This window comes from Pediococcus pentosaceus ATCC 25745 (assembly GCF_000014505.1).
Lineage (GTDB): Bacteria > Bacillota > Bacilli > Lactobacillales > Lactobacillaceae > Pediococcus > Pediococcus pentosaceus.
On record NC_008525.1, the window covers coordinates 1,614,801 to 1,730,143 of the forward strand.

Consider the following 115,343-nt stretch of genomic DNA (forward strand, 5'->3'; position numbering starts at 1 on the left):
CACGATATTCAATCCCATCAAACATACCACCCAAGACACGAGCTGTATCTTTAACTGATTCTTTGTAGCCAATGTGTGAGCCTGAAGGACCAAGATAAGTTACGTGAGCACCTTCATCTTTAGCACCAACTTCAAAAGCACAACGTGTTCGAGTTGAATCTTTTTCAAAAATCAAAGCGATATTCTTGCCAGCCAAGCGATTACCTTCATAGCCAGCATATTTAGCTTTCTTTAAATCCTCAGCTAAATTAAGCATGTATTCCATTTCACGAGTACTAAAATCTGATAAGGTTAAAAAACTGCGGTTACGTAAGTTAAATGACATTTTAACGTCCTCCTCTATATTTGATTACGTGTTTAATTCTAGCAAGCGCTTTCACAAAGCTTCAGTGATCAATTGATTTTCTTAAAAATTAATATTATTTTTATTTAAAACGTTTTCATAAATGAATATTTTTTGAATAAAATCACTTATTTTTTGAATAAATATTTTATATAACAAAAAAATTGTCATTTTTTTCATTTTTATATCTTATTATTGTATAATTCATAAAGTATCATATAACTTCAAAAAACTTCAAAAGGAGATCCGACTATGAACTTTTATTTACTATCAGACGATGAATCAAGTGTTTCCATCGTTCAAAATATTATTGAATCGGATTTTAGTAACTCACTGGTTGGAGTTAATTTCGATGTTGATAGTGCCTATGACGATTTATTACAACTAAGAGTCGACGTAATGATCATCAATTGCTTAGAAATTTTTCCAGAAGGGCTAAATTTGATCAAACGTCTCGCTCAAGTCCACATCAAACCTCACTTTATTGTGGTGGGACCTCATAATGAGGCCTATAAAGACGAAGCTTATCGTGTAGGAATTGACGCTTATTTAGATTATCCTTTTAATCATCTGGAGTTTAAAAATATTACGAAGCTAGTGGGTTCTTACTGCCAAGTAGTTGATAAAATGGCTGAAATTAACAAATTAACGTCTGGAATTGCCACACCATTTAATCGACCACAATCTAAGCATCGTCTTCGAACCGATCGAATCCATTCAATCCTCCGCTTTTTAGGGATTGCTTCTGAAAACGGTTGTGATGATATCTTACGGATTGCTAAAGTTATGGTCGATCAAAATATTCCTTTCTCAAAGATTGATTTTCAAGAAAGTCTTTCTTTAAATGAACATGAGAAAAAAAGTGCCTTTCAAAGAATTCGGCGTGCCTTACGTGTTGGTATTTGCAATTTAGCCGGTATGTGTATTGAATATCCCGAAAATGAAGTTCTGCTAGAATATGCCAACAGTTTATTTGATTTCCAGAACGTTTATAATGAAATGCAAAGAATTCGAGAAGTCGGAGCCCAACGCGGTCAAATCTCGATTCAGCATTTCTTCGATGGATTATTACAAGAGAGTTATCGCGAAGACACATAGTAAAAATATGACCCTAAAATAAAATTTATTCCCAATACTAGTTAAAAATTTCTTCAGTCCATAAAAAAAGAACCCAACTAAATTAAATATAGTTAAGTTCTTCAAATAGTTTAAAAGATCAATTTTATTAAATAAAAAACATGGTACAAGTAGGATAAATTACAAGTATCATGCCTAAATTGAATGTACAAAACTAGATGCTCCCCATTTTAACTCGGGGAGTTTTTTTATGACTTTAATTCCAATGTCTTAGTTTAAATATTATAAAATTCGCTTTAATTCTTCGACTTCTTCACCAAATATTTTAAATGCTTGATCAAGATAGTCACGTTTAGTTACATCTACCCCAGCCTGTTTAACTATTTCGACTGGATAATTGCTTGCTCCAGCTGATAAGAATTTCTTATAGTTTTCCAATGCACCAGGTTTACCAGAAATAATATCATCGGCTAAAGCGGTTGCGATGGCTTTAGATGTAGCGTATTGGTAAACATAATAATCGTAATAGAAATGAGGAATTTGCGCCCAAGTATCGTCTTTCCAAGGTAAATCTGTTACAGCATCTCCATTATATTCTTTAAACAATCCGTTAAATTTATCAGCCATCAAATCGGGGGTAAGGGTCGTTCCTTTGGCATCTTCTGTATAAATAAAATGCTCAAATTCCGCAAAAAGAGTTTGACGATAAACCGTGCCAATAAAGTTGTCCACATCTTGTGTTAAAATAAATGCTTTAATTTGAGGATCATCAGCATATTTTTCTAACATATAATGGTTTAATAAGCTTTCGTTTAAAGTTGAAGCAATTTCAGCAATAAAGATTGGATATTGTGAATACCAGAAAGGTTGGGCCTTATCCGTGTAAACACTCTGAAGTGCGTGGCCCGATTCATGGGCTAACGTTGAAGTACTATCATAAATATCATTCCAATTTAGTAAGATATATGGATGCACTCCATAAACGTCGTCCTCATAGCCCCCACTACGTTTCCCTTTATTTTCAGCTGCATCAATCCAACGTTGTTCAAATTCCTCTTGCAAATAATTTTGATAATCTTTGCCTAACGGAGCCAAGGCTGCCATCGTAACCTTTTTGCCTTCTTCAAATGCCAAACTTAACTTAGCATCTGCAACCAAAGGAACATGTCGATCAAATTGATACATATGATCTAATCCTAAGTATGCTTTTCGGAAAGCATAATAATCATGCATCAAATCCAGATGTTCATGTGTCGTATTAATCAACGTATCGTAAACGGCTTCTGGAATTTTTTGATCAGCCAAATTCATCTGACGTGCACTATCAAAATGCCTAATTGTGGCTAAAATATTTTGGGCATGAACGTGGCTTTTAAGGGTAGCACCAAAGGTATTCCGCATTGAACGGTACGCCTTAGCAACTTGTTTACTAGCACGCATTCGCATGTCCTGATCTGCTGAAGTAGCAAATTCGCTGGCTGTAGCATTAGTTAATTGAACTTCTTCGCCATTTTCATCTTTAATCATTCCAAAATCTAAATCAGCGTCATCTAATTTCGAAGAAATGTCTGAAGCATCATCAATCGCCGGTTGAAGTTGAGCCAACAATTTTTCTTCAGCAGGAGTAAGGGTATGGGCAGCTTGCTCTTGAATTCGACGTAAATTAAATTCATATCGTTTTAATTCTGGCTTATCATCTAAAAATTGATCTAATTGCGCTGCTGATAGTTGCGTTATTTTAGGATCATAAAATGATACGGCTGCTTCCCACTTATTAACAATTAATAATGCTTGATTCATCAAATCGTTCCCATGTGGGTCAGCAGTATCGCCATCATTAACCCGAGCCGCATATCCATAAACTTTCATAAGGAGTTCTTCACTCTCATAAAGTAATTCAGTTAATGTTAATAACTGTGTAGCACTCTCGGTCATATGTTTAGAATTGGCCTGAATTTCAACAATTTGTTTTTCAACTTGTTGAATGGCCTTTTTAAAATCTGCTTCAGTTGTAAAAATATCGGTGACGTTCCAAGTTAACGCTTCCGGAACCTCTGCCCGTGTTAGTTGTTTTTTTGCCATGTAAAATCCTCCTAATACTATTGCCTTTTATTTTACAACTTCCGAAACTATACACAACTTAAGGCACTTAATTAACTGATAAGGGGCGTGCATTGTGTTGAACTAGGATTTGATTAATCTTAGTAATATTGAAGCCCTCTAACGTCGCTAAATTTTGAGTCGTCGGATCTGATTTTAAAAGTTCTCCTAATGTGACTGATAAATTGTGCGGATGATAAGTCAACACGGCCGCTAAACATGTTGATAACATCCGGTCGTCTCCTCTTTTAATTTCCCAGTTATTTGCGATTTCATCTGTTAATTTAGGTACTAATTCTTCCAGATTCATTGATGGGTAAAACCAAAAGTTTAAAGCTCGATCTCTTAGATACTCATCAATTTCCCATTCGTCACTCTCCCGTGCTTCAAATGTATCATCGATTCCTCGAGCTATAATTTCAGCTAATTGATACTTACCCGCTGGTATTTTATCCATTCCAATTAAATTTGTTGCAGCTTTTTTTAGTTCATTTAAATTGCTATTAGTTTTAATCATGATTGTACCCCCTCCATTATTAGATTGCTTACGCTTTCATTGTATAACATTTTCAAGGAATAACTATCTTAATATGAAACTTTCCAAACTATATCAAACAAAAAACTGTAGCCGAGCTTGATCGCCCCGCTACAGTTTTTTATCATCTACCGTGTTTCTTTTTTCATCACATGTCCTACGATGAAAGTAATTCCATAAGATATGAATAAAATTACAGCGACAATCATATATGGAATGTGAGTATTGTAATCCATCAACATTCCGGCAATAATTGGTCCGATGACGTTCCCCACACTAGTTAAAGACATGTTTAATCCATTAATTAAGCCTTGATTGTCTTTACCTTCCTTAGTTAATAAGGTGGTGATGGCCGGACGTAAAACATCGAAGGCAGAGAAAACTACTAATGTAGCAATGATTACTTCAATTTGAGTATGAGCTTGGGTAATCCAAAAAACAAAAATTGCTCCAATTAAGAAGCATGCCCCAATCAGTCTCACTTCACCCATTTTCCGCACCAAGAAATCAAAGATAAACACTTGCAAAATCAACGAGAAAATCCCATTAAAAGTCAATACTAGTGCAATCGTTCCTAAACTAAAATTGAAGACTTGGTTAACGTAGATGCTATAAATACTTTCGAATCCCTGTAACCCAAAGGCTGCTACAAAAATCATCGTAAATAGAATTACTAGTGGCGCCGTCATGACACTTTTCAAAGCATTCGGCTTAGTAAACTTGGTCATTTCCGTTTCTTCTATTTTCACTTCAGTCTTCGGCATTACCAAATACGTAAATAATGTTGAAACCAGCCCTAAGGCTGCAGCCGCCCAAAACGGCACTTTATAATGGATATTTGCTAATACACCACCGAGCCCTGGTCCTAAAATTAGTCCCCCACTAAATGCGGCTGAAATCCAACCAATTACCTTAGCCCTTTGCGCCGTAGTGGTAACATCAGATGCTAAAGCCATCGACGTTGGAATAAACAAAGCGGCTGAAATGCCACCAACAACTCTGGATACGTTAAATAGTAATAACGAATTTGATAAAGCAAAGATTACTTCCGAAACGGCGTAGAAAAATAATCCCGCTACAATCAGTGGCTTACGTCCAATTTTATCTGAAACTCGTCCAACTAATGGAGAAGCGATAAATTGCGAGAAAGCAAACAATGCCGTCATAATTCCCATTTGAGTAGTAGTATAACCGTAATGATTCTTAATAAATGGTGTGACGGGTATGACTAGACCAATCCCCAAACAAATTAAGAAGTTTCCAGCAATTAAGATATATAATGTCTTTCTGTTTTTTTCACTCATTGTAATTCATCTCCTTCGTTATCTGATACATTCTTTCATGATAACACTCAATGAATAAAAAAGCTCAAGCTCATTACCTATATCTTACGGAGACCATAATTACCAGTCCAAATTCACCTTGGTAATTTCACCGTTATTAAAAGCTTTAACTTGTCCATCATCCAACTTTACGACGATATTTCCATACTCGTTAATATCCGTTGCAATCCCCTTTACTTGTTTCGTTCCGACTTGTAAGGTAACTGGCTTACCAATTACGATTGACATTCTTCGATACTCGGACAAAAAGCTGCCATCTAAATAATTTTGCCAATTATCTACAATCGTATTAATTAATTGGGCGGCGATTAAATTACGATCAATGTTCGGTTCATTTTTAGCAACAATGGCTCCCGCTTTTTGTTGTAATTCTTCTGGAAATTCAGGCGTGGTTAAGTTAATTCCCACCCCGATTACAAACGCTTGCGTAGAAGCAGATTCTACTTCGGTAATTGCCTCAGTAATAATTCCTGCCACCTTTCGTCGATTCATTAAAATGTCGTTAACCCATTTCAATTTAAATTCACGTTCAGGGAAGAAATCTTTAAATGTTTGTGCAATCACATAGGCAACCCCAGTAGTTATTAAGCCCACCTGGTTAATTTCAAAAGTGGGCTTAGGGATAACTATGCTAAAGTAAAGTCCTTGTTCTTTGGGTGAGTAAAAACTACGTCCTCTTCGTCCGTATCCTTGCGTTTGCTGCTCGCTAATCACAGCAAATGCCTTTTCGACTTGGTGAGTAGCGAGATAGTTTTTAGCATACATTTGAGTTGAATCGACTTGCTCTTCAACAGCAACATGATCAACACTTTTATTTTTATAAAAATTAATGACTACTTCATCCAACTTAGAGCTACTTTCATATTTGTAACCTAGATTTTTCTGACTTTGGATTTGGTGACCGCGTTTCTTTAATAGGTTAATATTTTTCCAAATCGTTTCGCGGGTAACGCCTAGACTATCTGCTATTTCATTTCCAGATACCCAACGATCTCGATCTTTCAATAATTCTAATAAAACTTTTTGGCTTGTTTTATTCCCCATCTTATAACCACCCTTAATCTATTTAACTAGTTTAAGTGTACTATCTTCTCCAATCGATTGGCTATGATAATTACTAAAATAGCTTTGATTGTATCACCTGAGATAAATAATAAAGTAGAAAACATGGCCGTTGAAAGTGGCATGGGTGCTTGAATCGCTAACCAGAACGCACCAAATACATCAATAAAAACTGCTCCTCCAAGCCAAACAGAAAGTAAACTAAGTATTAATTGATTCTTAATTTTGCCTTTCAAAACATTCTTGATTAAATTAATTACTAGTGGCGCAAACAACCAAGCCACTAAATAGCCCCCGGTAGCTCCTAAAAATACTACGGCACCACCTAAACCACCGGAAAGGATTGGCAATCCCAAACTTACTAATAATAAAAATATTCCTACTGATAACGTTCCATATCTAGTACCTAGCATGTCACCAGCCATCATTACTCCCATATTTTGTAAGACAATGGGAACTGGAATTAACAAGAGCGGAATTCTAGGCATCAGCCCCATCACAATCGTTAAAGCTGTTATCATTGCTGCTAAAGTCATCATTTTTACTGCACTTTGGTTGCTTCTCTCCATTTTTAAAACCTACCTTCTTTAATTTTGAAACAAATTCATTATATATAATAGTAACCTATTTTTATAAAATAAGGTTACTATTACAGATTTTTTAATCGATTAATTTCAAAATTTTTAGGTCTAAACCGTGTTGGAGATTACTTTTTACTCATAATTTTGGTGTAAGCTATTCCTTTCTTCATTCTTTGACAAAAGCTTTTCAATTGTCACTTCTAAAATTAATGATCTATCCGTTGTACAAAAAAACCGAATTAAAGCAGCATTCAAACTACTCTAATTCGGTTTCGGTTTTTAATTTATTAAATTACATTTCGTTCAAAAGGTTGGTCACTGATACCGTCATCCAAAATCTTTTTCGCCCATTCTTTAGCTGAAAATAGTGAATGATCACGGTAATTACCACAACTGTAGATGTCCGTACCTGGTACATCTTCCCACTTAGTAACATTTGCGATTTCTTCTAGTGCACCCTTCAATGCTTTAGCAACTTCTGTGGTTGTAGGTTCTCCCCAAGCAATCAAATGGAAACCTGTTCGACATCCGAATGGAGAACAGTCGATAATTCCATCCATTCGATCTCGCAATAATCCAGCTAGCAAATGTTCAATCGTATGTAGTCCTGCAGTGGGAATCGCATTTTCGTTTGGTTGAACTAAACGTAAATCGAAATTAGAAATCTTATCGCCCTTATTTCCCGTTTCAACTGTAATTAAACGTACGTACGGAGCCTTTACCTTTGTGTGATCCAATTCAAAGCTTTCTACTTTTGCCATAAAAACATCCCCCTATTCATCGGTATCTATGTCCTATTTTAGACCAACTCGATCCTGATATAAATTAAAAAATTCATTTAAAAATCGTCCTGACTAATGTTATGCATCAAATGATAACTAACCATCATTTTTTGCAAAGGACGGAGATTAACAACGGGGAGGTAACTAGGCATTCTAACCCGATTAAATTCACGTCCAGTTACATCTTGATAGATAGAATATAATAACAAAATACATACAAAAATTAGCGGAAATCCTGCAACCGTACAGATTGCTTGAACGACCTCAAATCCACCTACTATAACAATTCCTAACGAGAAAATAATAAACACGATGACCCAAGCCATTCGATTCCATCGGCTAGGTTGGCGACCATGCGACAAGTCTAGACTGGTGAATGATGAAACAATAAATGCAGAAGAAGAAATCGTCGTTGCTAAGAAGATAAAACATGAAACACAGAAAAGAATTAGCATCAATTTATTCATCGGCAAAGTTGTAATCAATGCTGCTTGAACTGCTGCTTGTCCTTGTGTATTCAAAATGTGCACGATGTTTAAAGTACCTGATTGTTGAAGCCATAGAGCATAGCCCCCTAAAACTGCATAAAATGAAATACAGCCACCGACTCCATAAGTCATCATCCCTAAAACAACTTGGCGAATCGTCTTACCATGCGAGATCCGGGCAATAAATAACCCCATTACCGGCATGTAGGCTAACCACCAACCCCAATAAAACAGGGTTTGATGTTGAGCAAAACCATTGGTGCCAGCATTAGCTTTATTAAAGGAAAGCGCAGTAAAATGTTGCGCCATTAATTTCAAGGTTTGACCTTCTGAGCCCACTAAAAATTTAGTTGGACCAGCTACTAAAACAATTGCTAAGAAAATAATTGCCAAATAAATGTGCCATGCTGATAGTTTTTTAATTCCCTTATTTAAACCTGCATACACGGTTAACGTAAATAAAATCAATAAAATAAAGAATAAAAATAGTTTTAAATAAATCGTATCTTTAATACCTACGATAATACTTAAAACACGTGCAATCACGGGAATTTCCATTCCAATCGAAGAACCAATTCCGCCCATGATCCCAAAAACGACTAAGAAATCAATTAGTTGACGTAAAACTTTTTTGTATAATTGATCGCCCTTCAAGAGGGGAATTACAGTACTTAATCGCATTACTGGAATTTTTTTTACATACATTGTATAAGCAATAGCAATGGTGGCAGTTGCAAACATCATCCATGCCATCGGCCCCCAATTAAACTCGCCCACTACGTTAGCATAGGCAAACGCTTGGGTCGATAATGGCTTCGCGCCAAATGCCGGGTGCTGAAGGTATTGCAATGGATCAGTTGCACTTAACATCAAAATACTTGCATCAATTGCAGTTGCAAAAACCATGCTTCCCCATTGAAAACCACTATAGTCTTTAGCTGGATCAGCCTTTCCGAATCTGATTTTACCGTATTTACTAAAAATCAAAACGATAAAAAACATGAAATTGATGACATAAATTGAGATATACAACCACTCATATTTGCTTGTAACGAATGACAACAACGCGTTCATTAATTGCTGAACGGCTGGGCCGCCTGTGATGAGGATGATTGATACAACCCCAAATAACACCATTGTTGGTAAAAAGACAGCTCGATCGACATTCTTACTGTGTAAGATAAAAAATTCCTCCCATATTTTCAAAAAATTGGTACAAAAAAAGCAACACCATTGGCGTATTAAGTTCACACCTGCATAGCGTTGCTCGATCGGATTGCTCCGAAATTCGTCATACCTGTTACTTTCATGTTACTACTATTAATTTAAATATCAAATTAGGCTAGATTTGTTTGATTACTCTGGCAGGATTTCCCGCAATTACCACATTGTCCCCAAAACTCTTTGTTGCCACTGATCCAGCACCCACGACGACGTTATTGCCCAAAGTTACCCCAGGTAAAACGGTCACTCGTCCTCCAAACCAACAGCTATTACCAATTGTAATTGGAGCACCTAATTCTACATCAGCATTTCTCTTAACGGGATCAAGTGGATGAATAGGAGTATACAGCCCCACGTTAGGACCAAAATAACAGTGTTCACCAATCGTAATTGGACACGTATCAAGGAAAGTCATATCGTAGTTGCCATAAAAATGATTACCAATGTGAATATTCCATCCATAATCAAATTTGAATTCACTCTCGACAAAGAAATCGTCACCTACATCACCTAGTAGTTTTTTAAAGCCACCATTACGTTTCTCATTGTCTGTTTCGTTGTTAATCACTTGTAATTGTTGACGGATGAACTTTCGACGACCAATTAATTCAGCATCAAACTGCTGGTAAGGTTCTCCAGCAGTCATTTTTTCTCGTTCAGTTCTTGTCATATTTACGCGCTTCCTTCTTTAAATTAGCCCTTCTTGTTGCAACCCTGCCTGCGCTACCAAGTTAATAAAATTAAATGGTCGATCGTAGTATGGTTGGAATAACATATCCACAAATGCTAAATCTTTCAGCGTATTTTGATTCTGAATTGCTAAAGACATTGTATTAGCCAATTGAGAAACATTATGTTCACTAAAGAATTGGGCCCCCAGAACTTTTAAACTGTCCTGTTCATAAACAATTATACTGTTTATTTTTTCCGTTGTCGGCATAAATTCTGGACGATAATTGTCCTCATAGCTGATATATTTGACCTTTAAACCAGCATCTAAAGCTCGTTGATAGGTTAAACCGGTAGTAGCTAATGTATAACCAAACAATTGTAAGCCTGATGTTCCTTGCGAACCTATTTCAGGCCAACGATTACCGAAAATATTAATACCAACTAATTTACCTTGGCGAATTGCATTCGTCGCCAATGGGATATAGCTATCTGTATCCGTCGGATTGTAATGTACAGTACGAGCATCTCCTGCCGCGTAAATATCCGGATCAGAAGTTTGTCCATATTCGTTAGTTAAAATTGCACCATTACGACTCATTTTAACCTGCCCCTCTAACAAATTAGTTACCGGGATGAAGCCTTTTGAAACAATCGCTACGTCAACTTCTTCATTTTGATCATGAATGGTAGTAACCAGTAAGGAGTCCTTTTGATCCGTGAATGATGCGACTTTACTATTAAGTTTAACTTTGACCCCGTGATCTTCCAGGATTTCAACTAACATTTTGCTCAGCTGTACATCCACGTAATTATTTAAAATCACATCATGACTATGGTATAAGGTTACTTGACAACCTAAATCAGACAAGCTTTCTGCTAACTCTGCGTTAACATATCCTCCACCAATTAATGCAACTCGCTGGTGGGGTTTTAAAACTTGGTGTAAAGTCTGCGCTTGTTCATAGTTTTTACATAGCATTACTCGTTTATGATTAATGCCTTTAATTGGAGGTAAGGTCACTGCTGAACCCGTGCACATCACTAATTTATCGTAATGTTCACGACGAATACTATAGTCTTCCATGTTTTGTACCAAAATCTCTTTTTGATTTCGGTCAATTTTTAGAACATCATGTCGCAGGTTCACCCGAATTTTTTCTGAACGGAGATCCTCTGCATCATCATACATCATGTCTTCTAGCCGTTTTACGCGTCCATTCAGATACAATGCGATTCCACATGATAAGAAAGAGATATTATTATTACGTTCATAAATATCTACCTCCGTATCCGGATTTTGTCGTAAGATTTCTCTCACTGCTGCTGTACCAGCATGGGTACACCCGATGATTGCTACTTTCATTTTGCCTCCTACTTGTTTTATACTGGACTTACTTGTTAAGAATTTTTTACACGATTCCAGATGCTTTATATTTTAATTTTAGACTGGATTAAGACTTTGTAAATGCTTTAATAAGGAAAATTAGCAAACTAACCACGCCAAATTTCAAGGAGTTTACTTAATGCTTAGATTTTTTATCCAACCGCAGTTAAATACGATTGTTGATTCAGTAATTGGTTACGAGATGCTGATCAAAGAATACCGCGATGGGACCTGGCGAATGCCTGCTTCTTTTTCAGCAATTCCAGCCCATGATATGGCAGAATTACTGATTGCAACTGCTAAAGAATTATCTCTTAAAGTTGGTTCAGTTTCATTTAATGTTGATCGTAACCAAATTCTTGATGATCAACTAATTCACGCTTTAATTGCCGCCCAGACAGTTTTACGTCCAGTTAAATTAATTATCGAATTAATTGAAAATGATGTTAAACCCTCGGTGTCTGATGAGCAATTAATTGAAGTTGTTACGCAATTGAATGACTTTGGAATCCAATTTTGTCTCGATGACGTTGGTAGCGGAATTAATACATGGCCTGCAGTTAAGCCTCTACTACCATACACTCGTGAACTTAAATACGCTCTCCAAAATTATAAAGAGCATTTGAACGAATCTGCCGCTGAAAATCACGTTACCTTTTGGCAAAACCTAGCAACTAAACATCAAATGCGTTTCATTTTGGAAGGTATCGAAGATGATAATGATGATGCTTGGGCCGATTCTATGAATATCGATTTACGCCAAGGATACTACTATGGCCGCCCTACACTAATGAAAATACATCCCGATGATCCCGATTAACTTATGTAAAGAAAAACCGCGTTGCGAGACACAATCGTAACACGGTTTTTTATTTAGTTTCTATTCGATTTCAATTCCGGAAGTCTTTTCACCACTGGCCTTAGGTAAGGTAATTGATAAAACTCCATTATCAACTTTAGCCTTAATATCTTCAGCCTTAACTCTTGGTAATTCGTAACTTCTCCGCATGATACCATAGCTTCGTTCGGTCATCGTAACATTATGCTTTTCATCTTCATGATCAGCAAAACTATCTTTCTTCACTTCCACATTTAGTACGCCATCTTGATAATCCAATTTAATATCTTTTTTATCAATTCCTGGCACATCGATTTTAACTTTGTAATCAGTATCTGATTCACTCACGTCGGTCTTCAATGTTTTTGAGGTTCCATCCCAGCCGTTGTTGAAAAATCCGCGCGATAAACGGTCAAAAAATGGATCCCACATATCATTCCTACGATTCATCATTTCATTAGCCATAAAAACAAAACCCCTTTCTAAATGATTGGTGAAGTTCTTCGCTTCATCCTTACACCTATAATGTTAGTCACATTATAGTATTATGTCAATTACTTTACTCAAGAAAATGTTTTCAATAAAAAAAGACTTACCCAAGAACAAGATATTGTCCATTGCATAAGTCTTTATCTATAATTGTAGATTTAGTTTTCAGTATTGATTCTTTCTGGGAACCAAATCTTAATTTCTTTTTCAGCGCTTTCTACACTATCTGAACTATGAACTACATTCTTAATAGGACCAGGTCCCCAAGCTCTGGCAAAGTCACCGCGAATCGTTCCGGCCATTGCTTCACTCGGATTAGTTGGACCAGCCATTTTACGGAAGGTGTCGATAATTTCATTACCTTCAGCAATAATGGCCACAATTGGACCACTTGTCATAAATTTTTCAATGTCGGCGTAATATGGTTTATCTACTAATTGTGAGTAATGTTGACGTAACTGTTCTTCCGTTGCGTTTACCATCTTTAAGGCTTTGATTTCATAACGACGATTTTCAATTCGTGAAATCACATGACCGATATGTCCACATTGAACTCCGTCTGGTTTAACTAAAATTAGTGATTTTTCTGTACTCATTGGCAAATCCCCCATTGGTTTTATATGCCAATTATATACTAGAGAACGCCTAGTTTACACGTAATATGGAATGTAAGCCTTTTACTAAAAAAATTTTTACTTAATCTTTAACGCCAACGCGTTCAATGCCACAATAACGGTTGAAAGTGACATTAACACCGCTCCAACTGCCGGACTAAGGACGAATCCAATCGGAGCCAAAATTCCAGCTGCTAGTGGAATTGCAAATAAGTTATATCCAGCTCCCCACCAGAGGTTTTGAACCATTTTAGCATTGGTTGCTTGAGCTAATTTCAAGAAGTTCAAGATATCACTTGGATCACTGTGCACAAGGACTACATCAGCGGAATCAATTGCAACGTCCGTTCCGGCTCCAATGGCAATTCCAATGTTTGCTTTAGCAAGGCTAGGCGCATCGTTGATGCCGTCTCCTACCATAATTACTTTTCCTTGTTCTTGATATTTTTCAAGTGCCTTTAGTTTGTCTTCTGGTAATAATTCTCCATGCCATTCATCAATTTGAAGGCTTGCCGCAATTTTTTGCGCTGTTTGTTGGTTATCTCCCGTCAACATTACCGGAATATAACCCAATTGCTTTAGTTCTTTAATAAAGGAAACTGCATTTTCCTTTATTTGGTCACCTTCAGCTAATCCACCTAAAACTTGATTTTCTCTTACTAGGAATGAAACTGAATTACCAGCTGTGCTCCATTTCTCAAAATCATTTGTATCAAACTTAATCTCTTTTTGTTTCAAATAAGAGGCGTTCACAATCTGATACTTCTGACCTTCGATTGTACCTGTTAAACCAATCCCTTTTTGGGCTGAAACATCATGAGCTGTTTTAATTGTTTGCTTCAGCTTTTTAGCTGCTGCTTTAATACCAGTTGCTAAAGGATGATCGGAATGGTCTTCTAAGCTAGCCATCAGTGCTAGAATATCATCTTGGTTTAAATCGTCAGCATAACTCTTAACTGCGTTAACCGTGAATTTCCCTTCTGTTAATGTACCAGTTTTATCCATTAGGACGTATTTAACTTTTTTAGCTTCTTCAATCGATTGACGGTTACGAACTAGTAAACCATTGGTGGCCGCAATACTGGTACTTCGTGCAACTACTAATGGAATTGCTAGACCTAAAGCATGCGGACAAGCAATAATAAAGACCGTCACCATTCGTTCAAATGCCACATCCAAGCCTTGTGGTAACCAAGCCACAAACGCAATCACACCAACAATTAGAGCCGCATAGAATAACCATGAAGCTACTTTATCAGCCAAACTTTCAGCTTTGGATTTAGATTTTTGAGCGTCACTAACTAACTTCATTACTTGTGATAGATAGCCACTTTCGCCAGTTCCAGTAACCTTAACTTCGATAACTCCGTCTCCGTTAACTGCTCCACCAATTACTTGACTACCTTCTTTTTTATCGATTAAACGTGCTTCACCAGTTACTAAAGATTCATTTACTTTAGTTGAACCTGAAACTACGTCACCATCAGTTGGAATTTGTTCTCCTGCAAGTACGCGGACCGTTTGGCCAACTTCAACATCGCTCAAATCCATATCCATGACATGATCTCCATGCAAAACATGCGCTTGACTAGGTAAAAGTGCGACCATTTTTTCAACTGCAGAGCCTGCCGCCATCACTGAATTCATTTCTACCCAGTGCCCTAGAAGCATAATTACAATTAGTGTTGCAAGTTCCCAAAAGAAGTCCATTACATGACCGCTAGGATTAATCCATTGATTCATTATAAATGCATAAAGCGAATAGCCGTATGCTACGGTAATTCCCATCGCAATTAAAGTCATCATTGCGGGTGCTTTTGATTTTAACTCACTGACTGCCCCAGCCAAAAAAGGCTTACCCCCATAGAAGAATAAGAAGGTTGCTAAGATTAAGACAATATAATCAGAACCGGTAAAACTAATCGGCAATTTCAAGTCACCAATTCTAAAATCCATTCCCATAAATGGCGATAATAATAGAATTGGAATAGTAGCAATTAAGCTTACCCAAAATAATTGTTTTAGATTCCCCATGTGCATCATATGTCCATCGCCCATGTCATGCATATCGTGCATGTCATGTTGATGTCCACTCATCTCATGATGCATCTGGGAATGATCCATTTTTGAATGGTCCATGTGCTCTTCATTCATTTGCTTATGATTCATGTTACATATCCTCCATCTTACAATCCATATCACAGTTTTCTGGCAAACAATTACAGCTCACCTTATCCGGTGCTGTTTGTGCCTTTTCCTCCAACTTACCAATTAACATTTGAATGTCACTTTTAGATAATTCAATTTGATCAATCAAATTAGCTAAAGTAGTCCCTACCTTATGTTGGCAAAGATGGACAAAAAGGGATTTAGAAGCATTATCCATTGCAACTTGTTCTTCAATCATGGGCTGATAAATAAATTCTCGTCCATTTTTACTGGTTCTTAAAGCCCCTTTTTTTACTAATCGCCCTAAATAAGTTTTAGTGGTGGAAGCTTTCCATCCCAACTTCTCTTCCAAAATTTCGATAATTTGATGACTCGTAGCCTTTTGGAGCGTCCATATTACTCGCATTGTTTCCCATTCTGATTGACTAATTTCAATTTCATCACTGGTATTCAAACTATACCCTCCAATCTGTTTACAAATGTAATCTTTAAATATAGACTACATTTGTAAACTTAAAAAGTCAAGAAAAAAGACCTCGATTTCCATCGGGTCTTAATTAATTAAGATGAAGTTTTAATTTTATTCTAGATTAGTTCTTGAGCGTTGAATGATAATAATAGCTATGATAACTAATACTGCACCGATTAATTCTACGACGTTAAAAGGATGGCCTAGGAATAGTAAACTCAACACAAAAGTCACGACCGGCTGGACAGCATCCAAAATACTTACAACGGCAGATGGAGCAAATTTCAAACTGTGTAATAAAGCCCAGAAAGGTAAAATAGTTCCCACTAGAATTACCGTTGCCATTGAAAGCATTAACTGTGGTGTCAGAGCTGGTGTATCTACCCAAACTGGTTGATGAATATTAAATAATATACTACCGATAATTAGTGCCCATCCTAAAACAATCATTGGAGGATGGTTTTTAGTTACTGGTTTAGGAAGTACAACATAAAATGCAGCTGTAATTCCTGAAAGAATTCCCCAAATCAATGCTTTATTAGAAATAGCTAGTTCATGGATGTTTCCATGTGTTATTGCCAAGAAAACACCTGCCATTGCGATTACGAAAGCAATCACATCGCTTCGCATCGGGCGAACACGCTGAAATACTAAGCTCCCCAAAACAATAAATAAGGGGCTTAAATACTGAAGAATGGTTGATGCTGACGCATTACCTTCTTGAACACTAATATAGAAAGTTAATAAATTAGCCATTAAACCAAAAATAGCATACGCTAACAACCATAAAACGGTTTTAACTGATTTAAAAACATCAAAAATTTGCATCCGATACTTAATAAAACTGATAACAATTAATACTAAACCAGCACCTAATGTTCTAGCAGATAAAAACCAGGAAGCTGGAATACTCTCTCCTTGAGAAATAACTTCCAATACCGTTCCAGAAATTCCCCACATACAAGACGCTAAAAGGGCCCAAAAAATTCCTTTACCAATATGCTTGTTCAAAACTTCTTTTTCCATCAAAAACCTCACATACATTTTTCTAATATATTTAAGTATACCTAAAAAGTTATAGGCTATAAAGTATATTCGTGTCACATTTCCTAACACCGTGTATTTTTTTGCTAATATAAAAAAACAGGAGTAATCTCCTGCTTTTATTACATTTTGATAATTATTCAGTTGTTCCCTTAATAATTTCAAGGATTGAGTTAATGTGTTCTAGAGTTTTAACAAAGTCGTCTTTTCCGAATTTGCTAGCAACCACATCAAGCATTTCTCTAAAAATACGGTCATTTTCCTCATATAAATCGATTCCTTTTTGAGTTAATTTGAGGTATTTTTTTCGACGATCTTGTTTATCATTATTTTGTTCGACTAGGCCAAGGTCCAATAAAGTTCCAATTTTTCTTGAAATGGCACTCTTGGTAACCTCTTGCGCATCAGCGATTGAGCTCAATGTAATTGCTTCACCATCAGCTTGCTTAATAAAATGCATAATCATGAACATATCGAAAGATACTTGTGGATCTGACATTTTACTTTCTAAAAGCGTACCGATTAGTTTTATACTTTTGTTATACGTTTGAGCAATAAACGTAATATCAGCTTGTTTCATTTTCTTCCTCCCGATTCTAGCTTTCCCAGCCGTTTACATAGTTAAATATTAACAGACTCACAGAACTTGTCAACGCAAATATTAATTATTGATGACATATCGTGTTCTTTTGTTCACTTACTTTTAATGAATGACCCTTTAAAACGAGTAATTGTTCTACTAATACTTATTTTAAAACAATTGTGAAGGTAATATCAAATTCATATTAAAACGTTTTAACCCTTCATACTAAGAAACTATGATACTTTACCCATATCATAGCTTCTGATAATCCTAATATAATTTACTTACTTGTTCTTGGATAGCATCATGATTTAAAAACTCATCATAAGTTGTTTCAGCACGATCAACCGAACCTTTATCAGAAACTTCGATAATATGATCCGCAATTGTTTGAATAAACTCATGATCATGCGAGGTCATGATAATAGAACTCTTGTAACTAGTCAATCCCTCATTTAATGCGGTAATTGATTCCAAATCTAAATGATTGGTAGGGTCATCTAGGATTAAAACATTAGCCTTGCTCAACATTGTTTTTGAAATCATGCAGCGGACTTTTTCTCCACCAGAGAGTTTAGTAACATTTTTTAGTACATCTTCCCCTGAGAAAAGCATCTTACCTAGAAAACCGCGGAGAAAAGTATTATCACTTTCTTCTTTAGGTGCATATTGGCGTAGCCATTCCAAAATATCAAAACGATCGTCTTCAAAATAACTGTTAATATCACGCGGAATATAACTACGTTCAGTAGTTTGTCCCCAAGTTACTGAACCGCTATCTGGTTCCATTTCTCCAGCTAGAATCTGCATCAAGACTGTTGTAGCTAAGTCATTTTGACTCAAAATTGCTGCCTTCTCACCAGGGCGAACGGTGAAAGTAATATTATCTAGAATTTTCACACCATCAATTGACTTGCTAACCTTGTCCACCCGAACAAGATCATTACCTAATTCGCGGGCTGGTTCAAAACGAATAAAAGGATATTTACGTGAAGAAGGTTTGATATCGTCTAAAGTAATCTTATCTAATTGCTTCTTACGGGAAGTGGCTTGTTTAGATTTTGAAGCATTAGCACTAAAACGAGCAACGAATTCTTGTAATTCTTTGATTTGTTCTTCTTTTTTAGCATTAGCATTTTCACGAAGACGTTTGGCTAAAGCACTAGATTCCATCCAGAAATCATAGTTACCAACGAAAAGTTCAATCTTACCAAAGTCGACATCACACATCATCGTACAAACCGAGTTTAAGAAGTGACGGTCATGGGATACAACGATTACGGTATTTGGAAAGTCAGCTAAGAAATCTTCTAACCAACTAATTGATTTTGGATCAAGTCCGTTAGTAGGTTCATCTAAAATCAAAATGTCTGGTTTCCCAAACAAAGCTTGTCCCAAAAGCACTTTAATTCGTTGACCTTCGGTTAATTCGCTCATCTTACTGTCATGCAGACTTTCGTCAATGCCTAGCTGTTGAAGTAATTGTGATGCTTCTGCTTCAGCATTCCAACCATCCATTTCAGCAAATTCAGCCTCTAAGTTAGCAGCTTTCATCCCATCTTCTTCAGTAAAATCCGCTTTAGCATATAAAGCATCCTTAGCTTGCATTACTTCGTATAACTTTTTATAACCTTGAATTACAGTATTCATTACGGTAAATTCTTCAAAAGCATAATGGTCCTGATTTAAACTCGACATCCGTTCATTAGGCGAAATACTAACGTTACCAGAAGTTGGTTGAAGTTTACCTTCTAATATTTTTAAAAATGTTGATTTACCAGCACCATTAGCTCCAATAATTCCGTAACAGTTGCCGGGAGTGAATTTTAAATTAACATCGCTATACAATTTACGGTCAGAGAATTGCATGCTCATATCATTTACAGTTATCATTTAGTTCCTCCATTTTGTAGACAAAAGAAAAAGAGGCAAAACAATGTCTTGTCCCAATTTCTACCAGTCTGTTTAATTTAACATACCTACTATCCTTGAACAACCTTATTGTTTAGGATATTTAATTAAAATGGCTTTTATATTTTATTAACACACAATTTTTTAGTCCCTCTGCATTAAAGACAAAGGGCTCACTTTAACCATTTGTATGTCACCCATTAGCCATAAAAACTTCTATTTTTTAGCTCTATTCTGCTGACAAAGCTTCGACTGGGTCCAATTTTGAGGCCTTACGGGATGGCGTAAAGGCCGCCAATAGACTAATAATGATACTAATCGCTATTCCAAAAATCAGATAACCTGGTGCGATTCCAATAATCGCAAAGTCGATATGCTTCATAGAAATTACGTTAGCTCCCCATTGAGCTAGCAATGCAAAAGCTGAACCTAAAATACTTGAGAAAAGCCCCAAGAAGAATGCTTCTGAAACAAAGAGGTTACGTATATCCTTTCGACGCGCACCAATCGCCCGAAGAATCCCAATTTCTTTAGTTCGTTCAGAAACGCTGATATAAAGTACCACAATAATCATAATTGCTGATACCAATAGCGAGATTCCCGCAATTCCAGCTAACACATAGAAGGCTAACATGATGTAAGTATTCAATGAATCCAGAATTGCGCCTACCCCAGTAATTGTGTATTGGGGGCGTTCTTTACCCTTAACATCATGCTTGTAGTTCTTAATTTTATTTTGAACGCTCTTAACATTCTGAGTGTTATTGACGTTGACTGTAAAGAAGTTGGGCTGGTAATCCAAGTTCTTATCTTTAAACATTTCTTTCAACGTATTATAGTCAATCGCACTCGTTCCCGAGGTAATTACCCCTGAAACTGTAACTTCTTTTTGGAGTTGAACCGGTTGTTTTTTACTATCCACGGTCGTTACGAAAACTGTAATTTTCTTACCCACAACGTTTTTATACTTTTTATCAAATTTTTTAGCTGTAGCTTTATCTAACAGGATTTCTCCATTACCAGGCTTGCTACCATATTTGATATCACCTTCACGTTCGGTCTTATTCCATGTCTGTAAAACTTGCAAACTAATTGATTTTTTACCAGCAACCGTCTTTGCAGATTGAACATAGTAGCCGCGTTCCACTGATTTAACATTCTTTATCTTATTCATTCGTTGGTAATCTGTGTTTGATAGATCTGCGGTTTCACCGTTTTCCATTTGTTCTTGGGTTACATTTTTAGCAACTTGAACAGCCGTTGGATTGATTTGTGATGAAATTTGGTCATTCATATAACCCGTAACTCCATTTCCCAAACCTAACATTAAAATAACCGAGAAAATCCCAATGGATGCCCCAAAAATGATTAACAGGTTTCGTTTGAAATTGTAGCTCATATGTTTCAAAGCCATTCGTAACGAAGCCCGGAACGTCAAATGTTTAGGGACCAACGTTTTTTCAGCGTCAGGGACTGGATAAGCCGCCCTTAAATCAGCCTCACCATGAATCACTCCGTCATCCAAATGGACCACTCGTGTACCAAAATCGGCTACTTCTTGCGAATGCGTTACAGCAATAACTAGTTTTCCATCTTTAGCAATAGATTCCAAAATTTCCAAGACTTCTTTAGTATTTTGACTATCTAAAGCTCCCGTAGGTTCATCAGCAATGATTACATCAGGGTCTCCAGCTAAGGCTCGCGCAATTGCCACCCGTTGTTTTTGGCCACCCGAGAGTTGATTAGGATGCTTTCGCATATGTTCTTTCAAGCCTACTCGTTCTAGTAATGCTTTAGCCCGTTCTACTCGTTTAGCATGAGAAAGTTTCGTCATTTCCAGAGAAACCATTACATTATCCAAAATGTTCAGATGACTAATCAAATTAAAACTTTGGAAGATGAATCCGATATTTTCTCTTCGATAAGCATCTAACACCTTAGGTTTAGCCGAGCGTAATGATTGTCCATTATAGACAATATCACCTTCGTACTGGTGATCTAATCCACCAATGATATTCATCAGGGTTGATTTACCACCACCGGATTCACCTAAAATTGAAACGAACTCGCCTCGATCAAATTGCAGATTGATTCCTTTTAATACTTTAAATTCTTGGTTACCTAGAAAATAGGATTTATGAACATCCCGAACCTCTAATAAACTCATACTTTCCTCCTATATGGTCCTTCAGTGATTATTTGGAGTGAACTTGTTGGAAATGTGTTGGGTAGAAATATTTCTCTACTTCCGTCACAATCAAAACAATGATTCCGGCTATCACTGGAATTAACCATTGTGCCCATCCCATGGAAGCAGTGCTAAAGATTGACTGCATGAATGGGACGTATGTTAAAGCAAATTGTAACACCAATAATACCGCAATTATCCAAAAAGCGTGTAAGTTTCTCAAAATATCTTTGGAGAACGCTGGCTTAGGAGTCCGTAGATTAAATAGATAGAAAATCTTACCAAATACAATGGTATTAACCGTCACCGTACTTGCCACTACTTCACTAACTCCATGGTCAATTAACCAATCGTAACCAAAAATTCCTAATCCGGCGATTAAGATGGAAACATAAACAATTTGAATTACATCGGCTCGATTTAAGAAGGATCTGCCCGCTGGACGTGGATTTCTATCCATAATGCCCTCTTCAGCAGGCTCGAATAGAAATGCAAATTGGATTGTAATGGCGGATACCATATTAATCCACAATAATTGGGTTGGGACTAATGGTAGATCTTGTTGCGCTAGGATAGAAAGTAGAACAATCAACCCTTCTGCAAAACTGGTCGGTAACAAGAAACGAATCGTCTTTTTAATATTATCGTATACTCGACGACCTTCTTTGATTGCCTTAGTTAAGGTTGCAAAGTTATCATCCGTTAGCACCATGTCAGCCGATTCTTTGGCAACGTCTGTCCCCTTCGTTCCCATTGCTATCCCAATGTCAGCTCGTTTTAAAGCTGGAGCGTCATTTACACCATCCCCGGTCATCGCCGTCACTAAATTATTAGCTTGGTAAGCTTTTACGATTCGTAACTTATCATTAGGGGTGGTTCTCGCAAAGACGTTGTAGTCTTGAATGATATTTTTTAACTGTTCATCATCCATCTCGTTGATTTCAGCACCAGTAATTGCAGCAATCTGGTCATCCAAGCTCAGTTTTTCAGCAATTGCGGAGGCCGTCTCAGGATGATCACCAGTAATCATTTTTACCTTAACTCCCGCCTTTTGCATCTCATGTAACGCTACAATCGTTTCTTCACGTGGCGGATCAATCAATCCCGCAATCCCTAAGAACTGCATTCCACTCTGTAAATCTTCATGTACAATCGTTTCTTTATTATCTTCAACTTCCTTATAGGCTACCGCAACTACTCGGTGCCCCTTTTGAGCTACTTCAGAAACTTTGTTGTACCAATATTGTTCATCAAAGGTAGCATCATCGATTGCAGCCATTCTAAAAATCTTATCTGGCGAACCTTTTACTAAAATTCTTCGGTGCCCTTCAGGACTCTGACTTAGTTCAGCAATGTAACGGTAATCAGAGTCAAATGGAATTTTATCGATTTCTTCCCATTGCGGTACCTGCTGATGAAACGCTTTGTTAGCTAGGGTTAGGAATGCACCATCAGTTGGTTCCCCGTTAATTACCCAGGTACCATTTTCCTTAGACAAGATCGTGTCGTTAGCTTCATGCCCAGCAATAATTAGCTTCCGTAAATCTTCATGCTGATGGACATCAATAACTTGGTTATTAAACCGAATTTCACCATGTGGTTGATAACCGGTACCCGTAATTTCATAGGTTCCTTGCTTAGTAATGATTTCTTCAATCGTCATTTCGTTCTTAGTAAGCGTTCCGGTTTTATCAGTAGCGATAACATTAACCGCTCCTAAGGTTTCCACAGATGGAAGAGACTTCATGATGGCATTTTGTTTTGTCATCTTCCCTACTCCCATCGCTAAAACAACCGATGTACTAGCCGGAAGTCCTTCCGGTAAAGAACCGACAATCATGGTAATTAAGGCGATTACTAAAACCGGTAACGAATAAATTTTAGTAACAAACCCGTAAATACCGACTAAGATCGCTACTACGATAATCGCGTACGAAATATACTTACCTAGTCCATTAATCTCACGCATTAGTGGAGTAGTTTTAGAGCCAACCTCTTCCACACTCGAACTAATCTGTCCTAATTCGGTATCGGTTGCGGTCGCTACTACGATACCCAATCCACTACCATTGGTCACGGCCGTTGACGTAAATGCCATATTAGTCTGATCACCTAGGGTCGTTTTTTCTGGCAATTTGTCTGTATTCTTTAAAACTGAGTCAGCTTCTCCAGTTAAAATTGATTCCTGAATTTTTAAATTATCAGCGTCGATAATTCGCAAATCAGCGGGAACATTGTCGCCGGCTTCTAGGAAAACAACATCTCCAACCACTAAATTTTCAGCAGGAATGTCTGTTCTGTGTCCATCCCGAATAACAGTCGCTTCAATTTGAAGCATCTGTTTAATTTTGTCAATTGCACTTGAGGCTTTTACCTCTTGGAAATACCCAATTAGGGCATTAATAATTACCACCATTCCAATAACAATCGAATCTGAATATTCTTTCAAAACAAAGGTAGCAACCGCAGCTAAAATCAAAATATAGATAATACTATTATTAAATTGCTTTAGAAACCGGATTAAATTACTTTGCTTTTTCTCGATCAACGCGTTGGGCCCGTACTTTTTAAGTCGTTCCCCTGCTTCTTTTTCGGTTAAACCGAGTTCAGAATTAGTCCCCAAATCTTGGGCAACCTTTTCAAACTCAATATTATAAAAATTATCATTGCGCGACTGCGCTCCATAGTCATCGGATGTGGATTTTACTTTCATCGATATTCTCCTTTTAAAATAAATTTTTGGGTTAACTAAATCATATCTAAAATGAATAATACGCGTCAACTAACTTATCTTTTTAATAAGAAATAAGTCTTAAAAAGAACCATTTAATACTTTGCAGTGGCTTGCTGCAAAATTTATTTTTCAAAAAAAGCCATGACTTTCAGGCCATGACTTTCAATTTTAGTTTTAAATTGTGCGTTTTCTCATTTTTTTCTCTAATGCCCCTAGGACTAGATCTGAGATAATCGCCATCAACGCGGTTGGTAATGCCCCGGCTAGGATAATTGCTCCACCATTTGTGGCATTAGTTCCACGAATAATGATATCTCCTAAACCTCCAGCTCCAACGAACGTTCCGATTGCGGTAATTCCAATTGCCAAGACAAGTGCATTTCGAATTCCGGCCAGAATCACCGATAGCGATAGTGGCAGTTCAATCATCCAAAGCACTTGAACCTTGGTCATTCCCATTCCTTTACCAGCATCTAAGTATGCTTCGTTTACGTTCAACATTCCGGTATAAGTATTCTTAATAATGGGCAATAATGCGTATAAGAATACCGTTACAATTACAGTTGTAACTCCTAAACCAAGACCCAACATTAAAATCGAGAGCATTGCTAAAGATGGGATGGTTTGAATAACATTAGCCAGACCAACAATCCAGCCACTCAATTTACGATGTTTAGAAATAAGAATTCCAATTGGGATTCCTACGATCGCAGCTAAAATCACCCCATAAATTGAAATTAAAAAGTGACGGCTAAATTCGGAAAGAACGTACATGCCATTATGAGAGAAGTAATAGGCTAATTGTTGCCAAATATTCATACTTTGCATTAGTTATTCCCTCCTTCAAAATAGTGGTTCTTTTCTAAAAATTCTTTAGCAACCACTGATGGTTCCTTCAAATTATTATCAACTTGATAGTTTAATTCTTGCATGGTCTGCAATGAAATTTTTCCATCTAATTTATGAAGAACCCGCTTCAATTCCGGATATTTCTTCAATGATTTATTATTCACAACCACACTTGCATTGTATGGTGGGAAGTAATTTTTATCATCTTTCAACAATTTTAAATTGTAGCTACGGATTCTTCCGTCTGTTGAGTAACCCAAAACCGTATCCATTTTATGACTAGCAAGAGCATTATAAACTAACCCAATTTGCATGGGATAAATATTACCAAAGCTATAACCGTAACGTTTTTTAAAATCTGCGTATCCATCACCCTTACGACTTAGCCAAGTTTGGTCAATTCCGACTTTCATATCTGACGAAATTTTCTTAAGATCACTAACATTTTCTAGATGATGTTTTTTGGCATAATCTTGCGTCACCATAAATTGGAAAGTATCCGCAAATCCGTAGGTTGGGAAATAGGTCATATCATAGCGCCGATTAAATTCTTTTTTAACATAGGCATTCACTTGTTCTGGAGTGCGCCCTTGGGGTCCATTCAAAATAGTCTGGTAATCCGTTCCACTAAAACGAACAGCCGTTAGGTCAGCTTCCCCACGTTTTTGAGCTTGAAAACTAACCGTTCCCGACCCCAAGTTATTGATAATCTCTGCATTCAAGTTAGTATCATGTTCAATCAATTGTTGAATAACTGAAGACATTACCTGTTGTTCAGTAGTATTTTGGGCAGCAATTTTAACTGTATTTCCAGTCGTACCACCAAGTCCTGGCCAGCCACAACCGGAAAGAACTACAGCTAATGCGCCCAACGGCAAAATTAATTTAAGAAATCTTTTTAACATTTAGCCCACCTCCCGTGTTCGAGGGGTTAATTTGTCTTCCAATTTTCCAAGTAATAAATCGGCGACTAAAGCTAAAATAATCACAGGGATTGATCCCGCTAAGATTAAATCCGGACGATATAGATTTAAACCGTTGAAAATCAAATCACCCAAACCGCCAGCACCGATATAAGATGCCAAAGCAGTCCATGCGATTACATAAGTAGCTGATAAACGAATTCCAGACATAATTACTGGTAATGCTAGTTGCAATTCAACTTTCCACAATCGTTGAAAACTATTCATTCCCATCCCTTTAGCAGCATCCACTAACGCTGGATCTACACTATCTAATCCCAGATACGTGTTTCTTAAAATAGGAAGTAATGAGTAGATAAATAACGCCACGATGGCTGGAGTTGACCCAATTCCAAAAATCGGAATCATCATTGCAAGCAAGGCCAGCGCAGGAATAGTTTGCATCACACTGGCTAAACCAATAACAAAACCAGAGATTTTAGGTGCCCGAATTAAAAGCATTCCCAAAGGTACTGCCACAATTATTCCCAGTGCTAAAGCAAAAGCTGAAATATAAATATGTTGTCCCGTTTTACTTAAGATGTCGCCTCCATATTGATTCAGGAAGTTGATCATTATTGATCACCATCTTTCTCTTTTTGCTCCTCCGATTTTGAACTAGCATCGGTACTGCTATCTGTAGTGATTCCATCATCTGTAAATAAAGCATCATAAACAATATCAACCAAGGTTGCTCGGGTAACAATTCCAACTAGTTTACGATCATTATCAACCACTGGAACGTTACGAAGTCCCCGTTTCAAAATTCGGTCAACCGTATCACGAATAATTGAATTTTCATTTACATAGAAAACATTTGGATCCATAATTTCGCCTACAGTTTTACCAGAATGGTAATACTCATTAATCTTTTCAATGCTTACAACTCCCTTAAGATGTTGTTCTGCATCGGTTACTAATAAAGTATCAACCCGTCGACTGTGCATAATATCAAGGGCTCGAACTACAGGTTGGTCAATCGCAATTGAAACTGGCTTATTAGCCACTTGCCCAACGGTCGTAATACTTGGTTTAGCTTGAATCAACCGATCTTGTCCAATCAAATTAGCCACGAAATCATTTGCTGGTTTTCGTAAAATATTTTCTGGTGTATCAACTTGAACCTGCTTACCACCAGTCATAACCACTATTCGACTTGATAAACGTAGTGCTTCGTCCATATCATGCGTTACGAAAATAAATGTCTTGCCTAGACGTTCTTGAAGATCTTTCACTAAGTCTTGTAAATCTTCACGGGTGATAGGATCAAGCGCACCAAAAGGCTCATCCATCAAAATGATATCCTGGTCAGCTGCTAGTGCACGAACAACCCCGATTCGTTGTTGTTGTCCACCAGAAAGCTGGGAAGGATAGCGATCTAAGAAGTCCTCTGGTAAATCAACCAATTTAATCATTTCTTTAGCGCGTTCGTTACGCTTTTCTTCAGACCATTTTAATAGTTTAGGTACTAATGTTATGTTTTCACGAATTGTCATATGAGGCATTAACCCAATATTCTGAATTACGTAACCAATCTTTCGCCGAAGCTTAACTGGGTCCATTTTGGCAATATCTTGCCCATTAATCTTAATGGTTCCAGAGCTCTGCTTAAGCATCCGATTGATCATTCGCATCGTGGTTGTTTTACCAGAACCGGACGTACCAATAAAACAGATGAACTCTCCCTTTTCTACATCCAGATTAAAGTCGTCAACGACCACTTTATTTCCAGGATAAACTTTCGAAAGATGGCTCATTTCAAGTAACATTTGTATTTAAACATCTCCTTATTAAATCTTGCAATCCTCTTTAAAGTGTTTAAAGAATTACAAGTTGTTGACCGCAACTATAACATACCTAGAAAAAAAATGCACAAAATCAAGCTTTTATCCTTGACATTGTAACCGACTTCTTTCCTATTATTAAAGCTTATTAAACTTGTGAAAACCAATAGATGTTGTAAGATAGTAGTATAAATTAAAAGGAGCTGATTAAATGGCAAAATATGATACATTACTTCCACGTTTTCTTAAATATGTAAAGGTAAACACTCGTTCAAATCCAAATTCTGAAACAGTTCCAACAGATCCAAAAGAAGTTGAATTTTTAAAAACTTTAGCTAAAGAATTAGAAGAAGTTGGCGTTGTTGATATTCACACACAAGAATCTGGTTACGTCGTTGGTACACTTCCTGCCAATGATGGTGGTAACACACCAGTTATTGGTTACATTTCTCACGTTGATACAGCTGACTTTAATGCTGAAAATATCCAACCACAAGTTCACGAAAATTATGATGGTAAATCTGACATTGACCTTAGTGGTGATGGCGAATGGGTACTTAGTCCTACTGTTTTCCCAAGCTTAAACAAATATGAAGGTCATGATTTAGTGACAACTAACGGACTCACTCTACTAGGGGCCGATGATAAGTCTGGGGTGGCCGACATTATGACTATGTTGGACTACTACAAGGCTCATCCTGAAGTAAAACATGGTGAAATCCGGATTGGTTTTGCTCCTGATGAAGAAACTGGTACTGGGGCCGACCATTTTGATGCAAAAGATTTTAATACTAAATATGCTTATACAGTAGATGGTGGTCCACTTGGCGAACTTGAATATGAAACATTCAATGCTGCTCAAGCTACAATTGAAATTCAAGGTAACGAAGTTCATACAGCCGTTGCTAAGGGATTGATGGTTAATGCACTCCAAGTTGGTATTGATTATCACAACATGCTTCCTGAACATGATCGTCCAGAAGAAACTGAAGGACGTGAAGGCTTCTATCATCTATTTAAGATGACGGGAACTCCTGACCATGCACAATTGGTTTACATTATTCGTGATCATGATCGTAAGATCTTTGAAGAACGTAAACAAAAGATGCAAGAAATTGGTGATAAGTTAAATAAACAATTCGGTCAAGAACGGGTAAAAGTTGAAGTTCACGACCAATACTACAACATGCGTGAAGTTCTTGAAAAAGACATGACACCAGTTGAAATTGCACAAAAGGCTATGGAAAATCTCGATATCAAGCCAGATATCTATCCTGTACGTGGTGGTACAGATGGTTCAAAGATTTCATTTATGGGCATTCCAACTCCTAACCTCTTTGCTGGTGGCGAAAACATGCATAGTCGTTACGAATACGTTTCTGTCCAAACTATGGAACGTGCCGTTGATCTCTTGCTTGAAATTAATCGTCTAAACTCAGAAGAAAATAACTAATTTTTTAAGGACTGTGACAACCTAGTTGTGCAGCCCTTTTTTAATAAAAAGGAGCTTACTTATGGCACTTACAATGGCTATAATCGGATTTGGTAAAAGCGCTAATCGCTATCACATTCCGTATATTAAAGAACGCGATATTAAAATCAAATATATCTATAATCACCGTCGTCATCGCGAAAAAGAACAAGGCTTTTATGACGCTGACACGATTTTCACTGATAAGCTTGACCAAGTTCTAAATGATTCTGAAGTTCAATTAATTACCATTTGTACCCCACCCGCAACTCATTTTGAATATGGTAAGTTGGTTTTGGAACATGGTAAAAACGTTCTGATTGAAAAGCCTTTTGTAGCTAATCAAGGCGAAGCTAAAGAACTCTTTGCATTAGCCCAGTCTAAAAAATTGCTAGCAATGCCTTACCAAAATCGTCGTTTTGATAGTGACTATTTGACTCTCAAAAAAGTCATTGAACTTGGGTACGTTGGTAAACCTTTGTCACTCGAATCACATTTTGACAAATATCGTCCTGATGACCGCCTCCATGAAGGATCTCAGGTTGATGGCCAATTTTATGGTCTAGGGGTCCACATGCTGGACCAAATTTTAGGACTCTTTGGGAAACCTCAGACTGTTAGTTATGATATTCGAGCTATCCAAAATTCAGCTAGTACAGTAGACGATTTTTACGAAACTCAATTGTTCTATGATAACTTTAAAGCAACGGTCGTTAGCAACCCTCTAGCAGCGCGTCCCTATCCGCGTTTCTTATTACATGGGACTAACGGAACGTATGTTAAATACGATATTGATCAACAAGAAAACGACTTAAAGTTAGGCATTATGCCTGGAGATCTTAATTTCGGCATTGATACACCGAGTCAATTTGGCGTGGTTAAATATAAAAACCAAAATGGGGATTGGATTGAGAAACAAATCCCTACTATAAATGGTGATTATGGTCGGGTCTACGACTCCATTGCTAAAACGTTAACTAATCGGGATGCGAAACTCGTTTCTGATGAGCAGGCCCTTTGGAATATGGAAATTCTAGAAGCCGGTATCACTGAAAAAGGGCCTCATCTTTATAATTTGAAATAAAAAAAACCATTAAACGATAAATGTTTCGTTTAATGGTTTTTACTTTACATTATTTCCAACGTAAATTTTTCATCGCAGCGCTTTTACCCGGCTGCTACCTTAAATTGCTCATTAACATATTTAGCATACATTTGGTGTGAATCAACCAATTCTTGATGGGTTCCTGAGCCAGTAATTTGACCATTTTCTACAAAATAAATTTGGTCACTATCCACAATTGTGGATAAACGATGCGCAATTACTAATGTGGTTCGGCCTTTCATTAGGTTTGCCAACGCGTCTTGAACTTTCATTTCGGACTCTGAATCTAAACTAGCTGTTGCTTCATCTAGCATTAAAATTTTAGGATTACGTAGGAACGCTCTAGCAATTGCAATTCTCTGTCGTTGTCCTCCTGAAATTTTAACACCTCGTTCTCCCACCTCTGTATCCAATTGTTTAGGCATTTCTTCCACAAATTTCTTAGCAAAAGCTAATTCAAGTACCTTCCACAATTGGCTATCTTCAAAGGTATCGTCTAACCCATAAGTCAAATTATCTCGAATGGTACCTGCCATCATCGCTGAATCTTGTGACACAAACCCAATTTGTTGGCGATAATTAGTCAGCTGGATATCTTGAATGTTGGTATCATCAAATTTAATTTCACCATGAGTAGGTTCATAGAAACGTTCTAACAAACTAAATATCGTTGATTTACCACCGCCCGAAGGTCCGGCAAAGGCAATTACTTGATTAGGTTTAGCTTCAAACGAAATATCTTTTAACACCGTTTCTTCTGGCGTATCAGCGTACGCAAAATCGACATGTTCAACTTTTAAATTCTTATCAGCTAAATCCAAAGTTTCTCCACGGTTAAAATCTTCTGGTTCTTCTTCAAGCAACTCTTCAACTCGTCTAGTAGAACCGGAAGCCTTCGCCATTTCTGAAAATAACGTCGCAATGATGGGCATCGCACCAATCAAATTAAATAGGTACATCAGAAAACTCATCAAAGTACCGATTTCCATTGCCCCAATCGCAATCCGATGAATTCCGTATGCTAACAGGCCAAAAATCATACTCATGAAAACCATCATCATAATTGGTTGCATTGCTGCATCAAAAATAGCTTCTTTCTTTCCAATTTTAAATAAACGATTTATTTCATTATCAGCATGTTCTTGAGCTTGATTTTCGGCATTCGAAGTCTTTACTAATCTAATTTCACTTAGTGTTTCACTAACAATTCCATTAAATAATGCTAGAGCATCTTGTCGAATATGACCAACTTTAGTACCGAAAGCCATAACTGGAACCATTAAAATTACTACTACAGGGACGGCAATTACCATGGCTAAAGTCATGTGCCAATCCATCCGAATCATCATATAAATGGTCCCAACTACGGTAATAATGCTGGCAAGAGTTTGAGGAAAAGTTACAGCTAGCAGTTGCTTAACTTGATTAGTATCGTTGACGAGCCGACTTGAAATTTCCCCGGCCTTGACGGTATCAAAATAACTAACTTTTAAAAGAGTCAATCTTTTCCACAACGTTTTACGGAGATTTTGGATAACATTCTCCCCAAAAATTCCCAACACGGTGCCGCCAATCGCTGAAAAAATAGCCGATGCAACAAAAAGTAAAACTACTTTTCCTAGCAATGCATAATCTACACCCTTGGAAAAATTATTAACTAAGGTTGAAGCTAATTTTGGAACGTATACTTGGACTCCCGAGCTAATAGCTAAGAGGAATACTCCTAAAAATAAAAGGACGTACTTAGGACTGGTTCGCTTAATTAATCCAAAGAATTGTTTAAAATTAAATTTAGTATGATCCTTGCGAATCGTATCATTGAAGCGTGCATTAGTTGCCAATTTTAACGCCGTCCTTTCTTCCAACCCTCAAAACCACCGAAACCGTTAAAATCACCTGGTTGCATTCTACCAAAGTGATTGTGGCGCAACATTTGTTCTCGAGCTCTTTCAAAATGGGGACTCATCTTGCCAAATTGTGCCCAGCGTTGATCATTATCAAATACTTCATTAAGCTTTTCACTAAATTCATCACTACCGATGTTATCAACCATTCGTTTTAGATATTGGTCTAAATATTCTAGTTCGCTATCAGAGAAATCTTTGAATAAAACGTCTTTTAAAGTATTCCCAATTGAACCATGTGTTTTCAAGCTTTCTCGACCTTTATCGGTAATTCTCACAACTGTCACCCGTGAATCTTTAGGCGATTTTTCTCGTAGAACTGTCCCTGCTTTTTCAAGTTTTTTAATAATTTGAGTAACACTAGAAGGTTTGATATCTAAATATTCAGAAATGCGTCCAGGAGTTACATTTGTTTCTTTAGCCAAAAGTTTTAAGGTTTCCAAAGCATTATCCGTTTTTTCTTCTACGCGGTTAGTGAAAACTAAAAAAGGTTCGTGGCTAACTTTCATTAAGTTATCTAAAATTTCATCTTTGTTCATAATAATGGTTCCTCCATTTTATTGATTGATTGATTGATTTATTTAGTTTCAGTTAAATTTAACAAACTAAATACTAGTATCATTTAGTTTGTTTGTCAACAATAAAACTAAATATTTTTAATGCACAAAAAACTCTCAATTCTACTCGGTTACACCCCGTAAAATTGAGAGCTTTAATTTTAAAACTATTTCATCCGAAAAAGGCCTAGTTCCGGATTCATTTCCAGTCACTTAACTTTTAAATCTTTTAATTGCGCTTCGACATCTTCAATTTTAGTCTCAACTTGTAACAATGCCGCTGCCGTATAGGCACTTTCAACCAGGGCGGTGTCATACAACTTAACTTCTTTATCCGTCATTTCTATCGCCATTTCTAAATTCATTTTGGCGCTTCCTAAGTCATAAAAGGCTAATAGCTTAGTCGCAGAATTATCTTCAAATGCTTGTATAATCCGTTGCATATCGGTTCCCACATCACCATTTTCTAACCCACCAGCAATCGTAACTGGAACATCTTTAGCGACTTGTTCGATTAAACGTTTAACGCCTTGAGCAATTTCACTAACATGCGAAACAATTACCACACCGTATTCCATAACTATTCCTCCACTTCTAGTAAGGCCTTCAAGAGGTAACCTGAAGACATGGCACCTGGATCAATATGCCCTACTGAACGTTCCCCTACATAAGAAGCGCGCCCTTTGGTAGCAATCATATCTTTAGTAGCTTCGACGGCCTTATCGACATCATCAGCAGTAAAATCAGTTTTTTCAGCAATAGGAGCCCATACATCCACCATTGTTTTTTCTCCGGTTTCTGCTTTCCCCCGTTTCTTAATTCCAGCTAATGCTGCTGGTAATAACGCACTAACTTCACCGTCTCCAACTTTGGCCATTTCCATAAAAGCAGTCCCATACAAAGGACCAGAAGCTCCACCAACTTTACTAATTAAACTCATTGCGATTGTTTTAAAAATAGCTGGAACGTCCGTAAAATCCTTATCGGCGATAGCTTCCATGACTGCATTCATCCCACGCGCCATATTGTTTCCATGATCTCCGTCCCCAATGGGTGTATCCAATTCACTTAGATAATCGTGGTGAGCTTGAATTTGTTCGTTAAATTTGGTCATCCAGCTTTTTACATTTTCAACATCTAACATACTATTTCTCTCCATCCTAATTAAAATTACCAAGCAATGGTATCTGTGGCGTAATTTAGGTTTTCAACAATTTCGTCGGATACCTTAAACAAGGTTAGTGAAATTCCGGCCATTTCAAGCGAAGTCATTAAACTACCTACCTTGGTGAATTTAACTTCCAAACCTAAATCAGCTAATTTATTTAAAACATCGTTCATGAAGATATACTGCTCCATGAGTGGGGTAGCTCCCATTCCATTAACTAAAACGGCTACTTGATCGCCCTTTTCGAATTTGAACTCTTGATTCAATTTTCCAACCAATTCTTCTACTAAGGCCTTGGAAGGTTGTAACTTTTCCCGCCGATAGCCTGGCTCACCATGAATACCTACACCGTATTCAATTTCATCTTCACCCAGTGTAAATCCAGGTTTACCTACTTCTGGAACAGTTGCACCACTTAAAGCGACTGCAATCGTCTTGATATTAGGCAAAACTTTTTGGGCTAATTGTTCTAGTTCGTCTAGATTGGCTCCTTTAGCTGCGGCCGCACCTAAAACTTTGTGCATGAAGATGGTCCCTGCGACGCCACGGCGTCCTTGGGTATAAGTACTGTTTTCTACCGCAATATCATCATCAACAACTATCGATTTAACTTTAATATCTTCCATTTCAGCCATGTCTTGAGCCATTTCAAAATTCATGACATCTCCAGAATAATTTTTAATTACTAAGAATACACCGGCTCCCGAATCAACTTTCTTGATTGCTTCAAAGATTTGATCTGGAGTTGGTGACGTAAACACTTCCCCACAAACCGCCGCACTCAACATTCCATCGCCTACAAACCCAGCATGAGTGGGTTCGTGACCACTTCCACCGCCACTCACAATTCCAACTTGACCTTGGATATTTTTTAAGTCATGACGATAAACTACACCTGTTTCTGGAATTCTTTCTAAATATTCGGGGTAACTTCTTACCAATCCTTGAACCATTTCATCGACAACATTCTTTGGATCATTAATGATTTTTTTCATGAAAACATTTCCCCCTCGGTAACTTTTTTCGTACAATTAAAGCATAGTAGAAAGCGATTACAATCACAAGAATAAAGCCTAAAAAGTTTAATAAAAATAAAATTCTCGTATAATGAATTATATGTACAAACCAAGGAGAACGATCAAATGATTTTAGAACGCAGCAATATGTTTAATAACGAAGGTATCAATAAAGAACTCACACGTGTAATTGGATCTGAACACGTTCAAGAGTTTAGCAACTTAGTACGTTACTATCGACTTTGCCAGTCCGCCGTAAATGAGATTGGAACCAAGCTTGAAAACTTGGATGGTGAATATCGAGGAGAATATGACCATAATCCCATTCATCATATGGAACAAAGAATGAAAACTATAACCTCTCTTTTTAATAAGGCAGAGAAAAAACATTTAGACCGTGATATCGAGTCTATTAAACAAAACATCTTTGATATTGGCGGGATTCGCGTTGTTACTAACTATATTAGCGATGTTTACACTATCCAAAAAAATCTGCTTTCTCAAAGCGATATTAAACTCATTAAAACTAAAGATTACATCAAAAATCCTAAACCTAGTGGTTATCGCAGTGTTCATCTAGTAGTTAGTGTGCCCGTATTTTTGTCTACTGGTCCGGTAAACACTCCTGTTGAAATACAGATTCGGACCGTTGGTATGGATATGTGGGCCAGTTTAGAGCATAAGCTTCGCTATAAGACCAACGTTGCTGACGAAAAAGTAGAACATTTTGAAAATCAGTTAGTCGAAGATGCTAATGAAATTTTTAAGATTGAATCAAACATGCAAAATATTTATCGTGAATTATCTGACCCACGGGTGTTTAAAGATGAAGGATAAATATCCCGTCACGTGTTTTTATGGAGTCCCAATCAAGCTTGATAATTCCGGTCATTACATATTTAATACTGAAATTAAAATCCATGCCTGGCGGAATGGCAAGCACACTAAAGGAAAGTATCTGAAACTCGGTCAATTATTTTTAACCGAGAATAATTTACTAGTGGCAATCGTAGGCGCAACTAAATTAAGCTTTAAAAATCGCCATAATTTTGTTCCTTTAGAACGCTTTACTAAGGAATTTATTTCAGATGAAATGCTGGAAATAGCTATCAAAAAATTTAAAGAGGAGGCGGTTTAGTGCATGCAAACTTTGATTATCGTCGCACATCCAGAACTTGCAAGGTCTAATACTCAGCCCTTTTTTAAAGCGGCTATCGAGAATTTTTCAAATGTAACTTGGCATCCCTTAGTTGCAGATTTTAACGTCGAACAAGAACAATCTTTATTACTCCAAAATGATCGCATTATTCTAGAATTTCCGTTGTACTGGTATAGTGCCCCTGCATTACTAAAGCAATGGATGGACACCGTTATGACCACTAAATTTGCCACTGGTCATCAATATGCTTTGGAAGGTAAAGAACTAGGAATTGTGGTTTCGACTGGAGACAATGGGAATGCTTTCCAAGCTGGGGCAGCCGAAAAATTCACCATATCAGAATTAATGCGTCCTTTTGAAGCATTTGCCAATAAAACTAAGATGATGTATCTCCCAATATTGGCCGTCCACCAGTTTTTATACCTAGAACCTGATGCCCAACAACGCTTGTTGGTTGCTTACCAGCAATACGCTACGAACGTTGGTGCAGGGCACTTTAAAGACCAGGCCGCTTGGTATGAGACAGAATTACAAAAACGGATTGAGCAACATCCGCCACATTCTGAGCAGCTTCAACAAATTTTATTCACTATTAAAGAGCGCCAGGATGAACTCGACGATTTACAATGGAATTTGATTGAAATGAAAAAAGAGGAGGATGTGTGATGGATGATCAAAAATGGTTAATTGAACAAATTGAACAGCTCCGTCAATCCGCTTCAGACTATCGAGAACAGTCCTTTTATCTAGGATTAAAAGACTTTGTTCAGGAACAATCGAAAAGAATCGACCAAACTCAAAGAGAATTAGACGGAAGAATGTGGGAATGATTTCACTAAGACAAATATATCCCAGCAATTCTTAATAATTAGGCATCAAAAAAGACCATGACATTGTTAATTGTCATGGTCTTTTAAGGTTTAGTGTTTTTTATCCTCATGTTTCTTGTCGTCCTTTGTGCGATCTGCCCACTCTTCGCGAGTTAACACATCTTTGACGTTGAGTTTAATCTCAGCGACTTCCATGTTGGTCATCTCGTTCACTGCCGCAGTGATTTTTGTTACCATTTTATCAAAAATAGATTGTGCATTCTTACCATATTCTAGTAAAGCATCCATCTTCAATGAAACTTTTTGATTTTCGTCGTCGATATCTACATTAACACCAGTTGTAGGATCGTCGCCTTTAGAAATTCGATCAGTCACTTTTTCAAAAATATTACCTTCTAATGAAAGTACCCCATCAACGTTGCTTGCTGTTTTTCCAGCAATTTTAGCTAATACTTCATCATCAAATGTTAGTTTTGTTTCTGGTTGTGCTACTTTATCCATAGTTATAGATCTCCCTTCAAAATTTTCGAAGCTTATTTAGCTTCTGGCTTAGGTTCTAAATCAGAATTTGGTTTGCGGTTATTTTGTTCTTTCCACTGTTTTTTACTTAAAACATTGTTTACGTGAAAATCGAGCTCCACAACCTTCAAACCAGTTAGACGTTCCACTTCTTCGCTAACTACATCACAAACTTGAGTGAAAATTTCACGAATATCATAGCCATACTCAACAGTTGCATTCATCTCAAGTGCCACCTGCTTTTCCCCAACTTCAGCAGTGATTCCTTGAGTTGGATCTACTTTACTTCTTAACTTATCTGTCAAACTATCAAATAGTCCGCCGTCAAAGGAAAGAATTCCGTCAACTTTTCTCGAAGCTAGACCCGCAATTTTTTCGATAACCCCTTCATCAAAGGTTAAGCTTGCTTGTGCAATTCTAGGATTGTCCATGGTTTAGCACCTCCTGAATCTTACGACGATTTTTCCATGCAAACCATAAACTTGAAACAACCATCATTCCAAGTAATGATTTTAAAGGTTTATTACGATCCACTTTCTTTGCCATTAAACGTCCCCCCTAGTTCTTCTTACGATCAATGTTCAAAGCTGCCATTAGTTCTGAAATTGCCTGTGATAAAACTGACTTACCATATCTGGCACCTAGGTATCCAAGGATTCCAAGCACTCCGACCAGCACTGCGCTGCCAAATCCGATCGAGACCCAGACAATTCCGAGAATCATCGCAACTAAAGCTCCTAACAATTCGCTACTCATCTAAAATCCCGCCTTCCTATATGACTTTCAGTGACTTACTGGACTGCTTACGCGGAATGATTTGAACGTTAACATGGCTCTTCATTCCTAAATGTCTTTGAATACTATCTTGAACAGTTTCTTGAATCTCTTTGGCATTCACATCATAGTTCCCATCCGATATATCTTCCACGCTTACTTGAGCTTGGATCCGATCATTTCCACGGACACGTACTTTGGTTTGAATATTACCCACTTGATGATTCTCAGCAATTGACTTATCAACAATTTGTTCCATCGACTTCTTAGGAATGGTCAATTTGCCTCTTCCGCCTTGCAATTTCAAATCTTTCTCGCTAGTTCGACTAGATAGTGCAATAATTAACATGACTAGTGCAAACAGAGCGACAATAACCCCGAATACAATTGCAACAACTTCTGTAAGGCGGCTATTTGTGGTTCTCATCGATTCAAAAAAGTCGGTAAGATAAGGAATGAACATTTCACTTGAAACGAACCAAACCGTTTGAATCAGGGTAATTACTGCCATCAAACTCAATAAAATCTTACTGGTTCGACTCATGTAATCACCTCTATCCCTTCTTACGCATTCCGAAGATAACAGATACAATTACAACTAAGATAACTGCTCCGATAATTGACGGAACGAGCGCCATACCTGCTAAGGAAGGTCCCCATGTTCCCAATAGGCTTTGTCCTAACCAAGCACCGACAAGTCCAGCAACAATATTGCCAATCCAGCCAGCCGGTAAATCACGACTAGTTAGTGCTCCTGCGATGGCACCGATAATACCACCTATAATTAATGACCATAACCATCCAAACATATAAAACAACTCCTTTCAGTTTATGCTGATAACCAATAAACGCTATTGCTTACTGGTTCACCATTAAGATATCATGTTGTCAGATTGCATATCAAAGAATATGCTTATCATTTTCATAAAATATACGATTTGAGGTAGCGCTTTCTTTTTTCAAAATAGCAAAAAAAGCCCACGCTATGCTGGGCTTTTCGGTTAGAACTCGATTTAATTCACTAAAATAAATTTTTTCTTGAAAAATAAGCTGATTTTATTTACCAAACGATATTTTACTTGGTTTTACTAGCTAATTTAACAATTCCGGCGGCCATAATTAGAGCTCCGCCTGCCAAATTAAGTACGCCACCGACAATTTCTAAAACCCCACTACCTTTTTCGTTCTTACGCATTATCTTTCCTCCAATTATTAAAAAAGTGCTCGAAATATTGTAAGCACTTACTATTTTAACTATTTTGTTTTAAACTTATTATATAACTTTTAGAAATTAGGTGACTATAGTGATAAAAATGATTGCTACGGATATGGATCAAACCTTCCTTGACAACCAAAATCAATACAATAAACAACGTTTTAGTGAAATTTTTCAGGAAATGCAACGCCAAAATATTCACTTCGTCGCCGCTAGTGGTTCTCAACATGAGCGCCTTCAAGCGCTGTTTGAACCTCAAGCTGAGCAGATGGACTTCATCTCCCAAAATGGCTCCATCATCTATTCCGGCAACGAATTAATCGATGTGCAACAAATCTCTCCAAAACTTCTTCAAGACACACTAAATTCGATTAACCAGGCTTTTGGTCCAGATGAGATCTTAATTAATATTTGCGGCTTAAATAGTTCATATGTAGATACAAATACTACTCCAGACGTTATGAATTTCATCAAAAATTTTTACAAAGAAATTCAAACTGTCGATGATATTAATCATTTTACTAAGAGCGGAATTGAAGATCCGATTGTCAAAATTGCTCTTAGCTTTGAAGATAGTCCTAATATCAATCAAAAAATTGAGCGTTTACGAAGTCTTCTAGATCCTACGTTGGGGAGTTTAAGCTCGGGGTTCAATACTGAACTAATCGGTTTCAGTCACGTAGATAAATCAACTGCCCTTCAGCATTTAATGCAAAGATATAACGTAAACGCAGATGAATTGGTGACTTTTGGTGACAACGAAAATGACTTACGAATGTTACAAATGACTCCTAATGGATATGCTATTCAAAATGCCTTTTCTAAGGTCAAAGCAGTAGCTAACCATTTAACTCGATATGATAATGAACATGATGGTGTATTAGACACCCTAGAAAAACTATTATAAAAAATCGGCGGTCAATTAACTTTTGAGCTTAATTTCAAAAGTTTTGACAACGCCGATTTTTTTAGTTAAATTCACTTAAAATTGCTTGGTACGCCACAACCGGGTCCTCAGATTGAGTAATTGGTCTACCTACCACAATAGCTGAGCTTCCTGCTTTGGCAGCTTCCGCAGCAGTCATCGTCCGTTTTTGATCACCCTTTGCTGCTCCGGCAGGTCGAATTCCAGGTGTCACAAACAGAAAATCTTCTGGAAGTTGGGGTTTTAAATAACTAACTTCGTTTGGAGAACAAATTACACCATCTCCGCCAGCCGTACTAGTCAATTTTGCTAGGCTAAGTACTTGATCTGCCATTGGTAAACTAACATTCTGTTCTTCACTTAGTTGCTTTTCTGAAATAGAAGTTAATTCCGTTACTGCTAATAGTTTAGGCGTTGGTAAGTCTACTTCTCTAGCTCCAGCAACCAATCCTCGTTTAGCCGCTCGAATCATATCAGAACCACCCATCGCATGGATTGTTGTGTATTGAACCCCCATTCGACCTAATTGCATCATTGCTTTTTCTACCGTATTAGGAATATCGTTCAATTTTAAATCAAGAAAGATGTCATGCCCTTTTTGACGCATATCTCGAACGATTTCGGGACCCATTCCGTAGAAGAGTTCCATTCCCAATTTAATGGTTAACTTCAAATGTTCCGGAAATTGCTCCAAGAATTGGTTAAGTTCTCCCCGATCCTTAAAATCTAGCGCAATCATAACTGGTTTTTCCATAAAAACTCCATTCTGAACCGCTCTTAACATCAAAAAACACCGCAAGGTCTAGGTATGCTAACCAGCACCTAGTTTGCGGTGTATTCGTTAGCTTATCAATCTCTCTGGATCGATTTAAAGCGACTCGATTTATTTACATTCATGCTACTTGCCTAGCCTTTGAATGTCAAGGTTCTAAAAATGGTAAAATGGTGTTATAAATTAATTAAGGAGCTCAACATGATTAAGAGTGTAATTCATGATCAACAAATTTTATCTCAAACGTCAATTCCCGCTACCAAACAAGATTTATCCGTAGTAATGGATTTGATGGATACTTTAAAAGCCAATAGCGAACGTTGCGTGGGAATGGCCGCTAACATGATTGGCGTTCATAAAAGAATCATCGTTGTCACTATGGGAATGATGAACGTCCCCATGATCAATCCTGTCATTCTCAAAAAGGGTAATCCATATACCACTGAAGAAGGCTGCCTGTCATTAACCGGTGAACGTTCCACCACTCGTTACGACGAAATCGAAGTTCAGTATCTTGATTTAGAATTTAAAAAACATACCCAAGAATTTAAAGAATTCATCGCCCAAATTATTCAACATGAAGTTGATCATTGTGATGGGATTATTATTTAGTTTTGGAGAGCTAGCATTAATTTGCTAGTTTTTTAATTTATCACCAGTTTATTCCAAACAAAAAAGCCCATCCATTTTAGGGGGCTCCTCCATTAAATATCTTTTAGCATAATTAAATCACGTTGCAAATCGTTACCTAATTGAAAAACATGTTCTCCAACTTGGTTAAATCCTTGAGTTTGGTAAAATTTCTTAGCAGCTTCGTTATGCTCCCAAACTCCTAACCAGACTTTACGTTTGTGGTTTTCTTGTGCAACCTCAAGTGCCTGTTGCATTAATCTAGAGCCAACTCCCCGACGTTTAAATTGCTGACGCACGTAAATCCGCTCAACTTCCAAAGTGTCGGACCCCATTTTTTCTGACTGAGCTTCATCTATGTTGACTTTTAAATACCCTAGAAGCTGATCAGCTTGCTTGGCAAAAAAGAAGTAAGATGCACCATTAATAATCTCTGAAGTTAACTGTTTGAAATTGTACGCTTTTTGATAGTATTGGTCTAGATCTTCAGAACTGTTATCTGCGCCAAAAGTATCTCCAAAAGTCTCAATACTTATCTTTTGTAACGCTTCTACTTCTTCAACTCGTACTTTTTGAATATCAATTGTCATTCAATTCACCTCAATATTTTCTATGATGACCACTTTTTACATAGTTCCAGTCGATACTAACATTTCGTTCAACTTTCTCCAGCATTGCTTTCAATGCTGTAGCTTCCGCGTCCGTAAATCCTGCTAGCGCCATTCTACTCGAATAGCTATTTTCGCGTTTAATCGTTGGATATACTGCCTTACCTTGTTCAGTGGGATATAGACGTTTAATCTTATGATTGTCCCGATCAGCTCCACGTGTAATAAATCCATCCTTTTCCAACTTCATTACGGCTCGAGCTGCGGTTGTCCGATCAACTCGAATTTTTTCAGCTAATTCACCCTGGATAATTCCTGGATTTTCACATATTCGAACCAAATATAAATACTTGCCTTTGGTTAAATTTAATTCTTTAAATTCAATATTAGCAATCGAATCCAATTCTCTTGAAATTGATCCAATTGATCGTAAAATATCTTCCATAATTACTTCCCTCTGAGAGTATTTTACTTTAATTTAGTTGCAAATACAACAAAATTATTTTTTGATTGCTCGTATGATTTGTTCCACAATTAAATTTAAATCTCGTGTTTCGTCTGAATTACCGATGAATCGATGCTGAACAAAATAAATAAAAATCTGTCCAATCATGATTCTCATTACGGCTGGAAAATCCAATTCAGGTCGTAATTGTCCTGTTTTATTTAAGTTCTCTCTTACATTTTCAATGACTGATTTTCCAGGTTCATTTATCACTCCAAAAAATAAATCTCGAATATCACGATTAGTTAGCAACTCTGTAATTAAAATTAGAATTGCGTCTTCATTGTCTCGTACAAATTGATAACGGTTATAAACAAAAAAACGTACCATATCTTCCAAGTCAGTGAACTGCCTTAATTCATCAATAAAACTATCCCGAAAAACTGGAAATAAATTTATAAATACCGGTTTAAGAATTCCCATCAGTAAATCTTGCTTAGTCTTAAAGTATTTAAATATAGTTGCCTGACTAATTTCAGCTTTTTCAGCAATTTGGGCTGTCGAAGTTCCATTAAATCCCTGTTTAGCAAATAAATCTAACCCTGCTAAAAGAGCTTTTTTCTGACCTTTAGGAAGCTTTTGCTCATCAAGCCACGTTTTATAATTATCAAATATGATTGCACTACTCATTATTTACACCTTCCGATATCGTTTCAATCCAACGATATTTAAAATAGTTAAGATAACTAGAAAAATTAATAACACTCCAATATCTCCCCCCAAAGCTGAAAGTCGGGCTCCTCGCATAATAATATTACTAACCGCATCGCCGGCATACTTAAGTGGAATAATATAAGATATTTTTTGAACCCAATCAGCCATCGTATCTAACGGAATAATTCCAGCAAAGAAAACTTGAGGTACTATCACAATTGGAATAAATTGCATCATCTGGAATTCAGAATGGGCAAAAGTAGAAAGTAGAATTCCAAATGCTAGAGCTACTAAAGCTAATAGCAAGTTGATAACAATAATGCTCCCAATATTGCCAACCACTTCCACTCCTAATAATCCAATAGTTACCAATACGATCACTATGGTTTGTAATATAGCAATTATCCCATAACTTAGCATATAGCCAAATACAATTTCAGAACGTTTAACTGGAGTCGCTAAAAGTCGATCTAAAGTTCCGCTTGTTCTTTCTTTCAAAAGCGCCATCCCAGAAACTAGGAAGACAAAGAAGAAAACGAAGAAGCCCATTAAAATTGGCAAAATCTTATCAAAGAAGCTGGTGTTAGCATCACCATACACATAATGATTTTTAATTTTCGGACTAGCTTGAGTTGCGGGCATGCTTTTGGTTTTAACTGATTTTTTAGTAACTAAAGCTAACTTCGTTTGAAGTTCATTTAAAGCCCGGTTACTCTGTTCTAAATGTTTTTTAAGCTGTTTAATATTATTCACAGTAACCGCATTTTTGAACGCCATCTTAGTAGTGGCTGTTTTAGTTGCGTCAGTATTAGCATAGGTTATATTAAAATTATTGCCGTCTTTTTCAATAATTGTATCTGTCTTTTCAGCTTTTAATGCTATTTTCGCCGTTTTTTCTGAGTCATATTGATGAATTTTTACATGTTTAATCGTATTTAAATTTTGGTTCAGCTCATGTGAAATACCTACCGTTCCTACTTTCACATTTGTTGTACCGCTATTGTTAAAAATAAAACTCATTAATACTAAAATTAAAATTGGAGCTAAAAACATTAACGCTAAAGTTCGTTTATCCCGCATTAACTCTTTTAAAACACGATTTGTAATTGCAATAATCCTCATTATTCTGCTCCTTCCGCCTTCAAAAAGACATCTTCAATAGACGGTACATCATATTGTCGTTTTAAATTTTTAGGGCTATCTAAAGCAATCACGTTTCCGTCCAGAATCAGCGCTACTTCGTCGACTTGTTCAGCTTCATCCATCACATGCGTAGTAATCAAAATGCTTTGTCCGTTATTTTTTATCCGTTTTAATTCTCGCCATATTTTCCGTCGTAACGCGGGGTCAATTCCTACCGTTGGTTCATCCAAAATCAATAACTTAGGATTACCCAATAAAGCAATTCCTAAAGATAATCTACGCATCATTCCACCAGAATATCCTTCAACCCGTTTATTAAGCGCATCTTTTAAATCAACTACTTCTGCAACATGACCAATTTGCAATTGTAGTTCACTCGATTTGATACCTTTCATTTTGGCATAAAATTTTAAGTTCTCAAAACCGGTTAAGGTCATGTACAATGCGTCCGTTTGGGCCATATAACCAATTTTAGATAATAATTTACGGTTGGGCATTTTAGCCTCAAAAATTTTTGCGATACCTTTATCAGCCACTTCCATGCCCAACGCAATTTTGATAATTGTAGATTTTCCTGAACCAGAGGGCCCAATCAATCCCACAATTTGTCCTTGCTGGACATTAAGGTTGATATTTTTTAAAACATTTTGTTTTCCAAAACTTTTAGCAATATTTTTTAACTCAATTATTGATTTATTCATAAAAATTCTCCTTAACCGAATTTAGTGAGTAATTACTCACTTACTGGTTGGAGTATAAAATATATTTATTTTTTAGTCAATAACTTCTAACTTCATTTGAAGTTCAATTGTGAGAAAATATAATAAATTACAAATTAATGCTTGCTAGTTAGGCTGATCTTTTCATTCTGGGATTACTAGTTAGTGATTCCTTCAATATTTACATATTATGGAAACTTTTTGACAATAAAATTCAACATAACCGCCTATTAATTACCCTAGTTATACAGATGATTACCTTCTTATTTTTAGTTTTAATCGGGACGACCATTAACTGTTGGTTGTGTAGTTTTAACTATTTATGGAATTTTAATTACGCAAAGACCATTAGTAAATAAAAAGACAGTTACCTCAGATTGAGACAGCTGTCTTACTATTTTATTCGAATATTTTCTTTGCTAAACCAAATGCTGACCATGCCTTAGGCCAACCTGCATAAAACGAAAGATGTGTAATTAGTTCTACCATTTCATCCTTAGTTACGCCATTTTCTTTAGCAATCTTCATGTGTGCTTCCAATTGGGGAAATAAGCCTTGCGACATCAGACTTGCGCATGTAATCATACTCCGATCACGAGCTGAAAGCTGGTCTTCACGTGACCAAACTTCACCGAATAATACATCGTCATTCAATTCTGCAAATTTTGGTGCAAATTCACCTAATTGTTCGCGTCCTGCGGTCTGTTTTTTAGCCATTATTTGCCCTCCTCAACTGCCTTATATTGTTCATCGCTAACTGCTTCAAGCCATTCTGGTGTTCCAGCAGTGATCGCTACATGTGCAAACCAACTATCTTTAGTTGCGCCATGCCAGTGCTTTACACCATCATGGGTTACTACAACATCACCAGCTGTAAGATGGCGTGCTGGTTGTCCTTCTTCTTGGTACCAGCCTTCTCCACCCGTTACTAGTAAAATTTGGAATCCATCATGATGAATATGCCAGTTGTTACGGCAGCCAGGCTCAAAAGTAACATTTCCAACTCCAACATTAACTTCGGGGTCTGAAACAAGCCCCTGTAGATAACTTTGTCCTACAAAGTATTTTGCGTATGCATCATTTTTAGGTCCAGCGGGGAAAATAACCCCGTTTTTTACTGCTTCATTTTTCATAATTAAACTACTCCTTTTAAATTAAATTTAACTGTTCTAACCAATTTGCTACTGCTTGATCTGCCTTATCTACTTTGGAACCCTGTACTGCTAACCCTAATTTAATCTCTGTGTCTGGGAAAATTGCTTTTAATTCGTTGATGCTGTTTCCCAATCCACTACCTTCACTGGTACAAAAAGGATAAATTACTCGTGGTGCAACCAGTTGTTCCTTTAAAAATCTTTTAACCACATTAGGTAACTCATCAAACCAGATTGGTGTCCCCAGTATTAAAACATCATCACTAATTTCATGGTTTATGCTAGCTTCAGGGAAAATACTGTGTTCGTGTTCATCTTTAGCACGTTCCACCAATGCTTCGTAACTTATCGGATATGGTTTTTTTGGTATAATCCGATTTGTTGGTAAATTTAATTGCCCAGCAATTTTTCGCATCAGAATTTCAGTATTTCCATCTTCAGCATGGGTAAAATAAGCTATTTCCACTATGCACCTCCGATTAGAAAAAGCCTTAACATCTTTCGACAAAAATAATGTTAAGACTTTTTATGTAATTCGTAAAATGCTTATTTTATCCATTTCTATGCTTTGAAAGCATGGTAGAAGTAATTAATAAATTTATTTACTACCGGTGATAGATTACGCTCCCGCTTCCAAACTAAAACGCAGTTAGTATTAACTTCCGGCTCTAACGGAATGAATTCAACTCCATCCGGATGGGTATTCCTAGTTGATCCTTCAATAATGAACGCTTGAGCTACTTGACGTTTCACTAGTGGGAGCACATTAAAGGTTAAATTATAATGACCGACAACATTTAATTGTTGATAGTCAATCTTGCTCCATTTTGAAATTAACTCCTGAACTTCAGGACGCCCTGACACTAACAACGGCATCCCCATTAAATCAGCCGGTACAATTTTATCTTTCTGAGCAATATACGATGCTTTGGACACTAATAATCCCCATTTTTCAGTACGGGGAAGTACAATTTCGTGATATTTTTCTGTGGCGATGGGCTTAATTAAAACTGCAACATCCACTAAGCCCTTATCTAAACGCTCTGTGATGTCGTCACTAGTCCCACTGTAAATGGTAAACGTAACTTGCGGATAATCTCGGATAAAATCCTCTAAAATCAAGGCTAAAGTATCAGAATTATCGGCTTCAATGCATCCGATGGTGATATGTCCACTAAAGAGTTGCTTTTTACGGTTTTCGAATTCTAAACTGGTTTGCTGGGTTAGCTCTAAAATTTCTTCTGCACGGGATTTTAGAAACATTCCTGCTTCTGTTAATCGAACCTGGCGCCGCCCTCGAATAAATAACTCCGTTCCCAATTCTTCTTCTAATTCTTTGATTTGTCGACTTAAAGTAGGTTGGGTAATGTGCAAAGCTTCCGCTGCCTTAGAAACCGTTCCTTCTTCTGCAATTGTCCAAAAATAACGCAGAGTTCTAATTTCCATTTCCCGATTCTCCAATTTTTTATACTATACTTAATATACAACATACAATAAAAGGAGCCTAGCTACATGAGTAATATATACGTTAAAAAAGCTCAACCTCAAGATTTACCTGCCATCATGAAAATTATTGATAACGCCAAAGCTTTATTGAAAGCGGATGGTAGTCCTCAATGGCAAGATGGAAGTCCCGACGAAACTACTTTCATCAATGACATTAATCATGGAAATTGTTGGGTACTGAAAGTCGATAATCAAATTGCAGGTACCGCCACTTTACTGACCACCCCGGATGCCAACTACGAAAATATTTCAGACGGTCAATGGAAAAATACTAGTGCACCATATGCTACTATTCACCGAATTGCTATTTCGCCTGACTACCGCGGAATGTCTCTCGGCAAGTTCTTCCTATCCAATTTAATCACCTTAGGAACGCACGCTGGGATTAATAATTTCCGGATTGATACGCACGAACTTAATCAGCGAATGCAACACCTTGTTCAACAATTTAATTTTGAATACACCGGTATTATCTATGTTAACCCTACCGAAGATAGTCGACGTTTAGCCTTTGAACTAAATTTGGAAAACTAAATTTAACTTGTTACAATAATTAAATCAAATTTTGAAAGGGAGGAGTCTATTTGGCCTACGTTGGTTTTATCGCATCTGCTACCGTAATTAAATTAGGACGTTTTTCTGCATAATAAAATTTAAGGAGATTTAAAATGAAAAACGTCCGAAAACAAGTTCCATCTTTACTATTAATTATCGTTCTGGTTGGTTTTCCACAAATTAGTGAGTCCATCTTTACCCCTGCCTTACCAGCTTTAAGTTCGGCTCTGCAGGTTACCGCTCAGACGGGGCAATTAACCATGAGTTCTTATTTCATCGCTTTTGCCCTAGGTGTTTTATTCTGGGGTAGTTACTCTGACCGTGTCGGTCGGCGTCCAGCGATGTTAGCAGGACTAATCGTTTACCTAGCTGGTAACATTGGATTACTGTGCGCTCCTAATTTTGCAATCCTAATTCTGTTTCGATTGGTCCAATCCTTTGGTGCCAGCGTCGGTTCTGTCGTAACACAATCCATCATGCGCGAATCCTTTGCTGGTGTAACCGGGGCGAAAGTATTCGCTAAAGTTGGGGCTGCCTTAGCCCTCTCCCCTGCAATGGGACCATTATTAGGCGGAGTTACTCAGACTTATTTTGGTTATCGTAATGTATTTTCTGTCTTAATTGTCATGGCAGTTAGTTTATATCTATATACACTTCGACGACTACCAGAAACTAATATCCAGTTATCTAACATCACTCATCAACCGGCATTCAAGCCTATTGTTATGCGTCTTTTAACTGATCCAAACGTTTGGGTTTACGGCTTACTAATTAGTGGAATTAATGGCATTCTCTTCAGCTTCTATGCTGAAGCACCTTTTATCTTCATGGAACATTTTCATCTTAGTTCTATCCAATACGGTGTTTTAGGAGTAGTGGTTGCCTTATCTAGTATTTTCGGTTCTATAACCATTAATCACCTAGTCGCCAAGATCAGCGCCATTCAAATTACCAAATGGGGATTGATCCTAGCCATGTTTGGAGCCTTCCTATTAGTGGGTGCCAGTTGGATTGGAAATATTTACCTCTTTATTTTATGTATTTTTATCGTCTTTTTTGGTTTGTATATTACACTTCCAATGGCGCTTAATTTAGCACTCGTTGGTTACGAAGACGTGATTGGGGTAGCTAGTGGTATCTTTAGTTTTGGGTACTATATTTGTATCAGTTTCTTCACCTATCTAATTAGTGCATTTCATACCGGATGGATTGGAATCTTACCCTTGTATATCCTAGCAATTACAGTCGTAATGTTACTTAGCTATGAGTTACGTTTTAAAAATAAATAATCCATAAAATCAAAAAGACGCTTCTAATTTTAATTTAGAAGCGTCTTTTTCGGTCATCTTATGCAGCTTGCATGGCACTGATCAATTCATCGATCACTTTTCTATATTCTAATTGCTTGGTGTTAAAGCGATTATCTGAAAGCTCAATCAGTTCTCTATTTAATTCATAAAAACGATTAATTAATGCTAGTTCTTGTTCAGATTTTAGATTAGGTCGGATTGCAATGCTTTCTTGATAAGCTTGCATTAAAAATACTCGACATTGACTTCCATCGTAAATAACTTTACTAGCATTTTGAAGCTGGGTGATTAAATATTTAAACATCGTATTTTTCCTTTATCAAATTAGATTAAAGTGGCCTTTTTTTCTTCTTTTAAAACATCATTCATGCGACCGGACTTGAAACCATCTACATCAAGAGTAACGTAGTTGAAGCCCAATCCTTTCATGAATTCTGACATTTCAGCCTTCTTAGCTAATAATTTGGCAAATTCTACTTCTGGAACTTCAACTCGTACTAAATCGCTGTGCACACGAACACGAACAACTGGGAAACCAGCGTTACGTAGCCATTTTTCTCCAGCAAATACGTTGTTTACTGCTTCTGCAGTAAGCTTTGTACCATATGGGAAACGTGAAGCAACACTACATGAAGCTACCTTGTTCCAGTTAGAAATTCCACGATCTTTAGCAAGTTCACGAATTTCACTCTTGTATAAGTCAGCATCTTGTAGTGAACTTACGATGCCTTCTTCTGTACGAGCCTTCATACCAGGACGGAAATCAGCGTTATCATCCATGATCATTCCGTCAAGCACGATATCAAAGCCTTTTTCTGCTGCTGCCTTTTTAATAGTTCTGTATAACAATTGCTTACTGTAATACCAGCTTTCTGGTGTGTTAGCTGCAATTCTTTCATCAGCTAATTCACTCATGCTAACTCCCATTGCGTTTGCACCAAGGTCCTTAGCCAATTCCAAAGCCTTATTGTATTCATCATCCAAGAACAATTCTGAGTTAACTACCATAGCTAACACATTGTCTTTTCCTAATTCGTCTACAGCCACTTTAAGTAAGTATGTACTATCAATTCCGCCTGAATAAGCGATTGCAACTCTTTGCTTTGATGCTAAATCCTTAATTAAATTATTTTCTTTTGCTTCTAAGTTAGTCATAATAATGTTTCTCCTTTAATTATCGATTTTTTTAGTAAATGTGTAAGTAAAATCTAACAAAAGCTGCTGCCAAAATTGAACCAACAAATGGTGCAGTTCCTGGAACAATTAGACCATATTGCCAATCATTATTAGCTTTATTTTTAATAGGAAGTAATTGGAATGCTAAGCGCGGTCCCAAGTCACGAGCTTGGTTCATCGCGAATCCTGTCGTACCTCCAAGTCCCATACCAATGGCCCATACTAAGAGTCCCACGGCTATTGGTGACATTGAATCGTAACCATGAACGATTGCTAGAATTGATGTTAGGAAAACGAATGTAGCGAATGTTTCAACAAAATAGTTACGTGGTAAATTACGTAAGTTAGGATTAGTTGAGAAAATATTTCTAATTGCGATCGGATCAATTGAACCTTCTGATTCTTTAAAGTGATCAGCATACATAATGTAAACGATCACTGCCCCAACTACACCACCCAATACTTCGGCGATTGTATAAGGAATAAAGTAACTCCAAGGAATCATACCTAAAATTGCTTGAGTAAGTGCCATAGCAGGGTTAATACATACGCCACCAAAAATAAATAACACAACTGAAATACCAAATGCCCAAGTTGTAATTGCAAATAAGTGACCTGAACCGGCATATTTGGTCTTCTTTAAAACTTCGTCACAATGAACTCCCACACCAAAAATTATCATAAGGGCTGTTCCCATAAATTCGGCTAATAGATGATTTACCATTAAATTAAACTCCTTTGTTATCTACTTAATATAAATTCTGTATTTTTTTATATGTTGCTTGTAATGACCAATCATTTTTAGTTGCTATTTTTTCGCAGTCATCAAATTCTGGTTTAAATTTTTCAATATCTTGATATTGATATTTTTTAATTCGTAAATTTTCATTTTCGAATTGAACTTCTTTAAATTCTCTTTTCATAATCCGACGTTGCATGCCCTGATAACGAAAACCTGCTGTATTGGTATGCTTGAAAATTAAATAACTGATTTCGTCAAAGGCTTCAGGTTTCACCAAAACATTTAGCAAAGTAGCTGGCCGATTTTTCTTCATCTGGATTGATGAACAAAAAACATCTAGAGCTCCATGTTCTAACAAGATATCCATAGCATATCCAATTTGCTCTGGAGTTTGATCGTCTAAATTAGCTTCAATTTTGATGATGTCGTCATGATTAGTTTTTACTTCCTGATTACTGTGTTCCACAGTTAGCAATGAACCCCGTAAGGCATTAAATTTTCCTGTTTCTCGTTTTCCAAAACCATAACCCACCTGACTAAAGTACATGTTTTCTGGGGCCGTAAATTCTGGGGCGATTTCTTTAAACAAAGCTAATCCCGTAGGAGTTACCAATTCCGTTTTAATATCAAAATCTTGAACGATTTTTAATGGATAATTTTTGCGTAATTGCATTACTGCTGGAACTGGAACTGGCATTTCTCCATGTGCAACGTGAATCGTGCCACTCCCTTCAGTAATCGGTGTCGAATAAACCTTATCGATTTTCAATTGCTCCCAAAAAATGAAGAAACTAATGATATCTACAATCGAGTCCACAGCTCCAATTTCATGAAAATGGATTTTATTAACATCCGCATTATGTACAGCCGCTTCCGCTTTAGCAATATCTTTGAAAACATTGCTGCTGTGCTTTTTGACTACGTCAGAAAGATCACTACTTTCAATCAAGCCCAGAATTTCAGTCAATCCACGACTTTCATGATGATGGTGATGATGACCGTGGTGTGAATGTTCATGGTGGTCAAAATCACCCTTTATTCCAGTATCTTTATGCTGGTGAGCAATTTGAACATCAAAATCCATCCCAAAAATACTACTTTTATTAGTTCTTTCAACTTGAATTGTATAGTCTTCAAGCGTAAATTTACTTAATTCTTCCTTTAATAAATCTAAATTACCCCCAAGATCCAAAAGAAGTCCATTAAGCATATCTCCACTTAGACCAGAGAATGGTTCTAAATATAAAGCTCGCATAAAAATTATTCTCCTTCTCTGATTTTATTGATAATGCTAGCGTTATAAGCTGCCCCAAAACCATTATCAATGTTGACAACACTTACCCCAGATGAACAACTATTCAACATGCTAAATAACGCCGTGATTCCGTCTAAGTTAGTTCCATAACCTACACTGGTGGGAACCGCAATTACCGGCTTGTCCACTAAGCCACCGACTACGCTGACTAAAGCACCTTCCATTCCAGCAATCACAATAACTACTGAAGCATTTTTGATGTCGTCTAAGTTAGCAAATAACCGATGAATTCCAGCGACACCAACGTCATAGATTCGCTTGACAGAATTGCCAAAAGTTTCAGCTGTGATAGCTGCCTCTTCGGCCACTCCAATATCAGAAGTACCCGCAGTTACAATAGCAATATATCCATCTGTTAATTTGCTAGATGGATTTAAAACAAAACACCGCGCGTCTTTATGATAGATTCCGTCAGGAAATTTCTGCTCTAAAACTACTGCTTTTTCAGCAGAAACTCGCGTCGATAGAATTGCCTTGCCTTCGGTTAAAAGATCTTCGGTTATCGCTACAATTTGCTCAACCGTTTTGCCTTCCCCGTAGATTACTTCTGGATAGCCGTTTCGGGCTTTACGTTGTGTATCCACTTTGGCAAAACCGAGTTCAGAAAACCCAGATAATTGCTTAGCTGCTTCTGATATTGGTAGTTCTTCGTTTTTAACGGATTGTAGTATTTTAGTTACATTCATCTTTGTTTAGCCTCTTAGTCTATTATTCAACGATTACCGATAATCCATCACGAATAACGGTTACTTTAGCTTCACTGCCTTCAATTTCAAAGGCTTTTTGCAATGCTTCATCAAATGTTGTTGCTAAATCCATGTGCATACTGCGGATTAATTCAGGATCTACCAAATCAGAAACATAAATAACATGATGATGAACCAAAATACGTGCTAAAATTTGTGAAGTCCATTGATCAGGAACAGTTTCTAATCTTGGTGTGTTAATTGCTTGATCTAAAAATTCTTTTGGATCGTCTACATCAGCTAAATTATGATAGAAACCTTCTCCACCATGTCCATCACTAGAGCCGGCAACCATAATGATTACGCCGCCTTCTTTATTAGTTGCTTCAGCAGCGGTCATTCCCTTTACGGCTTGATAGATATTTTGATCAAGGGGAAAACCACCATTGGTTGAAATAGCAATATCGCTAGGAACCTTCTTAACACTAGCTAATTCTTTAACAAAATCACAACCAACTTTATGAGCTGCTTCAACATCACCTGCAAATGAACCGATGATTTTCTTATCACCATCTAAAACAACGTTGACAATGAAAGCCAATTTTGCGGTGCGAGCTGCATAAACCATATCCTTATGAATTGGGTTATGCATTAAATTACCCGTACGGGCTTTATTAGAGTTAATAAATTCGCCAGAGTGGTTAGCCATAATTGTTTTATATGATGCAATACCAGGTAAAACAGCTTTTCTACCACCAGAGAAACCAGCAAAAAAGTGAGATTCAATAAATCCTTCTGCTAGTAACAAATCGGCTTCAGCAGCGACTTTATTGATAATACAATCTCCACCAGAAGGTAGTTGCCCAATTTTTACCATTGAATCATCGTCTGTTGAAAAATGCATTACGATTTCTTCGTTCTCTACAATTTCTGAACCATATTTATTAATAAGTTCTTCTTTAGTAGATGGACGATGAAAACCGGTTGCCACGAGGATACGAATTCTTGCATCTGGAGCTACCGAACGGATTCGACGTAAAATAATAGGTGTAATTATATGCGAAGGTACTGGTCGAGTATGATCAGAACTAATAAGAACAATGTTCTTCTTTCCCTTTGCAAGTTCTTCTAAGCTGGGACTTCCAATGGGATTGTCCATTGATTTTTCAACAGTTTCCTTTTCACTTAACGGATTCTGGAAACTTTCAGCTTTAGATTCTAATAATCCAGCAAAATTTTTGTCTGGAATATTAGCAGTAATATTTCTTTTATCGTACGGTAGGTCAATTTGTACCATAACTTAATACACACTCCCTTATTTTTGGCGCTAGACAATATATTAGGCTATGTAAAATCGACCGGGTATCACATTTGGGTATAACATTTGTTACACTTCTCACAATTTTTTCTTATGATAATAGATGTCTGTACATATTATTTACTTTTAGACATATGGAGAGTTAAAAAATGAACACTAGCTATTTAATTGACTTTTTAGAGAATAAACAGGTTTCTACAATTACCAAAACAAAACATTCCTATCTGACCTATCATGGTTTAGAAGAAGGTTATACATATGTCTTGAAAAAGGGAATTGTCAAAACCAGCATCATTTTAAAGAATGGTCGTGAATTTAATCTTTCTTACATAAATTCGACTGATATTGTTTCGCTTTTGAGAGATGAAATTTCTGCCTATACGGCTTCGCCTTTGAACGTGCGTATTGAATCTGACGAAGCTATTTTTTATCGCATCCCGCGTAAAACATTTTGGGATTATGTTAATCACGATACTCATTTACAAGATTACGTGCGTGACTACTATCGAATTAAATTAACCCAAAATATAAAATCGTTACAATGGATGACTATGAACGGTAAGAAAGGTGCCGTCTGCGCCTTTATCTATAAGTTAATTGATATTTTTGGTAGGCGTGGAGCGACTGGTATCTTGATTGATTTTCCCATTACTAACGAAGAAATCGCCAATTTCTGTGGGATTTCAACTAGAAACAGCGTTAATCGAATTATTCATGATTTAAAAGAACAACACGTAATTGATATCAAGAATCAGAAAATTTTTATTTATGATGAAAACTATTTACGTGAATTTACGATTTAAAAGTTAGGAGAAATATCGTTATGAAGAAGAAATTATTTTATGGAGCACTTCCGTATTACACAGCTAGCTTGGCTATCCATATTTTGGGCATTATCTTACTGTTAGTTGCTGCCCAAAAACATCCTAGTTTTCTGGGGTTAGGTGTGCTAGCTTACACCCTGGGGCTACGTCATGCCTTTGATGCCGATCATATAGCCGCGATAGATAATACCGTTCGTTTATTAATCCACCAAAAGAAGCAACCTTATGGAGTTGGATTTTTCTTCTCATTAGGCCACTCTACTGTTGTATTTCTAATGGCTTTAGTCGTTAGTATTTCTGCTAAATGGGCCCAAGTTAAGCTACCCATTCTAGAAGCCATTGGTGGAAAAATCGGTACGATTGTATCCGGTAGTTTTCTTATTTTAATCGCCTTTTTTAATTTAATGGTCTTAATCAAACTTTATAAATCACTGAGATTAGTAAAATCCGGTCTTGATGAACAAGAATTAAACGATTTACTGCTATCTAGAGGTTTTATTGCTAACTTAGTTTCTCCTTTATTCAAGAAAATCGTTCATGCTTGGCAGATGTATCCAATTGGATTCCTATTTGGTTTAGGCTTTGACACCGCCACTGAGATTGCCTTGATTGCGCTATCGGCAACGGCTGCTCAATCAAACGTATCGGTAGCCGGAATCATCGCCCTCCCAGTTTTATTTGCCGCTGGAATGAACGTGATGGATACAACCGATTCCGTGATGATGTCAGGTGCCTACACATGGGCATTTGATACTCCTAAGCGTAAGGCTTACTACAATTTAACCGTTACTTTTGTTTCAGTCATTGCAGCTTTCTTAATTGGTTTAGTCGAGTTAGGCAACGTCTTTGCTGACTTTACCCACGTTAATTCTAGTTTCATCACATGGATTCAATCGATTGATTTAAATTGGCTGGGCTATGGTCTGGTAATTGGGTTCATATTAATGTGGAGTTTGGCTTATCTTTTTTGGAAATTATTTATTCAGAAAAACGAACAGCACGCATAAAAAGAAACAGCATTTCAACTGTGAAATGCTGTTTCTTTTTGGACTAATTCGAGTGAATACAAAAAACACGTTCCTAATATCAGAACGTGTTACAAACTTTTTAAAACAAATTATTTTTTATTAAATCATGACTGTAATTGTTGCAGCAACTAAGATTAATACTAATCCACCAATGGTTACTGCCATTTCTTTTGGCGTCTTCTTTTGACCTAGGAACCAAATTCCAGTTAAGGTAGCTAGAACCACTGAAGTTTGTGAAAGAATAAATCCAGTGGCCAAGCCGTTCATGTTTGGTTGAGCTGAAATTAAATATGTGAGTGCAGCAAAAGCAAAGAAGAAACCAGACCAGATTTGGCGGTAAGATACTGCTTCAGTTAATGCTGATTTTTCACCTCGCATTGAGAGGAAGATTGCATATACTACACCAACGATTACCATACCAATTGCTTGAGGTAAGAATGCATGCATTCCATCGACTGATGTAGCTTGAGGAGCGGCAGAATATGCCCAATAACCAATTTCACCTACAGCCAACCAAGCGACTGCTTTAGTAATCAATTGGGTATTTTCTTTAGACTTATGTTCTGACCAGACCGTGAGTGAAGCACCAATAATAATCAAGACTAGCGCAACTGCACCAATAATTTTAGCCGTAACTCCAGGCCAATTTCCTAGAGCAATCACACCCCATAATGAAGCACCTAACAGTTGGAAAGCGGTAGTAATAGGCATGGCCCGTGAAGATCCAATCATTGCAAAGCACTTAAATGTAATAATTTGAGCGCTGGCCCAACCAATCCCTGAAATAACGGTAAAAACCAAGTCCATTCCAGTTGGTAAAGCTAATCCTTTGATTAGAGCAAAAACAAAAGCAAAGATAAATGTTCCAAAAGCTGTACCTACAATCTGATTTACCGGACGTCCACCGAATTTAGATGCAATTGTTGGAAATAATCCCCAACCTAATAGTGGTCCAAGTCCGATTAATAACGCTGTCGTGTTCATGTAATTCCTCCTTAATTAATTGACGAAATTGCTAAATTTAAAATACAACGCCACTTTCTAAAATAATATTAGAATAAGGAGTCATTTCACCAGTACGAACAAATGCGTGGCAATTATTCAAATCTTGTTTCATATCTGAATGTGGCATAAAAGTAATTGGTGTTTCAGGCATTAAAGCTTTAATATTTTCTAGCATCTTAGGATTTTCGGTCTTAATTTCTTCTGCTAGATAAATTCTTTGAACTTCAAGTTCTTCTAAAACGTTAGTTAAAACTTGCATGAAACTAGGAATTCCATTATCTACTGCCAAATCAATCTTTTCTATGCCCATTGGAACAGGCATTCCAGCATCACCGATACTTAATTTATCAAAGTGACCCATTTGAGCAATTACCCGTGACATATCTGAATTAATCATTTTAGTTTTCTTCATTGTTATTTCCTCCTATTTTTCCAATTCTTTTTTGTAAGGGATTGATGGTTGTGCACCAAAGCGTTGTACAGTTAGGGATGAAGCTTTATTACCATATAAGATGGCATCTTCTAAGTTACTAAAGTCTTTATTCAAAACGGTGCTCATTGCTCCAATGAATGTATCTCCAGCAGAAGTTGTATCAACAGCCTTTACCTTAAATGCGGGGATAATTCCACTTTTACCATTAACATCGTAGAAGGTTCCTTTGCTACCAATGGTAATCAAAACTGCTTCAATTCCTTCATCATGTAATGCTTTAGAAGCTTTCTTCATACTTGCTTCATCTGTTACTTCGATTCCGGTTAAAATTTCAGTTTCAGTTTCATTAGGAATGATCATATCCGTTACTGCTAATAAATCACTAGGAACCTTTTCAACCGCTGGAGCGGGATTCAAGATTGTTTTAACGCCTGCTTCACGAGCAATCTTAAAGGCTTCCGTAACTGAATCTAAAGAACTTTCAAATTGAGCAATAATGAAATCACTATTTTTGATTAAATCAGCTTTAGACTGGACATATTCTGGAGTAAATGCAGTATTAGCACCCGCATGAATCATGATTTGATTTTCACCAGCGTCATCTACTACTATGTATGCTTGTCCTGTAGATTGGTTATCTAAAGTTTCAATTCCGCTCATATCAATATTTTCATGTTCCAATAATTCTAACATTGCACGGCCAGCATCGTCATTACCAACTGCACCAATAAAGTTTGTCTTAGCTTCAGAACGCTTAGCAGCTACAGCTTGGTTAGCTCCCTTTCCGCCACCAGCTGAAAAAATTTCTTTCGTATGCATGGTTTCACCTGGTTTTGGCATTTGTTTTACTCGGATAGTACGGTCTAAGTTAATGCTCCCAATAATTGTTACAGTGTTCATGATGGATTCCTCCGTTTTCGATTATCTTTTTACTTGTTTAAAACGTTTTATGAAAACGTTTTAATAGCATATCAAAAATATAGCACATTGATTCTATTAAATCAAATGTGCTGTGGAAAATCTTTTCACTAAGTGAACGGGTAAAGTCTTCTCTTCCCAGTTCTTATCGGGAGTTTCAATTCTTTCAAGTAGCATGTTAGCTGTTGTCTGACCTAACTCAAAAATAGGTTGTGCAATAGTGGTCAGTTTAGGAACCATATATTCACACATATCAATATTATCGTAGCCAATCACACTATAATCTTCAGGAATCTGCTTGCCAGCTTCGGCTAATCCCAAATAAATTCCTAAGGCAATTTCGTCATTGACCGCAAATATTCCGGTAACATCCGTTGCTAAAATTTTAGCAACGGCTTCCCGACCACCAATTTTTGATAGCTGGGCATCGATAATTTCAATTTGTTTTTCTTCATATACAGAACGTACTCCAGCTAAACGACCACAAACATTTTCAGGTGCATTAGTTGGCATGACTATGGCAATTTTTTGATGCCCTAAATCTTTCAAATGTTGAGCGGCTTGAGCCCCACCCGAAAAATCATCAGTTAAAACGGCGTCACTAATTCCATCAGCCTTTTTCTGATCAAGAACAATAAATGGATGATTTTTAGCTTTTAAGGTGGCATTAATAGATTCATTTGAAATTACTGAACTAGCAATAATAAACCCATCAACCCCACGCCGACTCAATTCAGCTAAGTAAGCATCTTCTTTTTCCTGGTCAAGATCTGCGTTACAAAGCATAGTTATAAATCCCTTTTGATAAAAAATATTTTCAATTCCACGAACTAATTCACTAAAAAACGGATTGGTAATATCGGGTACTAAAACACCAATCGTTTTACTTTTTTTCATAATCATTCGACGAGCAAAGTAATCGGGTTCATAATTTAAATCTTTTTTTGCCTGAATTACCTTTTTTACCGTAAGTGAACTAAACCGAGTTTCATTTCCATTTAAGATTTGCGAAACCGTCGAGATTGAAACTCCTGATTGTCTAGCAACATCTTTAATCGTTATCTTTTTTGTTTCCATTTTTTCACACCAATACCTAGACAGTTATTTTTTATATTTTTAGTTTACACCATAAGATAAAAAAATACCCATTTCGTTTAGAAATGAGTATCTTTGAAACAAATTTTGAAGTTCAATTTAAGTTAATTAAACGCTTATATATCAGGTCTTATTTGATTAAACCTAGCGTTTGAAGGATTAAATATATATTTAACAAAATCAAGACAATTGTTGCAGTCCAAGCACACCATTTTACCCATGCTCGATTAGCAAATTCACCCATCAACTTTTTACTGCTTGTATATATAACCAGAGGAATTACCGCAAACGGTAAAGCCACACTTAAGAATACTTGCGAGAACGTTAGTAAGTTTTCAATTTTAGCTTCATCACCGTGGTAATAAATGGCAAAAATCAAAACTGGTGCCACAGAAAGAACTCGAGTCACCAAACGTTGTACCCACAATGGGACACGTAGTCGAATGAATCCTTCCATGATAATCTGACCAGATAATGTTCCGGTAATTGTTGAGCTTTGTCCAGAAGCAAGTAAGGCTACAGCAAATAGCATACTAAGTACTGGGCTAGCAATGGCCCCAACAATTTGGTTATTACTTAAAGCATTAAACAAATCAACGAAACGTCCTAGTGAACTATCCGTTCCATAGAATAAGGCCGCTCCCAAAATCAATAGTAAACTATTAACAATGAAAGCTAAGAATAGTTGCATATTAGAGTCAATCGTTGAAAAACGAATTGCTTGAGCGACATTTTCCCGATCTTTTCGGTCCACTTCACGAGTTTGTGAAATTGAAGAACCCAGATACAAATCATGGGGCATAACTGTCGCACCGACAATTCCTAGTGATAGATACAACATTGAGTTATTACCTAAAATCTCAACTGAAGGTACATACCCTTTGATAATCCCTGAAATACTTGGATCAGAAAGCAGCACTTCGTACGCAAAAACAATTAAAATAACAGCAACTAAGGTTGCAACAATTGCTTCGATTTTTCTAAAACCGAGCTTCATTAATAGCAGCAATATCAAAACATCTGCCGCTGTAATCAAAATACCAATAATCAATGGAATATGGAATAACAGCTCCAATGCAATTCCAGATCCAATAATTTCGGCAATATCTGTAGCCATAATCGCTAATTCAGCGACAATCCACAGCAAGAATCCAACTCTTTTACTCGTTCGTTCCCGCGTTAACTGCGCTAAATCTTTTCCAGTTACAATTCCTAGTCTCGCTGACATTGCCTGTAAAAGCATCGCGATTAAACTAGAAAGTAAAATAACTGAAAGGAGCGTATATCTAAATTGCGCCCCACCCGCAATTGACGTAATCCAGTTACCTGGATCCATATAACCAACCGCAATTAAAAATCCGGGTCCGGAGTACGCCATCAGCGTCTTCCAAAAGCCTGCATTCTTAGGTACCTTGATACTACCATTAATCTCGTCCAGGCTCTTACTATCTACTTCATCAAGTTTTTCTGACATATTGAGTCCCTCTTTTCTATTGGTTTAGAAATTCGGTAACTTGAAATAAACTCTCCACCATAAAATTGATCCATTTTTATAAGAAAGCAAAAAAATGGATCAATCCACCAATGAATTGTTAGTTTTTATTTTTCTAACGGAGCGCTCTTTTCAAAAACCATAACTACTATACCATATTAATTAATAAGAGTGGCAACTAAGATTCGGTTTTAAGGCTAATTATTTCACTATTTCCTTATACTGAATTGTCTTCATAGATAAAATAATTTATACACATCAACCTTGTATCCCCTACCTGAATTTTTTAGTTTATGTTAGTCTGGAAAAATCCAAAAATTTGAACCAAGATTGTTGCAATGTGGATTTATCATGCTTCGCAACTCTAGGTTTTGTCACCTATAATTTGTTTTCATCTCCCTAACACATAAAAAACATACAGAGCATTAACCGCCCCTACAACCCACCAGTCGAACGTAAAAACATCGGGTAGGAAAGATACCACCCACCAACTCAAACCGCTTGTAATCAGCGCAAATAAGATAATCCGCTGAATTTTATCCCTTCGTTTCATTTTTTCACCACGCTTAATTCTATTATTAATCTACTTCTATTCCTCTTATTATACTTAAAGTACTAAAAAAGCTGAAAATCACAATTCACTTGTCATTTTCAGCTTACTCTTAAACATTAATTTTATTTACTTTTTGTAAACCATCTTTGGTGACTTTAAATAACCCCGTTTTATAATCCTGATGGTACGTTTTTTCCAGCATGGTCGTAAATGTTCGATGCCATTCAGGTAACACCACATAATCATACTGTTTAATGGTGTTTTTGAACTCCGCTTGAGACATCATGAAGTTTTCCTGTCCAACAACTTGATCGGAAAAGAAATAATAGCGTCCCACATAACCCGCGTAATAATTATTTACATCATTAAAATGTGGGTCAACTAATAAAATTTTCTGATGGTTGTACTGGGTACTCTGCTGAGCTATTTGTTTTAATTGTACCGGTAATTGTTCTTTACCTAAGGTGTTATTATACTTAACTCCGTTAATTTCAGAGAACATCAAAATGGAGGCAAACAACATTAAAACCAATGATGACAACTGATAAACATTTTTGGTAATAACATTCCTGAAAGATCGGATCCCTCGTTTACTAACATCTTCTTCAAAACTAGCTCGGTCCATCGCTACAACCAGCACCATGGTCGCTAATAGCAGGTTTAGAATCACCATACTTGAAAGATAGCGTTCAGATCCATCTAACAGGATTGCTTCTGCATAGGGCATTGAAACAATATACATCGCAAATACACTGATGTAATAGGCGATAAAACTGATATCACTAGCTATTAAACTTTTTAGCAGGTTATTCTTTTTACGTAAAAACCAGCGAATAATAATCCAAGCTCCGAGTAGACCGACGTTAATAAGTAATACTCCACGCGTCGATAGCGAGTTAAAACTCAAAATCTGATGTAAAAATTTACTTCCAATTTTAGCAATTACGGCTGAACTTTCATGGGCTAACTGACTCTTGTACGCATCTGTACTAATTTGATGTTTTGACACAGCGCTGAAAGTTGCATGCACATGCTGATTCCACCAGAAGAATGGTAAATAGCCTAGTCCCATTGTCACAACGGTTTTGCTGATGCCTTTACCCAGACGTTTCCAGCGTTGACCTTGTCCATTGGTAACTAAAGAATACAACAAATAACAGCCTAGCATCACTACATACATCGTTCCAGAATTCTTAATCAGTAAAAGTTCCGCACTAAATAAAGACGCTGTAGCACACTGCAACCAAGGCGAGCGACGGTAAGCATAAACTCCCGCAAATCCTGCGGCGGCGACTACCGGAAGGACAAAATCAACTAATAAATTATTCATTCGAATTGAAATATTAAAAATATTAATAATTGAAACAGTAAAACAGATTACAAATGAGTTGGTTGAACGGGTCCGATCGCGTAAAACCGCAAATATCCCGTAGATACTGGCCCAAATCAATAAAAACTGTCCTAGTAACATGGCACCATCGCTAAAGCCTACCCATGATACAAACTGGGTAATGAATAAAGCCGTTGCTGGTGGATAAGAAGTAAATGAAATAATGGTATCTGCCGCAACTGGCAGATGACCTTGAAATAGGAGGTATTTTACGATTAATGCCCAATGTGAATAATTATCATAGTGGATCAACGGGCTGGCAAATAGGATGCGTCCCATAATAATTCCGATAGCAATCATCCAAACGTCAAAATAATGGATACCCTCAAAGGGCAGCTTTCCCACTCGGAAAATAATTGTTCCAATTCGAACTACTACAAAAATGCAGCCTAAAATAACGACTGCTTTTAGTCCAAATTTTAACCAATTTAGCATCGCCAAAACATACAATAGCAACGTTTGAATTACCATCGATGTAATCCAGGACATGTATTTATTCACACCTGCCATGCGAACCATCCCAGTATATCCAATTTGGGCCATGATAAAGACGATTAATCCCGATATTGACATAAAATACACCTACAATTTCTTAAACTAATTACCGTTGTCTCATAAATTGAGTAGCATTTCTTTCTAATTCTTTCATTCTTAGAATAACATTTAAATGAAGTTCATCAAAAGGCGTCATCCAGTGGTCTTGCTCTTTTGATAAGAATTGATTCTCCCCATCGTAAATTAACTGAAGATAATGATCTTGATCTTCTTTCTTATCAATTTTGACTACCACCCCATGCCAAATCGGTTCCGTATCTACCGCTCGAGCAACAGTACATTTAAACTTAATCGGAAAGTTTTCGTGATAAATAATTCCTTCGACTTGATCGTTCATTTTTAGGCGTAAGTCCTTATTAACAAATTCAAATGAAAAACCACCATCTGAAACATCACGGGTTTTAAACTTAGCCCATTCGCCATTTACCATAATTTTACCTTTAGCATGCCGAACAAACCGTTCACTCTTACGATTGATATCACGTTTCATGGAAATAAATAAACAGAAGCTTAGGTTAATAAAGTGCATTACTAACCAGAAAGTGATAACACTTCCGACAATGATTTCTGATCCCCATTTTCCATAATTGAACTTCACAATCGCTAATAAGGTTAAAGCCCACATAACAAAATATGGAATAATGTAGAGTTTATCCACAATCGAAAATTTAACATTTTTATCTGTTACCTTAAATTTCTTAGCTTTGATCCCAATTGATTCCAAAATAACTGGAATAAACAAATATGGAGCAAAGAAAGTTTCCTGGATTTCCCCCCAGCGTTCGTTTCTGATATTGCTGGAAGTATCTCCCAAAACAAAATGCAATAAGAAGTATCCTGGGGCCCAAACAATCATTAAAATCCAGAAATTAGCATTAACAACTTGAACTTTGAATAACGCATACAATAACGGAGCTGCAATATAAATTAACCGTCTAGAAAATGACCACCAATAAAGCCATGTATTAATCAAAATAATTCGATTAAGTAAGGTAATCTTCGGATTAGTAAAGATATGCATGTTTCTGCAACTCTGAATAACTCCTCGAGCCCAGCGAGTTCTTTGCTTAATAACACTCTTAATATCAACTGGTGTGATTCCACTTGAAACGGGTTCACGAGTAGCAATACTAATGTAACCTTCACTGTTAATCTTTGTTCCTAACTCAAAATCTTCTGTAATCGTATCCGTTGGAAATCCTCCAACTTTATCAACAATTTCTCGCAAAAAAACTGCGTTTGATCCCGTAAACAAGGCATGTCCGTTAGAACCATTTAACACATTGACATCCCGCGAAAAGAAGTCCTGTTCATTTACTACAGCATCTTGCAAAAAGAGATTAAATTGAAAAATATCCGCATTATAAAAACTTTGAGGAGTCTGAACAAATCCGATTGGCTTAGTATGGTCTGGATCCTCTTCCAATTCCGCAAAATTTTCTGTGAAAAATGGGACACTACTAGTTAAAAAATTAGAAAAAGGCATCATATCTGCATCAAAAATAGCAAATAGAGGTGCATCTAACTGTTCCAGCGCATTATTAATATTCCCCGCTTTAGCATGCTTATTTTTTTCCATCGTCACATAGTTAACCTGATATTCTTTAGCTAGTTCCCGTACTTCTGGACGATTTCCGTCATCTGCAATTACGATGTTAACTTTACTTTTATCAGGATAATCCATAAAAGTTGCTGCATTGACTGTTTTTCTTAGCAACGAAACTTCTTCGTTATGCGTAACAATAATTACGTCAATTTTAGGAATCGGCTGTTGCAAATCAAACTTAGGAATTTCTAGTTTTTGGGTCTTATCTGCTCGAATTAATCTAAAAATAATCAATACATAGGCAGTAAAACTAGAGAAGATTTCACTCCCTACCAGCAATAAAGCAAAAATCAAAGTAAATATGTGTGCGTGCCATGGAATGGTAAAAAACACACGCCAAAACAGGTAAATTACTGATAGAACAATTGCTAAAATATAACTAACTTTCTTGATTTTTGGCATAATTCACCTCAGTATCTTTTTTAAAAATAAAGTCTTTTTGAATTTGGTAACTAATGATAAATAATGTGAAGTCAACCAACATTTTGGCCAACATGGGGGCAATGCTATTTCCATTATGTGGTAACCAATTGGTAACTAAGTCCGTTAGATAACCTGAAAGAATCATCTGCACTATAAATAAAGCCCCGTATTTAATGAAAGTTTGCCGCCCACCTCCATTAAAAACAACGCGATGATTCAGCGTATAATTAACTACCGCTGAAAGTGCTCTAGAAATAACTGTTGCTAGGATAATACTATCTAACACATGGTTTCCCATTAGTAGGATAATTCCTTCAAAAAGCGCAATATCAACAATAAAAGAAATAATTCCGCTCCCTGCAAATTTAAAGAAACGGGCATAGATTGCAAGCGAGTCTCGAACCACTCGAAAATGAGATGACTTATTACCATCCAAATAAATGGTTGGAATGGATTGCTCAATCACTTTTACATCGTATTTACGCGCCTGAAGCAACATATCAAATTCGAACTCAAAACGGTCTCCAGGAAATTCAATTAACTGATCTACATATTGGTGAGGAATAATTCTTAGACCTGTTTGTGTATCTGAGATATTCTGGTGAGTTAACAACTTCACTAATTTACTTGTTAAGACATTTCCGAATTGACTTCGTGCGGGAATTTCGTTAGTAAATTTGCGAACTCCAATAATCAAGTCTGTGGGATTTTCTTCGAACTTCTCCATACATGAGCTTAAAGCTCCCACGGTATGTTGTCCGTCTGAATCCATTGTCGCAATCCCTTCGATTTCTGGAAAATAGTTGCGGATATAACGGAAACCATTTTTCAACGCCGCGCCTTTTCCTTCATTATGTTGATGATGTAAAACATGAATTCGCTGATCTCCAATTTCCTCAAGTTCTTTAAAAACAGCTTGGTTCGTGACCGCACTGCCATCATCAACCAATACTAGCGCATCAAAATTAATCACATTATTTAATAATTCATGGACCAATTTAATTAACTTTTGGTCCGGATTTAAAGCTGGAATCAAAATTCCATATTTTTTCATAATTTCACCTATTATTTAAACTTAAAATAAAAATTTTCCACCCTATATCATGATACACTCTATACACCTTAAAGAAGTGCATTAACATTCAAATGTAATAAAAGTGTAAAATAAATCGTTTTACCAGTATAAAACACAATCCGTTTGTACATTATCTTTCACCCTAGTAATAATTCACGCTGTAAATAACCAGCGAAAACCCATTATACTTAACTTGTTTGACTAATGCAATAAACTTTGAGACGTAAAAAAGTTTTTTATTGAAATTAATTTTAAACAAAACATATCTAAACTAGAAAAATACTCTCAATGTCTAAGTTATGGTATCATCGTAAATGTAAGCGTATTAACAAACAAAAACGGCGGTGACTTAAACAGTGGATTTAACAATTGTACGACATAGTATTAGTAGCGATAACGGTCGCGGATTAATTTCGGGGGCTGGTTCTGATGTTGATCTTTCAGAAGCTGGAATCGAGTTAGCCCAAGAGGCTCAACGTGCTTTTGACTGGAATCAATTTGATCAAGTTTTCTCTAGTCCCATGCGTCGGGCTAAACAAACGGCCGAATTACTCTTAGGTGACCAAGCTTCAGCGATTAATTTTGATGAACGTTTAACTGAAATGAATTTTGGAGACTGGGATGGAACTGCCGAAGACGCAATTTTTGAACAATATCCTGAAATTTTCAATCAAATGGGAATGTTTAATGAGAAGTATTCCGATTATGCACCCAATTCAGAAAGTTACGATGAGCTGGTTAACCGCGTAACAGGCTTTTTAGATGAATTGAAGCAAAAATATCCGACTGCATCAATCCTACTCATTTGTCACGGAATGACTACGCGAGCCCTCTTTGCTGCCTTACTCCACGTCAGTCCTGCCCAATTTGGTAAGATTGGCAACGTTACTCTAAATCAAATTCATCTAGATGAAACTAATCATTTTGAACCCCGCATTGATCTTTACAATCAAAAATTAAATTAAAAAACGGATTGAAGCCTCCAACATCATGAAGGTTTCAATCCATTTTTTATTTACACACTAGCTTTCGAATTTAGATATTTCTTTTCTGCTTCCTTTCGGGCCTGAACAGCGTCTTCAAAGTCAGCAAAACTTGAATTTAAAACTAAACTACCCTTAACCATCATCCTAGCTAACCATCTTTGAGCGTGGTTATCGAATGACACACCGATTACCCCGCTGGTATTTCTAGCCCCAATTTTAATGGACTGAATGGGATTTCCATTAACATCTTTTAACGCATCAATATTTCCCATCCTAGCTAAAGTCGCTTGATTAGCTCGGATTTGATAGGCTGCTTTTTCTTTTCGTAAGCATCCACAACTACGTACGCTACCACGACGTAGGCGATAACCATCCGCTTCAATAATGTTTCCACATGTACACTCACAAACCCAAAAGGTGTTACCTGCGGCACTCTTCTTTGATGCAACTCGCAAAACTTTTAATCTACTAAATTGTTGCCCAGTTAGATCATATCTAACCCGTGAGCAACTACCGCAGCTTTTAGTGCTACCTACCTTCAAATGCTGTAACTCCACATCTGTTTCATTACCACAATCACATACGCAATGCCAGATTGTATTACCATTTTTAGCTTTGCCAGAAGGATACTTGGCAACTAACTTACCAAATCTTTTATTAGTTATATCAATCCGAATTTTCATGACCAACCTCCTCATCAGGGTGTGCATTATTTAAGCCAAAATACACATGAAGTTGTATTTTGAAGGTACACCCTAAAAAAACAATTAATTACCTTATATTTTTAAATATATCACTAGAATAGTTCAGCGCCTAAACTAAGTATAGCTCAAAATGCTTATCGTTAAAATAACTTTTTGACCAGCATTTAACATTTCGACGATTTCAAAATACGTTTTTCGGCGTGCTTGATTTTTAACATCTGGTCCAAAAAGAATTGGACGTCCTTTATAAACCCCCCGCTTTTTAGCCAATTCGATTCCCTGACGTTGTCGAATCCGAATTCGCTTTCTTTCCGACTCTGCCTGGAATTTCTTTGTCTCGATAAAAATATTTCTCAAGAAATTACGCATGTTTGCATCATCAATATCATCAAAAGTGGGCAAATCCAAAATAACTAATTTGGCCCCCTTTAAATAAACTTCCATAAAAATGTGAGTAAGATATTCATTGTTTCTTCCTAAACGTTCCATCTCGATAACGTAGAGTTCGTCGCCCGGTTTAAGGCGTTTTAAAACCTTCATCAATTCCGGACGTTCATTGATTGCTCCAGATATTTTTTCCTCGTAAATACGATCCATTCCAACTTCTTTTAAACGTTGTAGTTGACGTGCCAAGTTTTGGTCCTGCGAACTTACCCGAGCATAACCATATTTCATAAATAAAACCTCCTAGATTTTAGACATCTAAATGTCTGTTTTTTAGGGTGTACCCTAAAAAAGCATTGCATTATATATGATATTGCCTAAGCGGTATAATTTTTAGCGTTAATTAGTTTTATTTGTTTCTATTAATGAAAGAAACCTTTATTTTATTATAAAAATCTCTCAGAATGAAGTGATTTAGACTATCTACATCCTGATTCAATAAAAATAGGGTTACGACATATTTAAATACGTCGTAACCCTATTTATTTTGTAAATTTGTTAATTAAAGTTCCGTTAGTGCGTCGTCAATATTTTGGTCACCATCACTCATCCGGATAACTTTTTTGATTGTATTATCATGTTTAAGTAAGGCTGCCAAAACCTGAGCAACGTTTGAAATAGCATTTTGCTTGCCACTACCATTGATGGATACTTTTCCGGTACCTTCTTCTTCGGTAAGACTAGCAGGTTGTAAGATAGTGTAATCTAATTTGGTATTAGAAATTAAATAATTATCGGCAAAGAATTTAGCGATATTATAATCAGTTAAATCTGCTAATCCTTCCCGATGCCATTCCTGGGGTTCTAATGAAAACATTGAGCTGAGCATGATAAATCGTTTAATTCCATTTTTTTCTGCAGCTTGCATAACTTTTACTGCTCCAAAGGCATCTGTCTGCAAAAGATCCTTCCCCCGGGAACCCGCTACGAAATAAACTGCATCCACATCCTTAATGCTTTGGGTCATTTCATCTACATCATCATGTAAATCAAAATGCACTGGAGTAACATGTTCTAACTCAATTACCCGTTCAATCTTTCTGGCCCCAGCTACTACTTCATGACCATCGCTAACTAAATCCTTAATTAGATGCTCTGCAACTCGACCAGTTGAACCAACTACAAAAATTTTCATATTCCGCCTCCATTATTAACTTAATCTACTGCCATTATACAAAAGATACGAATAATGCGTTGGAGAGACGACTTATCTTCTCAAGCTTTATCAACTGGATTGAGCAAAACATCATTTGATTTAATTTCTATTGAGCTTGCAACGTAAAATGCTCACCAGTCGCATTCAATTTGCTTTCAACTAGTTCTTTTAATTTTTCAATGGCTGATTTCGCACGTTGAGCTTGATCGGCATTAATTGCTTCAATCACCATGACAGCATCAGTTGTATCTTCAGTTAACATCGTTCTCTGGGCTTCACGCCAATTAAAACAACGACAAATCGCACCAGTTGCGTCATAATAAATTACTTCCCCAGGTAAAGCTGGTTCATCTTCATCTGAGCCTAAAGGACGAAAACTTTCTCCTCCCTTTGCCACTCCTAGATGCATGGTTCCATCCATTTTTTGTAAGTCTTCTCCGCCACAAGGAACCCCGTATTCCAATGAAATACTATTATAGATGTCTACCAATGGATTAATCGGACTTAATGATTTCCCTTGAGACACGCGTTTCAAAAGGGCTTCAATTGAAGCCCGCGCCCCTTTTTTCTTTTTAAATTTAGTAAAAGCAGTTCGCCACTCACTAACGACTGGGTTATCTCGAAAAACATCATTAGCAATATACTTTTGTGATTTTTCTATTGCACGATCTAATAATTCCTGATAATATTCATCAGCTTTAGATTGGTTATTAATCCCTTTAACCACCAAAACTTCAAAACGCGCCTCTGGAAACATTTGCCAAATTTCTTCATCGATTTTCAATGCTTGCATCATTAATTCCTCCTTTATGGGTTATCCTTGCTTATTATATATTAAAATAGGTGCAAATGCAACAAAAATATTAGCAAACAAAAAAGTCCCAATTCAAACCGAATTGAGACTTCTTGAACTTAACTAAAATTAGTTAAGCTTTGTTTTGCTTTGTACTTCAAGCTTTTCGTTGAAGTCATAGACAACTGGTTCACCAGTAGCCATTTCAAGATTAATAATATCTTCATCAGAGATATTTTCGATGTACTTGCTCAATGCACGTAGTGAGTTACCATGTGCAGCAATAATAACGTTCTTGCCATCGATTAACTTAGGAGCAATTTCGTCTTCCCAGAAAGGAATAACACGTTCAAGAGTAACCTTAAGGTTTTCACCACCAGGAATGATACGTGGGTCTAAGTTAGCGTAACGACGATCGTTTGCTGCTGAACCTTCATCATCTGCATCCAATAGTGGAGGGAGAACGTCGTATGAACGACGCCATGTGTGAACTTGGTCATCGCCCCATTTTTCAGCTGCTTCAGCCTTGTTTTGGCCTTGAAGAGCACCATAATGACGTTCGTTTAAGCGCCATGTCTTTGTTTCAGGAATCCATAGTTGGTCTGAACCTTCCAAAGCATAGTGCAAAGTCTTGATGGCACGAGTTAATACTGATGTGTAAGCTTGATCGAATTCGATACCAGCTTCCTTGATTAACTTACCAGCGTTTTGTGCTTGTTTAACACCTTCGTCACTAAGATCTACATCAACCCAACCAGTAAATTGGTTTGATAAGTTCCATTGACTTTGTCCATGACGGATCAAAACTAATTTTGCCATATCGTTTAAATACCTCTTTCTTGAATTAAATTTCTAACATTATAATTTTACAATTTTTGAGCAATTAGTACAAACTGAAAATGAAGAAGTTTCCACAAAAAGCCGATTAACTAGCTAAAAACTATTCTTCAATGGTATCACTTATAGGAATATCTTCATTTTCGGTTGACCTTGATTTTGTCTTAGAGGATTCAGCTTTAGACGAACTACCGGTCTGTTCATTTTTTTTAGTAGAACTGTTCTCCGTTGCACTACTGCTGGATGACTCTTTTGCATTAGACTTAGCTGTTTTTTTAGTAACGCTTTTACTACTATTATTCTTGCTAGGAACCGTTTTATCTGGCACAGCTGTAGATGACGGAATTGGCCCGCCATAACGTGGTAGACCCTGTTGGCTCGATCCCGATTCCATACTATTCTCGTTATTATCCGGCGTCGTATCCGTATTAAATGAATTTTGATCCGCTACAATTCCAGCGTTATTAAAACGCTGAAGCACTAGGGCTTGATCATAAATCGTCTTGTAATACTCTTTTGAAAATTCTTTATCGCTTAAGAGCCCATCAATGATTGCATTAGATCCGTAAAAATCCCAAGCTTCATTTTTTTGCTTAGCTGCCGTTAATTTTTTATTAAATTTTTTAACATTCTGCTTAATTTTATCAATTAATTTAACTTTAGTTTCGCTCCGCTGCTTTAAAGTGGCCGAAGCCTTTTTATAGGTGAGCACAGTTTGATAATCCCCACGCGCACTAGTAAATTCATTACTCTTAAATTCAGAACTTGCTCGCATGTACATTTTCGTTTGTGCCAGTAAATTAGCAGCTTGTTGGTCATCTTTCCTAATGGTTATGGCTCGTGAAAAATAGTTTTTAGCTGCAGTGTAATTGGTCTGATCAATTGCTGTTTTTCCATTCGTGATATTGCGCTCATACTGTACTTGTTCTTCGTGATAATGAGCGACTGCATATCCGCCAACAACACCGGCGACCAGAAAAATTAACACTGCCCAAATCCATTTTTTCATTGCCTAACCTCCTTTGCATATCTGATTTATTATACCACGTAAATAGCATTTAACTTACTGCTTAGTCTTGAATATAATGCTTCACATTTGAAAAAAATGTCAACAAAGTTTATAACAGTAATATAACTCTTTTATTTTAGAAAGGATCTGACACAATGCTTGAGAAACAATTTTACAAATCGTTTTTAAAGCGGACATTTAACATTCCAGTACGCGTCAATTACTGGGATGGAAGTTCTGCAGTATATGGAACGGGGGATCCTCAAGTCACCATAACCTTTAATAAGGCCATCCCAGTTAAAGCTATTCTAAAGAATGCTTCGATTGCACTAGGTGAGGCCTACATGGACGGTACCATCACCGTCGAAGGTAGTTTACAACAACTAATCACATCGGCATATGAAAATGCCGATAGTTTCTTCCATAATAAGAAATTTATTCATTTTCTCCCTAAACAAGGACATAATGAAAAAGAAAGTATGGAGGACGTCCAAAATCATTATGATATTGGTAACGACTTCTACCGTCTTTGGCTTGACCCTACCCTGACTTATTCGTGTGCTTATTTTGAAAGTGATCAAGATACCCTTGAACAAGCTCAAATGAACAAGGTTCGTCACATTATTCGTAAACTTCATCCCCAACGTGGTAAAACCTTGCTTGATATTGGTTGTGGCTGGGGAACTTTAATGCTCACAGCTGCTAAAGAGTTTGATCTTAAGGTAGTTGGAGTAACATTAAGCAAAGAACAGTACAATCTAGTTAATCAACGTATCAAGGACGAAGGGCTCGAAGGAGTAGCTGAAGTTCGTCTTCAAGATTATCGTGAACTGGGTGATGCTAAATTTGATTACATCACTAGTGTAGGTATGTTTGAACATGTTGGTAAAGAAAATCTCGGAATTTACTTTGAAAATGTAGCAAAATACCTTAAAAACGATGGAGTAGCTTTAATTCACGGCATTACTCGTCAACAAGGGGGCGCCAACAATGGTTGGTTAAACAAATGGATTTTCCCTGGTGGATATGTCCCCGGACTAGTTGAAAATATCGATCATATCATTAATAGTGGTCTTCAAATTGACGATATGGAACCACTACGTCGTCATTACCAACGGACAACTGAGATATGGGACGTGAACTTCAATAAGCATCGTGCTGAAGTTCAAGAAATGTTTGATGAACGGTTTGTGCGCATGTGGGATTTATATCTCCAAGCATGTTCAGCATCATTTGAATCAGGTAATATTGATGTCATTCAATATCTCCTCACTAAAGGTGCTAGCGGACGCGTTCTCCCAATGACTCGTGACTACATGTATGAAAAATAAAAAAAGATTCATGCCGAAGACAATAGTTAGCCTTCAGTATGAATCTTTTTTGTATTAATCGTTCAACCTATAAGCTATATAAAAAACACGCTCATTTCAACGAATGAGCGTGTTTAAAATTGCATTTTACAATATTTATTATTAAATTATTAACGTTAAAATCATTACTGTTACGAGCCCTACAATAACTGACATCGCCATTGAGCGCGTCCAATAGGCAATTAGAATAACAACTAGCCCACCAATAATCAAGGCAAGATTTCCACTAGTAACTAACGTATATTTGCTTGAAATAAAGATTCCTTTGACAACCAATGCCGTAAATAACGAAATTGGTACGTACTTCATCCAATCGTTAAACCACTCTGGGATTTGGCGCTTTGAAAAGAATAGTAGTGGTAAATAACGTGGAGCAAACGCCACAAAGAAACCGAGAATAATAATCAATAGATGATCTAATGAACTGTACTCCATGCGTGATTTCTCCTACCAAATTAAAGAATATCTGACTCTTTTTTTTCGATTTCTTCGATGATTGGACCACCTTTACGTGAACCAATATCTTGTAATAATGCACTCGCTGGTCGTTTTTTTACTAGTAACTCTTCGATTAAAAATCCAGTAAATGACGCGATCAAAGTTGATGCCACGAGACCTAAGGTACTCTTAGTTATAATCATACATACTGCAGCAAGGGCACCTGAAAAGATACAAATCAGCAATGAAAGTCGAGATTTAATTTGCATCACAATCATATAGATAAATAAGGCGGTCAAAGCAAAATCAACTACAGTTAGATTAATACTAAGCACACTACCAATCAATGAACCCACAATATTAGAAACGGTCCAAAAAAGGAGTGACCAGTGCTCAACTTGGCGAGCATCATTAGGGGTCCAGTGTTTATCTGTTGCAAATTTTAAATAGTTTACAGCGTAGTTTTCGTCATTCAAGGAAAGAGCAAATGTAAAAATCGAACTACGACTCTCACCTTGTAGATATTTCGATAAACTTGAACCTAGCAATGCGTATCTTAACTCTAGGAAGAAGAGCATCAAAACAATCGTCAGGATAGGAGCGTTAACTGTTAACATTTGCGCAATCAAAAATTGGGCCCCACCTGAAAAAATAACTAAGGAAACTAATCCAGTGAGTAACGTATTGAAACCAGCAGCATGTAATAGAATTCCACATGCTAGCCCAATCGGCGTGTAACTTAAACAAAGTGGCCACGCTACTTTAAATGTTTCTTTCCAGCGCGCCTCCGTTTTAATTTGTTTCAAAGTTTGTCCTCCAAAAAAACTAGATATAAAAAGAATACATTAATTTTTTGCAAAGCATACGAATTAATTCTAACACGCTAAATAAAATTTTAATAGTAAAGCCACTAAATATCCCTCTTTAATCGCGTCCTTTAACTAAACCAATCAGCTATAGAACGCCCCAAACGAACAAAAATATTAGCTTTTTTCACGTCTTGAGTTGGTTTCAATTTCACATGTACACCCTTACCATTTTCAAGGAATTGGTCCTGATTGCCTTTAACATTCGCCGTCGCAATTACCTTAGAATGTTTAATGGGTGCTTTTTGTTTTGGATCATTTAATTTAATTGCATTAACATGCAGTTTTTCGCTCTGACCTTTTGGAACCCAGTAATCTAGCGGTTGGGTAAGTTCTAATTTAACATCCGCAACTTTAGCTGAGTTAATTTTAACAGAGGCTTGATTCTTCAAATTGGAACTTAAAACGGCCAACTTAGTCATCAACGCATTCCAAATCGTTTTGGTATCTGTGAAACGTTGATTTTCACCGGAACCCAATACAACACTGATTACTCGGTGACCTTTAATTTTACCGGTGGCAGAAAAATCCTCTCCGGCTTTATCTGATGTACCTGTTTTTAGACCATCAATTTGGTATTTTGCTTCATACTGTTCAGCGCCTTTTAGTAATTCATTATGATTAGTAATTTCAAGTTCTTCTTTTCCAGTATTAAAAGTTGTTTTTTGGATTTTAGTGATATTTAGAATCTCAGGGAATTCTTTTAAGACATGGGAAATTACGATTGCCATATCTTTAGCAGACATTTCATTTTCTATATTTCCAGATGTACCAGGGTACTTTTCACTACCAACTTGGCTTTCTAATAAGCCCGCTGCGTTGTACAATTTTGCATCTTTAATGCCCCATTTTTTCACAGTTGACCGCATTTCATTGACAAATTTTTCCGAAGTTCCTGCTTGGGCTTTTCCTAAAGATAAAATTGCCGCGTTAGCTGAATAAATTAATGATGCATCTAACAAGTTACGCACTGTATAAGTTTGATTAGAAGAAAGCGGAACGTTGGTTAATTCACTGTTGTTACTAACTTCTTCCAAGCTCTTATTGATAGACACTTTTTGATTCCAATGCATTTGGCCCTCTTTAACGCTCTTCATGATGAGGTAAGCTGCCACAATCTTCGACATTGAGGCAATCGGACGAACTGTGTTTTCATCCTTGCTATATAGAATCTGGCCTGTGTTTTCATCAACTGCAATCGCTGATTTAGCAGTGATATTACTAGTGGTTGCTTCAATAACTGATTCGTTATTTTCAGCAGCTAGCGCTGGCGCAAAACTCGTCATCATCATTAAAAACGCAATCAGCATCGTGTATAATTTTTTCATAATCTAACTCCTGATCCGAATAAAAAAGACTGTTCCAAAAGGAAGTCTATTTTTCAATGTGGTAACTAACAAGTTAATCTCTTAAAATTTAGTCGCCACAATTGAAGCGTAGCTCTTTGACGAATAGCTCTAAACCATCCTTCAAATCTTTCATCACAGTCTTTACATCTTTTAAATTTTCTATGGTAAGTCCTTACTTACCGGTTGATGCAATGGCAACTGAATCACAAAGCTCGTTCGCTTATCGTTCGAATGAGCTTCGATAGTACCATTATGCATTTCAACGATGCTTTGAGCAATAGCTAATCCAAGTCCTGTTCCTCCAGTGGCTTTGGAACGGGAACCTTCCACTCGATAAAAGCGGTCAAAAAGCTTGCCAAGGGCCTCAGCAGGTACTTTTTCACCATCGTTAGCAACTTCAAAAATTACCGTATCATTAATTTGTTTGGCACTCAAAAAAATATTTTTACCACCATTACCATATTTCAAGGCATTGGTTATCAAATTGTTAAACACCCGACCAATTTTTTCGGCATCCCCGGTAATTTCTAAATCTTTCGGCGTACATTGAGAAGTAATCACAAAATGCTTCTGCTTAGCTTCCAGTTCAAAACTAGCTGCTAACTGTTGGAGCATAGAATCCACATTAATCGTATTAATTGTCAAATGGGGATTAGATTGACTAACCTTGGTATATTCAAAAAGGTCCTCTACCAGTGATTTCATCTGAATTGATTTTAAATATGCTGTATGCGTATATTTTAAAATGTCATCTTCATTTTTAAATTGACGATCTTCAATTAACCTTAGATAACCAATAATTGAGGTTAATGGCGTACGTAAATCATGCGATACATTGGTAATTAAATCATCTTTAGATTGCTTAAGCGCTCGCTCTTCTTCCATGGAGCTAATGACACTGTCAACTAGTGAGTTCACACTATCCACCACTCGTTGATGGTCTCCACTTAATTCAAATGGAATACGATGATCAAAATGACCATTAGCAATGTAATGTAATTCGGCAATAATATGACGTAACTGCATTTGCTTGTAACGTCGTTCTAAGCGCCAATAAAGTACCCCTGCATCAGCCAAAAACATGATTAAAATAAAAATCTTTTGGTAGCTCCAAATCTGTACGCCGCCAATTGTAATTGAATTTTTAACCATAAAGACCGCGTTTGACAAAGCTGGATTCGACTTTAAGGCACTATCAATTAAGATAAAAACTGATAAATTGAGTAATAGTAAGAGAATTACCGTAATAACTCCTTCACCAAACAATTCATATTTTTCACGCCCCGTTAACTTCATTTGAATCTCTCCTAGTGCGCGACTACTTTATATCCAACGCCCCAGACGGTTTCAATAACCTTTTCACCACCCGTAGCTTCTTCAATCTTGTCGCGTAAATGACTAACGTGTACCATTACTGTTTTAGCTGAAATCACACTCTCCTGTTGCCAAACACGTTCAAAAATCTCATCTGCTGAGAACACTCGGTTAGGATGGCTAGCTAAAAGATATAAAATACCGAATTCAAGTGCTGTTAATTGCACATCTTTTCCAGCTAAAGTCCGAACTTCATGTGAATCACTGTTGATGATTAATGAACCAATGTCCAAAATTTCTGGTTCATCAGCTGTCATATCTTTTTCACTACGACGTAGAAGTGATTTTACACGAGCCATGACTTCTAGTGGATTGAAAGGTTTAGCTACGTAATCATCCGCTCCAGTCAAGAGCCCCTTAATCTTGTCCATATCATCTGTTTTAGCAGACAACATTAAGATTGGTAAGGATGAATCCTTACGCACTTCCCGAACCACTTGCATCCCGTCCATTTCCGGCATCATAATGTCTAAAATCATTAAGCTAATATCCGGATCGGTACGTAATTTAGACAAAGCTTCTTTTCCATTGTAAGCAGATACTGGTTCGTAACCTTCATTTTTAATATAAATGTCTAATAATTCAACAATTTCTTTATCATCGTCAACAACTAAAATTTTCATTGGTGAATCTCCCCTTTTTACTGTCTTTTTTACCAGTCTAGCAAATTTCGTTCAAAACACCCGTTACTAGGGCTGGATTTTATTAATCTTTAAGAAAACCTTCCATTTTCAGCAGTTTTTCTTTTAATTCTACCCCTGCACGATAATTTCCAATTTTCCCATCTTTACGAATCACGCGGTGACAAGGAATGACTAGCAAAATCGGATTACGCGCCACTGCACTAGCAACGGCTCGAATGGCTTTAGGTGTTTCTGCTAGTTCTTCTAGTTCCGTATAATTAACCCCTCGACCGTACGTAATTTTCGTTAATGTTTTCCATATCTTTTGTTGAAACTGGGTTCCATTACTTAGATCAATTGCTAAATTAAATTCTTGGCGACGGTTTTCAAGATATTCTTTGATTTGACGTACAGCTTCGATATTTGATTTTTCATCTCCAATTAATTCAATTGCTTGATAAAACTGATTTACTTCATTTAACGTTTGGTTCGGTGAGCCGACAAAACCTAAGCCCTTTTTAGTCGATGCCACATAGTACGTTGCATCTTTCACTTGAAATTTAGAATAATATAGTTTCATAGCATCACCCTCCTTCTGATTTTAACCTGTAATCATCGTAAAATAAAAAAAGTTAATAGCCAAGGACGAATCCTTGACCATTAACTCTTAAAGTTTTTAATTATTCAATACCAAATTGAATATTTATTTACTATTTATGGTAGTTAGGAGCAATTTTAGTCATTTGAACATCATGTGGATGGGATTCCACTAAACCAGCGTTCGTAATTTGCACGAACTGTGCTTTTTCAGCCAATTCAGCAATGGTAGCTGCGCCCACGTAACCCATTCCAGAACGGAGTCCACCAAGCATTTGGAAGATGATTGTGGCAACTGAACCCTTATATTGTACCCGCGCTTCAATTCCTTCTGGAACCAGCTTATTGGCTTCATTTACGCCACCTTGGAAGTAACGATCAGCTGAACCTTTTTCCATGGCCCCAACCGAACCCATTCCTCGATAGGCTTTGTATTTCTTACCATTATCTTCAATGATTGAACCAGGAGTTTCGTCTGTACCAGAAAGCATGCTACCAAGCATTACTGCATCTCCACCCGCAACTAGGGCTTTAACGATATCACCAGAGAACTTAATTCCCCCATCAGCAATAATCTTCTTGCCATATTCACGAGCTACATTAGCTGCATCATAGATAGCGGTAATTTGTGGTACCCCAACTCCGGCAACTACCCGAGTTGTACAAATTGAACCAGGTCCAATCCCAACTTTCACAACATCAACACCAGCGTCAAACAATGCTCTTGTTCCATCCGCAGTTGCGACGTTTCCAGCAATCAACGTTTGCTTTGGAAAATGTTCGCGAATTTCTGCTACCTTACGAAGTACTCCTGCTGAGTGTCCGTGAGCTGTATCAATTACGATAGCGTCAGCACCAGCATCGATTAAACCTTGAGCACGTTCAAAAGTATCACTAGTTACACCTACGGCAGCCGCTACTAATAGACGACCTTGGTCATCTACAGCTGCATGCGGATTGTCTTCCAGATTTACATCCGCATTTTTTACGATTGAAACTTCGGAAGCTTGTTGTTCAGCACTCATATTTTTATGAATGACACCCAAGCCACCTTGACGAGCCATTGAGATACCCATTGCAGATTCAGTAACTGTATCCATTCCTGCACTAATAATCGGAATATTAAGCTTAATGTTATCAGCTAATTGAGTTGAAACATCAGCCTCATTCGGTAATACATGGCTTTCGCCTGGAATTAATAAAACATCATCAAAAGTTAAACCTTGTTTTGTAAACTTGTTATCCCAATTGCTCATCATTCTCTCCCTTTTCTTTAACTAAAATATGCCACCAACGATATGAAACTTTCGTCTAAGATACCACCGTCCGCCGAATGCTGCAACCGCTAATATTGCATATCCGTAGAATGGAAGGGTCGGATTGATAACAGGTGGTAGCATTCCAAAGCTAGTATAGAAGATAATCCAAAGGACTACGGCAATTACGACGATTCCCGCTTGTTTCCATACGGAAGGGCGCTTTTTACTAGATCCTAAGACTTTGTAGATATAACCCATACCAATCCCACCGACTGCTGACGTTAAAATAATTGCTAGCAATCCTGAAGGACCTGGTGTGCTAGTAATCGTCTTGGGTTCAATTAACATCATGATTGCGTACATTGCAGCAAACAGAGCGGCAAAAATTAAACCATTATCTAAAGCTCTAATCCACATATTGTTATTTTGAGCTTCAATTTTAACTTTCTTAGGCCCTTCTACAATTTCATTTAATCGTTGGGTTGGGGTACCAAATAATTGTTTAGCTGTTTTACCAGTTTTTTGGGCTTCTAATAACCGAGTTTCAGTATCAATCAAAGCTTCGCTACGTTGTTCATCGTTAAGCTTGCTTTCTTTAAGCTCTTTTCGTAAACGATACATAAAATCTGCATTACGTTTAGTTAATTCTTGTTTTTTAGGTTCATTTTCATGGTGGGCAACTGAACTACTTTGCTTGCCCTCATTACGTGGTTCTTCAGTCATAATCTATTTACTCCTCGTTTGATTTATATTAGACATTAAAGCGGAATTCGATAATATCGCCATCTTGCACAAGGTATTCCTTACCTTCAAGACGTAAACGTCCCGCTTCACGAACACCTTGCATACTGCCATACTTGTCTAAATCATCAAATGAAACTGTTTCAGCACGAATAAATCCACGTTCAAAATCAGAATGAATTACACCAGCTGTTTGAGGAGCCGTCATTCCCTTCTTAAACGTCCATGCCCGTGTTTCTTTTCCACCCGCCGTGAAGAAGGTTTGAAGACCTAAAAGGTTGTATGAGGCTTGAATTAGACGGTTTAAGCCTGGTTCAGTAATTCCTTCTGCTTCAAGAAATTCCGCTTTTTCGTCATCTTCTAATTCAGCGATTTCTTGTTCAGTTTCAGCTGAAATACCCAAAACTTGCGCATCAGGGTCTTCTTGAGCAACATAATCTTTAATTTCTTTGAAGTACTTGGAAGCTTCAGGATCGGCCATATCGTCCTCTGCAATATTAGCCACATAAAGTACGGGCTTAGTAGTTAGCAAGAAAAGTCCTTTAACAATAGGCATTTCTGATTCATCAAAATCGATTGTACGGGCTGCTTTACCAGCTTCCAAAACTGGATGTAATTTTTCCAGTACCGCTAATTCTGCTACTGCATCTTTATCGCGTCCCTTAGCCGCACGCTGTACCTTAGTCAAACGTTTTTCGACACTTTCCAAGTCAGCTAGACTCAATTCCAAGTTGATGGTTTCGATATCTTCGATGGGGTCAACTTTACCTGAAACAGTTGTGATATTGTCGTCGTCAAAGGCTCGAACAACGTGAACAATTGCATCCACTTGGCGAATATTTTCAAGAAATTTATTTCCAAGTCCTTCACCCTTACTTGCACCCTTAACAATCCCTGCAATATCGGTAAATTCAAAGGTTGTGTGCACAATCTTTTTAGCAGGGATAATTTCTTGAATCCGATCTAAACGTTGATCTGGTACTTCTACCATCCCGACGTTTGGATCGATTGTAGCAAACGGATAGTTAGCCATTTCGGCTCCCGCCTTTGTAATTGCGTTAAATAACGTTGACTTACCGACGTTCGGAAGTCCAACAATACCAGCTGTTAATGCCATTTTAATTCCACTTTCCTTTCAAAACTGCGTGTTCTTCTCTATATATTATCAAAAATTAGGGGTCGTTAACAGACCGTTCAGAGCCAAAGTTGCGCTTTCATCACCATCAATAAAGAAATCTCGTATATTACAGTTCTATTTTTTGATTTTAGTTAGTAAAAAAGAGGCACTACGATTTGCAACTTAAAATTGGCTTATCATAATCCCTCTTACAACTTATTCAGCGTGTTCAACGACCTTCTTCAATTTTCGTTCAAATTCACGACGAGGCAACATCACGATGTGGCCACATCCCTCGCATTTAATCTTAATGTCCATCCCTACCCGGATGATTTCCCAAGTATTAGAGCCACACGGATGACTTTTCTTCATCTGAACAATATCATGTAATTCATATTCCATTACTAAATCCTCCTTAGTCTAAAGAAATATTCAAGACATCCAAAATCCGATCAAGTTCTTGAATTGAATCATAATTGATTTCAATTTTACCTTTTTGTTTTGATTTTGCTACAACCAGTGCGCGCGTCCCAAAGCGTTCTCCCAATTGATTTTCAAGTTCTCGGATAAAAGGTGATTTGTTCTTTCGTTTTTGTTTTTGAGCTGCTTCTCGATCTTTATCTAAATTAAATTTAGTTACGATTTCTTCTAATTGACGAACCGTTAATCCCTCTTCAACCGTCCGTTGGGCAAGTTTCTCCAAAGCCTGAGGTTGCTTAATCGCCAACAACGTTCGTGCTTGTCCCATTGAAATTCGTCCTTCTTGGAGCATCAATTTAACGCCCGTTGGCAGTCCTAATAAACGTAAATAATTAGCAATATAAGGCCGACTCTTACCTAATCGTTCCGAAACCTGCGCTTGAGTTAAATTTAACTCTTTAATCATTGCTTGGTAAGCTTCTGCTTCTTCTAGCGGACTAAGATCCTCCCGTTGTAAATTTTCAATAATTGCTGCTTCCATAGTGGCTTCATCAGAAAAGTTCCGAATAATTGCTGGAATCTGTTCTAAACCGGCTAACATACTCGCCCGGTAGCGTCGCTCGCCAGCAATAATTTCATAACGTTCTAATGCAGCAATTGGTTGACGTAGAATCAAAGGTTGATAGATACCAGATTTTTTTATCGATTTAGCCAATTCTTCAAGTCGATCTTTATCAAAGATATGCCGCGGTTGAAATGGATTAGGATAAATCTTAGTAATATCGATCATCTGATATGTTGCGTCATTTTGTGTGTTCAATTGTTCATTTAATACTTTCTTACCCATCATGATAACCTTCTATTTCTTGCCAATTGGATCTTTACCTGGTGTTCCAGGTTTACGTGGATACTTATTTGGTGTTTGCTTTTTCTTTTCTACCACTACTAAATGGCGTTCGTCACCAGTCGCAGGTAGCGCAAAATCCTTGTCCACGATTAGCTTACCGCCTAAAATGGCAATGGCCATTTTCCCATCTGAAAGTTCTTGTTCAGTATTGGCCGCTTTTAAGGCAATAAAAAATCCGTTTTGTTTAACCAACGGGATACACAACTCACTCAAGACACTCAAACGTGCTACGGCCCGAGCCGTTACAATTTCAAATTTTTCACGATAAACGGACTTTTTAGCACCAAAAGTTTCTGCTCGGTCATGTACCAAAGTCACATCGGTTAATTCTAATTGGTCCACCAACGTTTTCAAAAAAGTGATTCGTTTATTCAATGAATCAACAATCGTGACTTTTAGTGATGGGAAAAGAATCTTCATCGGTAAAGAAGGAAATCCCGCCCCTGCTCCTACATCACATAGTTCAGCTCCTGATTTAAAATATTCAGGCGCCTCTAATAGGGGGGTGACTGAATCATAAAAATGCTTGAGGTACACTTCATTTTCTTCAGTAATTGCCGTTAAATTAACATGTTCATTGGTTTCAACTAACATTTTGTAGTAGGTAGCAAACTGGGCCATTTGATGGTCACTAATTTGATATCCCTTATCTTCTAAAGCCTTTTTAAATTCTTCTGGGGTCATGTCTGTTCTCCTTGTGAAACATTAATTGTTTCATATCTTATTTCCACTTTAACTAATTAGTAAAGATTTAGCAATATTGTGAACACATTTGTAGTCTAAAGTTGGTCGTATTAACTAGCAGGAGGATTTAGTTTTGACTTTAGTTATCCAAAAAATCAATGCTTATAGACCCGAACACTACAAATTACTATTAGATGCCGACCCCTCCCTTAGAAGCATTGCCACCTATTTATCTCGAAGTACCGCGTTCGAATTGACCGACCAGCACCAGCCCGTGGGAATAATTGTTGTCATGCCTACCGAACCGCTAACCGCTGAAATTATGAACGTGGCCGTCAAACCTGAATTCCAAGACCAATACCTTGGGAGTCGCTTAATTCAATTTGTGGTAGATTATTTTAACGAAGACCCTGATTTTACAGCTTTAACGATTAAAACTGGAACAACTAGTTTTAAGCAACTTTATCTATACCAAAAATTAGGCTTCCGCTGTTCTGAAATTTTAACCGATTATTTTAAAAATCCAGAAATTTATCCAAATGATATTTACGAAAATAAAATGCTATTACGCGACGCAATCTTGTTAAAACGAGCCTTAAAGGTTTAAAAAAATCCCATGATGATTGGCTTAGGAAAAACTAAGCTTTAATCATCATGGGACTTTTATTCATTTAAATTAAGCATTCATCTTTTTAACTTCTTCAATAAACCAGGCATTGAAGGCGTCGGCATCAATATCAACACACACTTCAGCGTTGGTCTTTCCATCGTGATAAGCACCTCGGATATCTGCAACGGTTTCACCATTCGCCGGTCCTTCAGTAACTACGTCAATCCAATATGGGATGGTCTTATACATTTCGGGTTTTAGTAAGTATGCCAACGTATTAACATCATGCATTGGGATACCACCTTCATTTCCCTCGTAATAGTGGTTAAAAATGGCTCCCAGCATTTCTCCAGCTTTACCTAAGGATTTTACTGTGTCTAACGTAGATTGTGTTAGAAGAGCTTTCATCGTTACATCTAGGCCAACCATTACTACTGGAATGCCACTCTTATATAAAATTTCAGCAGCGTGGGGATCAGTAAAGACGTTGAATTCTGCAGCGCTTGTCATATTTCCCATGCCAATTGCGCCACCCATGGCCACAATTTTTTCGATCTTGGTTTTTACATCGGGATGTTCAGTAAGTAGTACTGCAATGTTAGTATACGATCCCGTGGGTACCAAAACGATCGGTTCATCGTTAGCCATAATAGTGTGATATAAAACATCCACTGCATTGTTAACTGGAATGTTAGTGGGTTCTGCACCAAAATCGTAACCAGGCATCCCGGATTCGCCGTGAACTCGAGCAGCATCTTCAAATGGTTTAATCAAAGGTTGTTCTGCCCCACCAGCAACCGGAATATCAGCGTTGAAGAATTTTACTAACTTCATCGCGTTCTTAGTAGTTTTATCAACCGTAACATTCCCAGCCACCGTCGTAATTAATTCTAATTCGATTTCAGGATTATTGATGGCCACGGAAATCGCAGCTGCATCATCAATTCCTGGATCTGTATCCATAATAATTTTTGTTGTCATTTTCTTACCTCCAGCTTTTATGAAAGCGTCCTCATTACCATTCTAAAAAAGAATGCACGTTACGTCCATTCTTTTTCACTATCTATTTAAATTAATTAATAATTAACTGTTAAAAAAGTTACCAGACGAACACGCCTACAAATCCAGCTGATAGTAATGAAACTAAAATACCGGAAAGAAGCATGTAACCAACATTCTTAGAAATTGCATCATTTCTTTCACGATCGACAAGACCCTTGAAAGCACCGATGATCATCCCTGTGGTTGAGAAGTTAGCAAATGAAGTTAAGAAGACGGTCAATGTTGCAGCAAAATGAGGTGCGAAATCTTTCATCTTACCAGTTACATCACCCATAACTACAAATTCATTGGTAACTAACTTGGTACCCATATATTGAGCCATTTGGAAAGCATGACTAGGGTCGAAACCTAATAACCATGCAAATGGGAACATTACACAACCAAGAATGTTTTCTAGAGAAAGAACTGGGTTAATCTTACCTAGTAAAGCATCAATCAAAGCAGCCAAAGCAACAAAGGCAATTACGTTAGCTGTGATAATTAAGATCAAACGACCAGCGCCCAAAATTGAGTCGCCCAAGAATGAGAAAAATGGTTCGCGTTCAGGCTTCTTGCTAACTGTTTCTTCAGCAACCCCTTCAGAACCAGATTCGATGGTATCTGTACTTTCGCCAGAGGCACTTCCGCCAATCTTAGCAATTGTATCTTCTTCTGGTGTTACAGTAACTGGATTCAAAACTGTTGTAACAATAATTGAATTAACAATGTTAATTGGAACAGCAGCGATGATATATTGACCCGGCATCATAAGTAAGTATGAACCTAAAATTGATGCAGTAACACAACTCATTGACATCATGGCAATTGTAACCAAACGTTGTGACTTCATGTTACGAAGTTGTAAACCTGAAACAGCAAGAGCTTCAGTGTTACCTAAAAACATCATTTCTACAGCGAAGAATGATTCAAACTTAGGTTGACGGGTAATGAATGATAGACCCTTACCAACCCACTTGATAATCCATGGAAGGATACCAATGTAAGTTAAAATATCAAACAATGGAACAATCATCAAAATTGGGAGCAATGCACTTGTAACAAAGTTCATTGATTTAACGTGTACCCAATCAGGCAACGCAAATTCAATACCTTTATAAGAAACATCAACCAAAGCTTTAAAGCCATCAGCAGCGGCTTTAACCCCGTTAATACCAACAGACGAGTTAACTAAGAACCAAGCTAACAGAATGTTGATCACTACCATAATACCAACCGACGCCCAGTTGATATGTTTACGGTCTTTTGAAAATAGAACAGCGACGCCTAGAAATACAATAATACCAATAATATTTATTGCTAAAAACATGCCGAAATCTCCCTCTATGATCCAAATTATGTAACAGACGTTGTAATAATAATAACTACTAAATATTAGTCTGTAAATACAAAATATAAAGATTTTTAAAAGGTTTTCGTAAATCATCCACTACATCTTGTGGTGCGGTCCAAAATATGTTAAAACGATTTACCTACAGTTTCCAGAACGCTTTGACTGCTTTTTGTAAATCGCTTACAGAAGTTACTTTTTGGTAGTTTTTCCAATGTCCGGGAAATAAATTTAAATAGCGAGATGTGACAAATCTTTGATCCATTAACAAAATATTACCTCGATCTCGTCGAGTTCGAATTAATCTCCCCGCTGATTGAAGAACGTGGTTCATTCCAGGTAATTGATATGCGTACTCAAATCCATGGCCATTTTTTTCGTCAAAATATTCTTTCAGCAAATTTCTTTCTGTACTCAAGCCCGGTAATCCTACACTTACAATCCCTACACCAATTAGTTGCTCGTTAATTAAATCAATTCCTTCTGAAAAGAGTCCGCCTAACACCGCAAAACCAACTAATGTTCCCGATTTTTCGGTCCGAAAAGCATCTAAAAATGCTGTCCGCTCTTCCATACTCATCTGGCTAGTTTGCAGTTGAACTTCAATTTCAGGATGCATTTCCTGAAATGCATCCGCAATTTGATTTAAATAGGCATAGGATGGTCCAAAAATTAAGTAGTTCCCCGTCTTGGCTTCCACCAGAGTTGCGATTGAAGCGATGATGTTAGGTAAATTTCTTTGGCGCGCCGCATATCTAGTATCAATATAACTAGTAATTAAAAGATTTTGCTGTTTTTCTTCGAATGGTGAAGCCATCTGTAAGATCAAGCCTTCCGTACTTCCCAAAGTTTCTTGATAGTATTCAACGGGCGATAACGTAGCAGAAAAGAAAATCGCCCCGCGTCCCTTTTTTAATGAAGCATCTAAATAGGGACTGGGATCTAGAATCTGTTCTTCGATTTTTATATTATCTTCGGGATTTTGAATTAAAATCCGATAACTTTCATCAAAATATTCACTGATCTTAATGTATTTATTGTTGGCAAAAAACAAATCCAAAATGGTACTGGTTAAATCGTTATCAGGCTGTTTAGGCAGCCATTCTCGGACTACTTCATTGAAGTTCAACATGGCTTTTTCCAGCCCGTCTAGTGGATTATATTCCACCATGTAATCTTTTGTTTGATTTTTAAATGCTTGATGAATCAATTCAAATTCATTATCTAATTGGGTCAATCTACGTTTAACTTGTTTTGAGTCCACATCCGTAGTTGAGGCTTCAAAAAGTTCTTGTGCTTGAATTACCAAAGCCTGCTCTACCACCGCTGAATACATTGCTCTAGAACGCGACACCAAATTATGAGCCTCATCAATTAAAAAGAAATTACTTTGGTCTTCGATTGTAAAAAAGCGCTGGAGATACACCATGGGATCAAACAAATAGTTGTAATCTCCAATAATTAAGTCACAAAATAAAGATAAATCTAATGAAAATTCGAAAGGATCTAACATATACTTCTTCGCATACGTTTGAATAACAGCTTTGTCGAACTTGTCTTCATTTTCTAAGGCGTCCTCTATCCCATCCTTTACTCGATCATAATACCCAATCATGTATGGATTTTCTTCTGGTTTCATATCCACTTCTTCAGGAAATATAATTCGATCTTTAGCTGTAATTGTAATGGATTTAATTCTCAATCCTTGATTAGCCATCAATTCGATAGCTTCTTCGGCGACGTGCTGAGTACTTTGCTTAGCCGTCAAATAGAAAATCCGTTCAATAACTTCCTCACCCAGGGCTTTAATGGTCGGAAACATCGTTGAAACTGTTTTTCCCGTTCCGGTCGGAGCTTCTACGAAGAGGCGTTGTTTAGTTAAAATAGTTTTGTAAACTGCAACTGCTAGGTCTCGTTGTCCATTTCGATACTCTGGAAATGGAAATTCTAATTTGCGCGCTGCTTGGTTACGTTCAGTACGCCAATCATTGCGTAGCTTAATCCACTTTTCGTATTGTCTAACCAAATCATCAAAAAATTCGGTCAGTTCTGTTCGGGTAAATGTTTGTCTTTTTTCAATCACTTCGTCGGTTGGACGTTGATAATAAGTCAGTTGAATGGTCACTTTTTCGAAGTCTAGGTCTTGCGTCAAAATCGCTCCGTAAACTTTTGCTTGGCTCCAATACAATGTCTTAGTGTTCTCACTTAACTCTTCAAAAGTAGGATCCGAAGTTTTAATCTCTTCGATAAACAAGTCATCGTCAATAACTACTCCATCCGCACGACCTTCAATTGTAAAAGTTTCCCCATCCATTTCAACGGCTCGTTTAACGTAGTATTCTTTTTCGTAATTTTCATCACGTTGCTTTTGCAATTTACGATGGATGCGGGCACCCTCTAATGCAGTATTTTGACTATTCATCGTCGCGTTCAAGTCACCCGTACGCAAAATAAATTCAACTAGTTGTCGAATTCCTATCTTAGTTACGCTCATTCAACTCACCTCTATTTCTTAACTTTTTCATTATCCCATAAAACCTTTTCTAGAATTTCTATTTTAAAAACGTATTTATGGTATGTAATCAAAATCTAGGAGGATTTTTATGCATACCAAATTACTTCTATCCAGTATGACCGTTTTAATGGGATTAACTTTCAGCATTCATAGTGTTTCAGCCCATGGTTTTTCACCACAAGTAGCTCCACTTTCAGATTCACCTTCAGCTGAAGTTCACCACCCATCGTCCCAGCCCTCTTCTGCTTCATCTAATTCTTTTACTGCAATTCAGACGGTATTATCACAACATATGGGTCAGCCTTACCTTTGGGGAGCTACTGGACCCACAGCCTTCGATTGTTCGGGCTTAACTCAATACACCTTTAAAAAAGCTCTAAATCTTAATTTAAATCGTACCGCCGAACAACAATTTAACCAATTTCGCCATGTTAGCCATGATCAAGTCCGTCCTGGAGATTTAATTTTCTTTTCTTATAATCATGGGCAATCCATTGATCACGTTGGCATCATTGTTGAAGGTCAAAACATGATGGTAGATGCTCAAAATCGGGGCGTTATTCGTGAATGTTATCTAGTTCCTTGGTGGCGAGGGTAATTGAATAAATAAAAAAAAGAATTCCAGCTGGAATTCTTTTTTATTAACCAAAATGACGCTTCCACCAACCTTGTTTAGGTTGATCAAGAATTTTTTGGTTCTTTTCGGCTAATTCGTCAATTTTTTGTTCCAATTTGACGTTTTCTTCATGGTAACTTTGATTCTGTTCTAAGACTTTCGTCAAAAGTTCCTTAAGATCAGCCATATCCTTGCTTTGCGAAGCAATAAAGCGTTTCATGGATTCATCGATAACAGCTGGTGTGTTTTCTGATCCTGTAACTTCATCGGTATCTTCGCCATCTTTACTACTGTTGTCATTCATCCCTAGCGTTGCCTGTACAGCTTGCTTTAGCGTATGACGATCACCAAGTAGTTCGTTCATCTTAGCAAGAATTTCCATATCCTCTTCAGAATAAATACGACGTCCACGGCCATCATGTTGAAACTTATGTCCGCTACGTTCCATTTCCTTAGCCCAATTACCTAAGGTGGCAAGACTACCAATTCGTTCTATTTTTTCAACAACATCTGAACCTGTAACATATTCATCTGCTATAATATCTTTTGCCATTTTTTCACCCACTTTGAACTTAATTTTACTACATAATTTGTAACAATTGAAGTACGATTTCAGTTAAATAGAAACCTACCTATCAACATAATTGCTACTTTTCGCCTCAAAACGGGTCAATTGAAATAAAATCAATCCTAAAAATTCAAAACCAAAGATTAACCAAGCTAAAGGAGCGTAACTCTGGGTTCCCATTATTCCGGCTAATGGAGAAGCTAAAGCGCCAATAATATTCATTAATAAACCTAAGACGGCTGAAGCCGCTCCAGCATTTGTTCTTCCACCTAGACTCATAGCCATGGATGTTGCCACCGTATTAACAACTCCCACGCAAAAGACCACAATAAACAGGGGAATAATTACTAAGATCGCCATTGGACGTAATAGTAAGCTCCCAACTAATAATACTCCCGCAAACATGCCACCAATTAACCCGCCATTTAAGATATCGCTATCCTTGATTTGCTCTGGTAGGTAGCCTGGAAGATTGTTACCAAGAATAATTCCCAGTCCGTTAATTGCATATAATAGACTAAATTGCCCTACTGTCATGTGGAAATAAGTTTGAAATACAAATGAAGAAGCAGAAATATAGCTAAATAATGCACCAAAAATCAGCCCTTGCGTTAAAGCGATTAAAATAAATTGTCGTTTACCAAACATTGCTCCCAACCCTTTGAAAGTTTGACCAAGCGTCAAGACTTCATTGTTGGTTACCTTCAACGTTTCGGGTAAGGTACATAATACCCCCACCATCACTAAAATTCCGATCACAAATAATAGTACAAAAATCCCTTGCCATTGGACAATAGAAAGTAATGCTCCTCCAATAATTGGCGCAATAATTGGAAAAGCACCATTTACCGCCATTAACATTGCATAAAATTTAGTTAATTCATGTCCATTAAACAAATCACGTGCCACCGCTCTTGAGAGCACTTGCCCGGTTGAGCCCGCTAGCCCTTGAATTAAGCGAATTCCAATAAACAGATAGATATTGGTAGTAAAAATTAGCATCAATGAGGTCACCGCATATAATCCAAATCCGACTACTAATGGAACTCGTCGTCCAATCCGATCACTAATAGGGCCTACAATTAACTGTCCAACCGCTAACCCGATCAAACAAAATGTGATGCTCAATTGTAAGGTAGAAGCTGATGAGTGAAAAGCTCGTTGCATTTCAGGTAGACCCGGCAAATACATATCCATTGATAAAGGACCTGTCGCACTAACAACTCCCATAAAAAATACAAGCCACCATTTTCTTACAGTTGATATCTTTTCATTCATAACCTCAGATCTCCTTTTTTAAAACTTCAAATTCAAGTGTAACGAAAATTAGTTCAAAATCACACATCAAATTTTGGTATCCTTAATATGTTAGAATTGTTAGTTGACACATAAAATCGAGGTAATCATGAATAACAAAGAAAAAACAAACTATCAAGGCAAAAAAAAATTCGGTAAAAAACCTAGTGACCGTCAAAAACAAGACCGTCGGAAGAATTTTTACAATAATCCCCGTAAATCTTCTGACATCAAGATTGGTGACGAAATTCCACTTAAAATTAAACGTTTGGGTATAAACGGTGAAGGAATTGGTTACTACCAGCGTACTATCTGTTTCATCAAAGGTGCGCTTCCTGGTGAAAAGGTCGTAGCATCCATTACCGATGTTCATCCCCGTTTTATCAATGGTGAAGTAAGTAAAATCAAAAAAATCAGTCCCGATCGGGTAAAACCCATTGACGCATATGCTGGAGAAGTCGGTGGATTCGAACTTGAACATTTAGCCTATCCTGCTCAACTTGAATTTAAGCGTGATGTTATTCGACAATCACTAACTAAATTCAGACCCGAAGGCTACAAACGTTTCGAACTTCTACCAACCATCGGAATGGAAAAACCCCTTGAATATCGTAATAAGGCTCAATTCCAAGTCCGTCGTTTAGATGGTAAGGTAGCGGCTGGACTCTATAAGGAAGGTACTCATGATCTAGTAGATTTACCAACTTGTAGCGTTCAACACCCTTTAACGATGGAAATCATTCGAATTGCGGTTGAATTATTCGAAAAATACAACGTAAGCATCTATGATGAACAAACTCATACGGGAAGCCTAAAAACGATCGTAGTACGTGTTGCTGACGCAACTAAAGAAACGCAAGTAGTCTTTATTACTAATACGCCAGAATTAGAACATGTAGACGAAATTATTGATGAATTAGCAGCTCAATTCCCTGAAATTGTTTCCTTCATGCAAAATCTTAACCCTAGTCGCGAATCATTAATCTGGGGTGATAAGACTTTAAACCTGCGTGGTAAGGATACCATTCGAGAAGAATTGGATGGTCTATCATTCAACCTATCCGCACGCGCCTTCTTCCAACTTAATCCTAAGCAAACTTCTGTACTTTATGCTGAAACTCGTAAAGCCCTCGAGTTGTCTCCTGATGACAATCTTGTTGATGCTTACTCTGGAGTTGGAACCATTGGACTTTCACTTGCTGCTCAAGCTAAGGAAGTCCGTGGAATGGATAACATTGAATCAGCGATTGAAGATGCTAATGAAAATGCAAAAATTAATGGCATCGAAAACGCTCACTATGAATTTGGTACAGCTGAGAAAGTTCTTCCAAAATGGCTACATGCCGGTTTTAAACCGAACTCAATTGTGGTCGATCCACCTCGCGTTGGTTTAGATAATAAATTAATCACCGCAATTTTGGAATCTGCACCTGAACATTTCACATATGTTTCATGTAATCCCTCCACTTTAGCTCGTGATTTAGTTCGTATCGTTGAAAAATACGATGTCGAATACATTCAATCTATCGATATGTTCCCTCAAACAGCTCGTGTGGAAGCAGTAGTTAAGTTAAAACGTAAATAAAAAGTTGTGACAAAAGGCTGAGTTTAAGCGTATAGCTATGAGAACTCAAACTACCTTTTGTCGCAACTTTTTTAATTTATCCATTTATTTTTCTTAGCAACTTCAATGGCTTCAAGTCGGTTATGAACCCCTAACTTACTAAAAATTGCTGATAAATAATTACGGACCGTTCCCTCAGATAAAAACAGTTTTTGAGCCATTACTTTAGTTGCATCCCCACTAACTGCAGCCTTTAAAACTGACATTTCACGCTCGGATAAAGGATTTTTATTTGATGATAAGGCTGTGACTACTAATTCTGGGTCATACACTGTGCGTCCCATCATCACTTTATTGATAGTTTCAATCAAATCATCACTTGGACTATCTTTTAATAAATATCCAGCTACTTCTACTTCAACTGCTTTTTCAAAATAAGTCTTTTGAGCAAATGTAGTTAAAATAATTACTTTAGTAGCAAGTTGCTTGTCATGTAAAACTTCTGCAACTTCTAGTCCCGACATCATGGGCATTTCAATATCTAAAATTGCCACATTTGGTTGGAGTCGTTGGATTTCTGCTAATGCGTGTTTTCCATTGGTTGCCGATCCTAAAACTTCTAAATTATCTTCTAAATTTAATAGCTGACTTAATGCAGTATTTAACATGCTTTGGTCTTCTGCGAGATATAAAGTTATCATCGTTACTCCTCTGGTAAGTTAAAGGAAACTTGCGTTCCTATTTTATTTTGTTGAATATCAAATTCACCATGTTTAGCGCGCATCCTTGCTTGCATACCGGAAATCCCATTAGAACCCTGTCGAATAAAAGTTTGCGCATGTCCATCATCTTGCACTTCAATTCGATAGCGACCCTCAGCATGCATAAATCGGATCTGAACTGTACGGGCTTGGGCATGACGAATAATGTTTGTGATTGCTTCAATAATTACAGCTGCAAATTCATTTTGAACTTCAGTTGGCCAATTTATAGCTTCGTTTTCACCTTCAGTCATCATAAAAATATTAGCATCCGTCAGATTCTTACTCTGGATAAATAAAGCTTCACTTAATGATTGTTGATGTAAATCGTTAACGATTTGACGGACAAGCTGCAAATTTGCTCGACTTGTAGTCGCAATATCTTCTAGTTCACGTCCCACTTGATCCGAACCTTTTTCTAACAATTTCTTAGCTAATTCTGTTTTAACCGTAATCATCGAAAAGCTTTGTCCTAAAGTATCATGTAAGTCCCGAGCAATTCGTTCCCGTTCACCCCGACGAACAATGGTTTCTAAGCGTCGGTTATCTTGACGCATTTTTCGACGGTAGCGAATCGAAACTGCAAAAGCATATGACATGATTGGTGAAATAATTGGAAACGCCAGACCCATAATATTTCCAAATATTCCCCCACTAGTATTAGTAGTAATTTGCGTAGGAAATAATTCGATAACTTCTACTAGCCCGATAATTAAAATAGTGTAATACGCCCCCAAAAAAGCCATAACATATTTTTTAGGTCTCCCCACAATCAAAAATGCTACTTGCCAAGCTGTAAAAACCATCATATAGAAATTAAAATTAAAAATGGTAAAAATTCCCGTGATTAAGATTTCTAATGGAATGGAAACTTTTTGCCATTCTGGTTTTTCGGCTGCCCAAATATAATCTGCTAAAAACCCTAGACACATAACTATCCAAAAAGCATCCGTTGCCGATTTAATTGGTAAATAAAACGAAATATTATATGGCATATATAATAACCAGATATAATATTCCCATTTCACATTTCTAAAATTCCATTTATTTTTAACCACGAGCCAATCTACCCTTTCGTCGTGTGATAATTGTTCCTACTGTCATTGCGGCGACCAATCCAACTATCCAAACTCCTAGACCCTGAACGTCATTCCAGTTAATTTTAGCATTATTCACTGTGCTACTAATCATATCGTTCAAAAAATAGGTTGGTAATTTATTACCAATATTTTGAACCCACTGCGGTAAAATTTGAATTGGCCACCAAAGCCCGCTTAAAATAGCCACTGGAAATGTAATTAAGTTTCCTAAAATTGTTAGAGTTTCTTGTCGTTTAACATGTGATATGGCAATTCCAAGTAGTAACAGAGGTATTTGACCTAACCAAACTAGTCCTAATATAGTTATCCATTGCATAGTACTTAAATCAACATGATTGATCAGAATCGCCGTCGTTCCTAAAATAACAATCGTAAAGATGTTCATCATCAAACTCCAAAAACAAATCGAAATATAATAATGATTTAAATTACGATTAGTAATCTTTAAAAGCGTAATTAATCCTTGGTTACGGTCTCGCTCCATAAAATTGCCAACGCCCATAATGGCAGTAATTAAAATACTGTAAACCATCATGCTCCCCATATATTCTGCACTAAACGTTTTAATTTGGACTCTATTAATTTGCGTAAATAGGATGTAAAAGGCCGTGGGCATCAGCAATGAAAAGAACACGAAGCCATAATTTCGAAAAATTAATCTTTTTCCATCAAATTTCAGTTGTTCAATCATCTTCTGCATTGTTTTTTTCTCCTCGAGTAATAGTTTGAAAAATATTTTCTAGTGAAGCATCGATGATGTTCAAATGTTGAATTTCCTCTAAATATGGTACTAAGTCTCTTAACGTTGCATCTCCATTAGTGCTACTAATTTTTATTTTATTTCCAGTTTGCTTAATCGCTTGAACTTGAGTTAGTTTTCTAAAAATAGATCCTTCACGTTTAGTTTCAAAACTAATCTGGGTGGTTAAATATTGTTTCTGAAGTTCATTCAAAGTACCATCAAACTCAATTTTTCCATCTTTTAAGATTAAAATCTGATCAGCCGTCTGTTGGATTTCTTCTAAATAATGACTCGTAATTAATATCGTTTTTCCTTCATTTTTCATTCGATCAACGTTAATCCAAAAATCTTGGCGAGCGTTAACATCCATTCCTACGGTAGGTTCGTCGAGAAAAATCAAACTTGCATTACTAACTAAAGTCATTGCAAAGGTAACTCGTCGCAACTGTCCGCCCGATAAATCGTTCAAATAATGATGCGCTAAATCACTTAAATTTAATTCTTTTAATACCGTTTGGGGAGCTTTAGGATTAGGATATTGAGCTGCTACCTCCGCCAAAATTTCCCCAACTTTCACGCCAGGTAACTTTAAGTCACCTTGAAACATTGATGCGACTGATTGACTCATCCCTGGACGATGTCCTAAAATTGATACTTTCATATTTGTTTTTAATAAGCCTAATAAGATTCTTAAAAGCGTGGTTTTTCCGGCTCCATTTTCACCAATTAAACCAACAACTTTCCCCGGCTGGACTTCAAAGCTAACGTCTTGTAAAACTTGTTGATTGCCGTAGTTGAATTTTAAGTTATTTACGATGATTGCATTTGTCATAATTATTCCCCCATGCTTATATCATAGAAAATACCTCTTCGTTTCCCTAGTACTGCTTGTCACCAAAAAATATGACAAATGTCATACTTTCTAAGAACTTCTTAAGTTCACTTAACTCCAATGGATTTTCATAGACTTTAAGCTCCAACATCTGAATAATAATAGGAAAATAGTGACAAAATATTCTTTGGAGGACCCCAATGGAACAATACATTATTAATTTCGTAAACGACTTTGGTTATTTAGGAATTATTTTGCTAATTACACTGGAGAACGTCTTTCCCCCCATCCCTTCAGAAGTGATTTTGACTTTTGCCGGCTTCATTACCCTTTCTTCCAAACTTACCGTCTGGGGTAGTGTCCTTGCAGCAACAATTGGAGCGGTGATTGGGGCAGTGATTCTATATATTATTGGAAGTTATCTAACCGTCGAACGCTTAGGACGTCTAATCAGTAGCCGCCTTGGTAAAATCCTACGTTTAAAACATAGCGACGTTACCAAAACTCATAATTTCTTTGTCAAACATGGTTCCAAAACGATTTTCTTTGGCCGTTTTGTTCCCGTCGTTCGGAGCCTAATTTCTTTACCAGCGGGTATGACTAGAATGCCTTGGAAAATCTTTGTTTTATTAACTACACTGGGAACGTTGATTTGGAATGTTGTACTCATTCTGCTTGGTCGACTGGCAGGTGAGGCTTGGTCCGAAGTATCAGCTACAATCGACTCCTACTCAAGCTTAGTTTTAATCGTTCTGATCGTGCTGTTTGCTGGATCAGCTATCGTCTACTATTTCAAACGAATTCGAGTAAAATCCTAACCTAGTAATCGCTTTCATGTTAGAATTAACCTAACTTATTCAGCTAGGAGGAATCATTATGCACAAGCATCTACCTACTAAGCGTCAAAAACAACGTCTTGCTCCAGTGGTGGCTTTCGAAATTACCGGTCTTTTTATTGCTTTAAAAGATATTATTACTGCCAAAAAATTCCGTCATGGGTCGCGTGGTCTGTGGTTAGCTTTAGTATTTATTCAACCTATCGGACCTTGGCTTTACTTCTGGTTAGGACAAGCTAAAACGGATTAATCGGTCCTAGGAAGAAGATGAATTTTTTTGAAAACTGCTGACGTCAAAAGACGTTTCTTTTGGCTTGTCATATCTATTATTTTAAATTCGGCGGCCAACGCTTTATCCATTGCTACGGGTTTAGGTAGCGCCGTCTGGACGGGTTCTGCAGTGAATCTCTCACATTGGGTAGCTCATACCACCAGCCCTGCAATTGCTAATCACGTGATGGGAACGGTTTTAGTTTTATACGGAGTTTCAGTAGCTTTTTTGACCATGCTTTTATCGCGCCATTTGGATTGGGCTCGTTTTGCCCGCAACATTTTATTTGTTGTACCGTTTAGTTATCTCGTCCAATGGTTCACCCCTTTTTGGAGTGATACTTTAAAAATCAGCCAGTTGCAAGCTAATTTTCAACATCCTTGGCAGCTTTTAACTTCTGTTATTCTGGATATTATTGGTTTATTGGGCGTGGCTGTAGCTGTTTCACTCTATCAACGGGCGAATTTGATTATGCATCCCAACGATGATCTTTCCTACATTCTACGTTTTAGATATCTTCACGGTTTAGCCTCAGTTTCACAATGGGCTAGTTATGTCCCACCACTTATCATCACCGCTCTTAGCTGCTTTGCTAACGGCGGCCGATTATGGTCATTTGGTTTCGGAACTGTTTGGGCCTTTATTACCCAAGGTTACGTTCAAGGTTGGTCCGATCAACACGTAGTTCCAACCTTTAGACATCATTTTTCATTTCAAAGTCCAAAAAAGCTTTGATAAAAGGGCGCATTCCATCGTGAATGCTAACAACCTTTTACCAAAGCTTTTTTATTTATTCAATGTTTTAATGATTTTTTTAGCAACAATTGTTGCATATTGCTTGGAACCATCAGGATTAGGATGGACATAATCTCCATAGAACCAACCAGGTTGATTTTTAGAAGGTGTAAACCAGTCAATTACTGTCAAATTCTTGTATTGCTTAGTCGCTTTATCTAACGTCTTATTTACCGATCCTTCCCATGTCTTCGTTGGAACATGGACATTAACCCAGAAAATATGACGTTTAGAACCTACCGCATCTTCGACTGCTTTAACGTCCTTATCAGAAATCGGACCATTGGCCCCTAAATTAATTAGGACATTATCACTTAAAGTTTTTTGACGTTTTAATTCGGCAATAATACCAGGCGCTTCATCAACCTGCCGTCCAACTTTTGATGACATATAAGCTGTTGGAAAAATTTCCTGCAAGTCTGCTCCCGTATCTTCGAGAACGGAATCCCCCACTCCGGTTAATGGAGTTACGGCAGCAAATTTCATTTCTTGATCAGTCAACTGATACTTTTTAGCGATTTCTTTTTCTTGTTTCGTTAGTTTAGCCTTTTTTTGCTTCGTTTTGGCTGCACTAGTTTCCTTTTGTTTTTCCAAAGCTTCTTTGTTTTTCTTGTCGGCCTCTTTACTATTTTTAGCTAATTTAGTTTGTAATCCATCTGTTTTTTGAACCACTTTTTCTGGTGAAGTAACTGCACCAAATAGAGCAATTAAAACTACTAAAACAGCTGGAATTGCCAAGTATCGACGCCATTGTAAGTTAGATTTCAAATCAAAAATCTTTTTCAATAGTGCAAAAGTTTGCCGATAGTCAAATTTAGCTAGTGGAATTTCAATATAACGATAAGAAAGTTCACTAATTACTAAGATGATTACTAGTGGTGCTAAAGTGTTTAAAACTGGATGAGCCGCAATATTAGTAACTTTTTGTTCGTAAAAAATCATTACTGGTAGTTGATACATATAAATCCCATAAGACCGACTTCCCAACCATTTGAATACAGGATTAGTCAACAGGCGATTCCACATAAACGACGGATGAGCGATGATTGCAATCATTAAAACGGCCAGAATAGAGAATATGAAAATTCCACCATAATACGGCGTTGCGGTGGTTCCCGGCATAGTAAAGAATGTAATTCCCATGACTAGGATTAATATACCACCCAGTATATTAGCAATTAAATTAGTTCTCGCATTTAACGCTTTTTTCAAGCGAGTCGACGGCCAAATAAAAGCTAACGCTGCTCCAATCAAAAATGGTGCAACTCGTGTGTCTGAACCATAATAAACTCGATTAACTGTATCTGGATGATAGAGAATGGTCATCAGCATCGATGAAATGATACTAAGAGAAAATAGAATTCCACTCGCTTGAACACGACGTTCTCCAAAAATTTTCAATAATACTATCAGTATCAATGGCCAAATAAAGTAGTACTGGGCCAACACCGATAAATACCATAAATGCGTGAATGGTGATTCTCCATTGTAGCGATCAAAATAGGACTGCCCATTATTTACAAGCCACCAGTTATACACAAATACTAAATTAGTCCAAATAATATTTCTAATATGGGATAGTAGGTTTTGCGCAAAAAGTGTCATATAGGCTGTACTTGTTACCAAAACCATAACTAGGGTCGGATATAGTCGACGTAATCGCCGTATGTAAAAAGAACCCAATTTTATTTTTCCGGTTCGATCCCATTCTTGTATAAAAATATCTGTAATCAGATAACCCGAAACGGCAAAAAAGATGGGAACCCCCAAATATCCTCCAGGAACGGTAAAAGGCATCAGATGGTAAAAAATAACTCCTAGCAATGCCATCACTCGTAGTCCATCGAAGCCTGTGATATAGCGTCGTTCTCCTACATTCTTTCGCTCAATCTCAATAGAAGTCCCATGTAAGTCAGATCTTCTCATCTTTTCGCACCTCTAACATTTAAATAAACCAAATTTTATTCCCCACAATCTATTCCTCGGAATACCCAAATGCTGCGTATTCTTAAACTTGTTAAAGTACCGGCTTTAGACCCTTACCTATGCGTTATTTATAATGTTCTCACTTTTTTTATTAAAAGTTCAAAAAGCACTTAATTATTATGACACAACTTTAACATTATTGCTGTTATAAATAACGAAGTTACTAAATGAATTTAAATTAACGATTACCTAATTCACTTTTCGCGCTTAAATTTTGATGATAAGATTAATTTAACTTTGTCTTAAGGAGTGATTATTTTGAGAAAAATTGCAGTATATTGTGGGGCAGCCGCCGGCAACAATCCAACCTACGCTAACAGCGCCCGTAAGTTAGGTAAATGGATGGCTAGTAATAATATTGGCTTAGTTTACGGAGGTGGGCAATTTGGTTTGATGGGAATCATCGCCAAAACTGTCATTGAAAATGGTGGTCATGTCGATGGTATTATTCCTGAAAATTTAGCAGCACGGGGCGCAAGCTATCAAGCTATCTCAAATCTCCAAGTAGTCAAAGATATGTCAATTCGTAAGCAATTAATGATGGATATGGCAGATGGTTTCATTGCCTTACCTGGAGGTCCCGGCACGTTGGAGGAAATTTCTGAAGTATTTTCTTGGTCTTTAATTGGTGACAATAATAAGCCATGTGTCCTTTTCAATACTAATCACTACTATGATAATCTTCAAAACATGTATGATCATATGGTGGTCGAAGGTTTTCTTACCAGTCAAGCTCGGCAAAAGCTCCTTTTCAGTGATTCCGTTGAACAAATTGCAGAATTTATGGACACCTATGTTCCACCAAAAATTCGTGAATATTAACCCGATGATGCGCATCTAGCGCATTTTTTTGTACAAAATTCCTATTTCAGCATCATTACAATTAAACCAATGGTAATAATTATTCGAATTATAAAATGATTCCAATTGATATTGAAAAAAATTAGTTGTCCATTAATTAATGCCACTGGTAACGCCAATATCAATCCGATAATTCCCAGCCACGGTTGAACCAACGTCAAAATCATCAAGGCACCTACAATAACATTTAAGGCTGTAATCCATGTTTCAACTTGTACCCCAATCCTGTAGGCACTAAAAATCAAAAAACCGCCGTATAACATCGTTAATATAATTCCAATCATATGTAGCATAGGGGTCCACTCCTTATTATTTCTAATAGAAAACGCTTTCTGAAACTATTGTAACAATTTATCTAGCATATTGGCGAAAAACTTTGTAGTTGACATTCTACTCCCTTATCTATATAGTTAGTTACACAAGTAATTAAGTGATTCAGGAGGAGGATTTTTATGATTAATCAACCAATCGTTAGCGTTTCGGGTTTACGTAAAACTTACGGGGGGAAAAACGAAAAACAATACGAGGCATTAAAAGGAATTGATTTTAATGTTGAACAAGGCGAATTTGTCGGAATCATGGGGGCTTCCGGCTCTGGTAAAACAACTTTGCTCAATATGCTTGCTACCTTAGACCAACCTACTAGTGGTAAGGTCATGATTAATAGTCAAGATGTTACTACCCTTAAAGGCGACAAAATTGCGGATTTCCGGGCAAATGAAATTGGATTTATTTTCCAAGATTTTAATTTGCTAGAAACACTAACAGCTGAAGAAAATATTGCGCTTCCTCTATCACTTCAAGGGGTTAAAAAAAGTGCCATTAACCAAGCGGTTACTGCTGTGGCTGAAACACTATCCATTCAAGACCTTTTAAAGAAGTATCCTACAGAACTTTCTGGTGGACAAAAGCAACGAGTGGCAGCTGCCCGTGGAATTGTCCACAAACCAGCACTGTTATTAGGAGATGAACCAACTGGAGCACTTGATTCTAATAGTGCTCGTGAGTTGCTTGAACTTCTAACTGACATTAATCAAAAACAAAACGTTTCTGTTTTACTCGTTACTCATGATCCCTTTTCAGCTAGTTTCTGTAATCGGATTTTGTTCATTAAAGATGGCGTTATTGGTCAAGAAATACGTCGTAACGGAGTTTCACGGACTGAGTTTTACCAAGATATTCTTGAAAAACTCGGAACTTTTGAACAATAGGAGGCGAACAAATGTTATCTAGACTCGCACTCTCAAATATCAAAAATCGATTACGAGACTACATCGTCCTCTTGACCGGCCTTGTAATGTCTTCCGCTATCTTTTATATGTTTGCCAACTTGGCAACCAACGAAAGCTTTATTAAAAGTAATACTACTTTTAGATTCGCTGTTCCTGTTTTTTATTTTGGTGAGGTACTACTCGTAATTATCACTTTAGTTTACGTCATGTACGCTAATTCATTCTTATTAAACATGAGACTTCACGATTATGGTTTATTTATGATGTTAGGAGCCAAAAAACGTCGTGTAGGAACATTGATGGTTTTCGAAACTTTAGTCGTTGGTGCCATTGCTACCGCAATCGGTTTACTGCTGGGAATTGGTTTAACAGGGGGACTTTCTAAGTTACTATTCTCACACCTTGGAATTGCGCTTCATCATTTTAACCCATTCTATTTTAAAGCAGTACTGACAACCATTGTTTTATACTTAGTACTTTTTATCATTGCCGCAATTTTTAATCTTCAATCATTAATTCGTACTCCGGTACTCAAATTGCTTAAACAAAATGATACAGTTAACAAAATTAAGGCTCATGGAATTGGGCTTTACTTTGCGGGAATATTTGGAGTAATTTTAATTGGAATTGGTTACTATGCTCTAGCTCAAATTGCTACCTTCAAATTAACTTCTATTCCAATTGCCCTAGTTACTATCGTGCTAGGGAGTTATTTAATTTTCCACTCAAGCATGATTCTTATTATTGAACGTCTTAAGAAATCTAATTGGGCACGTCGTAAATTAAACAATTTTACTTTATCTCAAATTATGTTCCGCGTTCAGGATTACACTAAGATTTTAACAATTACGTCCCTCTTGTTCGCCTTAGCATTAGGGGCCATTACCGTGGGCTCTGCGTTCAACCGTCAAATCGATTCAATGGCTAAAAGTAATAGTTCCTATACTATTGCTATTAACAATCCAACAGCTAAAGAGCAAGGTTTGATCGAACAATTATCTGATCGTACAGTCGTTAAATATGACCAAAAGTTTAGTGGTAACCACGTTATTTATAATGAAGATCAATTTGCTCAACATCCATATAAGATTGTTGAAACAACTCAAAGTAAGTCTGGTACTATGAATACGTATAAAAACATTCCAGTTTCTGTCAGCAAGCTTAAAAAAGAAGTTAGCAGCCAATTTGATTTTGTAAGTTTAGGTGGTTCTGTTTTAGACACGGCTCCTAAATTCTATGCCACAAACGATTTTAATAAAATTAACGCCAAAAAAGGTTCTGTTAGTTTAATTACGGTTAAAAGTATTGCTGAGAACCGTACTGTTTTAGAGAAGTTAAACCATCTCCAACTTAAAGCTTATCCAACAATGGATGAAACTGGCATTGGTGCTGGTACCTTCCCTGCCTTCTTAATGATTAGTGGGATCTATGGTGGACTAGAATTTATCGGCTACTTCTTAGGAATTGCATTCCTAGCAATGCTAGCAAGTTGCTTGATGTTCAAGATTCTTTCTGGAACTCAACAAGACCGGATTCGTTATAACTTGCTAACTAAGGTTGGTACTCGTCGCTCTCTACTAAACCAAAGTATCAATCGTGAAATCTTTGTGCTATTTGCACTTCCAGGTATCCTAGGAATTATTGATGTACTCTTTGGACTCCAAATGTTTAAGAGCTTCTTCAATAATAATCCTTATCAAAACATCCAATATCCAATCATAATTTTTGTTGTACTATATCTGTTGTATTACTTCCTAACAACTTGGTTATATAAATTAATCGTATTGCCTAAAAAGAAATAAATAAAAAGGTGAACCCATAGAGGTTCACCTTTTTTTATATCCTAGTATTCAATTATTTAACTTGATGTCCTTCAGCCACATACTGGTCCATATCATTCTTAGGCACCATGCTACCACCCGTCGCCCAAACAATATGGCTAGCATTTTCCATTGGATAATCCTGTTCCAATTGAGCTTGAACGTCATCTAAAATCGTAAAACCAGAAGCAGCTGATGGTTCAACATCCACATTTTCTGAGTCATGCAATTCTGCAACATTCTTCATCATCTTTTGATCATCAAAAGTTTGAATTCCATATAATAATGTATCCATCATCTTACCAGCAATTCTAGATGGACGCCCAACAGCAAGACCGTCAGCCTTAGTTACTCCATCAATTCCAGCATCATAAACTGAAATTTGATCATTTAAGCCGGTCATCATTCCTAGTGAAACAGATGGAATATGAGTTGGTTCCGCAAAAATTGGATGAACGTTTTCGCCAATAATCTTCTTTAGACCAAAGGCTACACCACTGGGACTGCCACCTACTCCAGCAGGTAGATATACAAATAATGGATGTTCTGCATCAACTTTGATATTTTGAGCCTTCAATTGAGCTTGAAGACGAACTGCAGCAACCGAATATCCCAAGAATAAATCGTACGACCCTTCATCATCGATGAAGTAAGCCATAGGATCTGCTTCAGCAGATTTACGTGCTTCTGTAATAGCATGAGTGAAATTGTCGTTATATTCAACAACATTAACGCCCTTTTCACGTAACATATCCTTCTTCCATTGAGCGGCATCGCTCGACATATGTACGCTAGTTCTAAAACCTAGTTTACAAGCTACAATACCAATCGATAGTCCAAGATTTCCCGTTGAGCCCACGACAATTCCATATTGTCCAAATAAATCCTTGAAGCGTGGTTCATTTAATTTAGCATAATTATCACCATATACAATTTCACCGTGTTTCATTGCTACTTTTTCGGCAAATTTCAACACTTCGTAGATTCCACCACGTGACTTAATTGAGCCCGAAATTGGTAGATAATTATCAGCCTTAAGATACAAATCACCCTTAACTTGGTTTTGAGCTTCGGCATTTAAAACAGCCTTCATCTTATCCATTTTGAGCAAAGGGGATTCTAAAATTCCATGTGTTGGTAAAGTTTCTGGGAATGCTACCTCAAAATAAGGTGCAAACCGTTGAAAACGAGCTTCAGCATCGAAGATATGTTCAACTCCAACCGGTAATTCAGCTTCCTTTTTATAATTCAGGTTCTTCCAAAAAATTGGTTCGTAAGCTTGCATCTGCTTAATCGCTGGATATTTTTTGCTTAGAGCATCAACATCAATCATAATTTTTTATCTCCTCGTTATTGTATTCACATTTAGTATACAACGCCTAGAATGCTTTGCTAACCCCTATTTCAAGAATTAATGTATTCATTCACAAATTCTTCTTTAGTTTTAATTTCTTTACCAGAATTAACAATCATCGCGTGAAAATTTTTCCATTCTTCATCGGTTAAATTAATTGCTGCTTCAACTTCTTTTTTGGCCTGTTCATACTTAGATGGTAATGGATGCCCCATCCACTCAAAAATTCGTTGGCTATATTTATCAGCTATAAAACCTGCATGGTCAAATGCGTACATCATCAAATAGTCCGCCGTTTCTGGACCAATCCCCACCAAAGCCAATAATTCTTTACGTAGGCGCAACGTTGGCAATGCTCCAATTTTTTCGATTGAAAACTGATATTTTTGTGCCCAAGTTAGGACATTTTGGATGGTTTGCGATTTTCGCGTATAAAAACCGCTGGGACGGATTTGAATTTGTAACGCTTCATTACTAAGCCGCAAAATCCGATGTGGATCAAAATTAAAGTTGTTCTTTAAATTCATTAAACTTGGTGCGACATTGACCCAACTTGTATTTTGGACTAGGATGCCACCATAGACTACTTCCCATGGCGATTCTTGCCACTCTTCCAACCACGGCTGTTTACCCATTTTCTGATACATCATCTTGTAAATCGTTGGAATTTCCATGTCAGTCTCCTCCCTCTATGTATTATAATTCTTTTCCAAAAAAACACTATAAATCTAAAATTAGCGTTAGAATATACTTGGAAACAACTATAAGTTTTTAAGGAGAATTTAAATATATGATTGAAAAAGCTTGTACAACTGTTCTAGTCGGAAAAAATGCTTCAATTGACGGCTCAACTATGGTTGCCCGCAATGACGATACATTTTTACCACTAGCTCCACATCGTTTTTATATGCATCCCGCTGAAACAGGTGTAGACGAAACCATCGTTTCATCTCAAAATGGTTTCACAGCCAAATTACCAGCTAACGGATATCGCCATAGTGCCGTTCCTAATATTGATCCCGATAAAGATGGTATTTACGACGAAAGTGGTTTTAACGAAAAAAACGTAGCCATGAGTGCTACGGAAAGTGTTTACGGTAACCCAAATACTTTGGCTTACGATCCTTTGGTTCCTAATGGTTTAGCTGAAGATACAATGCCTACGATGGTCCTACCATACATCGATTCTGCTCGAGAAGGCGTTGAATATTTAGGAAAATTAATCGCTAAATATGGTTCGCCTGAAGGTAACGGTGTGATTTTTAGTGACAAAAATGATGTTTGGTACATGGAAATTGTTACTGGTCATCATTGGGTAGCTCAACGAATTCCTGATGATTCTTATGCGGTAGCTGCCAACCAAGTTGCCATTCAACAAGTCGATTTCGATGATCCTGATAATTTCATGTGGTCAGATGGCATACAAGAATTTGTTGAAGAACATCATTTAAACCTTGATCACGAAGGCTGGAATTTCCGTCGTATTTTCGGTACAGATACAGAAAAAGACCGTCATTACAACACTCCTCGTGTTTGGTATGGCCAACGTTATTTGAATCCAGAGATTGAACAAGACCCACAATCTTCAGACTTACCATTTATTCGTCAAGCTAGCCGTAAAATCACCGTGGAAGATGTCGGTGCCATTTTAAGTTCACACTATAACGAAACTAAGTACGATCCATTTGGTCATGGTGCTGACGCTGATCGATTGAAGTTCCGTCCAATTTCAATGAACCGTACTCAAAATTCTCACGTACTTCAAATTCGTAATGATGTCCCCGAAGATCGTTCAGCTATCTTCTGGCTAAACTTCGGGGTTCCAGCATTCAGCCCTTACGTACCTTTCTTCAATAATGCGACCGATACAGATCCTAGCTATCGTGCTACTAAAGCTACTATGAACCTTGATGACGCTTACTGGATGTATCGTGCCGTTGGCTCAGTAGTTGAAGGACACTACAGTAACTTCATCCAAACCAACGTTGATTACGTCACCGCCTCAAAAGAGTTCCTTCGTGGACGCGTTGCTAAAATTGATGCTCAAGCTGCTAACCTACAAGGCGATGCGCTAACTCAATTCTTAACAGAAGCCAACCATGCTACTGTTAAAGCAATGAAAGAACGTACGATGAACCATTTCAACGATTTGTTAGCTTCTGGTTTGTTATTATCAAAACTAACCTTTAACATGGACAAAAATCTCTAATATTAAAAATGATGAACGCTAAACCTTAAAGTTTAGCGTTCATCATTTTTTGTTTTATAAGATGTATTCACCAGCCATGCGCACCAGCGACGTCATTTCTTTTTTAGCTGTTTTGAGCCCCACATTCCCCTGACCATCTGGATGATTATCACTCAGAATGGATATCAAATAGAGATGTCCATTAACTTCGACAGCCCCAATCGAATTCATAATCCAACTTCCAGATAAGGTCCAGCCGTTTTTATTGGCTAAGAAATTAGGTGTATCGCTAAAGCCCTTGATTCCCCACTGTTGTTTTGAATTAACTTGAAACATCTCTGAAATAATATAATTGCGACCTGTACGACTAATTTTGCTCGACTTTACAAAAAGATATTTCAATAATTTAATGTAATCTTCGGAACTAACTGTTGAAAGCCACCACTTACTACTAGCTTGACTATGATCCATCCCCAGTCTAGCAAAAGTAGCATTTAATCCGCTAACTCCACCCATTTTTTTAAATATAGCCGTAGCATCAGCATTACTACTCTGACGAATCATTCCCGCAACTAATTTTTTATCACTAGCTGTTAATTTAGCATCTTGATGGAGTAATCCAATTAAAATTGGAACTTTAACGGTACTTGCTGTATACATTTGGCTAATCTTGCCTTGACTCCAACGATACGTTTTTTGCTTGGCGACATCATAAATGGTAAAATCAAAATTTTCATTTTTTAAATCAGTATTCGTTTGGCTTAACTTGCCAACTTTTTTATCCATATATTTACTAAATCCTGAATTTGGTGCTTGTTTGGTTGTAATGTGCGTTGTAGTCTCAGAGCGCGAGTGTAAAAGATGGTGCACTTCTACAATCAATAATGTGATCGAAAATACAATTAGCAAAAATCCCGTCAACCAGATTTTTCCTTTGCGATTTAATCGCCTACCGTGAAATGTCACTCATCTATACCCCTTTAAAATTATATATGCCAGTTCGATTATAACCAGCAATTGACGTCTATACAATGTTTATTTTTTGTAACATTTTCCCAAATTTAAATAATTTAATTACTGGTCTTAAATTTACTTGAAAAAACAAAAAAACTGGAATAAGCATAATTAATACGCTTACTCCAGTTTTTTAAAGGTGAATTTATAGGCCTTAGGATTTTACTTTAACATTTGTTCTGCAGTTTTCTTGAGCTCTGCATCGTTCATATTTTCCCACTTTTTGGCCTCCGCAATGGTCTTCATCGTATCATGACCATTGTCATCCATTACATGATTCCACATTGCGTCTCTTAATGGCGTTTGATCGTTACTCCAGTCAAATACCTCTGTCATCTTTTGATCAAGAAGTTCTGTTTTTAATGTTGTTGCCATATTAAAAGCCTCCAAAATGCGTGGGTGAACATCATCTGATAATAATGATGTCGTTCATTTTTGTTGCACCCCACGACTATGTTATAACACCAGTTTTAAATTTTGTTAAATAAAAAGCCACAGCTTTTTTATAGTTGTCCCCAAATTCTATCTTTTAAGGACACTATATTTCTGCCGTGACTTTTAAATTTTAGTTATTTTCTGTAAAGATAGGTTCGTGAATTGTTTCTACGTATTGCGCTGCTTTTGGTGTTACATACATGTCTTCACCATCTTTTTGAAATAGCTTAGCCGCACTTAATTTGTCCATTGCTTGTCGAACAGTTGCTTCATCCAAACCTTGTTTTACGTAATTAATTTTTAGATGTTGGGCTTTCCCAGCTGCATTAGTAAATTCTAAGTCTAATAGTTTCATAGTTACTCCTCCAAAATTTTTAAGCTTGATATATGAATGCCAATTGGTTTATTTAGTTTTGATTACTTTTCTAGGATAACTTTTTCAGTTGTTGTAATTTGAGCATCAGTTACATTATCAGTAGACACCATTTCAAGTGTTTTAGCTAGTTCCGTTACTTGTTCGGCAGTGACTGTTTGCGCCACGTTTGAAAAAGCTCTTCGAACCCCTTTTTCATGATCTGGGCCTTCCATTGTGATACTGATTCCTGTTTTCAACCAAGTTTTAACCATGTTTTCATCCTCATTTCTTATCATTTAATATAAGTGTCGCGACGACTTACACTTACTAATAACGAATCAAAATTAAAAATGTAAACTAAATCTATTAAATTTTTTATATCTTATTTGGATAGACTACTATGTTAAGCTTTGATGACTTTTAATAGCTAACATAGATTTTAAGTTAATCTCCTTTTATAATTAGTTTATTAGAACAATAAGTATCAATGTCTACCAAATCAAAGGAGAAAATATTTATTATGAGTAGCGTAATTGGAACTTTACTTATTATCGCTATTGCAGGGCTACAGTACCTCTGCAGTCGTATTAAATATAAATATTCAGGTGCAGTAATTCCAATTTTATTTGCGGGCAGTATGCTGTACTATTATTTAATTGCTCAAAAAGCTAGTTTCTGGGCCTTTTTAATTATTCTCGTTGTGGGAGAAATTCTCCTCCTCAGCATTTGGGACAATCAATATCAAAAAAATGAACAAAAGACCGAACAGACCCACCTTCGTAAAAAATAGCCCTCCTCTGTATCACACCTATAGTTCTTACTTTATGTCTCTAACTTCCTGGATCATCTTGCATATAAAACAACATTTATTGTAGGAAAACGTGCTTAAATTTGAGTTTAAGTGGTTGGCAACCTTTTTATTGAAACTTAACTTAATTTGGTTGATAATATAGAAAGAAATTTAACAACATCACCATGTTTGTTTAAACACGGCGCTGGTTATGGAGGAAAATAATGGACATTAATCTTGATTTTCCGTTAGGATCATCAATTATAAATTTGGTATTGAGTCATCGAAACCTCGCCACCAAAGAAATACGCAAACTTGGACTTTATCCGGGGCAAGATTTAATCCTGGTAGAGCTATTGCGCAAAGATAACCGCTCACAAAATGAGCTGGTTAAAGCGCTCTGTGTGGATCATTCAACGATTGCTAAATCTGTAAAAAGATTACTAAAAGCTGAAATAATTAATGCTCATAAATCTACTGAAGATAAGCGGGTAACCATAATTAGTTTGACCGTTAAAGGTAAGGCGTTAGCTATTCAGGCCGCTAAGGTATGGAACGATGTGGAAAAAACCGCTTTTAAAGATTTTTCGCCAGCAGATATTAAAGAGTTTATGCAATATTCACAACATATAGCAAAAAATTTTACGGATAGAAGTTTAGAACTAAATGATAGATAATTTTAATTGCATCTCTTTCTAGCTGATACCCAGAGTTCATCTTAAAAATAAAAGCAATCATTACCTCCGCATTTTTAAAATGTTGGAAACGATATGATTTCACGTGAAACCTATCTAATTTCTCACATATGGGGGGATCATTTGGTTGACAGCGTTTTCAGTTAGAGGTATATTGTAGGTGTACTAGAACATAGGTTTCCCAGCCCATAATTGCTCTAGTATGGGTATTGAATGAGCCTTTCAAGTACCCTATTAGTGCTCATATACCCTTCTTACCCAAAGAGTGGATCTGCTTCCCCAGATCTACTTTTTTTGTTGCTTTAGAATTTATATTTGTGCGTAATTTAATCAAACTGAATTATTTAAAAAAATCATCATTATACCCTATTAACCATTGACAGCGTTTCCAACTTGAAGTATATTATAGATAATCTAATGGATGTAGGTAACTCCCTAAGCCGATTATCATCCATTAGATATTCTTACCCTAGTTGCGTAGTACTTCCCGAAGCACAGCTTTCCCAAACTACGTGACGTAATATTCTTACCCAAAGAAACACCCATCTACTTCCCTAGAGGGGTGTTTCACTGTCTCTACTGCTTTATTCCTCACTTCTTTCCGAGTTCCTAACCTTAATCTAGGACGTTTAAGGTTATTACTTCATTTATTAAAAAACTTCCTACACCCCTAAACAATCAAAAAGACGTAGAAGAGGTTTGGGTTATCCTCTACTACGTCTTTGTAATAATTATTATCCAACCACTTTTTCGCCATTTAGGTATGTCTTATCTAGCTTCATTTCTCGGTCTAACACAATAAAATCAGCATCGCGGCCTGGTAAAATGTGTCCACATTTGCTCCCAATTCCTGCGCTATCGGCCGCATTTGCGGTGGCCATCTGTATAGCTTGTTCAGGAGTAACTACATTCCAATCAACCACGTTCTTTATGGCGTCTTTTAATAGTAAGATACTGCCTGCTAAACTATGACTGCTATCTTTCAAACGAGCCGTACCGTTTTGCACAATAACTGGAAATTCTCCTAAAATATAGTCGCCATCTGGCATTAAACCAGCTTTCATACAGTCCGTAACTAAAGCTACCTTACTAGGAGTTTTGGCATCCAGTAGAATCTTGACTACATATGGATTCACATGGTGCCCATCACAAATTAATTCATCTGTTACACCTTGTAAGCTTAGAGCTGCACCTGCCATACCAGGTTCGCGATGATCTAATCCACTCATCCCATTAAATGTGTGAGTGAACATGGTTGCCCCAGCCTCAACACAAGCCTTGGCCTGTTCAAAGGTTGCATCACTGTGTCCTAAAGCTACCGTAACCCCTTCAGAGCTAATTTGAGCCGTAAATTCTACTGCACCATCACGCTCTGGTGCAATCGAAATTTTACGAATCATGCCATTAGCTGCTGCTTGCCATTCGTGAAATTCTTCAATACTAGGGTTTTCGAAGTATTTCGGATTTTGAGCCCCTTTATGTTTTTCAGTATAATATGGTCCTTCAAAGTGAATACCTTGAACTTTAGCCCCTTCAAAGTGATCAAGGTTCTTGCTAATTACTTGAACCACTTCTTTCAACTGTTCTGAACTAGCCGTTAAAGTCGTTGGCAGCCACGAAGTTACCCCACATTTTAGTAGCCCATTAGCCATGGCCTCAATTCCTTCAGCACTTGCATCCATCACATCGTGATTCAACAAGCCATGAATATGGGTATCCACTAGCCCAGGAGCTATCCATTTATCACTATATTCTACGATATCTCCATCTGGTTGATTTTTTTGATATCTACCAAATTTACCATCAACAACTTGGAGATAACCTCCCATTTCTACATTACTACCTAAAAAGAATTTTTCTGCATGAATATAATATTCCAAACTTCTCGCTCCTATCCTTCAAAATCGTGAATTGTTACACCTTTTACTACTCGGTTAACTGTCCCCGTTGCTGAAGGAGTGTCCGGTGTATTCTTAACCTTGATT

123 protein-coding genes (2 of these 123 cut by a window edge) are annotated in these 115,343 nt (G+C 37.1%); 28 read left to right on the forward strand and 95 right to left on the reverse strand.

Annotated features, from left to right (window positions below; translation table 11 throughout):
- Positions 1-325 carry the 5' portion of an ornithine carbamoyltransferase gene (gene argF, locus PEPE_RS07930; protein WP_002832944.1) on the reverse strand. 677 nt of this gene lie to the left of the window's left edge, so 325 of the gene's 1,002 nt are visible here — the first part of the coding sequence; its start codon is at positions 323-325; its stop codon lies beyond the left edge, outside the window.
- A gap of 270 nt (positions 326-595) precedes the next feature.
- Here argF and PEPE_RS07935 point away from each other — a divergent pair, with 270 nt between their 5' ends.
- Positions 596-1,441, forward strand: coding sequence for a DNA-binding domain-containing protein (locus PEPE_RS07935; RefSeq protein ID WP_011673773.1), 846 nt, complete (start codon positions 596-598; stop codon positions 1,439-1,441).
- A 261-nt stretch (positions 1,442-1,702) separates the two neighbouring features.
- On the opposite strand, the gene pepF is transcribed toward PEPE_RS07935, so the two are convergent.
- The 9 genes from pepF to PEPE_RS07980 form a co-directional block, all read right to left on the reverse strand.
- Positions 1,703-3,502 (reverse strand): oligoendopeptidase F, encoded by a 1,800-nt coding sequence (gene pepF, locus PEPE_RS07940; protein ID WP_011673774.1) that lies wholly within the window; start codon positions 3,500-3,502, stop codon positions 1,703-1,705.
- A 67-nt stretch (positions 3,503-3,569) separates the two neighbouring features.
- Positions 3,570-4,037 (reverse strand): hypothetical protein, encoded by a 468-nt coding sequence (locus tag PEPE_RS07945; protein WP_011673775.1) that lies wholly within the window; start codon positions 4,035-4,037, stop codon positions 3,570-3,572.
- A 146-nt stretch (positions 4,038-4,183) separates the two neighbouring features.
- A complete protein-coding gene (locus PEPE_RS07950) occupies positions 4,184-5,359 on the reverse strand; it encodes an MFS transporter (protein ID WP_011673776.1) in 1,176 nt (391 codons plus the stop codon).
- Positions 5,360-5,458: 99 nt separating this feature from the next.
- Positions 5,459-6,442: a biotin--[acetyl-CoA-carboxylase] ligase gene (locus PEPE_RS07955; protein WP_011673777.1), complete on the reverse strand. Its 984-nt coding sequence runs from the start codon at positions 6,440-6,442 to the stop codon at positions 5,459-5,461.
- 26 nt (positions 6,443-6,468) lie between these two features.
- On the reverse strand, positions 6,469-7,029 hold the full coding sequence (locus PEPE_RS07960; RefSeq protein ID WP_011673778.1) for a biotin transporter BioY: 561 nt from the start codon (positions 7,027-7,029) through the stop codon (positions 6,469-6,471).
- Positions 7,030-7,328: 299 nt separating this feature from the next.
- Positions 7,329-7,802, reverse strand: coding sequence for an S-ribosylhomocysteine lyase (locus PEPE_RS07965; RefSeq protein ID WP_002832935.1), 474 nt, complete (start codon positions 7,800-7,802; stop codon positions 7,329-7,331).
- Positions 7,803-7,879: 77 nt separating this feature from the next.
- The gene (locus PEPE_RS07970; RefSeq protein WP_002832934.1) at positions 7,880-9,448 is read right to left on the reverse strand and encodes a BCCT family transporter; all 1,569 of its coding nucleotides are present in this window, start codon (positions 9,446-9,448) and stop codon (positions 7,880-7,882) included.
- A gap of 205 nt (positions 9,449-9,653) precedes the next feature.
- Entirely contained in the window at positions 9,654-10,205 is a 552-nt protein-coding gene (locus PEPE_RS07975) for a sugar O-acetyltransferase (RefSeq protein ID WP_011673779.1), read from the reverse strand.
- Between the two features lie 18 nt (positions 10,206-10,223).
- A complete protein-coding gene (locus tag PEPE_RS07980; RefSeq protein WP_002832932.1) occupies positions 10,224-11,570 on the reverse strand; it encodes an FAD-dependent oxidoreductase in 1,347 nt (448 codons plus the stop codon).
- A 160-nt stretch (positions 11,571-11,730) separates the two neighbouring features.
- On the opposite strand from PEPE_RS07980, the gene PEPE_RS07985 reads away from it, so the two are divergent.
- Positions 11,731-12,411, forward strand: a complete 681-nt coding sequence (locus PEPE_RS07985; RefSeq protein WP_011673780.1) for an EAL domain-containing protein — start codon at positions 11,731-11,733, stop codon at positions 12,409-12,411.
- A 60-nt stretch (positions 12,412-12,471) separates the two neighbouring features.
- Here the strand turns inward: PEPE_RS07985 and PEPE_RS07990 are convergent, their stop codons facing one another.
- The 13 genes from PEPE_RS07990 to PEPE_RS08050 all read right to left on the reverse strand — a co-directional run bounded on the left by PEPE_RS07990 (position 12,472) and on the right by PEPE_RS08050 (position 28,210).
- Positions 12,472-12,894: an Hsp20/alpha crystallin family protein gene (locus tag PEPE_RS07990; protein WP_002832930.1), complete on the reverse strand. Its 423-nt coding sequence runs from the start codon at positions 12,892-12,894 to the stop codon at positions 12,472-12,474.
- A 182-nt stretch (positions 12,895-13,076) separates the two neighbouring features.
- Entirely contained in the window at positions 13,077-13,514 is a 438-nt protein-coding gene (gene ndk / locus PEPE_RS07995; RefSeq protein ID WP_011673781.1) for a nucleoside-diphosphate kinase, read from the reverse strand.
- Between the two features lie 96 nt (positions 13,515-13,610).
- Positions 13,611-15,701 carry a heavy metal translocating P-type ATPase gene (locus PEPE_RS08000; protein ID WP_011673782.1) on the reverse strand — a complete coding sequence of 697 codons (2,091 nt, stop codon included), beginning with the start codon at positions 15,699-15,701 and terminating at the stop codon, positions 13,611-13,613.
- A 1-nt stretch (position 15,702) separates the two neighbouring features.
- Complete coding sequence (locus PEPE_RS08005; RefSeq protein WP_011673783.1) at positions 15,703-16,155, reverse strand: CopY/TcrY family copper transport repressor; 453 nt, start codon at positions 16,153-16,155, stop codon at positions 15,703-15,705.
- A gap of 126 nt (positions 16,156-16,281) precedes the next feature.
- Entirely contained in the window at positions 16,282-17,196 is a 915-nt protein-coding gene (locus PEPE_RS08010; protein WP_011673784.1) for a DMT family transporter, read from the reverse strand.
- Positions 17,197-17,350: 154 nt separating this feature from the next.
- On the reverse strand, positions 17,351-17,794 hold the full coding sequence (locus PEPE_RS08015; RefSeq protein WP_002832925.1) for a MarR family winged helix-turn-helix transcriptional regulator: 444 nt from the start codon (positions 17,792-17,794) through the stop codon (positions 17,351-17,353).
- 273 nt (positions 17,795-18,067) lie between these two features.
- Positions 18,068-19,690: an ABC-F family ATP-binding cassette domain-containing protein gene (locus tag PEPE_RS08020; RefSeq protein WP_011673785.1), complete on the reverse strand. Its 1,623-nt coding sequence runs from the start codon at positions 19,688-19,690 to the stop codon at positions 18,068-18,070.
- 247 nt (positions 19,691-19,937) lie between these two features.
- Positions 19,938-21,875 (reverse strand): ABC transporter ATP-binding protein/permease, encoded by a 1,938-nt coding sequence (locus PEPE_RS08025; RefSeq protein ID WP_011673786.1) that lies wholly within the window; start codon positions 21,873-21,875, stop codon positions 19,938-19,940.
- A 28-nt stretch (positions 21,876-21,903) separates the two neighbouring features.
- Positions 21,904-24,609 carry an HAD-IC family P-type ATPase gene (locus PEPE_RS08030; protein ID WP_011673787.1) on the reverse strand — a complete coding sequence of 902 codons (2,706 nt, stop codon included), beginning with the start codon at positions 24,607-24,609 and terminating at the stop codon, positions 21,904-21,906.
- A gap of 195 nt (positions 24,610-24,804) precedes the next feature.
- Positions 24,805-25,458, reverse strand: a complete 654-nt coding sequence (locus PEPE_RS08035) for an ABC transporter permease (RefSeq protein ID WP_002832921.1) — start codon at positions 25,456-25,458, stop codon at positions 24,805-24,807.
- Positions 25,458-26,384 (reverse strand): osmoprotectant ABC transporter substrate-binding protein, encoded by a 927-nt coding sequence (locus PEPE_RS08040; protein ID WP_011673788.1) that lies wholly within the window; start codon positions 26,382-26,384, stop codon positions 25,458-25,460. The genes PEPE_RS08035 and PEPE_RS08040 overlap by 1 nt, the downstream gene beginning before the upstream one ends.
- Positions 26,385-27,017, reverse strand: a complete 633-nt coding sequence (locus PEPE_RS08045; protein WP_011673789.1) for an ABC transporter permease — start codon at positions 27,015-27,017, stop codon at positions 26,385-26,387.
- The gene (locus PEPE_RS08050) at positions 27,017-28,210 is read right to left on the reverse strand and encodes a betaine/proline/choline family ABC transporter ATP-binding protein (RefSeq protein WP_002832918.1); all 1,194 of its coding nucleotides are present in this window, start codon (positions 28,208-28,210) and stop codon (positions 27,017-27,019) included. The genes PEPE_RS08045 and PEPE_RS08050 overlap by 1 nt, the downstream gene beginning before the upstream one ends.
- Before the next feature lie 226 nt (positions 28,211-28,436).
- Between PEPE_RS08050 and pepT the strand changes: the two genes are divergently transcribed.
- Entirely contained in the window at positions 28,437-29,678 is a 1,242-nt protein-coding gene (pepT, locus tag PEPE_RS08055) for a peptidase T (RefSeq protein ID WP_011673790.1), read from the forward strand.
- A gap of 61 nt (positions 29,679-29,739) precedes the next feature.
- Complete coding sequence (locus PEPE_RS08060) at positions 29,740-30,780, forward strand: oxidoreductase (RefSeq protein ID WP_011673791.1); 1,041 nt, start codon at positions 29,740-29,742, stop codon at positions 30,778-30,780.
- Between the two features lie 83 nt (positions 30,781-30,863).
- Here the strand turns inward: PEPE_RS08060 and PEPE_RS08065 are convergent, their stop codons facing one another.
- From PEPE_RS08065 to dhaK, 5 genes are all read right to left on the reverse strand, one after another.
- The gene (locus PEPE_RS08065) at positions 30,864-32,642 is read right to left on the reverse strand and encodes an ABC transporter ATP-binding protein (protein ID WP_002832915.1); all 1,779 of its coding nucleotides are present in this window, start codon (positions 32,640-32,642) and stop codon (positions 30,864-30,866) included.
- A gap of 2 nt (positions 32,643-32,644) precedes the next feature.
- Entirely contained in the window at positions 32,645-33,244 is a 600-nt protein-coding gene (locus PEPE_RS08070) for a MarR family winged helix-turn-helix transcriptional regulator (protein WP_011673792.1), read from the reverse strand.
- 227 nt (positions 33,245-33,471) lie between these two features.
- On the reverse strand, positions 33,472-33,840 hold the full coding sequence (gene dhaM, locus PEPE_RS08075) for a dihydroxyacetone kinase phosphoryl donor subunit DhaM (protein WP_002832913.1): 369 nt from the start codon (positions 33,838-33,840) through the stop codon (positions 33,472-33,474).
- Positions 33,841-33,842: 2 nt separating this feature from the next.
- Positions 33,843-34,406 (reverse strand): dihydroxyacetone kinase subunit DhaL, encoded by a 564-nt coding sequence (gene dhaL, locus PEPE_RS08080; RefSeq protein ID WP_011673793.1) that lies wholly within the window; start codon positions 34,404-34,406, stop codon positions 33,843-33,845.
- Positions 34,407-34,432: 26 nt separating this feature from the next.
- The gene (gene dhaK / locus PEPE_RS08085) at positions 34,433-35,425 is read right to left on the reverse strand and encodes a dihydroxyacetone kinase subunit DhaK (RefSeq protein WP_002832911.1); all 993 of its coding nucleotides are present in this window, start codon (positions 35,423-35,425) and stop codon (positions 34,433-34,435) included.
- Positions 35,426-35,572: 147 nt separating this feature from the next.
- Between dhaK and PEPE_RS08090 the strand changes: the two genes are divergently transcribed.
- From PEPE_RS08090 to PEPE_RS09290, 4 genes are read left to right on the forward strand one after another with little or no spacing between them, the layout of a single operon-like run.
- On the forward strand, positions 35,573-36,283 hold the full coding sequence (locus PEPE_RS08090; protein WP_011673794.1) for a GTP pyrophosphokinase: 711 nt from the start codon (positions 35,573-35,575) through the stop codon (positions 36,281-36,283).
- Positions 36,273-36,584 (forward strand): DUF7671 family protein, encoded by a 312-nt coding sequence (locus PEPE_RS08095; protein ID WP_011673795.1) that lies wholly within the window; start codon positions 36,273-36,275, stop codon positions 36,582-36,584. Before PEPE_RS08090 ends, PEPE_RS08095 begins: the two co-directional genes overlap by 11 nt.
- 3 nt (positions 36,585-36,587) lie before the next feature.
- A complete protein-coding gene (locus tag PEPE_RS08100; protein ID WP_011673796.1) occupies positions 36,588-37,271 on the forward strand; it encodes an NAD(P)H-dependent oxidoreductase in 684 nt (227 codons plus the stop codon).
- A complete protein-coding gene (locus PEPE_RS09290; RefSeq protein WP_011673797.1) occupies positions 37,271-37,435 on the forward strand; it encodes a hypothetical protein in 165 nt (54 codons plus the stop codon). Before PEPE_RS08100 ends, PEPE_RS09290 begins: the two co-directional genes overlap by 1 nt.
- 90 nt (positions 37,436-37,525) lie before the next feature.
- On the opposite strand, the gene PEPE_RS08105 is transcribed toward PEPE_RS09290, so the two are convergent.
- Genes PEPE_RS08105 through PEPE_RS08125 form a run of 6 tightly spaced genes read right to left on the reverse strand, consistent with a single transcriptional unit; the run spans position 37,526 to position 39,537 of the window.
- Positions 37,526-37,936, reverse strand: a complete 411-nt coding sequence (locus tag PEPE_RS08105) for an Asp23/Gls24 family envelope stress response protein (protein WP_002832905.1) — start codon at positions 37,934-37,936, stop codon at positions 37,526-37,528.
- Between the two features lie 32 nt (positions 37,937-37,968).
- Positions 37,969-38,385 carry an Asp23/Gls24 family envelope stress response protein gene (locus PEPE_RS08110; protein WP_002832904.1) on the reverse strand — a complete coding sequence of 139 codons (417 nt, stop codon included), beginning with the start codon at positions 38,383-38,385 and terminating at the stop codon, positions 37,969-37,971.
- On the reverse strand, positions 38,372-38,500 hold the full coding sequence (locus PEPE_RS09350) for a hypothetical protein (protein ID WP_011673798.1): 129 nt from the start codon (positions 38,498-38,500) through the stop codon (positions 38,372-38,374). The genes PEPE_RS08110 and PEPE_RS09350 overlap by 14 nt, the downstream gene beginning before the upstream one ends.
- Before the next feature lie 12 nt (positions 38,501-38,512).
- The gene (locus PEPE_RS08115; protein ID WP_002832903.1) at positions 38,513-38,710 is read right to left on the reverse strand and encodes a hypothetical protein; all 198 of its coding nucleotides are present in this window, start codon (positions 38,708-38,710) and stop codon (positions 38,513-38,515) included.
- A gap of 16 nt (positions 38,711-38,726) precedes the next feature.
- On the reverse strand, positions 38,727-39,272 hold the full coding sequence (gene amaP, locus PEPE_RS08120) for an alkaline shock response membrane anchor protein AmaP (RefSeq protein ID WP_011673799.1): 546 nt from the start codon (positions 39,270-39,272) through the stop codon (positions 38,727-38,729).
- A 10-nt stretch (positions 39,273-39,282) separates the two neighbouring features.
- On the reverse strand, positions 39,283-39,537 hold the full coding sequence (locus PEPE_RS08125) for a GlsB/YeaQ/YmgE family stress response membrane protein (RefSeq protein ID WP_002832900.1): 255 nt from the start codon (positions 39,535-39,537) through the stop codon (positions 39,283-39,285).
- Positions 39,538-40,041: 504 nt separating this feature from the next.
- Between PEPE_RS08125 and PEPE_RS08130 the strand changes: the two genes are divergently transcribed.
- Positions 40,042-40,851 carry an HAD-IIB family hydrolase gene (locus PEPE_RS08130; protein WP_011673801.1) on the forward strand — a complete coding sequence of 270 codons (810 nt, stop codon included), beginning with the start codon at positions 40,042-40,044 and terminating at the stop codon, positions 40,849-40,851.
- A gap of 61 nt (positions 40,852-40,912) precedes the next feature.
- On the opposite strand, the gene pyrF is transcribed toward PEPE_RS08130, so the two are convergent.
- On the reverse strand, positions 40,913-41,623 hold the full coding sequence (gene pyrF / locus PEPE_RS08135) for an orotidine-5'-phosphate decarboxylase (RefSeq protein WP_041526975.1): 711 nt from the start codon (positions 41,621-41,623) through the stop codon (positions 40,913-40,915).
- A 219-nt stretch (positions 41,624-41,842) separates the two neighbouring features.
- Here pyrF and PEPE_RS08140 point away from each other — a divergent pair, with 219 nt between their 5' ends.
- On the forward strand, positions 41,843-42,253 hold the full coding sequence (locus PEPE_RS08140) for a peptide deformylase (protein ID WP_011673803.1): 411 nt from the start codon (positions 41,843-41,845) through the stop codon (positions 42,251-42,253).
- Between the two features lie 92 nt (positions 42,254-42,345).
- Here PEPE_RS08140 and PEPE_RS08145 read toward each other — a convergent pair whose 3' ends face one another.
- The 9 genes from PEPE_RS08145 to PEPE_RS08185 form a co-directional block, all read right to left on the reverse strand.
- Positions 42,346-42,861: a GNAT family N-acetyltransferase gene (locus PEPE_RS08145; protein WP_011673804.1), complete on the reverse strand. Its 516-nt coding sequence runs from the start codon at positions 42,859-42,861 to the stop codon at positions 42,346-42,348.
- 10 nt (positions 42,862-42,871) lie between these two features.
- Positions 42,872-43,324 carry a MarR family winged helix-turn-helix transcriptional regulator gene (locus tag PEPE_RS08150; protein ID WP_002832894.1) on the reverse strand — a complete coding sequence of 151 codons (453 nt, stop codon included), beginning with the start codon at positions 43,322-43,324 and terminating at the stop codon, positions 42,872-42,874.
- Positions 43,325-43,378: 54 nt separating this feature from the next.
- Positions 43,379-44,014 carry a TetR/AcrR family transcriptional regulator gene (locus PEPE_RS08155; RefSeq protein WP_011673805.1) on the reverse strand — a complete coding sequence of 212 codons (636 nt, stop codon included), beginning with the start codon at positions 44,012-44,014 and terminating at the stop codon, positions 43,379-43,381.
- Between the two features lie 3 nt (positions 44,015-44,017).
- Entirely contained in the window at positions 44,018-45,160 is a 1,143-nt protein-coding gene (locus PEPE_RS08160) for an ABC transporter permease (protein WP_011673806.1), read from the reverse strand.
- Positions 45,160-45,882 (reverse strand): ABC transporter ATP-binding protein, encoded by a 723-nt coding sequence (locus PEPE_RS08165; protein WP_011673807.1) that lies wholly within the window; start codon positions 45,880-45,882, stop codon positions 45,160-45,162. Before PEPE_RS08165 ends, PEPE_RS08160 begins: the two co-directional genes overlap by 1 nt.
- A 417-nt stretch (positions 45,883-46,299) precedes the next feature.
- A complete protein-coding gene (locus PEPE_RS08170) occupies positions 46,300-46,617 on the reverse strand; it encodes a carboxymuconolactone decarboxylase family protein (RefSeq protein ID WP_011673808.1) in 318 nt (105 codons plus the stop codon).
- Positions 46,617-47,033, reverse strand: coding sequence for a cupin domain-containing protein (locus PEPE_RS08175; RefSeq protein ID WP_002832889.1), 417 nt, complete (start codon positions 47,031-47,033; stop codon positions 46,617-46,619). Before PEPE_RS08175 ends, PEPE_RS08170 begins: the two co-directional genes overlap by 1 nt.
- 16 nt (positions 47,034-47,049) lie before the next feature.
- A complete protein-coding gene (locus PEPE_RS08180) occupies positions 47,050-47,520 on the reverse strand; it encodes a flavodoxin (protein WP_011673809.1) in 471 nt (156 codons plus the stop codon).
- Between the two features lie 95 nt (positions 47,521-47,615).
- On the reverse strand, positions 47,616-48,500 hold the full coding sequence (locus tag PEPE_RS08185) for a LysR family transcriptional regulator (protein ID WP_011673810.1): 885 nt from the start codon (positions 48,498-48,500) through the stop codon (positions 47,616-47,618).
- Positions 48,501-48,566: 66 nt separating this feature from the next.
- Between PEPE_RS08185 and PEPE_RS08190 the strand changes: the two genes are divergently transcribed.
- Positions 48,567-49,094 carry a GNAT family N-acetyltransferase gene (locus tag PEPE_RS08190; protein WP_011673811.1) on the forward strand — a complete coding sequence of 176 codons (528 nt, stop codon included), beginning with the start codon at positions 48,567-48,569 and terminating at the stop codon, positions 49,092-49,094.
- Positions 49,095-49,228: 134 nt separating this feature from the next.
- Positions 49,229-50,404, forward strand: a complete 1,176-nt coding sequence (locus tag PEPE_RS08195; protein ID WP_011673813.1) for a multidrug effflux MFS transporter — start codon at positions 49,229-49,231, stop codon at positions 50,402-50,404.
- A gap of 58 nt (positions 50,405-50,462) precedes the next feature.
- Here PEPE_RS08195 and PEPE_RS08200 read toward each other — a convergent pair whose 3' ends face one another.
- The 6 genes from PEPE_RS08200 to larA are packed head-to-tail and all read right to left on the reverse strand — an operon-like array spanning position 50,463 to position 55,641.
- Complete coding sequence (locus tag PEPE_RS08200) at positions 50,463-50,729, reverse strand: hypothetical protein (protein WP_002832884.1); 267 nt, start codon at positions 50,727-50,729, stop codon at positions 50,463-50,465.
- Positions 50,730-50,749: 20 nt separating this feature from the next.
- Positions 50,750-51,580 (reverse strand): ATP-dependent sacrificial sulfur transferase LarE, encoded by an 831-nt coding sequence (gene larE / locus PEPE_RS08205; protein ID WP_011673814.1) that lies wholly within the window; start codon positions 51,578-51,580, stop codon positions 50,750-50,752.
- A gap of 31 nt (positions 51,581-51,611) precedes the next feature.
- On the reverse strand, positions 51,612-52,325 hold the full coding sequence (larD, locus tag PEPE_RS08210) for a D/L-lactic acid transporter LarD (protein ID WP_002832881.1): 714 nt from the start codon (positions 52,323-52,325) through the stop codon (positions 51,612-51,614).
- A gap of 25 nt (positions 52,326-52,350) precedes the next feature.
- Positions 52,351-53,598 carry a nickel pincer cofactor biosynthesis protein LarC gene (gene larC / locus PEPE_RS08215; RefSeq protein WP_011673815.1) on the reverse strand — a complete coding sequence of 416 codons (1,248 nt, stop codon included), beginning with the start codon at positions 53,596-53,598 and terminating at the stop codon, positions 52,351-52,353.
- Positions 53,599-53,603: 5 nt separating this feature from the next.
- Positions 53,604-54,344 carry a nickel pincer cofactor biosynthesis protein LarB gene (gene larB, locus PEPE_RS08220; protein WP_011673816.1) on the reverse strand — a complete coding sequence of 247 codons (741 nt, stop codon included), beginning with the start codon at positions 54,342-54,344 and terminating at the stop codon, positions 53,604-53,606.
- A 22-nt stretch (positions 54,345-54,366) separates the two neighbouring features.
- Complete coding sequence (gene larA / locus PEPE_RS08225; protein WP_002832877.1) at positions 54,367-55,641, reverse strand: nickel-dependent lactate racemase; 1,275 nt, start codon at positions 55,639-55,641, stop codon at positions 54,367-54,369.
- A gap of 170 nt (positions 55,642-55,811) precedes the next feature.
- Between larA and PEPE_RS08230 the strand changes: the two genes are divergently transcribed.
- Both PEPE_RS08230 and PEPE_RS08235 read left to right on the forward strand, forming a co-directional pair.
- Positions 55,812-56,465 carry a Crp/Fnr family transcriptional regulator gene (locus PEPE_RS08230; protein WP_002832876.1) on the forward strand — a complete coding sequence of 218 codons (654 nt, stop codon included), beginning with the start codon at positions 55,812-55,814 and terminating at the stop codon, positions 56,463-56,465.
- A gap of 20 nt (positions 56,466-56,485) precedes the next feature.
- A complete protein-coding gene (locus tag PEPE_RS08235; RefSeq protein ID WP_011673817.1) occupies positions 56,486-57,493 on the forward strand; it encodes a HoxN/HupN/NixA family nickel/cobalt transporter in 1,008 nt (335 codons plus the stop codon).
- 120 nt (positions 57,494-57,613) lie between these two features.
- Here the strand turns inward: PEPE_RS08235 and rbsU are convergent, their stop codons facing one another.
- The 8 genes from rbsU to PEPE_RS08275 form a co-directional block, all read right to left on the reverse strand.
- The gene (gene rbsU, locus PEPE_RS08240; protein ID WP_002832873.1) at positions 57,614-58,498 is read right to left on the reverse strand and encodes a ribose/proton symporter RbsU; all 885 of its coding nucleotides are present in this window, start codon (positions 58,496-58,498) and stop codon (positions 57,614-57,616) included.
- A gap of 37 nt (positions 58,499-58,535) precedes the next feature.
- A complete protein-coding gene (gene rbsD, locus PEPE_RS08245) occupies positions 58,536-58,931 on the reverse strand; it encodes a D-ribose pyranase (RefSeq protein WP_011673818.1) in 396 nt (131 codons plus the stop codon).
- 12 nt (positions 58,932-58,943) lie between these two features.
- Complete coding sequence (rbsK, locus tag PEPE_RS08250) at positions 58,944-59,852, reverse strand: ribokinase (RefSeq protein ID WP_002832871.1); 909 nt, start codon at positions 59,850-59,852, stop codon at positions 58,944-58,946.
- 96 nt (positions 59,853-59,948) lie between these two features.
- A complete protein-coding gene (gene rbsR, locus PEPE_RS08255; protein ID WP_011673819.1) occupies positions 59,949-60,947 on the reverse strand; it encodes a ribose utilization transcriptional repressor RbsR in 999 nt (332 codons plus the stop codon).
- 148 nt (positions 60,948-61,095) lie between these two features.
- Entirely contained in the window at positions 61,096-62,439 is a 1,344-nt protein-coding gene (locus PEPE_RS08260; protein ID WP_002832868.1) for an Nramp family divalent metal transporter, read from the reverse strand.
- Positions 62,440-63,119: 680 nt separating this feature from the next.
- Positions 63,120-64,973, reverse strand: a complete 1,854-nt coding sequence (locus PEPE_RS08265; RefSeq protein WP_011673820.1) for an ABC transporter permease — start codon at positions 64,971-64,973, stop codon at positions 63,120-63,122.
- A gap of 28 nt (positions 64,974-65,001) precedes the next feature.
- Positions 65,002-66,963 carry a glycosyltransferase family 2 protein gene (locus PEPE_RS08270; RefSeq protein WP_011673821.1) on the reverse strand — a complete coding sequence of 654 codons (1,962 nt, stop codon included), beginning with the start codon at positions 66,961-66,963 and terminating at the stop codon, positions 65,002-65,004.
- Positions 66,941-68,038 carry a bifunctional glycosyltransferase family 2/GtrA family protein gene (locus PEPE_RS08275; protein WP_011673822.1) on the reverse strand — a complete coding sequence of 366 codons (1,098 nt, stop codon included), beginning with the start codon at positions 68,036-68,038 and terminating at the stop codon, positions 66,941-66,943. The genes PEPE_RS08270 and PEPE_RS08275 overlap by 23 nt, the downstream gene beginning before the upstream one ends.
- 377 nt (positions 68,039-68,415) lie before the next feature.
- Here PEPE_RS08275 and PEPE_RS08280 point away from each other — a divergent pair, with 377 nt between their 5' ends.
- Positions 68,416-69,024, forward strand: a complete 609-nt coding sequence (locus PEPE_RS08280) for a histidine phosphatase family protein (protein ID WP_002832863.1) — start codon at positions 68,416-68,418, stop codon at positions 69,022-69,024.
- Between the two features lie 50 nt (positions 69,025-69,074).
- On the opposite strand, the gene PEPE_RS08285 is transcribed toward PEPE_RS08280, so the two are convergent.
- The 6 genes from PEPE_RS08285 to PEPE_RS08310 all read right to left on the reverse strand — a co-directional run bounded on the left by PEPE_RS08285 (position 69,075) and on the right by PEPE_RS08310 (position 73,988).
- A complete protein-coding gene (locus PEPE_RS08285) occupies positions 69,075-69,728 on the reverse strand; it encodes an AP2 domain-containing protein (RefSeq protein WP_002832862.1) in 654 nt (217 codons plus the stop codon).
- A gap of 135 nt (positions 69,729-69,863) precedes the next feature.
- A complete protein-coding gene (locus tag PEPE_RS08290) occupies positions 69,864-70,424 on the reverse strand; it encodes a recombinase family protein (protein ID WP_011673823.1) in 561 nt (186 codons plus the stop codon).
- Positions 70,425-70,695: 271 nt separating this feature from the next.
- The gene (locus tag PEPE_RS08295) at positions 70,696-71,328 is read right to left on the reverse strand and encodes an SDR family oxidoreductase (protein ID WP_011673824.1); all 633 of its coding nucleotides are present in this window, start codon (positions 71,326-71,328) and stop codon (positions 70,696-70,698) included.
- A gap of 127 nt (positions 71,329-71,455) precedes the next feature.
- Positions 71,456-72,142 (reverse strand): B3/B4 domain-containing protein, encoded by a 687-nt coding sequence (locus tag PEPE_RS08300; protein ID WP_011673825.1) that lies wholly within the window; start codon positions 72,140-72,142, stop codon positions 71,456-71,458.
- Between the two features lie 129 nt (positions 72,143-72,271).
- On the reverse strand, positions 72,272-72,961 hold the full coding sequence (locus PEPE_RS08305; protein ID WP_002834107.1) for a 2,3-diphosphoglycerate-dependent phosphoglycerate mutase: 690 nt from the start codon (positions 72,959-72,961) through the stop codon (positions 72,272-72,274).
- A 121-nt stretch (positions 72,962-73,082) separates the two neighbouring features.
- A complete protein-coding gene (locus PEPE_RS08310; protein ID WP_011673826.1) occupies positions 73,083-73,988 on the reverse strand; it encodes a hypothetical protein in 906 nt (301 codons plus the stop codon).
- 155 nt (positions 73,989-74,143) lie between these two features.
- On the opposite strand from PEPE_RS08310, the gene PEPE_RS08315 reads away from it, so the two are divergent.
- Complete coding sequence (locus PEPE_RS08315; protein WP_011673827.1) at positions 74,144-75,319, forward strand: SAM-dependent methyltransferase; 1,176 nt, start codon at positions 74,144-74,146, stop codon at positions 75,317-75,319.
- Between the two features lie 141 nt (positions 75,320-75,460).
- Here the strand turns inward: PEPE_RS08315 and PEPE_RS08320 are convergent, their stop codons facing one another.
- The 12 genes from PEPE_RS08320 to rsmG all read right to left on the reverse strand — a co-directional run bounded on the left by PEPE_RS08320 (position 75,461) and on the right by rsmG (position 85,733).
- Positions 75,461-75,793 (reverse strand): AzlD domain-containing protein, encoded by a 333-nt coding sequence (locus PEPE_RS08320; protein WP_002834110.1) that lies wholly within the window; start codon positions 75,791-75,793, stop codon positions 75,461-75,463.
- A 20-nt stretch (positions 75,794-75,813) separates the two neighbouring features.
- Entirely contained in the window at positions 75,814-76,602 is a 789-nt protein-coding gene (locus tag PEPE_RS08325; protein ID WP_002834111.1) for an AzlC family ABC transporter permease, read from the reverse strand.
- A gap of 131 nt (positions 76,603-76,733) precedes the next feature.
- The gene (locus tag PEPE_RS08330) at positions 76,734-77,990 is read right to left on the reverse strand and encodes a serine hydrolase (protein ID WP_011673828.1); all 1,257 of its coding nucleotides are present in this window, start codon (positions 77,988-77,990) and stop codon (positions 76,734-76,736) included.
- 180 nt (positions 77,991-78,170) lie between these two features.
- Positions 78,171-79,307, reverse strand: a complete 1,137-nt coding sequence (locus PEPE_RS08335; protein WP_011673829.1) for a sensor histidine kinase — start codon at positions 79,305-79,307, stop codon at positions 78,171-78,173.
- An 11-nt stretch (positions 79,308-79,318) separates the two neighbouring features.
- On the reverse strand, positions 79,319-80,008 hold the full coding sequence (locus PEPE_RS08340; RefSeq protein ID WP_002834114.1) for a response regulator transcription factor: 690 nt from the start codon (positions 80,006-80,008) through the stop codon (positions 79,319-79,321).
- An 82-nt stretch (positions 80,009-80,090) separates the two neighbouring features.
- On the reverse strand, positions 80,091-80,588 hold the full coding sequence (locus PEPE_RS08345) for a methylated-DNA--[protein]-cysteine S-methyltransferase (protein ID WP_011673830.1): 498 nt from the start codon (positions 80,586-80,588) through the stop codon (positions 80,091-80,093).
- Between the two features lie 130 nt (positions 80,589-80,718).
- On the reverse strand, positions 80,719-81,861 hold the full coding sequence (gene guaB, locus PEPE_RS09180; RefSeq protein ID WP_011673831.1) for an IMP dehydrogenase: 1,143 nt from the start codon (positions 81,859-81,861) through the stop codon (positions 80,719-80,721).
- A gap of 21 nt (positions 81,862-81,882) precedes the next feature.
- On the reverse strand, positions 81,883-82,587 hold the full coding sequence (locus PEPE_RS09185; protein WP_011673832.1) for a DUF1129 domain-containing protein: 705 nt from the start codon (positions 82,585-82,587) through the stop codon (positions 81,883-81,885).
- A 28-nt stretch (positions 82,588-82,615) separates the two neighbouring features.
- Positions 82,616-83,722: a redox-regulated ATPase YchF gene (gene ychF / locus PEPE_RS08360; protein ID WP_002834120.1), complete on the reverse strand. Its 1,107-nt coding sequence runs from the start codon at positions 83,720-83,722 to the stop codon at positions 82,616-82,618.
- 216 nt (positions 83,723-83,938) lie between these two features.
- On the reverse strand, positions 83,939-84,124 hold the full coding sequence (locus tag PEPE_RS08365) for a DUF951 domain-containing protein (protein ID WP_002834122.1): 186 nt from the start codon (positions 84,122-84,124) through the stop codon (positions 83,939-83,941).
- A 13-nt stretch (positions 84,125-84,137) separates the two neighbouring features.
- Positions 84,138-84,989, reverse strand: a complete 852-nt coding sequence (locus tag PEPE_RS08370; protein ID WP_011673833.1) for a ParB/RepB/Spo0J family partition protein — start codon at positions 84,987-84,989, stop codon at positions 84,138-84,140.
- Positions 84,990-85,001: 12 nt separating this feature from the next.
- Entirely contained in the window at positions 85,002-85,733 is a 732-nt protein-coding gene (gene rsmG / locus PEPE_RS08375; RefSeq protein WP_011673834.1) for a 16S rRNA (guanine(527)-N(7))-methyltransferase RsmG, read from the reverse strand.
- Between the two features lie 133 nt (positions 85,734-85,866).
- Here rsmG and PEPE_RS08380 point away from each other — a divergent pair, with 133 nt between their 5' ends.
- On the forward strand, positions 85,867-86,340 hold the full coding sequence (locus tag PEPE_RS08380) for a GNAT family N-acetyltransferase (protein ID WP_011673835.1): 474 nt from the start codon (positions 85,867-85,869) through the stop codon (positions 86,338-86,340).
- 69 nt (positions 86,341-86,409) lie between these two features.
- On the opposite strand, the gene rihC is transcribed toward PEPE_RS08380, so the two are convergent.
- From rihC to PEPE_RS08395, 3 genes are all read right to left on the reverse strand, one after another.
- A complete protein-coding gene (rihC, locus tag PEPE_RS08385) occupies positions 86,410-87,324 on the reverse strand; it encodes a ribonucleoside hydrolase RihC (RefSeq protein WP_002834126.1) in 915 nt (304 codons plus the stop codon).
- A 118-nt stretch (positions 87,325-87,442) separates the two neighbouring features.
- Positions 87,443-88,711: a NupC/NupG family nucleoside CNT transporter gene (locus PEPE_RS08390; RefSeq protein ID WP_002834127.1), complete on the reverse strand. Its 1,269-nt coding sequence runs from the start codon at positions 88,709-88,711 to the stop codon at positions 87,443-87,445.
- Positions 88,712-88,874: 163 nt separating this feature from the next.
- Positions 88,875-91,226: an ATP-dependent DNA helicase gene (locus PEPE_RS08395; RefSeq protein ID WP_011673836.1), complete on the reverse strand. Its 2,352-nt coding sequence runs from the start codon at positions 91,224-91,226 to the stop codon at positions 88,875-88,877.
- A 109-nt stretch (positions 91,227-91,335) separates the two neighbouring features.
- On the opposite strand from PEPE_RS08395, the gene PEPE_RS08400 reads away from it, so the two are divergent.
- Positions 91,336-91,845, forward strand: a complete 510-nt coding sequence (locus tag PEPE_RS08400; protein WP_011673837.1) for a C40 family peptidase — start codon at positions 91,336-91,338, stop codon at positions 91,843-91,845.
- A gap of 43 nt (positions 91,846-91,888) precedes the next feature.
- Here the strand turns inward: PEPE_RS08400 and PEPE_RS08405 are convergent, their stop codons facing one another.
- Both PEPE_RS08405 and PEPE_RS08410 read right to left on the reverse strand, forming a co-directional pair.
- Entirely contained in the window at positions 91,889-92,416 is a 528-nt protein-coding gene (locus PEPE_RS08405; RefSeq protein ID WP_002834130.1) for a MerR family transcriptional regulator, read from the reverse strand.
- Between the two features lie 75 nt (positions 92,417-92,491).
- Positions 92,492-93,709 (reverse strand): multidrug effflux MFS transporter, encoded by a 1,218-nt coding sequence (locus PEPE_RS08410; protein WP_011673838.1) that lies wholly within the window; start codon positions 93,707-93,709, stop codon positions 92,492-92,494.
- A 127-nt stretch (positions 93,710-93,836) separates the two neighbouring features.
- Between PEPE_RS08410 and rlmD the strand changes: the two genes are divergently transcribed.
- Entirely contained in the window at positions 93,837-95,312 is a 1,476-nt protein-coding gene (gene rlmD / locus PEPE_RS08415; protein ID WP_011673839.1) for a 23S rRNA (uracil(1939)-C(5))-methyltransferase RlmD, read from the forward strand.
- A gap of 71 nt (positions 95,313-95,383) precedes the next feature.
- On the opposite strand, the gene PEPE_RS08420 is transcribed toward rlmD, so the two are convergent.
- Genes PEPE_RS08420 through PEPE_RS08435 form a run of 4 tightly spaced genes read right to left on the reverse strand, consistent with a single transcriptional unit; the run spans position 95,384 to position 98,726 of the window.
- A complete protein-coding gene (locus PEPE_RS08420) occupies positions 95,384-95,992 on the reverse strand; it encodes a response regulator transcription factor (RefSeq protein WP_041526976.1) in 609 nt (202 codons plus the stop codon).
- 2 nt (positions 95,993-95,994) lie between these two features.
- Complete coding sequence (locus tag PEPE_RS08425) at positions 95,995-97,047, reverse strand: sensor histidine kinase (protein WP_148194168.1); 1,053 nt, start codon at positions 97,045-97,047, stop codon at positions 95,995-95,997.
- 55 nt (positions 97,048-97,102) lie between these two features.
- Complete coding sequence (locus tag PEPE_RS08430) at positions 97,103-97,852, reverse strand: ABC transporter permease (RefSeq protein WP_011673842.1); 750 nt, start codon at positions 97,850-97,852, stop codon at positions 97,103-97,105.
- A complete protein-coding gene (locus tag PEPE_RS08435; protein ID WP_011673843.1) occupies positions 97,836-98,726 on the reverse strand; it encodes an ABC transporter ATP-binding protein in 891 nt (296 codons plus the stop codon). The genes PEPE_RS08430 and PEPE_RS08435 overlap by 17 nt, the downstream gene beginning before the upstream one ends.
- A 200-nt stretch (positions 98,727-98,926) precedes the next feature.
- On the opposite strand from PEPE_RS08435, the gene PEPE_RS08440 reads away from it, so the two are divergent.
- Genes PEPE_RS08440 through PEPE_RS08450 form a run of 3 tightly spaced genes read left to right on the forward strand, consistent with a single transcriptional unit; the run spans position 98,927 to position 100,568 of the window.
- A complete protein-coding gene (locus PEPE_RS08440; RefSeq protein ID WP_011673844.1) occupies positions 98,927-99,544 on the forward strand; it encodes a DedA family protein in 618 nt (205 codons plus the stop codon).
- Positions 99,545-99,602: 58 nt separating this feature from the next.
- A complete protein-coding gene (locus PEPE_RS08445; protein WP_002834141.1) occupies positions 99,603-99,812 on the forward strand; it encodes a hypothetical protein in 210 nt (69 codons plus the stop codon).
- A 27-nt stretch (positions 99,813-99,839) separates the two neighbouring features.
- Positions 99,840-100,568 (forward strand): hypothetical protein, encoded by a 729-nt coding sequence (locus PEPE_RS08450; protein WP_011673845.1) that lies wholly within the window; start codon positions 99,840-99,842, stop codon positions 100,566-100,568.
- A 51-nt stretch (positions 100,569-100,619) separates the two neighbouring features.
- Here the strand turns inward: PEPE_RS08450 and PEPE_RS08455 are convergent, their stop codons facing one another.
- Entirely contained in the window at positions 100,620-102,554 is a 1,935-nt protein-coding gene (locus PEPE_RS08455; RefSeq protein WP_011673846.1) for an acyltransferase family protein, read from the reverse strand.
- A 318-nt stretch (positions 102,555-102,872) separates the two neighbouring features.
- Between PEPE_RS08455 and PEPE_RS08460 the strand changes: the two genes are divergently transcribed.
- Positions 102,873-103,436 carry an LOG family protein gene (locus PEPE_RS08460; RefSeq protein ID WP_011673847.1) on the forward strand — a complete coding sequence of 188 codons (564 nt, stop codon included), beginning with the start codon at positions 102,873-102,875 and terminating at the stop codon, positions 103,434-103,436.
- 41 nt (positions 103,437-103,477) lie between these two features.
- Here PEPE_RS08460 and PEPE_RS08465 read toward each other — a convergent pair whose 3' ends face one another.
- Positions 103,478-103,768 (reverse strand): hypothetical protein, encoded by a 291-nt coding sequence (locus tag PEPE_RS08465; RefSeq protein ID WP_011673848.1) that lies wholly within the window; start codon positions 103,766-103,768, stop codon positions 103,478-103,480.
- Between the two features lie 159 nt (positions 103,769-103,927).
- Here PEPE_RS08465 and PEPE_RS08470 point away from each other — a divergent pair, with 159 nt between their 5' ends.
- Both PEPE_RS08470 and PEPE_RS08475 read left to right on the forward strand, forming a co-directional pair.
- Positions 103,928-104,686, forward strand: coding sequence for an ABC transporter ATP-binding protein (locus PEPE_RS08470; RefSeq protein ID WP_002834147.1), 759 nt, complete (start codon positions 103,928-103,930; stop codon positions 104,684-104,686).
- An 11-nt stretch (positions 104,687-104,697) separates the two neighbouring features.
- Positions 104,698-106,509, forward strand: coding sequence for an FtsX-like permease family protein (locus tag PEPE_RS08475; protein WP_011673849.1), 1,812 nt, complete (start codon positions 104,698-104,700; stop codon positions 106,507-106,509).
- Between the two features lie 52 nt (positions 106,510-106,561).
- On the opposite strand, the gene PEPE_RS08480 is transcribed toward PEPE_RS08475, so the two are convergent.
- Together PEPE_RS08480 and PEPE_RS08485 are read right to left on the reverse strand one after the other, a co-directional pair.
- Positions 106,562-107,860: a D-serine ammonia-lyase gene (locus tag PEPE_RS08480; protein WP_011673850.1), complete on the reverse strand. Its 1,299-nt coding sequence runs from the start codon at positions 107,858-107,860 to the stop codon at positions 106,562-106,564.
- A gap of 71 nt (positions 107,861-107,931) precedes the next feature.
- On the reverse strand, positions 107,932-108,555 hold the full coding sequence (locus tag PEPE_RS08485; protein WP_002834150.1) for an endonuclease III domain-containing protein: 624 nt from the start codon (positions 108,553-108,555) through the stop codon (positions 107,932-107,934).
- Positions 108,556-108,671: 116 nt separating this feature from the next.
- Between PEPE_RS08485 and PEPE_RS08490 the strand changes: the two genes are divergently transcribed.
- Entirely contained in the window at positions 108,672-110,090 is a 1,419-nt protein-coding gene (locus PEPE_RS08490) for a C69 family dipeptidase (protein WP_011673851.1), read from the forward strand.
- 54 nt (positions 110,091-110,144) lie between these two features.
- Here PEPE_RS08490 and PEPE_RS09030 read toward each other — a convergent pair whose 3' ends face one another.
- The 4 genes from PEPE_RS09030 to PEPE_RS08510 form a co-directional block, all read right to left on the reverse strand.
- Positions 110,145-111,035, reverse strand: coding sequence for a hydrolase (locus PEPE_RS09030; protein ID WP_011673852.1), 891 nt, complete (start codon positions 111,033-111,035; stop codon positions 110,145-110,147).
- A gap of 210 nt (positions 111,036-111,245) precedes the next feature.
- Positions 111,246-111,458 carry a P8 family protein gene (locus tag PEPE_RS08500; protein WP_002834154.1) on the reverse strand — a complete coding sequence of 71 codons (213 nt, stop codon included), beginning with the start codon at positions 111,456-111,458 and terminating at the stop codon, positions 111,246-111,248.
- A gap of 190 nt (positions 111,459-111,648) precedes the next feature.
- Complete coding sequence (locus tag PEPE_RS08505) at positions 111,649-111,873, reverse strand: DUF2922 domain-containing protein (RefSeq protein WP_002834155.1); 225 nt, start codon at positions 111,871-111,873, stop codon at positions 111,649-111,651.
- A 62-nt stretch (positions 111,874-111,935) separates the two neighbouring features.
- Positions 111,936-112,145, reverse strand: a complete 210-nt coding sequence (locus PEPE_RS08510) for a DUF1659 domain-containing protein (RefSeq protein WP_002834156.1) — start codon at positions 112,143-112,145, stop codon at positions 111,936-111,938.
- 248 nt (positions 112,146-112,393) lie between these two features.
- Here PEPE_RS08510 and PEPE_RS08515 point away from each other — a divergent pair, with 248 nt between their 5' ends.
- Together PEPE_RS08515 and PEPE_RS08520 are read left to right on the forward strand one after the other, a co-directional pair.
- Complete coding sequence (locus PEPE_RS08515; RefSeq protein WP_011673853.1) at positions 112,394-112,663, forward strand: hypothetical protein; 270 nt, start codon at positions 112,394-112,396, stop codon at positions 112,661-112,663.
- 224 nt (positions 112,664-112,887) lie between these two features.
- Positions 112,888-113,340, forward strand: coding sequence for a MarR family winged helix-turn-helix transcriptional regulator (locus PEPE_RS08520; RefSeq protein ID WP_002834159.1), 453 nt, complete (start codon positions 112,888-112,890; stop codon positions 113,338-113,340).
- 752 nt (positions 113,341-114,092) lie between these two features.
- On the opposite strand, the gene nagA is transcribed toward PEPE_RS08520, so the two are convergent.
- Together nagA and PEPE_RS08530 are read right to left on the reverse strand one after the other, a co-directional pair.
- Positions 114,093-115,238 carry an N-acetylglucosamine-6-phosphate deacetylase gene (gene nagA, locus PEPE_RS08525; protein ID WP_011673854.1) on the reverse strand — a complete coding sequence of 382 codons (1,146 nt, stop codon included), beginning with the start codon at positions 115,236-115,238 and terminating at the stop codon, positions 114,093-114,095.
- Positions 115,239-115,249: 11 nt separating this feature from the next.
- Positions 115,250-115,343 carry the 3' end of an SIS domain-containing protein gene (locus PEPE_RS08530; protein ID WP_011673855.1) on the reverse strand. 1,082 nt of this gene lie beyond the right edge of the window, so 94 of the gene's 1,176 nt are visible here — the last part of the coding sequence; its start codon lies beyond the right edge, outside the window — the gene reads right to left on this strand; its stop codon occupies positions 115,250-115,252.

Bases quoted from the DNA above. Each gene is read 5' to 3' on its own strand.
- PEPE_RS08100 (WP_011673796.1), top strand. From the start codon at position 36,588: ATGCAAACTTTGATTATCGTCGCACATCCAGAACTTGCAAGGTCTAAT.
- larB (WP_011673816.1), bottom strand. From the start codon at position 54,344: ATGAATGTAACTAAAATACTACAATCCGTTAAAAACGAAGAACTACCA.
- PEPE_RS07990 (WP_002832930.1), bottom strand. From the start codon at position 12,894: ATGGCTAATGAAATGATGAATCGTAGGAATGATATGTGGGATCCATTT.
- larC (WP_011673815.1), bottom strand. From the start codon at position 53,598: ATGCGAGCTTTATATTTAGAACCATTCTCTGGTCTAAGTGGAGATATG.
- rbsD (WP_011673818.1), bottom strand. From the start codon at position 58,931: ATGAAGAAAACTAAAATGATTAATTCAGATATGTCACGGGTAATTGCT.
- PEPE_RS08130 (WP_011673801.1), top strand. From the start codon at position 40,042: ATGATTGCTACGGATATGGATCAAACCTTCCTTGACAACCAAAATCAA.
- PEPE_RS08515 (WP_011673853.1), top strand. From the start codon at position 112,394: ATGAGTAGCGTAATTGGAACTTTACTTATTATCGCTATTGCAGGGCTA.
- PEPE_RS08410 (WP_011673838.1), bottom strand. From the start codon at position 93,709: ATGAATGAAAAGATATCAACTGTAAGAAAATGGTGGCTTGTATTTTTT.
- PEPE_RS08270 (WP_011673821.1), bottom strand. From the start codon at position 66,963: ATGCCAAAAATCAAGAAAGTTAGTTATATTTTAGCAATTGTTCTATCA.
- PEPE_RS08190 (WP_011673811.1), top strand. From the start codon at position 48,567: ATGAGTAATATATACGTTAAAAAAGCTCAACCTCAAGATTTACCTGCC.
- PEPE_RS08000 (WP_011673782.1), bottom strand. From the start codon at position 15,701: ATGAATCATAAGCAAATGAATGAAGAGCACATGGACCATTCAAAAATG.
- PEPE_RS08150 (WP_002832894.1), bottom strand. From the start codon at position 43,324: ATGGAAGATATTTTACGATCAATTGGATCAATTTCAAGAGAATTGGAT.
- PEPE_RS08320 (WP_002834110.1), bottom strand. From the start codon at position 75,793: ATGGAGTACAGTTCATTAGATCATCTATTGATTATTATTCTCGGTTTC.
- PEPE_RS08500 (WP_002834154.1), bottom strand. From the start codon at position 111,458: ATGGCAACAACATTAAAAACAGAACTTCTTGATCAAAAGATGACAGAG.
- PEPE_RS08430 (WP_011673842.1), bottom strand. From the start codon at position 97,852: ATGCAGAAGATGATTGAACAACTGAAATTTGATGGAAAAAGATTAATT.
- PEPE_RS07985 (WP_011673780.1), top strand. From the start codon at position 11,731: ATGCTTAGATTTTTTATCCAACCGCAGTTAAATACGATTGTTGATTCA.
- PEPE_RS08485 (WP_002834150.1), bottom strand. From the start codon at position 108,555: ATGGAAATTCCAACGATTTACAAGATGATGTATCAGAAAATGGGTAAA.
- larD (WP_002832881.1), bottom strand. From the start codon at position 52,325: ATGGTAAATCATCTATTAGCCGAATTTATGGGAACAGCCCTTATGATA.
- PEPE_RS08365 (WP_002834122.1), bottom strand. From the start codon at position 84,124: ATGGAATATGAATTACATGATATTGTTCAGATGAAGAAAAGTCATCCG.
- PEPE_RS08015 (WP_002832925.1), bottom strand. From the start codon at position 17,794: ATGAAACAAGCTGATATTACGTTTATTGCTCAAACGTATAACAAAAGT.
- PEPE_RS08395 (WP_011673836.1), bottom strand. From the start codon at position 91,226: ATGAGCGTAACTAAGATAGGAATTCGACAACTAGTTGAATTTATTTTG.
- PEPE_RS08445 (WP_002834141.1), top strand. From the start codon at position 99,603: ATGCACAAGCATCTACCTACTAAGCGTCAAAAACAACGTCTTGCTCCA.
- PEPE_RS09290 (WP_011673797.1), top strand. From the start codon at position 37,271: ATGGATGATCAAAAATGGTTAATTGAACAAATTGAACAGCTCCGTCAA.
- PEPE_RS07970 (WP_002832934.1), bottom strand. From the start codon at position 9,448: ATGGTGTTATTTGGGGTTGTATCAATCATCCTCATCACAGGCGGCCCA.
- PEPE_RS08390 (WP_002834127.1), bottom strand. From the start codon at position 88,711: ATGTTTTTAGCAATAAATATTATTGGTATTATTGTATTTCTAGGCGTC.
- ndk (WP_011673781.1), bottom strand. From the start codon at position 13,514: ATGAGTACAGAAAAATCACTAATTTTAGTTAAACCAGACGGAGTTCAA.
- PEPE_RS08335 (WP_011673829.1), bottom strand. From the start codon at position 79,307: ATGAAGTTAACGGGGCGTGAAAAATATGAATTGTTTGGTGAAGGAGTT.
- PEPE_RS08105 (WP_002832905.1), bottom strand. From the start codon at position 37,936: ATGGATAAAGTAGCACAACCAGAAACAAAACTAACATTTGATGATGAA.
- PEPE_RS08195 (WP_011673813.1), top strand. From the start codon at position 49,229: ATGAAAAACGTCCGAAAACAAGTTCCATCTTTACTATTAATTATCGTT.
- PEPE_RS08465 (WP_011673848.1), bottom strand. From the start codon at position 103,768: ATGCTACATATGATTGGAATTATATTAACGATGTTATACGGCGGTTTT.
- pepT (WP_011673790.1), top strand. From the start codon at position 28,437: ATGGCAAAATATGATACATTACTTCCACGTTTTCTTAAATATGTAAAG.
- PEPE_RS08340 (WP_002834114.1), bottom strand. From the start codon at position 80,008: ATGAAAATTTTAGTTGTTGACGATGATAAAGAAATTGTTGAATTATTA.
- larE (WP_011673814.1), bottom strand. From the start codon at position 51,580: ATGACTAACTTAGAAGCAAAAGAAAATAATTTAATTAAGGATTTAGCA.
- PEPE_RS08230 (WP_002832876.1), top strand. From the start codon at position 55,812: ATGAACACTAGCTATTTAATTGACTTTTTAGAGAATAAACAGGTTTCT.
- PEPE_RS08115 (WP_002832903.1), bottom strand. From the start codon at position 38,710: ATGAGTAGCGAATTGTTAGGAGCTTTAGTTGCGATGATTCTCGGAATT.
- PEPE_RS08260 (WP_002832868.1), bottom strand. From the start codon at position 62,439: ATGTCAGAAAAACTTGATGAAGTAGATAGTAAGAGCCTGGACGAGATT.
- PEPE_RS08170 (WP_011673808.1), bottom strand. From the start codon at position 46,617: ATGGCTAAAAAACAGACCGCAGGACGCGAACAATTAGGTGAATTTGCA.
- PEPE_RS08175 (WP_002832889.1), bottom strand. From the start codon at position 47,033: ATGAAAAATGAAGCAGTAAAAAACGGGGTTATTTTCCCCGCTGGACCT.
- PEPE_RS08310 (WP_011673826.1), bottom strand. From the start codon at position 73,988: ATGAAAAAATGGATTTGGGCAGTGTTAATTTTTCTGGTCGCCGGTGTT.
- PEPE_RS08345 (WP_011673830.1), bottom strand. From the start codon at position 80,588: ATGAAACTATATTATTCTAAATTTCAAGTGAAAGATGCAACGTACTAT.
- PEPE_RS07975 (WP_011673779.1), bottom strand. From the start codon at position 10,205: ATGACAAGAACTGAACGAGAAAAAATGACTGCTGGAGAACCTTACCAG.
- dhaK (WP_002832911.1), bottom strand. From the start codon at position 35,425: ATGAAAAAAATCATTAATGATCCAAAGAATGTTGTCGATGAAATGGTT.
- PEPE_RS08505 (WP_002834155.1), bottom strand. From the start codon at position 111,873: ATGAAACTATTAGACTTAGAATTTACTAATGCAGCTGGGAAAGCCCAA.
- rsmG (WP_011673834.1), bottom strand. From the start codon at position 85,733: ATGACCCCAGAAGAATTTAAAAAGGCTTTAGAAGATAAGGGATATCAA.
- PEPE_RS08285 (WP_002832862.1), bottom strand. From the start codon at position 69,728: ATGAAAATTCGGATTGATATAACTAATAAAAGATTTGGTAAGTTAGTT.
- PEPE_RS08045 (WP_011673789.1), bottom strand. From the start codon at position 27,017: ATGATCAACTTCCTGAATCAATATGGAGGCGACATCTTAAGTAAAACG.
- PEPE_RS08165 (WP_011673807.1), bottom strand. From the start codon at position 45,882: ATGAATAAATCAATAATTGAGTTAAAAAATATTGCTAAAAGTTTTGGA.
- PEPE_RS08025 (WP_011673786.1), bottom strand. From the start codon at position 21,875: ATGAGTTTATTAGAGGTTCGGGATGTTCATAAATCCTATTTTCTAGGT.
- PEPE_RS08265 (WP_011673820.1), bottom strand. From the start codon at position 64,973: ATGTCAATATCGGGATTAATCGTCTTTATCATGGCCCAAATTGGATAT.
- PEPE_RS08330 (WP_011673828.1), bottom strand. From the start codon at position 77,990: ATGAAAAAATTATACACGATGCTGATTGCGTTTTTAATGATGATGACG.
- amaP (WP_011673799.1), bottom strand. From the start codon at position 39,272: ATGAGTCGAACCAGTAAGATTTTATTGAGTTTGATGGCAGTAATTACC.
- PEPE_RS08480 (WP_011673850.1), bottom strand. From the start codon at position 107,860: ATGATTGATGTTGATGCTCTAAGCAAAAAATATCCAGCGATTAAGCAG.
- PEPE_RS08050 (WP_002832918.1), bottom strand. From the start codon at position 28,210: ATGTTACTTGAAATGAGCCATCTTTCGAAAGTTTATCCTGGAAATAAA.
- PEPE_RS08125 (WP_002832900.1), bottom strand. From the start codon at position 39,537: ATGTTTGGATGGTTATGGTCATTAATTATAGGTGGTATTATCGGTGCC.
- PEPE_RS08010 (WP_011673784.1), bottom strand. From the start codon at position 17,196: ATGGAAAAAGAAGTTTTGAACAAGCATATTGGTAAAGGAATTTTTTGG.
- PEPE_RS08155 (WP_011673805.1), bottom strand. From the start codon at position 44,014: ATGAGTAGTGCAATCATATTTGATAATTATAAAACGTGGCTTGATGAG.
- PEPE_RS08305 (WP_002834107.1), bottom strand. From the start codon at position 72,961: ATGGCAAAATTAGTTTTGATCCGTCATGGACAAAGTCAATGGAACTTA.
- PEPE_RS08520 (WP_002834159.1), top strand. From the start codon at position 112,888: ATGGACATTAATCTTGATTTTCCGTTAGGATCATCAATTATAAATTTG.
- PEPE_RS08095 (WP_011673795.1), top strand. From the start codon at position 36,273: ATGAAGGATAAATATCCCGTCACGTGTTTTTATGGAGTCCCAATCAAG.
- PEPE_RS08140 (WP_011673803.1), top strand. From the start codon at position 41,843: ATGATTAAGAGTGTAATTCATGATCAACAAATTTTATCTCAAACGTCA.
- PEPE_RS08200 (WP_002832884.1), bottom strand. From the start codon at position 50,729: ATGTTTAAATATTTAATCACCCAGCTTCAAAATGCTAGTAAAGTTATT.
- PEPE_RS08090 (WP_011673794.1), top strand. From the start codon at position 35,573: ATGATTTTAGAACGCAGCAATATGTTTAATAACGAAGGTATCAATAAA.
- PEPE_RS07955 (WP_011673777.1), bottom strand. From the start codon at position 6,442: ATGGGGAATAAAACAAGCCAAAAAGTTTTATTAGAATTATTGAAAGAT.
- PEPE_RS08510 (WP_002834156.1), bottom strand. From the start codon at position 112,145: ATGGTTAAAACTTGGTTGAAAACAGGAATCAGTATCACAATGGAAGGC.
- PEPE_RS09185 (WP_011673832.1), bottom strand. From the start codon at position 82,587: ATGACTGAAGAACCACGTAATGAGGGCAAGCAAAGTAGTTCAGTTGCC.
- ychF (WP_002834120.1), bottom strand. From the start codon at position 83,722: ATGGCATTAACAGCTGGTATTGTTGGACTTCCGAACGTCGGTAAGTCA.
- PEPE_RS08110 (WP_002832904.1), bottom strand. From the start codon at position 38,385: ATGGACAATCCTAGAATTGCACAAGCAAGCTTAACCTTTGATGAAGGG.
- dhaL (WP_011673793.1), bottom strand. From the start codon at position 34,406: ATGTTAGATGTTGAAAATGTAAAAAGCTGGATGACCAAATTTAACGAA.
- PEPE_RS09350 (WP_011673798.1), bottom strand. From the start codon at position 38,500: ATGGCAAAGAAAGTGGATCGTAATAAACCTTTAAAATCATTACTTGGA.
- PEPE_RS08475 (WP_011673849.1), top strand. From the start codon at position 104,698: ATGTTATCTAGACTCGCACTCTCAAATATCAAAAATCGATTACGAGAC.
- PEPE_RS08040 (WP_011673788.1), bottom strand. From the start codon at position 26,384: ATGTTAAAAAGATTTCTTAAATTAATTTTGCCGTTGGGCGCATTAGCT.
- PEPE_RS08490 (WP_011673851.1), top strand. From the start codon at position 108,672: ATGATTGAAAAAGCTTGTACAACTGTTCTAGTCGGAAAAAATGCTTCA.
- PEPE_RS08435 (WP_011673843.1), bottom strand. From the start codon at position 98,726: ATGACAAATGCAATCATCGTAAATAACTTAAAATTCAACTACGGCAAT.
- larA (WP_002832877.1), bottom strand. From the start codon at position 55,641: ATGGTACAAATTGACCTACCGTACGATAAAAGAAATATTACTGCTAAT.
- PEPE_RS07945 (WP_011673775.1), bottom strand. From the start codon at position 4,037: ATGATTAAAACTAATAGCAATTTAAATGAACTAAAAAAAGCTGCAACA.
- rihC (WP_002834126.1), bottom strand. From the start codon at position 87,324: ATGACAACAAAAATTATTATGGATACAGATCCAGGAATTGATGATGCA.
- PEPE_RS08425 (WP_148194168.1), bottom strand. From the start codon at position 97,047: ATGCCATATAATATTTCGTTTTATTTACCAATTAAATCGGCAACGGAT.
- rlmD (WP_011673839.1), top strand. From the start codon at position 93,837: ATGAATAACAAAGAAAAAACAAACTATCAAGGCAAAAAAAAATTCGGT.
- PEPE_RS08070 (WP_011673792.1), bottom strand. From the start codon at position 33,244: ATGAACAAAGATGAAATTTTAGATAACTTAATGAAAGTTAGCCACGAA.
- PEPE_RS08300 (WP_011673825.1), bottom strand. From the start codon at position 72,142: ATGCAAGCATTGAAAATCGATGAAGAAATTTGGCAAATGTTTCCAGAG.
- PEPE_RS07950 (WP_011673776.1), bottom strand. From the start codon at position 5,359: ATGAGTGAAAAAAACAGAAAGACATTATATATCTTAATTGCTGGAAAC.
- rbsU (WP_002832873.1), bottom strand. From the start codon at position 58,498: ATGAACACGACAGCGTTATTAATCGGACTTGGACCACTATTAGGTTGG.
- PEPE_RS08470 (WP_002834147.1), top strand. From the start codon at position 103,928: ATGATTAATCAACCAATCGTTAGCGTTTCGGGTTTACGTAAAACTTAC.
- PEPE_RS08160 (WP_011673806.1), bottom strand. From the start codon at position 45,160: ATGAGGATTATTGCAATTACAAATCGTGTTTTAAAAGAGTTAATGCGG.
- PEPE_RS08370 (WP_011673833.1), bottom strand. From the start codon at position 84,989: ATGGGTAAGAAAGTATTAAATGAACAATTGAACACACAAAATGACGCA.
- PEPE_RS08295 (WP_011673824.1), bottom strand. From the start codon at position 71,328: ATGAAAATTTTTGTAGTTGGTTCAACTGGTCGAGTTGCAGAGCATCTA.
- PEPE_RS07935 (WP_011673773.1), top strand. From the start codon at position 596: ATGAACTTTTATTTACTATCAGACGATGAATCAAGTGTTTCCATCGTT.
- PEPE_RS07965 (WP_002832935.1), bottom strand. From the start codon at position 7,802: ATGGCAAAAGTAGAAAGCTTTGAATTGGATCACACAAAGGTAAAGGCT.
- guaB (WP_011673831.1), bottom strand. From the start codon at position 81,861: ATGAGCAATTGGGATAACAAGTTTACAAAACAAGGTTTAACTTTTGAT.
- PEPE_RS08035 (WP_002832921.1), bottom strand. From the start codon at position 25,458: ATGCAAAGTATGAATATTTGGCAACAATTAGCCTATTACTTCTCTCAT.
- rbsR (WP_011673819.1), bottom strand. From the start codon at position 60,947: ATGGAAACAAAAAAGATAACGATTAAAGATGTTGCTAGACAATCAGGA.
- PEPE_RS07960 (WP_011673778.1), bottom strand. From the start codon at position 7,029: ATGGAGAGAAGCAACCAAAGTGCAGTAAAAATGATGACTTTAGCAGCA.
- rbsK (WP_002832871.1), bottom strand. From the start codon at position 59,852: ATGAACACTGTAACAATTATTGGGAGCATTAACTTAGACCGTACTATC.
- PEPE_RS08405 (WP_002834130.1), bottom strand. From the start codon at position 92,416: ATGGCAAAAGATATTATAGCAGATGAATATGTTACAGGTTCAGATGTT.
- PEPE_RS08455 (WP_011673846.1), bottom strand. From the start codon at position 102,554: ATGAGAAGATCTGACTTACATGGGACTTCTATTGAGATTGAGCGAAAG.
- PEPE_RS08440 (WP_011673844.1), top strand. From the start codon at position 98,927: ATGGAACAATACATTATTAATTTCGTAAACGACTTTGGTTATTTAGGA.
- PEPE_RS08235 (WP_011673817.1), top strand. From the start codon at position 56,486: ATGAAGAAGAAATTATTTTATGGAGCACTTCCGTATTACACAGCTAGC.
- pepF (WP_011673774.1), bottom strand. From the start codon at position 3,502: ATGGCAAAAAAACAACTAACACGGGCAGAGGTTCCGGAAGCGTTAACT.
- PEPE_RS08420 (WP_041526976.1), bottom strand. From the start codon at position 95,992: ATGATAACTTTATATCTCGCAGAAGACCAAAGCATGTTAAATACTGCA.
- PEPE_RS08030 (WP_011673787.1), bottom strand. From the start codon at position 24,609: ATGAAAGTAAAATCCACATCCGATGACTATGGAGCGCAGTCGCGCAAT.
- dhaM (WP_002832913.1), bottom strand. From the start codon at position 33,840: ATGGAATACGGTGTGGTAATTGTTTCGCATGTTAGTGAAATTGCTCAA.
- PEPE_RS08400 (WP_011673837.1), top strand. From the start codon at position 91,336: ATGCATACCAAATTACTTCTATCCAGTATGACCGTTTTAATGGGATTA.
- PEPE_RS08275 (WP_011673822.1), bottom strand. From the start codon at position 68,038: ATGAAAAAATATGGAATTTTGATTCCAGCTTTAAATCCGGACCAAAAG.
- PEPE_RS08060 (WP_011673791.1), top strand. From the start codon at position 29,740: ATGGCACTTACAATGGCTATAATCGGATTTGGTAAAAGCGCTAATCGC.
- PEPE_RS08290 (WP_011673823.1), bottom strand. From the start codon at position 70,424: ATGAAATATGGTTATGCTCGGGTAAGTTCGCAGGACCAAAACTTGGCA.
- PEPE_RS08145 (WP_011673804.1), bottom strand. From the start codon at position 42,861: ATGACAATTGATATTCAAAAAGTACGAGTTGAAGAAGTAGAAGCGTTA.
- PEPE_RS07980 (WP_002832932.1), bottom strand. From the start codon at position 11,570: ATGAAAGTAGCAATCATCGGGTGTACCCATGCTGGTACAGCAGCAGTG.
- pyrF (WP_041526975.1), bottom strand. From the start codon at position 41,623: ATGGAAAAACCAGTTATGATTGCGCTAGATTTTAAGGATCGGGGAGAA.
- PEPE_RS08315 (WP_011673827.1), top strand. From the start codon at position 74,144: ATGCTTGAGAAACAATTTTACAAATCGTTTTTAAAGCGGACATTTAAC.
- PEPE_RS08020 (WP_011673785.1), bottom strand. From the start codon at position 19,690: ATGATAACTGTAAATGATATGAGCATGCAATTCTCTGACCGTAAATTG.
- PEPE_RS08185 (WP_011673810.1), bottom strand. From the start codon at position 48,500: ATGGAAATTAGAACTCTGCGTTATTTTTGGACAATTGCAGAAGAAGGA.